Annotated in this window: 101 protein-coding genes, 4 tRNA genes, 1 pseudogene and 1 riboswitch; of the genes and pseudogenes, 45 read left to right on the top strand and 61 right to left on the bottom strand. The window is 69.8% G+C overall.

Going from position 1 to position 102143, the window contains the following annotated elements; all coding sequences use genetic code 11:
• The first annotated feature begins 171 nt into the window (after positions 1–171).
• From ABD932_RS37290 to ABD932_RS37280, 3 genes are all read left to right on the top strand, one after another.
• Positions 172–537 carry a hypothetical protein gene (locus tag ABD932_RS37290; protein WP_250085766.1) on the top strand — a complete coding sequence of 122 codons (366 nt, stop codon included), beginning with the start codon at positions 172–174 and terminating at the stop codon, positions 535–537.
• A 112-nt stretch (positions 538–649) separates the two neighbouring features.
• Positions 650–1345, top strand: a complete 696-nt coding sequence (locus ABD932_RS37285) for a bifunctional DNA primase/polymerase (protein ID WP_345020008.1) — start codon at positions 650–652, stop codon at positions 1343–1345.
• Positions 1336–1409 (top strand) — tRNA-Lys (locus ABD932_RS37280). The genes ABD932_RS37285 and ABD932_RS37280 overlap by 10 nt, the downstream gene beginning before the upstream one ends.
• A gap of 146 nt (positions 1410–1555) precedes the next feature.
• Here the strand turns inward: ABD932_RS37280 and ABD932_RS37275 are convergent.
• Entirely contained in the window at positions 1556–2929 is a 1374-nt protein-coding gene (locus ABD932_RS37275; RefSeq protein ID WP_345020006.1) for a M6 family metalloprotease domain-containing protein, read from the bottom strand.
• A 346-nt stretch (positions 2930–3275) separates the two neighbouring features.
• On the opposite strand from ABD932_RS37275, the gene ABD932_RS37270 reads away from it, so the two are divergent.
• Positions 3276–5096 carry a sensor domain-containing protein gene (locus tag ABD932_RS37270; RefSeq protein WP_345020005.1) on the top strand — a complete coding sequence of 607 codons (1821 nt, stop codon included), beginning with the start codon at positions 3276–3278 and terminating at the stop codon, positions 5094–5096.
• 25 nt (positions 5097–5121) lie between these two features.
• Here ABD932_RS37270 and ABD932_RS37265 read toward each other — a convergent pair whose 3' ends face one another.
• The 3 genes from ABD932_RS37265 to ABD932_RS37255 all read right to left on the bottom strand — a co-directional run bounded on the left by ABD932_RS37265 (position 5122) and on the right by ABD932_RS37255 (position 8085).
• Positions 5122–6228: an LLM class flavin-dependent oxidoreductase gene (locus ABD932_RS37265; protein WP_345020003.1), complete on the bottom strand. Its 1107-nt coding sequence runs from the start codon at positions 6226–6228 to the stop codon at positions 5122–5124.
• Positions 6229–6547: 319 nt separating this feature from the next.
• Complete coding sequence (locus ABD932_RS37260) at positions 6548–7279, bottom strand: maleate cis-trans isomerase family protein (protein ID WP_345020001.1); 732 nt, start codon at positions 7277–7279, stop codon at positions 6548–6550.
• Positions 7276–8085, bottom strand: coding sequence for a maleate cis-trans isomerase family protein (locus ABD932_RS37255; protein WP_345020019.1), 810 nt, complete (start codon positions 8083–8085; stop codon positions 7276–7278). The genes ABD932_RS37260 and ABD932_RS37255 overlap by 4 nt, the downstream gene beginning before the upstream one ends.
• A 194-nt stretch (positions 8086–8279) precedes the next feature.
• Between ABD932_RS37255 and ABD932_RS37250 the strand changes: the two genes are divergently transcribed.
• Positions 8280–9269, top strand: coding sequence for a D-2-hydroxyacid dehydrogenase (locus tag ABD932_RS37250; protein ID WP_345019999.1), 990 nt, complete (start codon positions 8280–8282; stop codon positions 9267–9269).
• Between the two features lie 23 nt (positions 9270–9292).
• Positions 9293–10711 carry an amidase gene (locus tag ABD932_RS37245; RefSeq protein ID WP_345019998.1) on the top strand — a complete coding sequence of 473 codons (1419 nt, stop codon included), beginning with the start codon at positions 9293–9295 and terminating at the stop codon, positions 10709–10711.
• On the opposite strand, the gene ABD932_RS37240 is transcribed toward ABD932_RS37245, so the two are convergent.
• Positions 10692–11186, bottom strand: coding sequence for a DUF3830 family protein (locus ABD932_RS37240; RefSeq protein ID WP_345019996.1), 495 nt, complete (start codon positions 11184–11186; stop codon positions 10692–10694). The two genes, ABD932_RS37245 and ABD932_RS37240, sit on opposite strands and share 20 nt — an antisense overlap.
• A 23-nt stretch (positions 11187–11209) precedes the next feature.
• On the opposite strand from ABD932_RS37240, the gene ehuB reads away from it, so the two are divergent.
• From ehuB to ABD932_RS37210, 6 genes are all read left to right on the top strand, one after another.
• On the top strand, positions 11210–12139 hold the full coding sequence (gene ehuB / locus ABD932_RS37235) for an ectoine/hydroxyectoine ABC transporter substrate-binding protein EhuB (protein WP_425587575.1): 930 nt from the start codon (positions 11210–11212) through the stop codon (positions 12137–12139).
• Positions 12136–12870, top strand: coding sequence for an ectoine/hydroxyectoine ABC transporter permease subunit EhuC (gene ehuC, locus ABD932_RS37230; RefSeq protein WP_345019992.1), 735 nt, complete (start codon positions 12136–12138; stop codon positions 12868–12870). The genes ehuB and ehuC overlap by 4 nt, the downstream gene beginning before the upstream one ends.
• Entirely contained in the window at positions 12867–13517 is a 651-nt protein-coding gene (ehuD, locus tag ABD932_RS37225) for an ectoine/hydroxyectoine ABC transporter permease subunit EhuD (RefSeq protein ID WP_345019990.1), read from the top strand. Before ehuC ends, ehuD begins: the two co-directional genes overlap by 4 nt.
• Positions 13507–14298, top strand: a complete 792-nt coding sequence (gene ehuA / locus ABD932_RS37220; protein WP_345019989.1) for an ectoine/hydroxyectoine ABC transporter ATP-binding protein EhuA — start codon at positions 13507–13509, stop codon at positions 14296–14298. Before ehuD ends, ehuA begins: the two co-directional genes overlap by 11 nt.
• A gap of 199 nt (positions 14299–14497) precedes the next feature.
• Positions 14498–15262: an IclR family transcriptional regulator gene (locus tag ABD932_RS37215; protein ID WP_345019988.1), complete on the top strand. Its 765-nt coding sequence runs from the start codon at positions 14498–14500 to the stop codon at positions 15260–15262.
• Positions 15263–15363: 101 nt separating this feature from the next.
• A tRNA-Lys gene (locus tag ABD932_RS37210) sits at positions 15364–15437 on the top strand.
• 158 nt (positions 15438–15595) lie between these two features.
• Here the strand turns inward: ABD932_RS37210 and ABD932_RS37205 are convergent.
• The 5 genes from ABD932_RS37205 to ABD932_RS37185 all read right to left on the bottom strand — a co-directional run bounded on the left by ABD932_RS37205 (position 15596) and on the right by ABD932_RS37185 (position 21227).
• Complete coding sequence (locus ABD932_RS37205) at positions 15596–17245, bottom strand: long-chain-fatty-acid--CoA ligase (RefSeq protein WP_345019987.1); 1650 nt, start codon at positions 17243–17245, stop codon at positions 15596–15598.
• A gap of 43 nt (positions 17246–17288) precedes the next feature.
• A complete protein-coding gene (locus ABD932_RS37200; RefSeq protein ID WP_345019986.1) occupies positions 17289–17804 on the bottom strand; it encodes a DUF3592 domain-containing protein in 516 nt (171 codons plus the stop codon).
• Positions 17805–17900: 96 nt separating this feature from the next.
• Positions 17901–18506 (bottom strand): lytic polysaccharide monooxygenase auxiliary activity family 9 protein, encoded by a 606-nt coding sequence (locus ABD932_RS37195; protein WP_345019985.1) that lies wholly within the window; start codon positions 18504–18506, stop codon positions 17901–17903.
• Positions 18507–18648: 142 nt separating this feature from the next.
• On the bottom strand, positions 18649–19776 hold the full coding sequence (locus tag ABD932_RS37190; protein ID WP_345019984.1) for an SPFH domain-containing protein: 1128 nt from the start codon (positions 19774–19776) through the stop codon (positions 18649–18651).
• Positions 19777–19871: 95 nt separating this feature from the next.
• A complete protein-coding gene (locus ABD932_RS37185; RefSeq protein ID WP_345019983.1) occupies positions 19872–21227 on the bottom strand; it encodes a peptidoglycan-binding protein in 1356 nt (451 codons plus the stop codon).
• Between the two features lie 184 nt (positions 21228–21411).
• Here ABD932_RS37185 and ABD932_RS37180 point away from each other — a divergent pair.
• From ABD932_RS37180 to glxA, 4 genes are all read left to right on the top strand, one after another.
• Positions 21412–21485 (top strand) — tRNA-Lys (locus tag ABD932_RS37180).
• 324 nt (positions 21486–21809) lie between these two features.
• Positions 21810–22526 (top strand): FadR/GntR family transcriptional regulator, encoded by a 717-nt coding sequence (locus ABD932_RS37175; RefSeq protein ID WP_345019982.1) that lies wholly within the window; start codon positions 21810–21812, stop codon positions 22524–22526.
• 323 nt (positions 22527–22849) lie between these two features.
• Positions 22850–24865: a glycosyltransferase family 2 protein gene (locus ABD932_RS37170; RefSeq protein ID WP_345019981.1), complete on the top strand. Its 2016-nt coding sequence runs from the start codon at positions 22850–22852 to the stop codon at positions 24863–24865.
• Positions 24862–26799, top strand: a complete 1938-nt coding sequence (gene glxA / locus ABD932_RS37165) for a radical copper oxidase GlxA (protein WP_345019980.1) — start codon at positions 24862–24864, stop codon at positions 26797–26799. The genes ABD932_RS37170 and glxA overlap by 4 nt, the downstream gene beginning before the upstream one ends.
• Before the next feature lie 67 nt (positions 26800–26866).
• Here glxA and ABD932_RS37160 read toward each other — a convergent pair whose 3' ends face one another.
• Complete coding sequence (locus tag ABD932_RS37160; RefSeq protein ID WP_345019979.1) at positions 26867–27898, bottom strand: glycoside hydrolase family 6 protein; 1032 nt, start codon at positions 27896–27898, stop codon at positions 26867–26869.
• A 197-nt stretch (positions 27899–28095) separates the two neighbouring features.
• On the opposite strand from ABD932_RS37160, the gene ABD932_RS37155 reads away from it, so the two are divergent.
• Complete coding sequence (locus tag ABD932_RS37155; RefSeq protein ID WP_345019978.1) at positions 28096–28884, top strand: GAF and ANTAR domain-containing protein; 789 nt, start codon at positions 28096–28098, stop codon at positions 28882–28884.
• Between the two features lie 246 nt (positions 28885–29130).
• Here the strand turns inward: ABD932_RS37155 and ABD932_RS37150 are convergent, their stop codons facing one another.
• The 13 genes from ABD932_RS37150 to ABD932_RS37090 form a co-directional block, all read right to left on the bottom strand.
• Entirely contained in the window at positions 29131–29796 is a 666-nt protein-coding gene (locus ABD932_RS37150) for a class F sortase (RefSeq protein WP_345019977.1), read from the bottom strand.
• 34 nt (positions 29797–29830) lie between these two features.
• Positions 29831–30430 (bottom strand): hypothetical protein, encoded by a 600-nt coding sequence (locus ABD932_RS37145; protein WP_345019976.1) that lies wholly within the window; start codon positions 30428–30430, stop codon positions 29831–29833.
• Positions 30431–30591: 161 nt separating this feature from the next.
• Positions 30592–31371 carry an HAD-IIA family hydrolase gene (locus tag ABD932_RS37140; protein WP_345019975.1) on the bottom strand — a complete coding sequence of 260 codons (780 nt, stop codon included), beginning with the start codon at positions 31369–31371 and terminating at the stop codon, positions 30592–30594.
• A gap of 82 nt (positions 31372–31453) precedes the next feature.
• A complete protein-coding gene (locus tag ABD932_RS37135; RefSeq protein ID WP_345019974.1) occupies positions 31454–32992 on the bottom strand; it encodes an alkaline phosphatase family protein in 1539 nt (512 codons plus the stop codon).
• A 131-nt stretch (positions 32993–33123) separates the two neighbouring features.
• A complete protein-coding gene (locus ABD932_RS37130; RefSeq protein WP_345019973.1) occupies positions 33124–34191 on the bottom strand; it encodes a 2-aminoethylphosphonate ABC transporter substrate-binding protein in 1068 nt (355 codons plus the stop codon).
• Positions 34192–34257: 66 nt separating this feature from the next.
• On the bottom strand, positions 34258–35055 hold the full coding sequence (locus ABD932_RS37125) for an ABC transporter permease (RefSeq protein ID WP_345019972.1): 798 nt from the start codon (positions 35053–35055) through the stop codon (positions 34258–34260).
• Positions 35042–35824, bottom strand: a complete 783-nt coding sequence (locus ABD932_RS37120; RefSeq protein ID WP_345019971.1) for a 2-aminoethylphosphonate ABC transporter permease subunit — start codon at positions 35822–35824, stop codon at positions 35042–35044. Before ABD932_RS37120 ends, ABD932_RS37125 begins: the two co-directional genes overlap by 14 nt.
• Positions 35817–36863: an ABC transporter ATP-binding protein gene (locus ABD932_RS37115; protein WP_345019970.1), complete on the bottom strand. Its 1047-nt coding sequence runs from the start codon at positions 36861–36863 to the stop codon at positions 35817–35819. Before ABD932_RS37115 ends, ABD932_RS37120 begins: the two co-directional genes overlap by 8 nt.
• Positions 36860–37606: a phosphonatase-like hydrolase gene (locus tag ABD932_RS37110; RefSeq protein ID WP_345019968.1), complete on the bottom strand. Its 747-nt coding sequence runs from the start codon at positions 37604–37606 to the stop codon at positions 36860–36862. The genes ABD932_RS37115 and ABD932_RS37110 overlap by 4 nt, the downstream gene beginning before the upstream one ends.
• Complete coding sequence (locus ABD932_RS37105; protein WP_345019967.1) at positions 37600–38724, bottom strand: TIGR03364 family FAD-dependent oxidoreductase; 1125 nt, start codon at positions 38722–38724, stop codon at positions 37600–37602. The genes ABD932_RS37110 and ABD932_RS37105 overlap by 7 nt, the downstream gene beginning before the upstream one ends.
• Before the next feature lie 166 nt (positions 38725–38890).
• Complete coding sequence (locus ABD932_RS37100) at positions 38891–39646, bottom strand: GntR family transcriptional regulator (RefSeq protein WP_345019965.1); 756 nt, start codon at positions 39644–39646, stop codon at positions 38891–38893.
• A 96-nt stretch (positions 39647–39742) separates the two neighbouring features.
• On the bottom strand, positions 39743–40528 hold the full coding sequence (locus ABD932_RS37095) for a hypothetical protein (RefSeq protein ID WP_345019963.1): 786 nt from the start codon (positions 40526–40528) through the stop codon (positions 39743–39745).
• A 317-nt stretch (positions 40529–40845) separates the two neighbouring features.
• Positions 40846–42099 (bottom strand): ROK family transcriptional regulator, encoded by a 1254-nt coding sequence (locus tag ABD932_RS37090; protein WP_425587574.1) that lies wholly within the window; start codon positions 42097–42099, stop codon positions 40846–40848.
• 48 nt (positions 42100–42147) lie between these two features.
• Here ABD932_RS37090 and ABD932_RS37085 point away from each other — a divergent pair, with 48 nt between their 5' ends.
• Positions 42148–43221 carry a Gfo/Idh/MocA family protein gene (locus ABD932_RS37085; protein WP_345019959.1) on the top strand — a complete coding sequence of 358 codons (1074 nt, stop codon included), beginning with the start codon at positions 42148–42150 and terminating at the stop codon, positions 43219–43221.
• A complete protein-coding gene (locus ABD932_RS37080) occupies positions 43221–43739 on the top strand; it encodes a heme-degrading domain-containing protein (RefSeq protein ID WP_345019957.1) in 519 nt (172 codons plus the stop codon). The genes ABD932_RS37085 and ABD932_RS37080 overlap by 1 nt, the downstream gene beginning before the upstream one ends.
• A gap of 90 nt (positions 43740–43829) precedes the next feature.
• Here the strand turns inward: ABD932_RS37080 and ABD932_RS37075 are convergent, their stop codons facing one another.
• From ABD932_RS37075 to ABD932_RS37060, 4 genes are all read right to left on the bottom strand, one after another.
• Positions 43830–44687, bottom strand: coding sequence for a fumarylacetoacetate hydrolase family protein (locus ABD932_RS37075; protein WP_345019955.1), 858 nt, complete (start codon positions 44685–44687; stop codon positions 43830–43832).
• Positions 44688–44916: 229 nt separating this feature from the next.
• Positions 44917–45639 (bottom strand): YidC/Oxa1 family membrane protein insertase, encoded by a 723-nt coding sequence (locus tag ABD932_RS37070; protein WP_345019954.1) that lies wholly within the window; start codon positions 45637–45639, stop codon positions 44917–44919.
• A gap of 124 nt (positions 45640–45763) precedes the next feature.
• On the bottom strand, positions 45764–46075 hold the full coding sequence (locus ABD932_RS37065) for a DUF6412 domain-containing protein (RefSeq protein ID WP_345019953.1): 312 nt from the start codon (positions 46073–46075) through the stop codon (positions 45764–45766).
• A 105-nt stretch (positions 46076–46180) separates the two neighbouring features.
• Positions 46181–46984 carry a class E sortase gene (locus ABD932_RS37060; protein ID WP_345019951.1) on the bottom strand — a complete coding sequence of 268 codons (804 nt, stop codon included), beginning with the start codon at positions 46982–46984 and terminating at the stop codon, positions 46181–46183.
• A 276-nt stretch (positions 46985–47260) separates the two neighbouring features.
• On the opposite strand from ABD932_RS37060, the gene ABD932_RS37055 reads away from it, so the two are divergent.
• From ABD932_RS37055 to ABD932_RS37045, 3 genes are all read left to right on the top strand, one after another.
• Positions 47261–48733, top strand: coding sequence for a glycoside hydrolase (locus tag ABD932_RS37055; RefSeq protein ID WP_345019950.1), 1473 nt, complete (start codon positions 47261–47263; stop codon positions 48731–48733).
• 50 nt (positions 48734–48783) lie between these two features.
• Positions 48784–49206: a hypothetical protein gene (locus ABD932_RS37050; protein WP_345019948.1), complete on the top strand. Its 423-nt coding sequence runs from the start codon at positions 48784–48786 to the stop codon at positions 49204–49206.
• A 142-nt stretch (positions 49207–49348) separates the two neighbouring features.
• Complete coding sequence (locus ABD932_RS37045) at positions 49349–50371, top strand: SEC-C domain-containing protein (RefSeq protein WP_345019946.1); 1023 nt, start codon at positions 49349–49351, stop codon at positions 50369–50371.
• 273 nt (positions 50372–50644) lie between these two features.
• Here the strand turns inward: ABD932_RS37045 and ABD932_RS37040 are convergent, their stop codons facing one another.
• Together ABD932_RS37040 and ABD932_RS37035 are read right to left on the bottom strand one after the other, a co-directional pair.
• Positions 50645–50977: a hypothetical protein gene (locus ABD932_RS37040; protein WP_345019945.1), complete on the bottom strand. Its 333-nt coding sequence runs from the start codon at positions 50975–50977 to the stop codon at positions 50645–50647.
• Between the two features lie 187 nt (positions 50978–51164).
• Complete coding sequence (locus ABD932_RS37035) at positions 51165–51521, bottom strand: HNH endonuclease signature motif containing protein (protein WP_345019943.1); 357 nt, start codon at positions 51519–51521, stop codon at positions 51165–51167.
• A 365-nt stretch (positions 51522–51886) separates the two neighbouring features.
• On the opposite strand from ABD932_RS37035, the gene ABD932_RS37030 reads away from it, so the two are divergent.
• On the top strand, positions 51887–54970 hold the full coding sequence (locus ABD932_RS37030) for a DEAD/DEAH box helicase (protein ID WP_345020016.1): 3084 nt from the start codon (positions 51887–51889) through the stop codon (positions 54968–54970).
• A gap of 12 nt (positions 54971–54982) precedes the next feature.
• On the opposite strand, the gene ABD932_RS37025 is transcribed toward ABD932_RS37030, so the two are convergent.
• Positions 54983–55654, bottom strand: a complete 672-nt coding sequence (locus ABD932_RS37025) for an ATP-binding protein (RefSeq protein ID WP_345019941.1) — start codon at positions 55652–55654, stop codon at positions 54983–54985.
• Between the two features lie 180 nt (positions 55655–55834).
• Between ABD932_RS37025 and ABD932_RS37020 the strand changes: the two genes are divergently transcribed.
• Both ABD932_RS37020 and ABD932_RS37015 read left to right on the top strand, forming a co-directional pair.
• The gene (locus tag ABD932_RS37020) at positions 55835–56683 is read left to right on the top strand and encodes a helix-turn-helix domain-containing protein (RefSeq protein WP_345019940.1); all 849 of its coding nucleotides are present in this window, start codon (positions 55835–55837) and stop codon (positions 56681–56683) included.
• Positions 56680–56886 (top strand): DUF397 domain-containing protein, encoded by a 207-nt coding sequence (locus ABD932_RS37015; RefSeq protein WP_345019937.1) that lies wholly within the window; start codon positions 56680–56682, stop codon positions 56884–56886. Before ABD932_RS37020 ends, ABD932_RS37015 begins: the two co-directional genes overlap by 4 nt.
• On the opposite strand, the gene ABD932_RS37010 is transcribed toward ABD932_RS37015, so the two are convergent.
• Positions 56879–57454: a hypothetical protein gene (locus ABD932_RS37010; RefSeq protein WP_345019935.1), complete on the bottom strand. Its 576-nt coding sequence runs from the start codon at positions 57452–57454 to the stop codon at positions 56879–56881. The genes ABD932_RS37015 and ABD932_RS37010 overlap by 8 nt on opposite strands.
• A 100-nt stretch (positions 57455–57554) precedes the next feature.
• Between ABD932_RS37010 and ABD932_RS37005 the strand changes: the two genes are divergently transcribed.
• The 4 genes from ABD932_RS37005 (at position 57555) to ABD932_RS36990 (ending at position 60894) form a co-directional block, all read left to right on the top strand.
• A complete protein-coding gene (locus ABD932_RS37005) occupies positions 57555–58589 on the top strand; it encodes an SRA domain-containing endonuclease (RefSeq protein WP_345019933.1) in 1035 nt (344 codons plus the stop codon).
• Positions 58590–59174: 585 nt separating this feature from the next.
• A complete protein-coding gene (locus ABD932_RS37000; protein WP_345019931.1) occupies positions 59175–59417 on the top strand; it encodes a hypothetical protein in 243 nt (80 codons plus the stop codon).
• 265 nt (positions 59418–59682) lie between these two features.
• On the top strand, positions 59683–60450 hold the full coding sequence (locus tag ABD932_RS36995) for a YqeB family protein (RefSeq protein ID WP_345020014.1): 768 nt from the start codon (positions 59683–59685) through the stop codon (positions 60448–60450).
• 234 nt (positions 60451–60684) lie between these two features.
• Positions 60685–60894, top strand: a complete 210-nt coding sequence (locus tag ABD932_RS36990; RefSeq protein WP_345019929.1) for a hypothetical protein — start codon at positions 60685–60687, stop codon at positions 60892–60894.
• A 121-nt stretch (positions 60895–61015) separates the two neighbouring features.
• Here ABD932_RS36990 and ABD932_RS36985 read toward each other — a convergent pair whose 3' ends face one another.
• Both ABD932_RS36985 and ABD932_RS36980 read right to left on the bottom strand, forming a co-directional pair.
• On the bottom strand, positions 61016–62542 hold the full coding sequence (locus tag ABD932_RS36985; RefSeq protein WP_345019927.1) for a hypothetical protein: 1527 nt from the start codon (positions 62540–62542) through the stop codon (positions 61016–61018).
• 333 nt (positions 62543–62875) lie between these two features.
• Entirely contained in the window at positions 62876–64690 is a 1815-nt protein-coding gene (locus ABD932_RS36980; protein WP_345019925.1) for a sigma-70 family RNA polymerase sigma factor, read from the bottom strand.
• A gap of 188 nt (positions 64691–64878) precedes the next feature.
• On the opposite strand from ABD932_RS36980, the gene ABD932_RS36975 reads away from it, so the two are divergent.
• Positions 64879–65292, top strand: a complete 414-nt coding sequence (locus ABD932_RS36975) for an SsgA family sporulation/cell division regulator (protein ID WP_345019923.1) — start codon at positions 64879–64881, stop codon at positions 65290–65292.
• An 18-nt stretch (positions 65293–65310) separates the two neighbouring features.
• Here the strand turns inward: ABD932_RS36975 and ABD932_RS36970 are convergent, their stop codons facing one another.
• Positions 65311–65841, bottom strand: a complete 531-nt coding sequence (locus ABD932_RS36970; protein WP_345019921.1) for an Lrp/AsnC family transcriptional regulator — start codon at positions 65839–65841, stop codon at positions 65311–65313.
• A 108-nt stretch (positions 65842–65949) separates the two neighbouring features.
• On the opposite strand from ABD932_RS36970, the gene ABD932_RS36965 reads away from it, so the two are divergent.
• From ABD932_RS36965 to ABD932_RS36950, 4 genes are all read left to right on the top strand, one after another.
• Entirely contained in the window at positions 65950–66765 is an 816-nt protein-coding gene (locus tag ABD932_RS36965) for a class I SAM-dependent methyltransferase (RefSeq protein ID WP_345019919.1), read from the top strand.
• 237 nt (positions 66766–67002) lie between these two features.
• A complete protein-coding gene (locus ABD932_RS36960; RefSeq protein ID WP_345019918.1) occupies positions 67003–67863 on the top strand; it encodes an LLM class flavin-dependent oxidoreductase in 861 nt (286 codons plus the stop codon).
• Positions 67864–67907: 44 nt separating this feature from the next.
• The gene (locus tag ABD932_RS36955; protein ID WP_345019916.1) at positions 67908–68405 is read left to right on the top strand and encodes a hypothetical protein; all 498 of its coding nucleotides are present in this window, start codon (positions 67908–67910) and stop codon (positions 68403–68405) included.
• A gap of 55 nt (positions 68406–68460) precedes the next feature.
• The gene (locus ABD932_RS36950) at positions 68461–68763 is read left to right on the top strand and encodes a hypothetical protein (RefSeq protein WP_126392508.1); all 303 of its coding nucleotides are present in this window, start codon (positions 68461–68463) and stop codon (positions 68761–68763) included.
• Positions 68764–68874: 111 nt separating this feature from the next.
• Here the strand turns inward: ABD932_RS36950 and ABD932_RS36945 are convergent, their stop codons facing one another.
• Positions 68875–69276 (bottom strand): VOC family protein, encoded by a 402-nt coding sequence (locus ABD932_RS36945; protein WP_345019913.1) that lies wholly within the window; start codon positions 69274–69276, stop codon positions 68875–68877.
• Between the two features lie 136 nt (positions 69277–69412).
• On the opposite strand from ABD932_RS36945, the gene ABD932_RS36940 reads away from it, so the two are divergent.
• Positions 69413–70876, top strand: a complete 1464-nt coding sequence (locus tag ABD932_RS36940; protein ID WP_425587576.1) for an alginate lyase family protein — start codon at positions 69413–69415, stop codon at positions 70874–70876.
• 83 nt (positions 70877–70959) lie between these two features.
• Here ABD932_RS36940 and ABD932_RS36935 read toward each other — a convergent pair whose 3' ends face one another.
• Positions 70960–72336: a DUF445 domain-containing protein gene (locus ABD932_RS36935; protein ID WP_345019909.1), complete on the bottom strand. Its 1377-nt coding sequence runs from the start codon at positions 72334–72336 to the stop codon at positions 70960–70962.
• A 222-nt stretch (positions 72337–72558) separates the two neighbouring features.
• On the opposite strand from ABD932_RS36935, the gene ABD932_RS36930 reads away from it, so the two are divergent.
• The gene (locus ABD932_RS36930; protein WP_345019907.1) at positions 72559–73896 is read left to right on the top strand and encodes an SGNH/GDSL hydrolase family protein; all 1338 of its coding nucleotides are present in this window, start codon (positions 72559–72561) and stop codon (positions 73894–73896) included.
• A gap of 78 nt (positions 73897–73974) precedes the next feature.
• Here ABD932_RS36930 and ABD932_RS36925 read toward each other — a convergent pair whose 3' ends face one another.
• The 4 genes from ABD932_RS36925 to ABD932_RS36910 all read right to left on the bottom strand — a co-directional run bounded on the left by ABD932_RS36925 (position 73975) and on the right by ABD932_RS36910 (position 77496).
• Positions 73975–74790, bottom strand: a complete 816-nt coding sequence (locus ABD932_RS36925) for a DUF1707 SHOCT-like domain-containing protein (RefSeq protein ID WP_345019905.1) — start codon at positions 74788–74790, stop codon at positions 73975–73977.
• A gap of 33 nt (positions 74791–74823) precedes the next feature.
• Complete coding sequence (locus tag ABD932_RS36920) at positions 74824–75810, bottom strand: ABC transporter ATP-binding protein (protein ID WP_345019903.1); 987 nt, start codon at positions 75808–75810, stop codon at positions 74824–74826.
• A gap of 71 nt (positions 75811–75881) precedes the next feature.
• On the bottom strand, positions 75882–76703 hold the full coding sequence (locus tag ABD932_RS36915) for an ABC transporter permease (RefSeq protein WP_345019901.1): 822 nt from the start codon (positions 76701–76703) through the stop codon (positions 75882–75884).
• Positions 76696–77496: an ABC transporter permease gene (locus ABD932_RS36910; protein WP_345020012.1), complete on the bottom strand. Its 801-nt coding sequence runs from the start codon at positions 77494–77496 to the stop codon at positions 76696–76698. The genes ABD932_RS36915 and ABD932_RS36910 overlap by 8 nt, the downstream gene beginning before the upstream one ends.
• 237 nt (positions 77497–77733) lie before the next feature.
• Between ABD932_RS36910 and ABD932_RS36905 the strand changes: the two genes are divergently transcribed.
• Positions 77734–80127, top strand: coding sequence for a transglycosylase domain-containing protein (locus ABD932_RS36905; protein ID WP_345019900.1), 2394 nt, complete (start codon positions 77734–77736; stop codon positions 80125–80127).
• 36 nt (positions 80128–80163) lie between these two features.
• Here the strand turns inward: ABD932_RS36905 and ABD932_RS36900 are convergent, their stop codons facing one another.
• The 3 genes from ABD932_RS36900 to ABD932_RS36890 all read right to left on the bottom strand — a co-directional run bounded on the left by ABD932_RS36900 (position 80164) and on the right by ABD932_RS36890 (position 81376).
• Positions 80164–80484 carry a DMT family transporter gene (locus ABD932_RS36900; protein ID WP_345019898.1) on the bottom strand — a complete coding sequence of 107 codons (321 nt, stop codon included), beginning with the start codon at positions 80482–80484 and terminating at the stop codon, positions 80164–80166.
• 33 nt (positions 80485–80517) lie between these two features.
• Positions 80518–80580: riboswitch (guanidine-III (ykkC-III) riboswitch) on the bottom strand.
• Positions 80581–80635: 55 nt separating this feature from the next.
• Positions 80636–80992: a GroES family chaperonin gene (locus ABD932_RS36895; RefSeq protein WP_345019895.1), complete on the bottom strand. Its 357-nt coding sequence runs from the start codon at positions 80990–80992 to the stop codon at positions 80636–80638.
• Between the two features lie 54 nt (positions 80993–81046).
• Positions 81047–81376 (bottom strand): DUF3618 domain-containing protein, encoded by a 330-nt coding sequence (locus ABD932_RS36890; protein WP_345019893.1) that lies wholly within the window; start codon positions 81374–81376, stop codon positions 81047–81049.
• A gap of 95 nt (positions 81377–81471) precedes the next feature.
• Between ABD932_RS36890 and bcp the strand changes: the two genes are divergently transcribed.
• Positions 81472–81939, top strand: coding sequence for a thioredoxin-dependent thiol peroxidase (bcp, locus tag ABD932_RS36885; RefSeq protein ID WP_126392529.1), 468 nt, complete (start codon positions 81472–81474; stop codon positions 81937–81939).
• A 39-nt stretch (positions 81940–81978) separates the two neighbouring features.
• Positions 81979–82065: transfer RNA gene (locus ABD932_RS36880), tRNA-Leu, on the top strand.
• A 22-nt stretch (positions 82066–82087) separates the two neighbouring features.
• On the opposite strand, the gene rdgB is transcribed toward ABD932_RS36880, so the two are convergent.
• The 4 genes from rdgB to ABD932_RS36860 all read right to left on the bottom strand — a co-directional run bounded on the left by rdgB (position 82088) and on the right by ABD932_RS36860 (position 84383).
• Positions 82088–82693 (bottom strand): RdgB/HAM1 family non-canonical purine NTP pyrophosphatase, encoded by a 606-nt coding sequence (gene rdgB / locus ABD932_RS36875; protein WP_345019891.1) that lies wholly within the window; start codon positions 82691–82693, stop codon positions 82088–82090.
• A gap of 58 nt (positions 82694–82751) precedes the next feature.
• Positions 82752–83156, bottom strand: a complete 405-nt coding sequence (locus tag ABD932_RS36870; protein ID WP_345019889.1) for a hypothetical protein — start codon at positions 83154–83156, stop codon at positions 82752–82754.
• 148 nt (positions 83157–83304) lie between these two features.
• Positions 83305–84042, bottom strand: a complete 738-nt coding sequence (gene rph / locus ABD932_RS36865; protein ID WP_345020010.1) for a ribonuclease PH — start codon at positions 84040–84042, stop codon at positions 83305–83307.
• A 107-nt stretch (positions 84043–84149) separates the two neighbouring features.
• Complete coding sequence (locus ABD932_RS36860; RefSeq protein ID WP_069780600.1) at positions 84150–84383, bottom strand: PTS sugar transporter subunit IIB; 234 nt, start codon at positions 84381–84383, stop codon at positions 84150–84152.
• 127 nt (positions 84384–84510) lie between these two features.
• On the opposite strand from ABD932_RS36860, the gene ABD932_RS36855 reads away from it, so the two are divergent.
• A complete protein-coding gene (locus ABD932_RS36855; RefSeq protein ID WP_345019884.1) occupies positions 84511–85800 on the top strand; it encodes a PTS transporter subunit EIIC in 1290 nt (429 codons plus the stop codon).
• A 189-nt stretch (positions 85801–85989) separates the two neighbouring features.
• Positions 85990–87255 carry a PTS transporter subunit EIIC gene (locus tag ABD932_RS36850; protein WP_345019882.1) on the top strand — a complete coding sequence of 422 codons (1266 nt, stop codon included), beginning with the start codon at positions 85990–85992 and terminating at the stop codon, positions 87253–87255.
• Between the two features lie 137 nt (positions 87256–87392).
• Here the strand turns inward: ABD932_RS36850 and ABD932_RS36845 are convergent, their stop codons facing one another.
• A complete protein-coding gene (locus tag ABD932_RS36845; RefSeq protein ID WP_126392539.1) occupies positions 87393–88145 on the bottom strand; it encodes an MBL fold metallo-hydrolase in 753 nt (250 codons plus the stop codon).
• A gap of 231 nt (positions 88146–88376) precedes the next feature.
• On the opposite strand from ABD932_RS36845, the gene ABD932_RS36840 reads away from it, so the two are divergent.
• Positions 88377–88844, top strand: coding sequence for a type II toxin-antitoxin system PemK/MazF family toxin (locus tag ABD932_RS36840; protein WP_345019880.1), 468 nt, complete (start codon positions 88377–88379; stop codon positions 88842–88844).
• A 54-nt stretch (positions 88845–88898) separates the two neighbouring features.
• On the opposite strand, the gene ABD932_RS36835 is transcribed toward ABD932_RS36840, so the two are convergent.
• The 8 genes and pseudogenes from ABD932_RS36835 to clpS all read right to left on the bottom strand — a co-directional run bounded on the left by ABD932_RS36835 (position 88899) and on the right by clpS (position 94804).
• Positions 88899–89849 carry a PLP-dependent cysteine synthase family protein gene (locus ABD932_RS36835; RefSeq protein WP_345019879.1) on the bottom strand — a complete coding sequence of 317 codons (951 nt, stop codon included), beginning with the start codon at positions 89847–89849 and terminating at the stop codon, positions 88899–88901.
• A gap of 5 nt (positions 89850–89854) precedes the next feature.
• Positions 89855–90133 carry a MoaD/ThiS family protein gene (locus ABD932_RS36830; RefSeq protein ID WP_126392545.1) on the bottom strand — a complete coding sequence of 93 codons (279 nt, stop codon included), beginning with the start codon at positions 90131–90133 and terminating at the stop codon, positions 89855–89857.
• Between the two features lie 115 nt (positions 90134–90248).
• On the bottom strand, positions 90249–90344 hold the full coding sequence (locus ABD932_RS36825) for a putative leader peptide (RefSeq protein WP_323378004.1): 96 nt from the start codon (positions 90342–90344) through the stop codon (positions 90249–90251).
• Positions 90345–90432: 88 nt separating this feature from the next.
• Positions 90433–91365: pseudogene (locus ABD932_RS36820) on the bottom strand (LacI family DNA-binding transcriptional regulator).
• Positions 91366–91380: 15 nt separating this feature from the next.
• The gene (locus ABD932_RS36815) at positions 91381–91803 is read right to left on the bottom strand and encodes a M67 family metallopeptidase (protein WP_345019875.1); all 423 of its coding nucleotides are present in this window, start codon (positions 91801–91803) and stop codon (positions 91381–91383) included.
• 207 nt (positions 91804–92010) lie between these two features.
• The gene (locus tag ABD932_RS36810) at positions 92011–93450 is read right to left on the bottom strand and encodes an amino acid permease (protein WP_345019873.1); all 1440 of its coding nucleotides are present in this window, start codon (positions 93448–93450) and stop codon (positions 92011–92013) included.
• A 363-nt stretch (positions 93451–93813) separates the two neighbouring features.
• Positions 93814–94422, bottom strand: a complete 609-nt coding sequence (locus ABD932_RS36805) for a DUF2017 domain-containing protein (RefSeq protein WP_126392555.1) — start codon at positions 94420–94422, stop codon at positions 93814–93816.
• 64 nt (positions 94423–94486) lie between these two features.
• Positions 94487–94804: an ATP-dependent Clp protease adapter ClpS gene (clpS, locus tag ABD932_RS36800; protein WP_250085672.1), complete on the bottom strand. Its 318-nt coding sequence runs from the start codon at positions 94802–94804 to the stop codon at positions 94487–94489.
• Positions 94805–94895: 91 nt separating this feature from the next.
• Between clpS and ABD932_RS36795 the strand changes: the two genes are divergently transcribed.
• Both ABD932_RS36795 and ABD932_RS36790 read left to right on the top strand, forming a co-directional pair.
• Entirely contained in the window at positions 94896–96254 is a 1359-nt protein-coding gene (locus ABD932_RS36795) for a nicotinate phosphoribosyltransferase (protein ID WP_345019870.1), read from the top strand.
• 136 nt (positions 96255–96390) lie between these two features.
• Entirely contained in the window at positions 96391–96981 is a 591-nt protein-coding gene (locus tag ABD932_RS36790) for an isochorismatase family protein (RefSeq protein WP_345019868.1), read from the top strand.
• A 51-nt stretch (positions 96982–97032) separates the two neighbouring features.
• On the opposite strand, the gene ABD932_RS36785 is transcribed toward ABD932_RS36790, so the two are convergent.
• Positions 97033–97377, bottom strand: a complete 345-nt coding sequence (locus ABD932_RS36785; protein WP_345019866.1) for a hypothetical protein — start codon at positions 97375–97377, stop codon at positions 97033–97035.
• Between the two features lie 157 nt (positions 97378–97534).
• Positions 97535–99883: an immune inhibitor A domain-containing protein gene (locus tag ABD932_RS36780; RefSeq protein ID WP_345019864.1), complete on the bottom strand. Its 2349-nt coding sequence runs from the start codon at positions 99881–99883 to the stop codon at positions 97535–97537.
• Positions 99884–100283: 400 nt separating this feature from the next.
• On the opposite strand from ABD932_RS36780, the gene ABD932_RS36775 reads away from it, so the two are divergent.
• The gene (locus ABD932_RS36775; protein WP_345019861.1) at positions 100284–100535 is read left to right on the top strand and encodes a hypothetical protein; all 252 of its coding nucleotides are present in this window, start codon (positions 100284–100286) and stop codon (positions 100533–100535) included.
• Positions 100536–100546: 11 nt separating this feature from the next.
• Here the strand turns inward: ABD932_RS36775 and ABD932_RS36770 are convergent, their stop codons facing one another.
• A complete protein-coding gene (locus tag ABD932_RS36770; RefSeq protein WP_345019860.1) occupies positions 100547–101194 on the bottom strand; it encodes an RDD family protein in 648 nt (215 codons plus the stop codon).
• A 124-nt stretch (positions 101195–101318) separates the two neighbouring features.
• Positions 101319–102143, bottom strand: an 825-nt coding sequence (locus ABD932_RS36765; protein WP_345019858.1) for an RDD family protein, incomplete at its 5' end; no start/stop codon positions are given.

Raw genomic sequence — 102143 nt, 5'->3', positions numbered from 1 at the left:
CCCCCCTCACCGGACGGAGTCCGGCACGCCGCCGGAGGCGGCCGATGGAAACAGCCCGGACGGTGGAGTGGCGGCCCCGTTGAGGAAGTCCCATTGACCTGTGTCACACGCCTACTTGCGCGCACGCGGGACAATGGACGGTGGACCGGTTACGTACGAGGAGGAGAAAGCATGGCGGAGCCCACGCCGCGCAGGAACGAACCGCGGCTACGCCCCGCGCCCCTGCTCTTCGAGCCCGCGCAGGTGGCCGACGACCCGGAGCACTTCTTCGACCTGGAGTCGATCGACGACCCCCGTGCGCTGCTGGCGCGGGCGACCGAGCTGACGCAGGCCTTCCGGGCGGCGACGGACCGTGCGGTGGAGTTCCAGGCCATCGCGGCGGCCCAGCTGGCGGACCCCCGGCGCTTCGACCGGCTGACGCCCGCCGACATCGCCGCGCAGGCCGAGTGGACCGAGGACTATGCCAAGAAGATGGTGGAGTTCGGCCGGGATCTGATGCGGGGCGTCGAGGGGCCGGGGCACGTCGACCCCGTGTGACCACCCCCACGGCATATGCCAGGCGGGCAAGATACCCGCTCCTCCCACCTCCTGTCCGGCTTTTCGGCAACCCTCGGAAACCGACCCCTCACCGTCGGTAGATGTATCCGTCATGAGCCGCACACGGGACGACCTCTTCTCCTACCTCCTCTCCGACCGCTCCGGTCAGTCCGTTCACTCCGATCGCTCCGATCACTCCGGCGCCCGCATCGACGTCTCCGGGGTCGCCGGCGTCGGCGAAGCCACCGGAGTCACCGGAGTCACCCCCGAAGGAGCCGCCTGGCTCGCCTCGGCAGGAACGTATCCGCGCAGCACGCTCGCCCTCTGGGCGGAACGCCCGCACGCCCCGGTGGTCCTGCCCTGCGGCTCGGTCTTCGACGTGGTCAGCACCCCCGCGGTCTTCGGGCGCCGCATGCTCGACCGGCTGTGGGACGAGGGCCCGGGGGCGGGCCCCGTGGCCGCCTTCCGGGGGCGGATCCTGCTGTTCGCCGCCCCGGGCACCGCCCAGCGGCTGCCCTCACTGCTGCGCTGGGAGGAGTTCAGCCGCACGGACGGCATCCCGCCGCTCCTCTGCCACGGCACCGGCGACGCGGTGACCGTCCCGGCGCCGGCGGACACCTATGCGGCGTCCCCGACGCCCTCCGGAACCCGCTGGCTGGTCGCCCCGGACACCCGCACCCCTTGGTTACCGGGCCCGGAGGTATTGCTCTGGGCAGCCGTACGGGCGGCTCGCGCGGCCGTTCGGATTTCGATTTTTCCCCACGCCGACCAGGATGCTAAGGTCTACGACGTCAGCAGGCGCCGCTAGCTCAGTTGGTTAGAGCAGCTGACTCTTAATCAGCGGGTCCGGGGTTCGAGTCCCTGGCGGCGCACAGACAGTGAAAGCCCCTCGCGGAAGCGGGGGGCTTTTCGCATGCGCCGGGCGTGCACCCGGAGTGCACCTCTGCCACCGGCGCGGCCCTACCGCCACCACCGGCGCGTCCCCGCCGGCTACGCCCCCCGATCCGGCGCGGGCGCGTCACCCCGCCGGCGCGATCTTCACCGTCCACGCCCCCGAGGCCGTACGCCCCTCCACCTCCACCCGCACACCCTCCCCCGGCACCGTGAAGCTCTCGCCCAGCCCGACCGGCGCGTCCGCGAGCGGCGGATACACCGACTCCTCCCAGCAGGCCTCGGTGCGCGGGTGGGCGTCGACCACCTCGACCGGGCCGCCCCCGGACTCGGTCTGACTGCGCACCCGGTACACCAGCACACCCTGCCGGCAGGCCTGCGTGTCGTTGCCCACAGGACCGCGCACCTCGAAGGCGAGGGCGCTTTCGGGGCCGGTGCGGACGACGGCGAGCTTGATGCCGTTGCCCAGCCCGAAGCCCGGTACGGCGCCCACCGCGCCGGGCGTCCCGACCGAGCCGAAAGCACCGGGCGCGCCCGCCGCCACCGGGACACCGGGCCCCGCCGCCAGCGGCTCCAGCGTCAGCCGCGCACCCGCGGCCCCCGCCCCCCGCACGCACACCACCTGCCGTGAATCCAGCCACCCGAGCTTCCACTTGTGCCAGCCGAACAGATCGGGCGCCATCCCGAACTGGCTGCCCATCAGGTCCCAGTCGCCGACGTAGGTGTCCCAGTCACCCTTGCCGTCCATCGGGCGGTGGTACAGGTCGGGCAGGTCGAAGACATGGCCGGTCTCGTGCGCCAGGACCAGCCGGTCGGGCGGATGGTTCTCGAACACCGTGACGACACGCCGGATGTCCTTGCCGTCCGCGCGCAGCGGGGACTCCAGGTTGACGACCTTCGTGGCGTCCGAGTCGACGCCGGGCGCGTCGGGATCGGCGACGAAGTAGACGACGTCGTAGCGGGAGAAGTCCACCTCCCGGTCCGCCACGGCGAGCGCGTCGCGCAGATAGGCGGCCCGGTCGTCCATGTCCCAGTCGCGCTGTATGGCGTACGCGGTCGACGGGCGCGGCATCCGGAGCCAGTTCCGCAGCGGATGCGGGCGCAGGGTGAATCTGCCGTAGGAGGCCCGTTCGAAGAAGTGGGTGGTGGCCGGGAAGTGGTCGGCCGTCAGTTCGGCGGGTGTCGTCCGAGGCGGCGCGTCCGGGAAGGACAGGAAGACCATGACCGCGTCGAGCTTGCGGGTCGGGCGCGGATAGGCGGCGTTCCAGGTGTCCAGGCCCTCGGAGTGGTGCGCCTCGGTGCGTTCGAGGGCGCAGGCCGCCGTGTCGAAGGGTTCGGCGACCGAGGGGCCCGCGACCAGGGAGGTCGCGGTGAGTGCCGACATCGTGGTGAACAAGGCGGCGACGGTGCGCAGTCGGGGCCACTCCCGCAGCCGACCCATGCCGGGGAGCAGGGGGAACTGACGCGGCACGTGGACCTCCGGGAGCGGTTCGCGGGACACCGCACCCAGCCTCGGTCAGATTGTCGTACTACGCCCTGTTTGCCTGCACCGGATGGGTGAGAGACCCGGGAGGCCGCCACCATCAACACCCCCGAATCGCTCACGGAACGTCACAACCGGTCGAGGGGCCGAAGAAGCCGTCCAGGTGCGAGCAGAAACGATCTGTCGGAAGGTCGGGTCACATGGGAACACTGAACAGTGGGTGGAAGGGCCCAGGACCAGCCTCTATGATCGGCACACTTTCCTGACACTTTCCCTGCACGGACACGGCTCGGCGGCGACCGCCACCCGGCCGACCATTCCGATGAGACCCATCCGAAGAACGAGTGCACTGCGGGAGCGAGCGGTGAGCGGAACGTCCGAAGGGCCGACGCCCGCGGCAGACCTCATCGGGCCGGCCGTCACAGAGAGTAACCTACAGCCATCGCCCGGTACTGGGGCGCCGCCCTACTCCACCGTCTTCCACGCCGCGCCCCTGGCGATGGCCGTGGTCGACTGCGAGGGGCTGGTCACCGGCGCCAACCCCGCCTTCGCCGACCTGCTCGGCACGGCACCCGGGGAACTGGCCGGCTCCGTCGCGGCCGACTTGGTGGACCTGGCCTCCGACGCGCGCACCTGGCACGCGTACCTGGAGGTGCTGCGCGGCCGCCAGGCCAGACTGCGCTGCACACGCCGCCTCAAGCACCCGGACGGGCACTCCCTTTGGGCCCAGGTCACGGTCGCGCCCCTGCCCGGCGCGGAGTTCGGCGGCGTCCTGCTCTCGGTCGTCGACATCAGCGCCCACCGCGAACTCCAGGCCCGGCTGCGGCACTTGCAGATGCACGACCCGGTGACCAGGCTGCCCAACCGCACCCTGTTCTTCGAGCGTCTGACGGCGGCCCTGGACGCGGAGTCGTACGAGGAGAGCGGCACCACCGGCCGAATCGGCCTGTGTTATCTGGACCTTGACGGCTTCAAGGCGATCAACGACACCCTCGGCCACCGGGTCGGCGACAGCCTGCTGGCCGCCGTGGCCGAACGGCTCACGCGGTGCGCCGAGGAGGCGGGGTACGCCAGATCGAGCCCGCCTCTGGTCGCCCGGCTCGGCGGTGACGAGTTCGCCCTGCTCGTCGAGGACTCGACCGGCACCGAGCAACTGGCCGATCTCGCCGAGTCGGTGCTGGAGGCGTTGCGGGCCCCCTTCGACCTCTCCGGCCGGCGTCTGTCGGTGTCGGTGTCGATCGGCGTCGTGGAACGCCAGGCGAGCGGCACCACCCCCACCGCGCTGATGCAGGCCGCCGACACGACGCTGTACTGGGCGAAGGCCGACGGCAAGGACCGCTGGACGCTCTTCGACCCCGAGCGCAGCGCCCACCTCATGACCCGCCAGGCCCTCTCCTCCACCCTCCGCCCGGCCATCGAGCGGGGTGAGTTCGCCCTGGAGTACCAGCCGCTGGTGAGCATGGAGGACGGCCGGCTGCGTGGCGTCGAGGCGCTTGTCCGCTGGAAACATCCTCAGTTCGGCGTACTGGCGCCGAATCGGTTCATCGGATTGGCCGAGGAGGACGGTTCGATCGTGCCGCTCGGCCGCTGGATCCTGGCGACCGCCTGCCGTCAGGCACGCGCGTGGCAGGTGTCGCACCCCGACGAGCCGCCGATCTTCGTGAGCGTGAACGTGGCGGTACGGCAGGTCTGGGACTCGGACCTGGTGGCGGACGTGGCCCGCATCCTCGACGAGACGGAACTCGCCCCGCACCTGCTCCAGTTGGAACTCACCGAATCGGCGGTGATGGGCTCGTCGGGCCGGCCCCTCCAGGACCTCCAGGCGCTCAGCGACATGGGCGTACGCATCGCGATCGACGACTTCGGCACCGGCTACTCGAACCTGGCGTACCTCAGCCGGCTGCCGGTCTCGGTGCTGAAGCTGGACGGTTCGTTCGTACGGGGGTTCCAGTACGAGAGCGACAACAGCGCGGCCGTCCCGCCGAACCCGGCCGACGAGGTCGTCGTCGAGGCGATGATCCAGCTGGCCCATCGGCTGGGGCTGACGGTCACCGCGGAGTGCGTGGAGACGTTGGCGCAGGCCTCGCGGCTGCGGCGGATCGGGTGCGACACCGGGCAGGGGTGGCTGTACTCGCGGCCGGTGCCGCCGGATCGTATCTCCGCGTTGCTCGGGGTACGGGTGTGAGGAACGGGGGACGGCGGCGTGAGGGTCAGGAGGCCGTCGGCAACCCGTAGGCGTCCGCTATGAGTTCGTACGAGCGCAGGCGTATGTCCATGCCAGGCGCGTTGCCTGTGATCATCAACTCGTCTGCGCCGGTGCGCTTCTGGAGGTCGTCGAGGCCGGTGCGGACCTCGTCGGGGGTGCCGTGGATGACGTTGGCGTTCCAGGAGTCGGCGAACTCGCGCTCCAGCGAGGTGAATTCGTGGGCCTCGGCCTCTTCCGGAGTGGGGATGAGGCCGGGGCGGCCGGTGCGCAGGCGGATCATGCTGAGGGCGGCTGCCTTGATCTGACGGCGGGCCTCCTGCTCCTCGTCCGTGGCGAGTGCGGAGACGCCGATGAGGGCGTAGGGCTCGTCGAGGACGGCGGACGGCCGGAAGGACTCCCGGTACAGGTCCAGGGCCGGGACGGTGTTGCGTGCCGAGAAGTGGTGGGCGAAGGCGAAGGGCAGGCCGAGGACCGCGGCGAGGCGGGCGCTGAAGCCGGAGGAGCCGAGCAGCCAGACCGGCGGGCGGTGCGGGGACTGGACGCCGCCGGGGGATGTCGCCTGGATCGGGCCGGGGACGGCGTGGATACGGCGGTACGGGTGGCCGTCCGGGAAGTCGTCGTCGAGGAAGCGGATGAGCTCGGCGAGCTGCTCGGGGAAGTCGTCGGCGCCCTCGCCCAGGTGGTCCGTGCGGCGGAGGGCTGCCGCGGTGGGGCCGTCCGTGCCGGGGGCGCGGCCCAGGCCGAGGTCGATACGGCCGGGGGCCATGGCCTCCAGGGTGCCGAACTGCTCCGCGATGACGAGCGGGGCGTGGTTGGGGAGCATGACGCCGCCGGAACCGAGGCGGATGCGGGTGGTGTGGGCGGCGAGGTGGGCGAGGATCACGGCGGGGGACGAGGAGGCCACGCCGGGCATGGAGTGGTGTTCGGCGACCCAGTAGCGGTGGAAGCCGCGGGATTCCGCTTGGCGGGAGAGTTCGACGCTGGTGCGGAGGGCGTCGGTGGCGGTGTGGCCTGAGCTGACCGTGACCAGGTCCAGTACGGAGAGGGGGACGGGGGCGGTGCCCTGTGCTGTGCCCCGGATCTCGTCGGCCTGGGTTTTGGCTGCCGCCACGGGTGCCTCCTGTGGTGATGTGGTGCGCTGTCCTGCCCGGCGGTAACAGGAGGGTGGCTCCGGTTTATTCCCGGTGGGGTTTTCTCGCCCCCGCCGCCCCTACCCGTCCCGTCCTTCTGGGGCTCCGCCCCAGACCCCGCTCCTCAAACGCCGGAGGGGCTGGATTTTGCCGACGGCGCTGGATTTCGCACCGGACCAGGCAAATTCAGCCCGTCCGGCGTTTGAGGACGAGGCCCTTCGGGCCGAAGCGGGGTCTGGGGGCGGCAGCCCCCAGGGACGGGAAGGATAGGGGCCGAGGCTCTGGAGGCGCGCCGGGTCGCTACACCTGCACGATCGGCTCCTTCGTGAAGAGAGCCCCCAGTTCCGGTGCGTTCACCCTGCGGTCCGTCAGCCTCAGGGCCTCCCAGACCGTGACCTGGTTGGCGGTGAGGACCGGCTTGGTGAGGTGTTGTTCCAGGGCGGCGAGGTAGGACGCGGTGTGCAGGGCCGTGTCGGGGAGGAGGATCGCCTCGGCGTCGGGGTGGTCCGCCTCCCTGGCCAGGGCGAAGAGTTCCTCGTCGCCCCAGGTGCCCACCTCCGCCGCCGTGATGATCCCGGAACCGCGGAGCGACACCACCTCCACGCCGGCCGCCCGGAGGAAGTCCGCGAAGAGCTGCGCCACGTCGTCGGGGTACGTCGCCCCGATCGCCACCCGCCGCACCCCGAGCTCCCGTACCGCGTGCACGAAGGCGAAGGACGTCGACGACGCCGGCATGCCCGCCGCGACGGCGAGGGTGCGCACCTGCTCGTGGGCGCCCTCCCAGCCGTAGACGAAGCTGCCGGACGTGCACGCCCACACCACCGCCTCCGCCCCGGTCAGCCGCAGCGCCTCCACGCCCTCCGCGAGCCGCTCGGCCGAGCCCATCCGCAGCAGGGCGTCCACCCGGTGCGCGTCCTCACCGATGTCGGTGTGCACCACGTCGACCCGGATGTCGCTGGCGAGCAGCTGCTCGATGCGTGGGTAGTCGTCCTCGGCGGAGTGGCCCGGGTAGAGGAATCCCAGTGCGGTCATGTCGGCCCTTCCTGCTGCTGTTCTTCGCCCGGCACATTCGGCAGTCCTTCGGGGAGGACGGGGCCACCACGCGCCGCCGGATCGATCAGCGCCTGATACGCCCCCACGGCTCGGGTACCCAGCCGACGCAGCGCTGCCCACATCGTGACCTGGTTGGCCGAGAGGACCGGGATGCGCAGCTCCGCCTCCAGTTGCGGGATCACGTCGTAGGTGGGGAGGTTGGTGCAGCTGATGAACAACGCGTCGGTGGCACCCCGCGCCGCCGTGCGCGCCATGTCCGCCACATCGCGGTACGGCACCTTCCAGATGTGCCGCGTCAGTCCCATGAACGCGCACCCGGTGACCGCGACCCCCGCCTCCGCCACGTAATCCTCCAGCGCCCGCGTCACCGAGACGGTGTACGGCGTCACCAGGGCCACCCGCCGTACCCCCAGCTCGGTGAGCGCCTCCAGGAGCGCGCCGGAGGTCGTGACGGCCGGCACCGCGCCCTCCCGCGTCATCGCCTCGCACATCGCCCGCTCGCCCGCGATACCGCCGACGAAACTGCCGGAGGTGCAGGCGTAGGCGACCACCTCGGGCGCGATCGCGGTCAGGGTGCGGACGCCGTCACCGAGCGTCTCGTGCTCGCTGACCAGACGGGCCAGATCCAGGCTGACCTCGACCGGGACGAACGGTGTGCGGGTCAGGTGCAGGGAGACCTCGTCCGGCACCCAGCGCCAGAGCTCCCGGTCCAGCGCGAAGTCGAAGGGGGCGACGACACCTACACCGCGCTGCGGCCGGGGTCCGCCGAGGAAGGAGAGGTCCATGGAGCTCATGGCAGGCACCGTCCTCACTACGAGAAACAGGTGAGCAACGGACCGTATGTACGCCCGTGTTGACGAAGGTAGGTTCGGGTGCGAGCGTGGTCAAACCTCGCATGTCAGACGGCCAAGCACTTCCAGTAAAACTCCGAGAAACGGCGCCCGCACACCCCCCGAGCCCCCTGGAGAAGCGACCCCGAATGACCGCACCCACCCCCGGTCCGCCCCCCGCCTCCGACCCCGGCTCCCCGCCCACCCTCCTCGTCCTCGACACCGACCCCCTCCCCCGCCTCGGCCGCCTCACCGGCCGCGCCCGTGTCGAGCACGCGGACGAGTCGACCCTCGCCGAGCGGCTGCCCCACGCCGACGTCCTGCTGGTCTGGGACTTCGCCTCGCATGCCGTACGCCACGCCTGGCCCGGCGAGGGCCCGCGGCCGCGCTGGGTGCACACGGCGAGCGCGGGTGTGGATCATCTGATGTGCCCGGAGCTGACCGAGTCCGACACCGTGGTGACCAACGCGCGCGGGGTCTTCGACCAGCCGATCGCCGAGTACGTCGCCGCGCTGGTGCTGGCGATGGCGAAGGACCTGCCGCGGACCCTGGAGCTGCAGCGCTCGCGGGAGTGGCGGCACCGCGAGGGGCAGCGCGTCGCGGGCACGCGCGCGTGCGTGGTCGGGTCCGGTCCCATCGGCCGTACGATCGCCCGCACGCTCAAGGCCCTCGACATCACCACCGCGCTGGTCGGCCGGGTCCCGCGCACCGGCATCCACGGCCCCGACGACCTCGACCGGCTGATGGCCCGCGCCGACTGGGTGATCGCGGCCGCGCCGCTCACCGAGCAGACCCAGGGCATGTTCGACCTCCGCCGCTTCGGCGTCATGCAGCCCTCCGCCCGGTTCATCAACGTCGGGCGCGGGCAGCTTGTCGTGGAGGACGCCCTGGCCGAGGCCCTCACCAAGCGCTGGATCGCCGGGGCCGCGCTGGACGTCTTCGAGCACGAGCCCCTCGGTCCGGACAGCCCGCTCTGGGGCCTGCCGGGGCTGATCGTCTCGCCGCACATGAGCGGGGACACCGTCGGCTGGCGCGATGAACTCGGCAAGCAGTTCGTGGAGTTGTACGAGAGGTGGGAGGCGGGCAGGCCGCTGCTGAACGTGGTCGACAAGCAGCGTGGGTACGTACCCGGACGCTGACGTCAACGGCTGGAGGGCGACGCATGACGGATCTCACCGAACTGACCGCCGTACAACTCCTCGACGGCTACCGAGAAGGGCGGTTCAGCCCCGTCGACGCCACCCGTGCCGCCCTGGAGCGGGCCGAGCGGATCCAGCCGGAGGTCAACGCCTTCGTCCGCCTCACCGCCGACGAGGCCCTCGCCCGGGCCGCCGAGTCGGCCGAACGGTGGCGGCGCGGTGAACCGGCCGGGCTGCTCGACGGCGTCCCGGTCACCGTGAAGGACATCCTGCTGATGCGCGGCGGACCGACCCTGAAGGGCTCGAAGACCATTGCGGAGAACGGCAGTTGGGGCGAGGACGCCCCCTCCGTGGCCCGCCTGCGCGCGCACGGAGCCGTCTTCCTCGGCAAGACCACGACCCCCGAGTTCGGCTGGAAGGGCGTCACCGACTCACCCCTGTCCGGCGCCACCCGCAATCCGTACGACCCGACCCGCACCGCCGGCGGCTCCAGCGGCGGCGCGGCGGCGGCCGTGGCCCTCGGCGCGGGGCCGCTCGCGCTCGGCACGGACGGCGGCGGCAGCGTCCGTATCCCGGCGGCGTTCTGCGGCATCTTCGGCCTGAAACCGACGTACGGCCGCGTCCCGCTCTACCCCGCCAGCGCCTTCGGCACCCTGGCCCACGTCGGCCCGATGACCCGCGACGCGGCCGACGCGGCCCTGCTGCTCGACGTCATCGGCACGCCCGACTCCCGCGACTGGTCGGCGCTCCCGCCCGCGCCCGGCTCCTTCGTGACGGGGCTGACCGGCGGCGTGCACGGTCTGCGCGTCGCCTATTCGCCCTCCCTCGGCGGCCAGGTCGCGGTACGCCCGGCGGTCGCGGCGGCCGTGCGGCGGGCGGTGGAGCGGCTGGCGGGGCTGGGGGCTTACGTCGAGGAGACCGACCCCGACTTCACCGACCCGGTGGACGCCTTCCACACCCTGTGGTTCACCGGGGCCGCCCGGGTGACCCAGCATCTGGGGCCGCACCAGAGGGAGTTGCTCGATCCGGGTCTGCGGGAGATCTGCGGCGCCGGTGCCCGCGCCTCCGCGCTCGACTATCTGGCCGCGGTCGACGTCCGCATGGAACTCGGCCGCCGCATGGGCCGCTTCCACGACACCTACGACCTCCTCGTCACCCCGACCCTCCCGATCACCGCCTTCGAGGCGGGCGCGGAGGTCCCCAAGGGCTCGGGGCACCGCAGGTGGACGGGGTGGACCCCGTTCACGTACCCCTTCAACCTCACCCAGCAGCCGGCGGCCACCGTCCCCGTCGGCAGGGACGGTGACGGTCTGCCGATCGGCCTGCAGCTCGTGGCCGCCCGGCACCGGGACGACCTGGTGCTGCGGACGGCGCACGCGCTCTACGAGGCCGGGATCGCCGACTTCGCCGGGAACGCCGGAGTCACAGCCTCCGGAAGCTGAGCGACTCCCCCAACGCCCCCGACCTCCACAGGTCGTTGCAACCCTGGGCCATCTCCTCCAGGCCTTCCACGATCTGGCCCCAGACGATGCCGGGCACCCAGCCCACGTCGCCGTTCAGGAGCAGGTTGTTGCGCTCGTAGAACAGGGCCAGGTCGACCACTGTCGTGTCGGGGCGGACCTCGCGGTCGTAGCCGTAGGACTTGGTGCCCAGTTCGGTGCCGGCGAAGGAGAAATAGCAGAGATCTCCGGGGATGGGGGTGATGGTCGGGTTTTCCAGGGGTGGTTCCGATGCCGCGAACGGCGGGAACAGGGCGTAGATCTCGTTGCGGGCGTATTTCGCGTGGTAGACCTCGCTGCTCAGCGGGAGGGCGTCCCACACGGCCGCGCAGGTGACGGGGGCGCGATCGTCCAGCAGTTTTGCCGTGCAGGTGATTGCGCGCTTGACCAGCGAGACTTCGATGTAGCGGTCAGCCATGCCATCCATAGTGCATACATCGCATGGTCTCGGGTAGCCGCGCCGCCATGGCTCCACCTAATGGGAACGACAGAGACACACCTGGGACCACGCGCCGATCGCTGCTCGCGGGGGTGGCGGCGCTCGGCGCGCTGGGAGCGGCCGGCTGCACACGTGTGGCCACGGCATCGACCGAGGACGGCGGCGACCTGCTCGACCGGCTGAAGGCGGCGGGCGTCGTACGGCTCGGTATCGCGGGGGAGATCCCCTTCGGCTACATCGACAAGAACGGCGATCTGACCGGCGAGGCGCCGGAGTTGGCCCGGGTCATCTTCAAACGGCTGGGCGTCGACCGCGTACAGCCGGTCCCGACCGAGTTCGGGTCGCTGATTCCGGGGCTCAACTCGCAGCAGTTCGACGTCGTCGCCGCCGGGATGTACGTCAATCCCGAGCGCTGTGAGCAGGTCATCTTCTCCGACCCCGACTACCAGATGCTCGACTCCTTCATCGTGCGCAAGGGCAATCCGAAGGGGCTGCACGACTACAAGGACGTCGTCGAGAAGAAGGCCAAGTTCGCCACCGGGACCGGTTATGCCGAGATCCAGTACGCCGTCGAGGCGGGGTACAAGGAGAGCGACATCCTCATCGTGCCGGACCAGGTCGCGGGGCTGAACGCCGTCGAGGCGGGGCGGGTCGACGTCTTCGCCGGTACGGCGCTCACCACCCGGGAAGTGGTCAAGAAGTCCGGCAAGGCGGAGGCCACCAAGGCCTTCACACCGCTCGTCGGCGGCAAACCGCACGTCGACGGCGGCGCGTTCGCCTTCCGGCCGACCGAGACGAAGCTGCGGGACGCCTTCAACGTCGAGCTGCACAAGCTGAAGAAGAGCGGGGAGCTGTTCCGCATCCTCAAGCCCTTCGGCTTCACGGAGGCGGAGATGACCGACCTCACCGCGAAGGAGCTGTGCGGCGGATGACCTCGGGACTCTGGGAACTCGTACTCAAGGGGATCTGGACCACGATCCAGCTCCTCGTCCTCAGCGCGCTGCTGGCCGCGGCCGTGTCGTTCGTGGTCGGGATCGCACGGACCCACCGGCTGTGGATAGTCCGCTTCCTCGCGGGCTTCTACACCGAGGTGTTCCGCGGGACCTCCGCCCTCGTCATGATCTTCTGGGTGTTCTTCGTGCTGCCCCCGGCCTTCGGCTGGCAGCTGGTGCCGCTGTGGGCGGGCACGCTGGCGCTCGGGCTGACCTACGGGGCGTACGGCTCGGAGATCGTGCGCGGTGCGCTGAGCGCGGTCGACCCGGCGCAGAAGGAGGGCGGGATCGCGCTCAGCTTCACGCCCTGGCAGCGGATGCGGCTGATCCTGCTGCCGCAGGCGGTGCCGGAGATGATCCCGCCGTTCTCCAACCTGCTGATCGAGCTGCTCAAGGGCACCGCCCTGGTGTCGATCATGGGCATGGGCGATCTGGCGTTCAGCGGCAACCTGGTGCGGCTGGCGCTGCAGGAGAGCGCGGAGATCTACACGTACATCCTGCTCATCTACTTCGTCATCGCCTTCCTGCTCACCCGCCTGATGCGCGGGCTGGAGCAGAAGCTGAAGGCGGGGGTCGGAAAGACCCCGACGCGCGGGGTCTCCGCGCATGAGCTCAAGCGCGCCGAGACGACCGGTGTCGGCGCCTCCTCCGGGGGAGGTGTTCTCGGATGAAGTGGAACTGGCAAGCGGTCGCCGACTTCATGCCGCAGTTCTGGGACGGTCTGCTGGTCACCCTGCAGGCGCTGGCTCTCGGCTCGGTCATCTCCTTCGCGCTCGGCCTGGTGTGGGCGCTGCTGATGCGGGCGCCGAGCCGGTGGGTGACGTGGCCGGTCGGCGTGGTGACCGAGTTCGTGCGCAACACCCCGCTGCTGGTGCAGCTGTTCTTCCTGTTCTACGTGCTGCCCGAGTGGGGGATCACCTTCTCCGCGTTGACCACCGGCGTCTTCGCGATCGGCCTGCACTACTCGACGTACACGATGCAGGTCTACCGCGCCGGCATCGAGGCGGTGCCCGTCGGCCAGTGGGAGGCCGCGACGGCGCTGAATCTGCCGGTCGCCAGGACCTGGCGGGTGGTGATCCTGCCGCAGGCGATCCGCCGCGTCGTGCCCGCGCTCGGCAACTACGTGATCGCGATGCTCAAGGACACGCCGCTGCTGATGGCGATCACCGTCCTCGACATGCTCGGGCAGGCACGGCTGTTCTCGCAGCAGAACTTCCAGTTCACCGAGCCCCTGACCGTGATCGGCGTGGCCTTCATCCTCATCTCCTACCTGGCCTCCCTCCTCCTGCGAGCCCTGGAGCGACGTCTTGTCCACTGACATCCAGCACAACCCTGAGAAGAACCCCGCCGACAACCGCTCCAACGGCGAGCTGATCCGTCTCGAGCAGGTCACCAAGCGGTTCGGCGACAACACCGTCCTCGACCACCTGGACTTCTCCGTCGAGGCCGGCAAGCACGTGACGCTGATCGGGCCGTCCGGATCGGGCAAGACCACGATCCTGCGGCTGCTGATGACGCTGACCAAGCCGGACGAGGGCCGGATCACCGTGGACGGGGAGCAGTTGTTCCCGGCCACCGAGAAGCAGATCCGTGAGGTCCGCAAGAAGATCGGGATGGTGTTCCAGCAGTTCAACCTGTTCCCGAACATGCCGGTCCTGCGGAACATCACCGAGGCCCCGGTCACCGTCCTCGGCCTGCCGAAGGACGAGGCGGAGGCGCGCGCCCGCGAGCTGCTCGACCTGGTGGGCCTGGCCGACAAGTGCGACGCCTACCCGTCCCAGCTGTCCGGCGGCCAGCAGCAGCGGGTGGCGATCGCGCGGGCGCTGGCCATGCGGCCCAGGGTGCTGCTGCTCGACGAGGTGACGTCGGCACTGGACCCGGAGCTGGTCGCGGGCGTCCTCGACCTGCTGCGGGACATCGCCCGCACCACGGACATCACCATGCTCTGCGTGACCCACGAGATGAACTTCGCCCGGGACATCTCGGACCAGGTCCTGATGTTCGACTCCGGCCGGGTCATCGAGACCGGCTCGCCGGAGAAGATCTTCAACGACCCCGAGAACGACCGGACCCGGGAGTTTCTCAGCGCGGTGCTGTGATCCCGGTCGGCCCCGATCTGGCGGGCCGCCCGGGCGGGTCATGTCTCTGGCATATGCCAAGGTGCTAGACCGCAGTTGAGGGCATCGTAATCTCGTCAACAACCGCTCACTACAAGCCTCTTGCCGGTTATCGTGGTGGGGATTGGCTGACTGCAACCCGGCCCATTCCGAACAGCGATGTGCGACCGCAGGGGGAACCGTGGCGCTGACGCACGAGCCGACCGCGCCGTACCACTCGGCCCAGGACGCCCTGCGCGTCCTGGAGACCGTGGCGCGGCACAGCACCGGAGTCACCGACGCCGAGCTCGCCCGGCACACGGGCATAGGCCCGGAGCGCCTGACCGGCCTGCTGCTGATGCTGCGCCGCGAGGGCTACGTCGAGCAGGTCGCCGACGGCTCGTACGTCACGGGCGACGCGCTGACCCGCCTGGGTTCCGCGCAGGGCCGCGAGCAGGCCCTGCGCGAGAACCTCCAGCGCACCCTGGACCGGCTGCGCGACTCGGTCGGCGCCGCCGTCTACATCAGCCGGTACGTCGACGGTGAGATCAAGATCGACCAGTACGCCGCCGGCCCGGCCACGCCCGTGGTCAACGAGTGGGTCGACTTCCGCTACTCCGCCCACGCCACCGCGATCGGCAAGAGCCTGCTCGGCCAGCTCGACCACAACGGCCGGCGCGACCATCTCTCCCGCCACAAGATGGCCCGCCTCACCTCGCGCACGATCACCAGCGACAAGGTCCTGCTCTCCCGCCTGGAGTCCCAGCCGCCGACGGTCCCCCACCTCGACCTCCAGGAGTACGCGGTGGGCACGGTGTGCGCGGCGGTCCCGATCACCGCCGGGTCGTCGGTGGGCTGCCTGGCCCTGTCCCTCCCCATCGAGCACGCCCACCGGCTGAAGCAGGCGGCGGACACGCTGAACCGGAACGCGGCGCCGGTGCTGCTGTCGCTCGCCATCCAGTCCTGACCGGCCGCGCGCGACGGTGGTCGGAAGCACCCCTGCGGACCAGGTAGTATTTTCTTCGTCGCCGCCGCGAGGAACGCGAAATCGCGGTCGGCGAGAGTCATGCGCCGCTAGCTCAGTTGGTTAGAGCAGCTGACTCTTAATCAGCGGGTCCGGGGTTCGAGTCCCTGGCGGCGCACTCGTGAAGGGCCTCTCGTGGGAGCGAGAGGCCCTTCGACGTGTTACAGAACCCGCCACGCCTGCCCAGGCGACGCGGGGCCCACGCCTCGACATCAGCACTCGGGGTGCTGCAGGAGCGGCTGGGGGTCCGGGGGTCATCCCCCGGGAAATACAGCATCAGCGGGTCCGGGGTTCGAGTCCCTGGCGGCGCACTCCTGAAGGGCCTCTCGTGGGAGCGAGAGGCCCTTCGACGTCTTCCGGGGTCAGTCTCCGGTACGTCTGCTCGCCGGGCGGCCGCCACCACACCGGGTCGGCACACCGGAAGCCTTCCTTCCTGAGCCCCGCCCGGTGGATCTTGTTCGTGGCGGTCACCGGCATCCGCTCCACGACCCGCACGAACCGCGGCGCCATCTTCGTCCCCAGATCCGGCTGGGCGAGCAGGAACCGGGCGAACCCGACCGGGTCGAACTCCCCCGCGACCGTCGCCATGACCTGGTCCCCGGTGACCGGATCCGGCACCGCGTACACCGCGACGGCATCCGCACCCTCGTACCGGGCGAGGATGTTCTCGATCATCGCGGCGGACAGGTTCTCGCCGTCCACCCGGAGCCGGTCGTCACCCCGCCCCGCGAAGTACAGATAGCCGTCGGCGTCCCGGCAGAACAGGTCCCCGGTCCAGTACCAGCCCTCCCGACGCCGCTCCGCCTCAGCCTCGGGATTGCGCCAGTACCCCTCGAAGGGGTTCGGCCCCCGGTTGACCAGCTCCCCGATGGCCTCGTCCCCGTTGACCAGCCGCCCGCCCGCGTCGAAGAGGGCGGGCGGACACTCCGCGCAGGTCCGCGGATCGAGTACGACGAGCCCGGGCCCCGCCCGGCCCACGGCCCCCGCCGGCGTCCCCGGCGACCACTGCACGGCGGCCCCGCCCTCGGACGACCCGTACCCCTCCACCAGCCGCACCCCGAACCGCCGCTCGAAGGCGGCCGCGTCCACGGCGCCCGCCTCGGTGCCGAAGCCGAGCCGCAGCGCGTGGTCGCGGTCGTCGGGGCGCGGTTCGGTGGCGAGGAGGTACTGGATCGCGCGGCCGACGTAGGTGAAGTAAGTCGCCCGGTAGCGCCGTACGTCCGCGAGGAACCCGGACGCCGAGAAGCGCCGCCGCAGTGCCACCGCCGCGCCGGCGTCGAGGGCGGGTGCCCAGTCGGCGATGACCGCGTTGCCGTGGAACATCGGCATGCAGATGTAGTGCACGTCGTCGGGGCGGACACCGAACTGGCCGGCCAGGGAGCGCCCGGCCGCCGCCAGCCGGCCCTGGGTGCAGATCGCGGCCTTGGGGGCGCCGGTCGAGCCGGAGGTGAAGTAGAGCAGGAGACGGTCGTGCGGGGTGGCCCGGGAGGGGTCGGGGCGGGCGTCGGCGTAGGGGGCGAGCAGGGCGTCGTATTCCGCCGAGTCGGTCAACAGCGCGCTTACGCCGGGTAGTTCGAGGCCGTCGAGCAACGGCAGACGGGCCCGCTCGGTGATCAGGATCCGGCACTCGGTGTGCAGGATGTCGCGGGCGATTTCGGGGCCCCGGCGGGTGGGGTTGATTCCGGCGACGGCGGTTCCCGCGAGGGCGGCCGCGCTCAACCACAGGGGGTATTCAGGGGTGTTGTCGAGCAGGACGCCGATGTGCGAGCGGGGCGGCGCGAGGTCGGCCAGCAGGGCGGCCCGGGCGGCGGCGCCCCTCGCCACCTGGTGATGGGTGAGCGCCTGTCCTTCGAACCACAGCCCCGGCCGATGGTCGTCCCACCGGCCGGCGACGAGTTCCGCGACCGTACGCCTGTTGGGCTCCATGGCGGCGCACGGTAGTTGATGGACCGTCAGATGTGGAGGGTCGTCACGGGGTCATCGTGACGCCGTCGACGACGACGGTGTCGGTGGTGTCGTCGACGCCCGTGCCGAAGCCGAATTCGTCGGACATCTGGCTGTACGTGACCATGAAGCCGACGCAGAACACCGCGACCACCCCGAGGAACGCCAGGCCGGCGACGGTGGACGCCGCCAGCTTGGCCCGGCGCGGCGCCTTGGCCGTGGCGACGACGTCGCGACCCTCGGCGTAGTAGACGGTGACGATGTCGCCCTCGACGATCGTCGCCGGGCCGTCCTCCTCCTCGAAGCGGACCGTCCGGCCGTCGCGCGCGGTGAACTCGTAGACGTGGTGCAGCGTGGTGCGCACGGACGTGTCGCCGCTGCCGCCGTGCGTCGTCGTGAACATCCGCAGGCAGCGTCCCTCCGCCGTCAGACCGCTGTTCCAGGCGCTGCGGATCTGCAGCGAGCGGCGCACCACGCGGTAGGCGCCGAAGAGGGCGGCGGCCAGAATCAGGCCGGGCACGAGGTAGAACAAGAGGTCCATGATGCTTCCCCCGAGGTCAGGTACTGCTTGTGTGGGGAACCTACCCCCGGGGGAAGCACGCCTGTCTCAAGTAACGCTCAGAGATCCGACGCCGGATCAGAACGTGACGTCCGAGCACGCGTAGAACGCGTTGCCCGTGTCGGCGATCGTCCACACGGCGAGGATGACGTGGTGACCGCTCAGCCCGGACGGCAGGGTGCCGCTGTGGGAGAGCGTGGCCGGTGGCCGCTGCCCGTTGTACGGGATGGTCAGGAACGGGGTGAGGTTGAGGTCGGAGCGGGCCAGGTTGTGGTTCTGGTTCCAGCCCGGCTTGGTGACGTAGTACTTGAAGTCGGTCGTGGCGTGCATGGCCGTGAACTGCCAGCGGAACGTGTAGCTCTGACCGCCGGTCACCCGGGTGGTCGGCCAGGCGGCGCCGGACGGCGTGCGCGGGGCGCTGAGCTGGCTGAACTGGCCGAGGCCGGCGTTGCATATCTGCCCGTCGGCCGGTCCGGAGCCGGGGAAGCCCTTCGGGCCCTCGACGCTCTGCGGCTCCCACTGGATGGAGCCGCAGTTGGTCACGGTGCCGTTCTGGCAGAGCTTCTGCCTGCTGATGGGGAGGTCGGTGTAGCCGTGGCTGCTCGCGCCGCCGGCGGAGAGCACCAGGGCCCCGACCGTGGTGAGTCCGAGCGCGGCGGCGTACAACTTGGTCTTTCTGCGCATGCTGCTGCTCCTGGGAACGTGGGGGAAGTTCGGCGAGCTTGCAGGTCTAGACCAAGTCCCAGAATATTGCTGAGTGTTGAACATGTCCATACCAATCGGGGGACATGTTCGACGGGCCGTCAGGCAAGCGCCGCGGTGGGCCTCAGCCCGCCGTCTCGCCGCGCCCCACGCAGAACGCCACCGTCAAGTCCTTGACCAGCGCCTTTCGTTCGTAGTCGTCCAGCTCGACCAGACCCCGCACGGTCAGCCGCGTCACCGTGTCCTCCACCGAGTCGACCACCGAGGTGAGCATGGTCGCCCGGTGCTGCGCGTCCAGCGCGGCGATACTGCGGCGGTGCATGGCGGCGGCGACCTCGGGCGCGTACTCCACCCGCACCGGCCGCACCGAGAACACCTCGAGCCCGACCGCCCCCGCGTCCCGCACCACCAGCCGGGTCAAGACGTCCGCGGTCGCCTCGACCGACCCCCGCACGGCGCCCGGCGTCTCCACCGGCACCCGGGCCAGCGCCGCCTCGACGCACTCGCGCAGATACGTCTCGTGGTCGTCCACCCCGAGCGTCGCCCGCGCGGTGTCCCGCACCCGCCACACCACCAGCACGACGGCCCGCAGCGCGACCCCGTTGCCGTCCGCCGCCGGCATCTGGTCGCTGCGCCAGTGCCGCAGCCGTACATCGACCCGGCGGCGCAGCAGCAGCGGGTTGACCCATAGCAGCCCGGTGCGCCGGACCGTGCCCCGGTAGCGGCCGAACAGCCCGAGCACCCAGGCCCGCCCGGTCCGCCCCCGCGCCAGCCCGCCGAACCCGAACAGCCCCAGCGCCCCGGCCCCCGTGTACGCCGCCCACTGCGCCGGCCCCAGCCCCGCCCCCGCGGACACCGGCAGCCCCAGCGCGTCCACCGCGAGCGGCGGCAGCACCCCGGCCCACCACGAGGTGGCCAGGCCTCCGGCGGCCCCGCAGGCCCCGGCTAGCACACCCGCCGCCCCGGGCAGCACGCGCGCCGGCCGCTCCACCAGGTCGGGGTCGACCTCCGGCACGGGGGGCGGCTTCGGCTGCACCGGACGACGCAGCCGCGGCTGCTCCCCCGTGCCCTGCCGGCGCCCCACGACCATCGGCCTGAGCGGCACGGACACCGGGTCGGGGCCGTCGCGGAACAGCAGATGGACGGGGATCTCCGTGGTCGCCTCGTTCTGGATCAGCCGCGCGGGGCGAGGCGCCGTCCCGCCGTCCGAGGTCCCCTCCGACTCGGGTGTGCGAGAAGCGGTCGTGGTCATGCGTGCCTCCAGCCTCCGCGCCAGATGCGTCACAGCAGTGGTTGTCGGGATTTCGGGTCAGGAGAGCAGTGGCCACCTATGCGATCGGCCGCCGCCTACGAGAACAGCCGCCGCCAGGTCTCCGGCCCCGGATAGCCGTCCGCCGCGCCGCCCCGCCAGCCCTGGGCACGCTGGAAGGCCTCGACGCCTCGCCGGTCCGCCTCGCCCCAGCGCGATCCCGGCCCCGTCTTGTAGTGCTTGCCGTACCCCTTCTTCACCAATTGCCTGCCGAGCTGGGTGACGTACTTGTTGTTGGCGCCCGGCCGGAACATCGTCCGCCCCGGATACCCCGGCACCCCGTGCGACGCCGGCGCCCCGTGGCCGCCCGGCCCGTCCGCCTCCGCCGCCTGGATGTCCTTGCCCTTGCCCGTCGCCAGCAGCGCCCACGTCCGCGGCCCCGGCAGCCCGTCCGCGTCCCGGCCCTGCCAGCCCTGCGCCAGCTGGAAGGCCCGGGTGGCCCTGCGGTCCATGTCGGTCCAGCGCGAGCCGGGCCCGGAGGGGTAGTACCGGCCGGCGCCGTGCTCGACGAGCATGCGGCCCAGCTGAGCGACGTACTTGTTGTTGGCCCCGGGGCCGAAATACGCCCGTCCCGGGTACGGCACCACGCGCTTCGCACCCTCGGGCTTGGCGGTGTCCGGCTGCCCGGTGTCCGGCTGCCCGGTGTCCGGTTCCGTTCCCGCCGCGCCGCTCTTCAGCCCTTTGTAGCGGTAGGCGAGGTAGCGGTCGGAGTGGTTCCAGTAGGCGTACGGGGTGATCAGCCGGCGGGCGTGGGGGCGGGTCGACTCGTAGGCGACGTAGTGGGTGCGCGTGTAGTCCGTCCAGCCGCCGAAAATGACGACGTGCGAGCCGTTCTGGGGGTTCGCCGGATTGTGGAACAGCAGAATGTCGCCGGGCTGCAGATCTTCCCGGGGGATCCGTACGCCGTACTGGTCGAGGCTGCCGGTCCATTCGTTTCCGGGCAGGTTCCAGGCCATCGAGACGAATCCAGAACAGTCCTGCCGGTATCCGTCGGACCAGTACCGGGACATGCTGTACGGCACCTTCGCGGCCACCCATTTCTTGGCCCGCCGGATGATCTCCGCACGGCTGGTCTCGGTCGCCTTCACCGGGCCCGGCTTGGCCGGCTGCCCGCCCGGGCCGTGCAGCGGAGCCCTTCCGCCCTGGGGCGACGCGGGCTCGTCACCTGCGGGAACGCCCGGTCGGTCGGAGGCGTGGGGGGCGGCGAGGGCCGGGGCGGTGTGGCCCACGGCGAGGGTGGTGGAGGCGGCTGCGGCAACGATCAGCGCCCGGCCGGCCGCGGGGTGGCGGGCGGTCGTGGAATGCGGCAGGACGCGTCTCCAGTGAACGCATCCGGGGCAGTCGCAGTCACTCTCCGGATCGAATTCCTCGAATACCGGAGTCCGAGTCTCCATGCGATTCCCCTCACACACCAGATGGAAATGTCCACGGCTGTACACACCATCAGTTTCACAACTGTCTTCCCGACGCGCATGTTGACGGTCCGAATGGTTTACGGCCGCCCCACCCGCCCCCGCGCCACCCGCGCGCGTGGTCGGGAGCACCTCTGGAGGTCCTGTAGAGTTATCGAGTCAGCAGGCGCCGCTAGCTCAGTTGGTTAGAGCAGCTGACTCTTAATCAGCGGGTCCGGGGTTCGAGTCCCTGGCGGCGCACAGACGGTGAAGGCCTCTCGCAACTGCGGGGGGCCTTCGCTTTATGGGGGCGGACTTCCCCGGAGCCCGGCAGCGACGGCTGGGGGTCCGGGGGTTACCCCCCGGGGAATACAGCATCAGCGGGTCCGGGGTTCGAGTCCCTGGCGGCGCACGATGACGATGGCGAGCCATGATCGCAGAAGGCGCGATCCCGGCTCGCCCTCGTCGTTTCTGCGCGGCTGCGCCGCGCGTTGTGGGGGCTCCGCCACCCACACCCCCTTCTGTACGGAAGCCCCTCGTGCAAGCGAGGGGCTTCCGGCGTGTTTGGCCGGATACCCTCTGGCCATGGCAGCGCGTGACCTTCAGGAGCGGATCAAGAAGCTCATCATCGACCGCCGGCTGCCCTCCGGGGCCCCGTTGCCGACGGAGCCCGAGCTGATGGCCCATCTGGGAGCCAGCCGGAACTCCGTGCGCGAGGCGCTCAAGGGGCTGCAGGCGATGGGCATCGTGGAGATCCGGCACGGGTTCGGGACGTACGTCGGCACGATGTCGCTGGCCCCGATGATCGAGGGCCTCGCTTTCCGCACCGTCGCCGGGCACTACCGGGGCGAGGACACCCTGCTCCAGCTGCTGCAGCTGCGGGAGGCCGTGGAGACGGGGCTGGTGTCGCGGCTCGCGGGGCGGGTTCCGGACGCCGACCTCGTTGAACTGGACGCGCTCGTCGACCGTATGGAAGAGCAGGCGGCGCAGGGCGGCGACGGCATCGCCGAGACCGACAGGGCGTTTCACGCCACCCTTTATCGGGGTCTGGACAACGCGCTGCTGGGCGAGGTGATGGAGGCGTTCTGGGACGCCTTCCACCGGGTCCACACCGATCTCGGGGGTGCGCCGCAGGATCCCCTGGTCACCTGCCGACAGCACCGGGAGATCGTGGACGCGGTGCGGTCGGGCGACGCGATACGGGCGGAGGGGGCCATAAGCGAGCACTTCGGCAACATCCGCGCCCGCGTGTCCACAACGGGTACACAACACCCCCACAGGTGCCACAATGAGCGCGTATGACCGGTAAACACCTCGTTTCGCATCTTGCGATCATGTGGAACGGCGTGGAGCCTGGTGATTGGTTTTTCAAGATGCTGCGGATACGCGGCAGTTGGGGGGCAAGGAGCCGGTTGCCGGTTTTTGCGGGGAGTAGGGGGCCCCGTTCATGACCGCATGCCGAGGGGGGCATGATGCAACCGGAAGGTCGCGTTTCCATGTCTAAGGTGTGGAAGATGTGGTGACTGCGGCCCGCCACTGATACGCCTGTGAAGGTCGAGGGGGATCGACACAGCCGTAAGGAACCGACAGACACGCGGTTTGACCTGCGTGTGGGGGGATGACTCATGACGTCGACGCCGACGGGCGCCCGGCAGAACTTCGACCCGTCTCAGACAACCCAGCTCAGGGTGCCATCACAGACCCGGACCGGGGCCTTCCGCCGGATCAAGAAGACGCTGCCGAAGTACGACTACGAGCACTACAGCCGGCTGGCCGGTCCCCTCACCCAGCCCGACCCGAACAAGCCGTACCGGGTCGAGTACCGCTCGCTGATCTCGCAGGAGCCGCACCGGATCCGCGTCGCGCTGATGCTCGCCGCCGCCCCGGTGCTCTCGCTCGTCCTGCTGTTCTGGCTGCTGCAGCCCGAGCACTGGACCGAACGGGACTATCCCGCCTTCGACTTCCTGCCGGCGCTCGACATAGTCATGCTCGTCTCGATCGGCCTGATCGAGTTCTTCCGCTGCATGAACGTGCTGTCCAACGCGCACGCCACGCTGGTCGCCCGCGACCCGATCCCGGTGGTGCCGGAGACCGGCACGAGAGTGGCCTTCCTCACCTCCTTCGTGCCCGGCAAGGAGCCGCTGGAGATGGTGACGAAGACCCTGGAGGCGGCCGTCAAGCTGCGCCACCGGGGCCTGCTGCACGTCTGGCTGCTCGACGAGGGCGACGACCCGGAGGTCAAGGAGGTCTGCCGGCGGCTCGGCGTGCACCACTTCTCCCGCAAGGGCGTGGCCAAGTGGAACCAGGCCAAGGGCCCGCACCGCGCCAAGACCAAGCACGGCAACTACAACGCCTGGCTCGACGCCCACGGTGACGACTACGACTTCTTCGCCTCGGTCGACACCGACCACGTGCCGCTGCCCAACTACCTGGAGCGGATGCTCGGCTTCTTCCGCGACCCGAACATCGGCTTCGTCATCGGCCCGCAGGTGTACGGCAACTACGACAACTTCGTCACCAAGGCCGCCGAGTCCCAGCAGTTCCTCTTCCACGCCCTGATCCAGCGGGCGGGCAACAAGTACGGCTCCCCGATGTTCGTGGGTACGTCGAACGCCGTACGCATCAAGGCGCTCAAGCAGATCGGCGGTCTGTACGACTCGATCACCGAGGACATGGCGACCGGCTTCGAGATCCACCGCCACAAGAACCCGGCCACGGGCAAGAAGTGGCGGTCCGTGTACACGCCGGACGTGCTGGCCGTCGGTGAGGGGCCGAGCGCCTGGACGGACTTCTTCACCCAGCAGATGCGCTGGTCGCGAGGGACGTACGAGACGATCCTCAAGCAGTACTGGAAGGGCTGGTACTCGCTGCCGCCGAGCAAGCTCTTCAACTACACGATGATGATCATCTTCTACCCGATGTCCGCCCTCAACTGGATCCTGGCCGCGCTGAGCTGTGCGCTGTTCCTGGGCCTGGGCGCCTCGGGTGTGAACATCGACCCCACGATCTGGCTGATGCTCTACGGCAACGCCTCCGCGCTCCAGATCGGCCTGTACGTCTGGAACCGCCGCCACAACGTCTCGCCGCACGAGCCCGAGGGCTCCGGCGGTGTGGCCGGCATGGTGATGTCCGCGCTGTCGGCGCCGCTGTACGCGAAGGCGCTGTTCGACTCCGCGCTGCGGCGCAAGAGCAAGTTCGTGGTGACGCCCAAGGGTGATTCGGCCAGCCCCGACCGGTGGTTCGGGACTTTCCGGTACCACTGGTACTTCATCGTGATCTTCGGTGCGTCGATCACCGCAGGCTTCGTGTACGGCCACTCGCACCCCGCGATGATCATCTGGGCGACGTTCGCCATGCTGATCACCGCGACGCCGATCTTCGCCTGGCGCTACATGCTGCGGCAGGACAAGAAGAAGCCGTCCGTTACGGTGCCTGCCCAGACCGGGCCGCAGGAAGCGGTGGCGACGGGCGGGTCGGCGATGCCGTACCAGCCGCAGCCGCTGCCGACGCAGACCTCCGCGCACGCGCCCCACGGCCAGCACAAGCCGAGTTGGGCCGCGTCGAACAGTGGTGGTGGCACCGGAGGCAACGACCAGACCATGCAGATTGCCCTTGGTGGACTTGGGGGACGTAAGGAATGAACGACCGTGCAGGCCGCCGCCGTGCTCGTCGACTCGCGATAGGCACGGCGGTGGTGCTCGCGCTGGCCGGAATGAACGGGCCGTGGCTGTACCGCGTCGGCACCGAGAAATACCACCAGTACCAAATCAACAGACCCGAGTACAAAGCCGAGAACGGCAAGTGGGAGATCGTCGATTTCCCGGAGGAGTACCGCCAGAACACCATCCACGCGGCGCTCCTGCACACCGGCAAGGTGCTGCTGATCGCGGGCTCGGGCAACGATCAGGACAACTTCGACGCGAAGAAGTACGACACCCGGATCTGGGACCCGGTCAAGGGCACGATCAAGAAGGTGCCGACGCCGAACGACTTGTTCTGCACCGGCCACACCCAGCTGGCCAACGGCAACCTGCTGATCGCGGGCGGTACCAAGCGGTACGAGAAGCTGGAGGGTGACGTCACCAAGGCCGGTGGCCTGATGATCGTCCACAACGAGAACCCGGACCGGCCGATCACGCTGCCCGCGGGCACCAAGTTCACCGGCAAGGAGAACGGCAAGACGTTCGTCTCCAAGGACCCGGTGCTGGTACCGCGCGCGAAGAAGGTCTTCGACAAGGCGACCGGCAAGTTCCTGCGCAACGACCCCGGTCTCGGCCGGATCTACGTCGAGGCGCAGAAGAAGGGCGCCAAGTACGAGACCGGCACCCAGGACAACTACCGCGTCCAGGGGCTGTCCGGCGCCGACGCGCGCAACACGTACGGCATCGCGCAGAAGCTCGCCCTCGACAAGAAGGACTTCCAGGGCATCCGGGACGCCTACGAGTTCGACCCGGCCGCCGAGAAGTACATCAAGGTCGACCCGATGAAGGAGGCCCGCTGGTACCCGACGCTCACCACCCTGAGCGACGGCAAGATCCTCAGCGTCTCCGGCCTCGACGACATCGGGCAGCTGGTGCCGGGCAAGAACGAGGTGTACGACCCCAAGACCAAGAAGTGGACGTACACGCCGAAGGTACGGCAGTTCCCGACCTACCCGGCGCTGTTCCCGCTGGAGAACGGCAAGATCTTCTACTCGGGTTCGAACGCGGGCTACGGCCCTGACGACGTGGGCCGCGACCCCGGCATCTGGGACGTGGACACCAACAAGTTCACCAAGCTGCCCGGACTGAGCGATCCCAAGCTGATGGAGACCTCGGGCACCGTGCTGCTGCCGCCGGCGCAGGACGAGAAGTACATGGTGATCGGCGGCGGTGGCGTCGGCGAGTCCAAGGAGTCCAGCGAGAAGACGCGGCTCATCGATCTCAAGGACGACGACCCGAAGTTCGTGGACGGGCCGTCACTGGAGAAGGGCACGCGCTATCCGCAGGCGTCGGTGCTGCCGGACGACACCGTGCTGGTGTCGGGCGGTTCCGAGGACTACCGGGGCCGCGGCGACTCCAACATCCTCCAGGCGCACCTCTACAACGCGGGCACGGGCGCCCTGGACCGGGTCGCCGACCCGCTGGTGGGCCGCAACTACCACTCGGGGTCGATCCTGCTGCCCGACGGCCGCGTGATGTTCTTCGGCTCGGACTCGCTCTACGCCGACAAGGCCAACACCAAGCCGGGCGAGTTCGAGCAGCGGATCGAGATCTACACGCCGCCGTATCTGTACCGGGACGCGCAACCGTCGCTGTCGGGCGGCCCGCAGACCATCAAGCGCGGCGGGACGGGCACGTTCACCTCGCAGCACGCGTCGTCCATCCAGAACGCCCGGCTGATCCGGCCGAGCGCGTCCACGCACGTGACGGACGTGGATCAGCGGTCGGTCGCCCTGGACTTCAAGAAGTCCGGAGACAAGATCACGGTGACCGTGCCGACGAACCGGAATCTGGTTCCGTCGGGGTGGTACATGCTGTTCGTGACGGACGACCAGGGGACGCCGAGCAAGGCGCAGTGGGTCAGGGTTCCTTAGCGAGCGAGCAAGCACATGCCTTGGGGGCGCCCTCCGTGACGGAGGGCGCCCCCAAGGTGTGCACGGCCTACTTGCTGGCCTTCGCGAGGTTCAGGGCGTAGTCCGCCCACCACTCCCCCGCCTTCGGCCCGCCCTTGCACTCGCCGTCCGACTCGCCCGGGCGCTTGACCCACACATACGCGTCGACCAGCTGATCCGTCGTCTTCGTCGTCGGTGTCTCGCCCAGCGCGCGGCCCGGCGGGTTGCACCAGCGCTCGTCCGGGTTCCCCCCGGTGTAGGGGCCGTTGCCGTTGCGGCTGGTGTCGATCACGAAGGGCTTGTCGCCCACCTTGGCGGAGAGCTCCTTGCCGTACGCGATCGAGTCCTCGGTCGTGTAGAAGTTGGAGACGTTGACCGAGAACCCGTCGGCCTGGTCGATGCCCGCCCGCTTCAGAGGGTCGAAGATCTGGTCCGGGTGGCCCCAGCCGGCGTTGCCCGCGTCCAGGTACACCTTGGTGTTCTTCAGGGACTTGAGCTTGGCGACGGCGCCGCTCAGAAGGTCGTAGCGCTCCTCGTGGTACTCGGGAGCCGTGCAGTTGTCGACCATGTGCAGCACCGCGTCCGGCTCCAGGATCACCGTCGTCGCACGGTCGCCGATGCCCTTGGCGACGCTGTCGACGAACGCCCGGTAGGCGTTGCCGTCCGCGGCGCCGCCCTCCGAGAACTGGCCGCAGTCGCGGTGCGGGATGTTGTAGAGGACGAGCAGCGCCGTACGGCCCGCCTTGTCGGCGGCCTCGGTGAAGCCGCGTGCCTGTTCCTCCGGGCTCTCCGGGCTGATCCACTCGCCCGTCGGCTGCTGAGCTATCTTGCGGATCTGCTCCGCGTCCTCCTTCTTGCCGGCCTTCTGGTAGGTCACGACCTGTTGTGCCGCGTTCCCGTCCGGGTTCACCCAGAACGGGTCGATGTCCTTGGGCTGCTGGCTGATCCCGGCGCCGGCGTTGTCCTCCGGCTCGTCGCCGTCCCCCGAGGACGAACAGCCCGCGACCAGCAGTGCCGCCCCCAGCACCACCGCGGTCGTCCGCGCACGAGCGCCCCTCGAGGCCCCCCTCATCAGGTACATCCAACTCCCCTTTGGGTGCACTGTTCCAAGGCTCAATCCTGACATACCCGCCGTGGGACACACGAGGTCGCCGGGTCTTGTCGGAGAGCTGTTACAGCCACCGGTACGGCTCCCCGGCACTGCTCGGACGAGCAGAGTAGGTTGCGCGTCCATAAGGCGCGGCCCACAGGGGAGACAGGGGAAGGGGAGGGTGTGTCATGCACCGGTCCACGCGGGAGATACGGCTGGCGGAGGCGTTGGTGGAGTCGGCGGACACCCTCGTCGACGGCTTCGAGGCCGCGCACTACTTATCTCGCGTCGCCGACCACTGTGTGCGGTTACTGGCCGCGCGGGCCGCCGGTTTCATGCTGATCAACGAGGACGGGACGGTGTCGCTGGCGGCGAGCGGCGCACACCGGGAGGCCGCGCTCGATCTGCTGCGGGCCCAGCGGGGCTGCGGGCCCTGCCTGGACAGTTACAGCTCCGGCCGGCCGGTGCCGCCGGTCTCGATCGGGGCGGCCCGGGCGGCGGCGCGCTGGCCGGAGTTCACGGAGCGGGCGCTGGCCCACGACATCGTCGGCACCTTCGCGGTCCCGCTGCGCCGCCACGAGCGGCTACTGGGGGCACTCAACGTCTTCGTGGCCACGCTCCCCGCCGGGACCTCGCCCGAGGAGGCCGCGGAGCTGCGGCTGACCCAGCTCGTCGCCGACTGCGCGGCCCTTGGACTGCAGAACCATGCCGTTTACGTCCAATGTCGCACCGTCGCCGGTCAGTTGCAGCAGGCGCTGTCCAGCAGGGTGCGCATCGAGCAGGCCAAGGGCATGCTCGCCGAGCGCTGGAGCACCCCGGCCGACGACGCCTTCGTGGCGCTGCGCCAGTACGCGCGCCGCCGCCGGGTGCCGTTGGACCGGGTCGCGCAGGAGGTCATCGACCGGGTCGTGGACGAGGCCGCGCTGCGCCGGGAGGCGGGGCGCGAGGGCGACGCGGGCGGTCAGGGACCCGCGTAACCGGCCCGTTCCGCGGGCGGGCACCCCCTGCCACCTGACCCTCTAGGCCCCGGCGGACATCCGTTCTACAGTTTTCTCCGGACGACCCCAGCCCCCGGTCGGACGATCCCCACTGGTCACACGAGACCTCCCGCGCCGGTCGCCGGGTTACTCCCGCAGCCCGTGCGCGCGCGGTTGAGGACCAGCCCGGTCGGCGGCTTCGGGGGAGCGGTCGTCGACCGGGCCAGGTGGGGGCACATCGCCACGTCACAGCCCCGTGCCCGTGAGGTACGCCGACACGATCACGTTCGCCGTGTAGCTGCGGGTCGTGCGGTCGAAGGTGCCGCCGCAGGTGATCAGCCGGAGTTCGGCGCGGCCGTCGTGGCGGGCTCCGTAGGCCTGGTGGGCGTCGAAGCGGTCGCGGGCCACGACGCGTACGTTCTCCACGGTGAACTCGGCAACCGTGCCGTCGTCGCGGAGCACGCGCACCGTGGCGCCCGGCTTCAGCGCGCCGATCCGGTGGAAGACGGCCGGCCGGGTCCGGGTGTCGACGTGCCCCACCATCAGCGCGGCCCCGGCGGCCCCCGGCTTCACCCCGGCCGCGTACCACCCGACGTCACCGGCCCGCTCGTAGGGCGGTGCGTCGATGGCGCCCCGCGGATCGAGCCCCGTGGCGACGACCGGTGCCTGCACGTCGAGCCCCGGGATGTCGAGGCGCTGCGGCAACGCCTCCCCGAGCGGCCGGGCGGCGGGCGGCAGCCGCACCTGCTGCGGGCGTCCTACCGCGGCGACATCGCCCGACACCGGCGCGGACACGGCCTGCCGTACGTCAGTGAGCTCCCGGCCCCACAGCCACAGCCCGAGCAGCAGCACGGCCCAGGCCACGCCCATCAGAAGGCGACCGCCGTGGGAGGAACGTTCGTCTCCGGACATGGTCAGCGCAGCCCTCCTCGCGGCCGAGCACCGTTCACCGCCGCCCACCCGCCTCCCGGGTGAACGCCTCGCGCTGCTGTCGGCTCCGGCGCGCGCTCCTGAGCGCCACGGCCGTGGCCGCGACGCCGGCGAGGACCAGCCCGGTCACGGTGTGTGCCGTGCCGGGACCGGCCGCGCGGGCGTCCACGACGGCGAGTTGTACGGTGCCCCCGCCGCCGGCCAGCACCGGGGCCACGGGAGAGGCGGGGGCCGACGGCTCCGAGCCCTGCCGTCCGGACCGGTCCGTGCCCTGCGGTACGACGGTGACGTCGCCCTTGGCGGCCGCCTGCCCGCAGGTCACCTTCACGTCGTACGTCCCCGCCCGCAGCGTGGAGCGGACGCGGCTCTCGCCGACGAGGGCGCCGGCGTCGCCGACCGTGAGGCGGGCGTCGGCGACGAACGCCGCGGAGACGGCCGTCGCGGTCTTCCCCGGGCATCCGCTCACCCGCAGCGCGACGTCGCTGCCCGGGTGCGGGGACGACGGGCTGACCGAGACACCCCCGTCCGCCGCTCCGTCCGCCGCATGTGCCGCCGGGATGACGGCCACCGCGCCCAGAGCGGCGATAGCACAGAGAGTGACTCGCAGTGATCCCATCGTGAACCTCCAGTTATCTGGAGGCTCCCCCCGGAGCACGGGCCCCGCATCCTCTGCGGGGCCCGCACTGCTCCGTACGGGTCTTGTTGCGGCCATACGGCCACACGGTGGAGCCGCTGCCGGGCGCGGTCGGATCCCGGTTCAGATTTCGGATGCCGGTTTCAGATCCGGTCGACGAGGTCCGCGATCGAGTCCACGATCTTGGACGGCCGGTACGGGAAGTTCTCGACCTGCTCGGGCCGGGTCAGGCCGGTGAGCACCAGGAACGTCTGCATCCCGGCCTCCATGCCGGCCAGCACGTCGGTGTCCATGCGGTCGCCGATCATGGCGCTGCTCTCGGAGTGGGCGCCGATGGCGTTCAGGCCGGTCCGCATCATCAGCGGGTTCGGCTTGCCCGCGAAGTACGGCTGCTTGCCGGTGGCCTTGGTGATCAGTGCGGCGACGGCGCCGGTCGCGGGCAGCGGGCCCTCGGTCGACGGACCCGTCTCGTCGGGGTTGGTACCGATGAAGCGGGCGCCGCCGTTGATGAGCCGGACGGCCTTGGTCATGGCCTCGAAGGAGTAGGTGCGGGTCTCGCCGAGGACGACGTAGTCCGGGTCGTGGTCGGTGAGGATGTAGCCGATGTCGTGCAGCGCGGTGGTCAGGCCGGCCTCGCCGATGACGTACGCCGAGCCGCCCGGGCGCTGGTCGTCGAGGAACTGGGCGGTGGCCAGCGCCGAGGTCCAGATGTTCTCGATCGGCACTTCCAGGCCCATGCGGTTCAGCCGGGCGTGCAGGTCACGCGGGGTGTACATCGAGTTGTTGGTGAGGACGAGGAAGGGCTTGCCGGAATCGCGCAGCTTCTTGATGAAGGCGTCGGCGCCGGGGATCGGTACGCCTTCGTGGATGAGCACACCGTCCATGTCGGTGAGCCAGGACTCTATGGGCTTGCGGTCTGCCATGTTGCTGTGACTCTCCTGGCCTGTACTGCGTACGGGATGAGCGGGGCGCCGGAACCACGGCGTACCGACGCCCCCAGCGTAATCAGGACTGGCTGATCCTGACCCCGTCGATCACCCAGTACCAGTTGTTGGAACCGGTGTAGTGGAAACGGAAGCACACACTGGAGGCCCCGGCGGGGACGTCGGCGGAAACGGACTGCGGCTGCGAGACGACGTCGGAGGTGTAGCTCTTGACGACGGTGGGCGTCCCGGCGTTGAAGGACACCAGGATCCGGGCGGTCTGGGAGCCCTCCTGCCGGTAGAGGGTCGTGAAGTCCAGCCGCACCCTGGTCTTCCCGGTGACGTCGTACGCCGGTGTGACGAGGGTCGAGTCGTACGGACCGGAGAAGGTCCTGTCCGCCCACTCGTCGGAGTCGGCGACCGCGAACACCCCGCGCGAGCGGACGTTGAGCTCACGCCACTGGTCGCGTTGGGTGCGGGACCAGAACTCGTCGGTGGCGAAGGCCCAGCCGCGCCACTCGGTCGTCCCGCCGGTTCCCATGGCGTTGTTGATGACGGACCAGCCGCTGGGCGGGGTGTGCGTGAAGCCGAGGAGGCCGGCCGGGATGCCGGTCTCGTCGACCCGCGCGGTCAGGGCGGGCCGCAGGGCGTCGAAGGGGTCGGCGGACCGCTCCTGCAGGGGCTTGCCGTCCAGGCCCCAGGCGGGGTCGACGGGGATGCCGAGCTGTGCCAGGACGGTGGGGACGACATCGACCAGGCGGGTGTCGATGGGGCGGGCACCCGCGGCGATGCCGGGCCCGGTGGCGAGGACGAAGGCGCGCCGCTCCTCGACCGTCGAACCCCCGTGGCCGCCCGCGTCCAGGTGACCGTGGTCGGTGGCGACGATGACCGTCCAGCGTTCGGAGGCGTAGCCGGGCCGGGCCTTGATCGCGGCGCGCAGCCGGCCGAGGTAGGTGTCCTGGACGGCGATCTGGTCGAGGTAGGCCTGGCTGCCCGCGCCCAGGTCGTGGCCGACGATGTCGGACTGGCCGAAGTAGACGAAGAGGACGTCCGGGTTCTGGTCGCGGATGATCGCCTCGGTCTCGGCGGCGATGGTGGCGTCGTGGCCGGTGTAGCCGTCGCGGTCGCCGTCGAGGACGAGCTTGGCGTCCGCGCCGGGGGTGACGGTGCCCTGGGTGTCCAGAGGCTTCCAGTCGACGGCCGCGTAGGTGGACAGCGCGGGCCGGATCCGGGCGAGGCGGGCGAGGAGGCCGGGGTAGCGGTCGTACTGCTTGCCGGCGAAGGTGTTGTCCTTGACGCCGTGCTTGTCGGGCCAGACTCCGCTGGAGATGGTGGACCAGCCGGGGCCGGACGAGGTGGCGGCCATCGGGCTCGCGTAGAGCAGCGAGGTGCCGTAGGTGCCCTCGCTCATCATGGCCTTGAGGTGCGGGGCGTTCGCCGCGTCGATGCGGTCGTGCCGCAGGCCGTCCATGCCGACGACGAGAACCTTGTCCTTGCTGGTGCCGTTGGGGAGCGTGGGGACGGCATGGGCCTGGGAGGCGGCGGCGGTGCCCAGGGCCACGGTGGTGGCGGTCGCGGCGGTGCCGGTGAGGACGGTGCGTCGGGAGAGCGGTGATCTCACGTGATCCTCCTGAGACAAGTGTGCGCGGGCACGGCAAGCGCCCCCGGTTGTCGTGCCCAGGGGTGTTGCGCGGGGGAGAAGCGGGGGCGCTGATCGAGGGAAGGGTGGGAGAAGGGCGGTCGGCGTCGGCGTCAGCTGCCGGTGGCCGCCTTCCAGGCCTCGACGTACGACGTCAGGTTCTCGTCGATGTCGTCCCAGTCGGGCTCGAAGACCTCGACGCCGTGCATGATCTTCGCGAGGGCGACGGCGTTGGCATCGGCGTCGGCGCCGGTGGCCTTGACGTCCTGGCGGGCGCTGAAGCCGCCGCCGATCGCGCTGACCTGCTGTTGGGCGCCCTGGCTCAGCATGAAGTCGAGCAGCTTCCTGCCGTTCTCGGTGTGCGGGGCGTCGGTGACGAGGCCGGCGGCGTAGGGCAGGGCGAAGGTCGTGGGCCTGCCGCCTTCTCTCGCCGGGAACCAGATGCCGAGGTTCGGCATGGTCTTGGACTGGGCGAAGTTCATCTGGACATCGCCGTTGGCGACGAGGAGTTCGCCCTTGTCGACCTTGGGGGCCAGCTTGCCGGTGGAGGCGGACGGGCCGACGTTGTTGGACTGGAGCTTGCCGAGGTAGTCCATGGCGGGCTTCTCGCCGCCGAAGTCGTGCATCGCCTTGATGAGGACGGCGGTTCCGTCGCCGGCGACACCCGGCGTGGAGTACTGGAGCTTGTTCTTGTAGGTGCCGTCCAGCAGGTCCTCCCACGTCGTGGGCGGCTGCCGCAGCTCCTTCTTGTTGTAGATGAACCCGAAGTAGTTGTTCACGACCGAGGTCCAGGTGCCGTCGGCGCTCTTGCCTGCGTCGCCGACCTGGTCGGAGCCCTTCGGGGCGTACTTCTGGAGCAGGCCCTTGCCGTCGGCCTGCTGGATGAACGGCGGGAGCGTGACGAGTACGTCGGCCTGCGGGTTGGGCTTCTCCCGGGCGGCGCGCTGCACCATCTCGCCGGAGCCGCCCTCGACGTACTCGACCTTGATGCCGGTCTGCTTCTCGAAGTCCTTGAAGATCCGGTCGTACCAGCCGTCGCCGTTCTCGCCCTTGAGGCCGTCGGCGCTGTAGACGGTGACGACCTTCTCGTCGGAGGCTGCCGAGTTTCCGGCGCAGGCGGACAGGAGCGGGGTGGCGAGGAGGGAGAGGGCTACCGCGAGCTTGAGGCTGTTTCTGGGCATGGCGGGGTGAACTCCTTGCGCGTTGAGGGTTTTTGCGGGCCGGGCGGAGAGCCGGGGCCAGGGGGTTCAGCGGTACGAGGCTCGGGTGCGGACGCGGGAGACGGCGAACAGTGCCAGCAGGGTCGCCGCCATCAGGACGACCGCGAGGGCGGAGCCGGTGAAGAGGGCGCCGCGGTCGGTGGCCGCGTAGATCAGGACGGGGAGCGGGGTCCAGTCGGGCGGGTAGAGCATCATCGTGGCGCTCAACTCGCCCATGGACAGGGCGAGGCAGAGGCCGGCGGCGGCGGTGAGCGACGGCAGGAGAAGGGGGAGCCTGACCCGCCACAGGACGTAGCCGGGCCGGGCTCCGAGGGAGGCGGCGGCCTGTTCGTACGCCGGGTCGAGACGGGCGAGGGCGGCGGACACGGACTGGTGGGCGAAGGCGGTGACCAGGACGGTGTGGGCGAGGATCACGATCTCCCGGGTGCCGTTGAGCAGGAACGGCGGCTTGGAGAAGGCGACCAGGATCGCGAGGCCGACGACCACGGACGGCACGGCGACCGGGAGGACGAACAGCGCGTCCAGGACCCTGCGGTACCGCCGCTTCAACCCGGCCGCCGCGAGCGCCGCCCAGGTCCCGGCGGCCAGGGCGAGCAGGCTCGCGGCGGCGGCCGTCAGGAGGCTGGTGGTCAGGGCCTGGAGGGCCTCGCCGCGGGTGGCGGCGCTGTAGTGCCCGGTCGTGAAGCCGGAAGGCAGCGCGCTCGACCAGTTGGTGGCGAAGGACGCGCCGAGGACGACGAGGAGCGGCAGGGCGAACACGGGCAGGAACAGGACGAGGAACACGGCCCATACGGCCCACTTCGCCCCGCGGCTATGCACCAGCACGACGGCTCACCACCCGGTAGAGGCCGTAGAGGCCCACGGAGATCAGGACGTTGACGACGGCGACCACGCAGGCGCCCGGGTAGTCGGACTCCAGGATCGCCTTGCTGTAGACGAGCATCGGCAGGGTCGTGACGCCTTTCGCGCCGGTGAACAGGACGATCCCGAACTCGTTGAGGCACAGCACCAGCACCAGGCTGCCGCCCGCGGCGAGAGCGGGCAGGGCCTCGGGGAGGATCACGCGACGGACGATGCGCGCCGGGCGGGCCCCCAGCGAACTGGCCGCCTCCAGTTGGGCGGTGTCGAGCTGGGAGAAGGCCGCGAGCAGCGGTCGTACGACGAAGGGCGTGAAGTAGGTGATCTCGGCGAGGAGGACGCCCCAGGGGGTGGTGAGGAACTGGAAGGAACCGATGATGCCGGTCGTGCCGTAGATGAACAGCAGGGCGAGGGTGATGAGGAAGGACGGGAAGGAGAGATAGACGTCGATGAACCTGGCGACCGCCTTCGCCCCGGGAAACGGCACGAAGGCGATGACCAGCGCGAGCGCGAACCCGAGCACCAGACAGCCCACGGTGGAGGCGAGCGCCAGCCAGACGGTGGTCCAGAGCGCGTGCCGGAAGGCTTCCGAGGCGAAGACGTCGGCGTACGGCTGCAGGGAGGTGCCGCCTGTGTCGGGCTGGACGGACTGCTGGAGGACCAGGGCGAGGGGGTAGAGGAAGAGGAGGGTCAGGACGGCGACGGGTGGCACCGTCCACAGCAGCCGCCTAGTCATCGGTGACTCCTGCGGGCAGCAGCGTCGCGTCCTCCGGTGCGAAGTGCAGTGTCACGGAATCCCCGTGCGTGGGCGGGTCCTTCAGCTCGCGTACGTCCGCCATGACCCGGTTGCCGTCCACGTCGACGTAGAGCCGATGGGTGGACCCCCGCCACTGGATCTCGCTCACCATGCCCGCGAGTTGGTTGGGCCCGTCCCCGAGACCGACCAGTTGCGGCCGTACGCACAGTGTGGCCGCCGCTCCCGGAGCCTCCCCCGACACCTTGAGCCGCCGCCCGCCGAAGAAGACCCCCTGCTCCCCCACCGTCACCGGCAACAGGTTCGCGCCGCCCAAGAAGGACGCCGTGAACTCGTCGGCGGGCGCCCGGTACAGCTCCCTGGGCGTCCCGCAGGCACGCAGCCGTGCCCTGTCCATCACGGCGATCCGGTCGCCGAGGGTGAGGGCCTCGACCTGGTCGTGGGTGACGTACAGGATCGTCACGTCGGGCAACTCGCGGTGCAGCCGGGCCAGTTCGGCGAGCATGTCGGAGCGCAGGCGGGCGTCGAGCGCGGAGAGGGGCTCGTCGAGGAGGAGGACATCGGGTCGTATCGCCAACGCGCGGGCGATCGCGACGCGTTGCTGCTGGCCGCCGGAGAGCTCACGGGGACGGCGGCGCGCGTAGGCCGCCATCCCGGTCATCTCCAGCGCCAGGGCCACCCGCTCACGGGTCTCGCCCCGCGCGACCTTCTGGGCCTTCAGCCCGAAGGCGACGTTCTCCTCGACCCGCATGTGCGGGAACAGCGCGTACTGCTGGACGACCATCCCGATGCCCCGCCGGTACGGCGGCAGGTCCGTCACGTCCCGCCCGCCGAGGAACACCCGCCCGGAGGCGGGCCGCACGAACCCGGCGACCGCCCGCAGCGCGGTGGTCTTGCCGGACCCGGACGGCCCGAGCAGCGCCATGACCTCGCCGGGCTCGACGGTGAGGTCGAGGGAATCGAGGACGACGTTGCCGTCGTAGGCGACGGTGACGGAGTCGAAGCGGATGCCGCCGTTCATGTGAGTACTCCGGGCAACTCCGCGACGGAGCCGAGGACATGGGTCGCGCCCGCCGCCCGCAGCGCGTCGGTGCCGTGCGCGCCGGTCAGGACGCCGGCGACGACGCCCGCTCCCGCGCGGGCCCCGCTGAGCATGTCGTACGAGGTGTCGCCGACGACGGCGATCTGCCGGACGTCCTGGGCGGCCGCCGTCCGTAGAAAGGCGGTGAGGACCATGTCCGGGTACGGCCGCCCGCGGCCCCCGGCGTCGGCGGGGCACAGGGTGAGGGGCACCAGGTCCTGCCAGCCGAGCGCGGCGAGGATCGCGTCCTGCGTGGGGCGCGCGAATCCGGTGGTCAGGACGACCGTACGGCCCTGGGCCCGGAGCTCCTCGACGGCCTCGCGCGCACCGGGCAGGGCCGCGACCCGGCCGCCGTCGACGAGTTCGGCGTACGCCGCCTCGAAGGCCTTGTTGGCCTCCTGGGCCTTCGCCTCCTCGCCGAACAGGTGCCGGAAGACGGAGATCTTGGACTCGCCCATGGTGGCGCGGACGTAGTCCAGCATCGAGTCGGGATCGGCGCCGAGGTGGCGTGCGGCCGCCGTGAAGGCCTGCTCGACGAGACCGCCGTCGGCGACGGTCGTGCCGGCCATGTCGAGGACGACGAGCCGGATGTCCTGGGTGTTCTGGGTGTTCTGGGTGCTGTGGATGTCCTGGGTGTTCTGAATGTTGTTGATGTTCTGGATGTCCTTGGGTGCGTCTACCATCCCAGCTCCTCGGCGGTGGTCTCGGCTATCGCGGGCGAGCAGGTCATGCCGCGCCCGCCGGGCCCGGTGACCAGCCACACCCCGTCGCGCACCTGCTGTCGGTGCACGACCCGCCCCGGGTCCGTGCACTGCGCGTACACCCCCGCCCAGCGGCGCAGGATCCTCGGCAGCGGGCGGCCGAGGAGGGACTCGACGACCTCGGTGAGGTGGTCGTAGGGGTCCTCGACGGTGTCGAAGGCGAAGGGGTGCTCGTACTCGTGGGTGTCGCCGATGGTCAGCCCGCCGTCGGCGCGCTGGACCATGAGCAGCTGCATACGGTGGGCCGCGGCGGTCTCCGGCTGCGGCTGACCGGCGTTGAGCGCGTCGAGTGCGGTGGAGGCGTACGCCGGGTAGTAGCGGAAGCTGTCCGCGTCGGCGACCGAGGTGGTGAGCGGTTCGCCGAGCGGGGCGGTCTGCATCATCTGCAGGCGTACGCGGCGCACGGGCAGGTCGGGTCCGGCCAGCTCGCGGACCAGGCCGCCGAGCCAGGCGCCCGTGCAGAGGATGACGACGTCGCCGCCGTGCACGTCGCCGTGGTCGTCGCGTACGGCGCGGTGTCCGATGACCTCGCGGACCTCCCTGCCGGGCCGGAAGATGTAGTTGGGGGACTTCAACAGCTCGGCGCGCAGGGCGAGTTGGGCGGTTCGCGGCTCTACGGCCGCGTCGCGCTCGCAGTAGAGGGCGGCGGTGAACTCGCCGCGCAGGGCGGGGTTCAGGGCGCGTGCCTCGTCGCGGGTCAGCAGCTTGCGGCCGCGGGCGGCGGCGTCCTCGCGGGCCGCGGCGGCCTCGGCGACGGCGAGTTCGAGTTCGCCGCGGACGGGGGTCAGGGAGCCGTTCGGACGGAAGCCGAGCCCCGGCACACGGTCCCCGACCTCCTCCCACAACTCCCGTGCCCGCAGGGCGGTTTCCAGCTCCTCGCCGCCCGCACGGCCGCTCACCCAGATCTGCCCGAAGTTGCGCAGCGAGGCGCCGCGAGCCTCCGCCTCGCGCTCGATCTGTACGACCTCGTGGCCGCGTTCCACTGCCTGCCACGCGTGCATGGTGCCCACCACGCCGGCTCCGACGACTATCACTCTCACGACGGCCACGCTCCTCGGGATCGGGGAACCGGAAGGGTCCGGCTGACAACGAGAGCGTGAACTGGCTATCACGTTTGGACTAGACCCGTTATCTGTTTGTGACATTTGAGAGCGGGGTGGAATCGCTTCATTTCCGGACTTTTCAGCCGCGTGGACGCGTGGTGAATCAGCCGCGCAGACGCGTGGTGAAGGAGAACCGGTCGCCGCGGTAGAGGGATCGCACCCGCTCCAGCGGCCGGCCCTCCGAGTCCCTCGACACCCGGTGGATCAGCAGCATCGGGAGGGCGGGCGGAGTGCCGATGAGGAGGGCCTCGCGCGGGGTGGCCAGCACGGTCTCGATGCGCTCGTCGGCGTCACCGAAGGCGATGCCCTGTCCGTGGAGGAAGGCGTAGAAGGAGGAGTCGGGGTCGAAGTCGGCGTCGAGCCGCGGCACCCGGGCCACGGCGACGTAGGTGCTCTCCAGGCCGACCCGCTCGTCGTCGGCGAGCAGGACACGCTCCAGATGCCAGACGGGTTCGCCTCGTTCGAGGCCGGTCTCGGCGGCGAGGGCGGCGGAGCAGGGGAAGCGGTCGAGGGTGACGAGGGTACGGCCGGGGGTGCGCCCCTGGCGCCGTACGCCCTCGGTGTAGCTGGCGAGGGAGAGGGGCTGTTCGAGCTTGGGCCCGGCGACGACCGTGCCCCGCCCCTGCCGCCGCAGCTTGCCCTCGAGGACCAGCTCGCGGATCGCCTGCCGGACGGTCTCGCGGGCGACCTCGTAACTCTCGGAGAGGTCACGCTCGGTGGGGAGCGGGTCGCCCTCGCCGAGTTCGCCGATGAGGACGTCGAGGCGGGCCTTCACCGCGTAGTACTTCGGGATACGGCCGTGCTCGGGGATGCCGTGGCGCACGGGGGCGCCGGGGGCCTGGTCGTTCGGGTAGTCCACGCAGGGATCGTCGCAGACGGGGCGGGGAGATCGGACGGCGGCTTCAGGTGAGGGGCGGCGCGGCCTGAGCGGCGCCCCCAGGTGACGGGCTCGGCCTCAGCGGCGCCTCCGGGCTAGGAGGAATCCGGCGCCGATCAGGAGGAGGGAGACCGTGGCGGCGAGGGCGGCGCCGGGGCCCGAGGCGAGGCCGGTGCGGGCGAGTTCGTCGGCGAAGGTGAGCTGGTTGCGGGCGATGTCGCTGCCGGGGGTCGGCGAGGCGTTCTGGGCGGCGGGGGCGGTCGGGTCGGCCGTACCGGACGGGTCGGTCGCGGCGGCGGTCGGGTCGGCGTCGATGCGGAAGCGGTAGTCGTTGGACTGGCCGACCCAGTCGCCGTCGCCGTCGTGACGCTGGACGACGGCCGCGTTGGCGATGACCTCGTTCGGCGCGGTGTCCGAGGTGAGGGCGAGCCGGACCTTCACGGTGACGGTCCCGCGGGGGCCGACGGTGAAGCCGGGGAAGCCGTCGAAGGCGCCGACGAGTTCGTCCTGGTCGGTGGTCTCGAAGCGGACCGGGTGGGGGCGGGTGTCGTTCCGGCCGCCGTAGAACTCCAGGCGGGGCTGGGACGGCTTGAGGGCGCGTTTGCCGTCGACGAGGACGACCACGGGGTGGATGCCGGTGCAGGTCCGCCCGGTCGTGTTGGTGAGGTCCAGGTACCAGGTGCCGAATCCGCCGCCGGCCGCGTAGGAATCGGGGCCGCCGTGGAGGCGGGTGGTGAGGGGGAAGTCCCGGTCACCGGTGGCGCAGCTGGGCAGCTCCGCCGGGGGGTCCGCGCGCACCGGGGACGCCGCGGCGAGGAGGGCGGCTGCTGCGAGGCAGAGGGAGGCGGGTGTATGCAGTCGCATAAACACATGACCATGCCGGGTGGATACGGCTTTCGGGGGGTGCCATTCCGTACGGCGGAGCAAAGTCCGCTCGATCAGCGGACGCCGGGGCCCTTGCCGGTCAGCCGATGCCGGTCAGCCGATGCCGGTGAGTCCACGCCGGTCAGCCGATGCCGGTGTGCCCACGCCGGTCAGCCGACGCCGGTCGGCCGATGCCGGGGAGCCAACGCCGGGGAGCCCATTGCCAGTCAGCCCACGCCGGTCAATCCACCCCAGGGAGCCCAAGCCAGTCCACCCACGCCGGTCAATCCACCCCGGTCAGCCCACCCGATCCGCCCTCACCCCTCGGCCCGCCCGAACAGCGGCGCCAGCAGCAGCTGGGCCGCCCCTTCGGCGACCCCGCTCCCCGCGCAGCCCTCGTGCCCCCCGCTCTCCCCCTGCCCCTCGCCGGAGGCGACCCGCACCGGAACCGCGTCCCCGCCCGCGCGCCGGGCGCGTTCGTCGAGGACGGCGGCGACCCCGCGTACGAAGGTCTCCGGGGCCGCGGCGACCGTACGGCCGCCCAGCAGGACCAGGTCGACGTCGAGCAGCGCGACCAGGTTCCCGGCCGCGGTGCCGAGCACGCGGGCCGCCTCCGCCAGGTCACCGCGCGCCACCGCGGCCAGGCACAGCGCCTCCACGCAGCCGCGGTTGCCGCACTCGCAGGGCGGGCCGTCCAGCTGGACGACCTGGTGCCCGAACTCCCCCGCGCCCGTACGGACCCCTCGGTGCACCGCTCCCCCGATCACGAGCCCCCCGCCGAGCCCCGCCCCGAAGTGCAGATACGCGAAGGACGCGACGGGCGCGCCCGCGACGGAAGCAGCCGTGCCGGAGGCACCCGCTCCCCCGACCGCGAGCCCGAGGGCGGCCGCGTTGGTGTCCTTGTCGACGACGACCGGCAGCGAGAGCCGCCGCGCGAGCACGTCCCGCAGCGGGAAGCCGTTCCACTCCGGGAACCCGGTGACCCGGTGCAGCACACCCCGCCGATGGTCGAGTGGCCCGGGCAACGCCACCCCGACGCCGAGCACGGCGCCCGACGGGGCTCCCCGTCCGCCCTGACCACCCCCTCCGCCCTGACCACGCCGTCCGCCCCGCCCGCCCTCGGCCACCAACTCCCGCACCTCGCGCACGACCCGCTCGACGACCGTCTCCGCACCGGCTCCGAGATCCAGCGGCGTCCCGCGCCGGGCCACCACGGCACCCGTCAGGTCGCAGAGCACGGCCGTCAGCTCGTCCCGGTCCAGATGCACGCCGACCGCATGCCCGGCCTCCGGCACCAGCCGCAGCACCGTACGCGGCTTGCCCCCCGTCGACGCCCGCCGCCCCGCCTCCGCCGCCAGGCCGTCCTCCCGCAGCCGGGCGGTGATCTTGCTGACCGCCTGTGGGGTGAGGCCGGTGCGCTCGGCGAGTTCGAGCCGGCTGATGCCCTCGGTACCGGCCGTGCGCAGCAGGTCGAGCACGAGCGCGGTGTTGTGACTGCGCAGGGCGCCCAGGTTCACCCCACCGACCGTGCCGCCGACAACATCGCCCTTCGTCCTGTTCACGCCACCCATTGTCCCTGCCGCTTGCACTTTGGCAACAGCGTTGCGAAAGTGGGACTCATGAGTGCTACTCCCCTCCGCGTCGGCCTGATCGGCTACGGCCTCGCCGGCTCCGTCTTCCATGCCCCGCTGATCGCCACCACCGAGGGGCTCGCCCTGGACACGGTGGTCACGTCGAACCCCGAGCGGCAGAAGCAGGCCCGCGCCGAGCACCCGGACGTCACCGTCACCGCCACGCCCGACGAGCTGCTCGCTCGCGCCGCCGACCTCGACCTGGTCGTCATCGCGTCCCCGAACAAGACGCACGTCCCGCTCGCGACCGCCGCACTGAAGGCGGGCCTCCCGGTCGTCGTCGACAAGCCGATCGCCGGCACGGCGGCCGAGGCTCGCGAGCTGGCGGCGCTGGCCGAGGAGCGCGGCCTGCTCCTCTCCGTCTTCCAGAACCGCCGCTGGGACAACGACTTCCTGACCCTCCGCAAGCTCCTGGCCGAGGGCGAGCTGGGCGACGTATGGCGCTTCGAGTCCCGCTTCGAACGCTGGCGGCCCGAACTCAAGGGCGGCTGGCGGGAGTCCGGCGACCCGGCAGAGATCGGAGGTCTGCTGTACGACCTCGGCAGCCATGTCGTCGACCAGGCGCTGGTCCTCTTCGGCCCCGTCACGCAGGTGTACGCCGAGGCGGTCGTCCGCCGCGCCGGCGCCGAGACGGACGACGACACCTTCATCGCCCTCACGCACGCGAGCGGCGTCCGCTCCCACCTGTACGCCTCCGCGACGACCGCCCAGCTCGGCCCCCGCTTCCGGGTGCTGGGCTCGAAGGCGGGTTACGTCAAGTACGGCCTGGACCCGCAGGAGTCGGCGCTGCGGGAGGGACAGCGTCCGGACACGGCGGCCGGCTGGGGTACGGAACCCGAGTCCCTGTGGGGCCGGGTGGGCTCCGGAGAGTCCCCCCTGACGGGCGGCGGCCGCGTCGAACCCACCCTCCCCGGTGACTACCCCGCCTACTATGCGGCCGTGGCACAAGCACTGCTGGACGGCGGCCCCAACCCGGTGACGGCCCTGGAGGCCGCCGCCGCCCTGGACGTACTGGAAGCAGCCGGCCGTTCGGCCCGTGACGGAGTGGCGGTGACGCTGTGATGACACCCGGCAAGACGCACAACCCGGAGATCACCCCCAAGTTCCACCCGGAGCTCACCCCGCCCCTGGAGGAGCTGGAGGCCCAGGAACGCCGCCTGGTCTTCCGCCAGTTCACCTACGAGGACGCCTGGGCCCTGGGCTCCCTGCTGGTCGAGATGGCCCGCGAGCGCCAGGCCCCGGTCGCGATCGACATCCACCGGGCCGGCCAGCAGCTCTTCCACGCGGCCCTGCCCGGCTCCACCCCCGACAACGACGCCTGGATCGCGCGCAAGCGCCGGGTGGTGGAGCGCTACGGCAGCGCCTCGTACATCGTCGGCGCCCGCTTCCGGGCCAAGGGCACGACGTTCGAGGACTCCTCCCGCCTTGACCCCGACACGTACGCGGCGCACGGGGGGTCGTTCCCGATCAACGTCGAGGGCGCCGGGGTCATCGGGTCGGTGACGGTGAGCGGGTTGCCCCAGCTGGAGGACCACAGGTTCGTGGTGGAGGCGCTGGAGGAGTTCTTGGAGAAGCGGTAAGGGCAACGCCTTTGTCTTCAGGGGCACGGGGAACTGCGCGACAAGCCACGACGAAGCCGCGGCCGCCCAAGCACCGCAGCTCCCCGCCCCTCAGGCGTCTTTGAACTCCTGCCGCTGCCGACCAAGCCCCTCGATCTCCAGCTCGACAACATCCCCGCCCCGCAGGAACGGCTTCGGCTCAGGCTGCCCCAGAGCCACCCCCGCCGGCGTACCCGTATTGATCACGTCACCGGGATACAGCGTCATGAACTGGCTGACGTACCGCACGACCTCCGCCACCGGAAAGATCTGCTCCGCCGTCGTCCCGTCCTGCTTCAGCTCGCCGTTGACCCACAGCTTCAGGGAGAGGTTCTGCGGGTCCGCCACCTCGTCCGCCGTCACCAGCCAGGGCCCCAGCGGATTGAACGTCTCGCAGTTCTTGCCCTTGTCCCAGGTCCCGCCCCGCTCGATCTGGAACTCCCGCTCGGACACGTCGTGCGCCACCGCGTACCCGGCGACATGCGCGAGCGCCTCCTCGGCCGACTCCACATACCGGGCCGTACGCCCGATGACGACCGCGAGCTCGACCTCCCAGTCGGTCTTCACCGACCGCCGGGGCACCAGCACCGTGTCGTTCGGCCCGACGACCGTGTCCGCGGCCTTGAAGAAGATGACGGGCTCGGCGGGCGGCTCGGCGCCGGTCTCGCGGGCGTGGTCGTGGTAGTTCAGCCCGATGCACACGATCTTGCCGATCCGCGCGAGGGGCGGTCCTACGCGCAGCCCGGCGGCGTCCAGCGCGGGCAGCTCCCCGGCGTCCGCGGCCGCACGAATCCGCCCCAGCGCCGCGTCGTCGGCGAGCAGCGCTCCGTCGATGTCCGGGACGACACCGGAAAGGTCCCGCAGAACCCCCTCGGCGTCGAGGAGCGCGGGCGTCTCCGCTCCCGCCGTACCGACTCGCAGCAGCTTCATGATCACAATCTCCCTCGATCGCGGGGCGCCCGCCGATGTGTGCAGCCATCGGAGGACTGGTCGATCCTCCAAGGTCCACGGCCAGTCCGCAATACCCGGTTCACGTACTGGACCGTAAGTCCGGGGGAGCCCGCTCCTCCGAAGGGCCGCTCCCTCCGATGGAGCCCGCTCCCCCGAAGGGCCACTCCCTCCGATGGAGCCTGCTCCCCCGAAGGCCCCTGCTCCCGGGTCAGCGATAGAGCACGGCCCGCTCCACCGCGCTCCAGGTCGTGCTGGTGACGACGTACAGCGCGGCGGCCAGCGGCACCACGGCCACGGTGAAGAGCGTGAAGAAGGACATGAACGGCATGACCTTGGTCATGGCTCCCACGGCCCCCATCCCCGGCACCGCCTCGGCGTCGGCCACCGGCACAGCCGGATTCGCGGCCATCATCCGCTTCGTACGGCGATAGTTGAACGCGGCGACGCAGGTCACGACCGCGAACAGCCCGACGTACACAAGCCCCGCGCCCCCGAACGCGCCACCCCCGCCGAGCGCATCCGCCCAGCGGTCGCCGAGGGGCGCGGCGAAGAGCTGGTGGGACAGCAGCTCGTTCGCCTTCCCGCCGATCGTCGTGTTCGAGAACAGGTGGTAGAGGAGGAAGAACGCGGGCAGCTGGAACAGGCTGGGCAGGCACCCGGACAGCGGCGACACCTTCTCCTTGGTGTGCAGCTCCATGACGGCCTTCTGGAGCCGCTCGGGGTTCTTCGCGTGCTTCTTGCGCAGCTCGGCGATCTTCGGCTGCAACTCGGCCCGCGCCTTCTGCCCGCGCGCGGCGGCCCGGGACAGAGGATGCACGAGCAGCCGTACGAGCGCGGTGAACAGGACGATCGCGGCGGCCGCCGCGGAGGCGCCGAACAGCGGGTCGAGCAGGTCGGCCAGCCGCTGAACAAGGTCGGCGAAAACGGACATGGGTGAGCCCTCCGAGGGTCTCGTCGTGCCGGAGTGATGAGGGAAATGCCGGGAATCGGCATGGCGGCATGACGACCCGCACGGGGTCACACGTGTGAGCTGTTCGCTGTTTCCCGCGTGTGCCCTACGCGACGGTCGCCGGGAGGGCGTGCCCGGGTGCCCTGGGCCGTGGCCGGCCCGAGGCGTCAGGGTCGCGTTGAGACAGGAAGGCGGTACGGCGGGCCCGGTCGCGGATGGCCGTACGCACCCGGGTCGGCGCCACGGCGGGCGCGGCACGCGAGGCGAGCAGGGAGCAGACGGCGAACGCGGAACTCGCGGCGGCGGTCGCGGCGAGCGCGACGGTCGCGGAGAGGCTGCCGGTGTCGAGCAGCACGACCTCGAGGAAGAGCAGCACCAGCGCGGCGGTGGGACGCAGACTCGCCCGACTCCGCATCATCGGCCCCCCTCCCCTCGTACGGCTTGTACGGCTTGGCTCATACGGCTCGTTCACCGTGCACGGCGCTCGTTCTGATGTTCACGGCGCGCGTCGCTCGTCCTGATGTTACCGGGGCCGCATGGAGACAAGCTTGCCCCACACCACCAGTCGGTACTTTGACGTGTACTCCGGCGTGCAGGTGGTGAGCGTGAGGTAGTAGCCGGGTTCCGTGTAGCCGTGGCCCGGCTTGACGGTGGAGTGCGGGATCGGCGCGATGACGCTGCCGTCACGGGCGGAGGTCTGCGGCAGGGTCCGGTCGACGGCGTACGTGAATGTCGCGCTCCGCGTCTCGACCCGGACGGTGTCCTCGGGTTCGAGCCGGTTGATGTACCGGAAGGGCTCACCGTGGGTGTTGCGGTGCCCGGCGAGGGCGAAGTTGCCCGCCTGGCCCGGCTGCCCGGTACCGGGGTAGTGGCCTACGTAGCCCTTGTCGAGGACGCCGCCCTTGCCGACGCCCTCGGCGACGGGGACGCGGAGATGGAGGCGGGGGATGGTGAGGATGGCGTAGGCCTGGGACCAGTCCGGGGAGGGGGCAGACCGCTCGGGGGAACCGGTGGACGGGGGCTCGGGCTCGGACGCGGAGTCGGAGTCGGAGGACCCGGCCCCGGATCCGGCCCCGGGCGTGGCCGTCGCCGCCGGTACGGCCGTACGGGAGTCACCGCCTCCCCCGTCCCACGCCCGCTCCAGCGCCCGGACCTCCCGCTCGGCGCCCTCCCTGGCCTCCCGGTTGGTCCACCACACCTGATGAACGACCAGCAGCAGAAGCACGACCCCGACGGTGACGAGCACCTCCCCGCCGCCCCACAGCACCCGCCGCCGCAGGGCACGCCGCCGAAGCCCGCTGTGCTGCACGACGCGAACCCGCACCATCCGTGCGCCTCCTCCACCGGGGCCGCCCGCACGATAAAGGCGTCCCCGCGAGGTCTCCAGACCCATGCGTGACCCATGCGTGCGCGGCCCGTCGGAACCGTCCGCCGTCCGGCACCCCGAACACTTCCTCCACAGGTTTGAGAAAGGGCTGTCGGAACCCTCGACAACCCCACACGCCACACCCGATGCTTCCTGTCGGCATCCAACGGGCCAGGCCACGGAGCCGGTTCGACGACGACACCGCCGACACCGGCCGTTGAACGAAGCGGAGAAGTCATGATGCGACGCAGAACTCTGCTGGCGGCGACAGGCGGCGCCCTCCTCGGCAGCGCCCTGGCGACGGGCACCGCACACGCGGACGCGACGATCGCCGTCAACCCCGGCACGTCGTACGGCACCTGGGAGGGCTGGGGCACCTCCCTGGCCTGGTGGGCCAACGTCTTCGGCAACCGGAACGACTTCGCCGACCTCTTCTTCACCACCAACTCGGTGACCTACAACGGCACGACCCTCCCCGGCCTCGGCCTCAACATCGCCCGCTACAACCTCGGCGCGTCCAGCTGGAACAGCGTGAACGGCGAATCGATGGTCGAGTCGCCGAACCTCCCCGCCTTCAAGCAGATCGAGGGCTTCTGGCAGGACTGGAACAACGAGGACCCCACCTCCTCGGCCTGGGACTGGACGGCGGACGCCAACCAGCGCGCGATGCTGCAGAAGGCGACGCAGCGGGGCGCGACGACCGAGCTCTTCGCCAACTCCCCCATGTGGTGGATGTGTTCCAACCACAACCCGTCCGGCGCGGCCGGCGGCGGCAACAACCTCCAGACCTGGAACTACCGCCAGCACGCCTCCCACCTGGCGGCCACAGCCCTGTACGCCAAGAACAACTGGGGCGTGAACTTCGCGACGGTCGACCCCTTCAACGAGCCGGCCTCCACCTGGTGGACCGCCACCGGCACCCAGGAGGGCTGCCACATGGACCCGGCGGTCCAGGCGGCCGTCCTCCCCTACATGCGCAGCGAGTTGGACAAGCGGGGCCTGACGTCGGTACGGATCTCGGCATCGGACGAGACGAACTACGACACGGCCCGCTCGACGTGGTCCTCCTTCAACTCCTCCACAAAGGCCCTGGTCAGCCAGGTCAACGTGCACGGCTACCAGGGCTCGGGCGGCCGCCGCGACCTGCTCTACACGGACGTGGTGACGACGTCCGGCAAGAAGCTGTGGAACTCGGAGACGGGCGACGGCGACGGCACCGGCCTCACCCTGGCCTCCAACCTCTGCTACGACTTCCGCTGGCTGCACCCGACGGCCTGGTGCTACTGGCAGGTCATGGACCCGACGACGGGCTGGGCGATGATCGCGTACGACGCGAACACCCTCCAGCCGACGACCGTCCAGACCAAGTACTACGTGATGGCCCAGTTCAGCCGTCACATCCGCCCCGGCATGCGCATCCTCGACACGGGCGTGAGCTACGCGGCGGCGGCCTACGACGCGTCGGCCCGCCGCCTGGTGATCGTCGCGGTGAACACCTCCACATCCGCCCAGACCCTCACCTTCGACCTGTCGCGCTTCACGACGGTCTCCGGCGGCTCGGGCGGCCTGGTCCCGCGCTGGAACACGGCGACGACGGGCGGCGACCAATACCGGTCGTACTCGAACACGTTCCTGAGCGGGAAGTCGGTGGCGGTGCCGTTCGCGGCGCAGTCCGTACAGACGTTGCAGATCGACGGGGTGGTGATCTGACGCCTGGGGCGTGACGCAACCGTCGGGGCGTGCGGGACGTCGTGGGTCACGTGACGAAGGCAGCCGGAGAACCGACGAGGGATGAGGGCAGTCAAGGGCAAGAGGGAGAGGCAGAGGAGCGCGGGCGCCGCCCCGGCCTGCTGGCGCCCGCGCTGGCCAACCTGGCCCTCGGCGTGCCCGCGATCATCCCGCTCTACCTCACGTACTGGCTGCTGACGGACTACCTCCCGTCGCCCTGCGACGCCTTCGCACCCGACCCCGCACTGTCGAACTGCGACTACCACACCCTCGATCACGCGCCGGTGATGATGTTCCTGCTGGCGCTGACGGGCATGCTGCTCCTCCTCGCCCTGCTGGCGGTGGACGTCCTGGGCCCACGCCGCCGCGGCGAGGACCGCCCCGGCAGATGGCCGGCCGCGGCGACCCTCGTCCCGGTGCCGTTCCTGGTGCTGCTGTGCCTGGCGAAGACCTGAAGGACACAACGGCACAACCACGCCACCAGCACGGCACAACCACGACACCCTCCGCCGGCCACGTCTTCGACCAGGCAATATCTGCACCCTCATCTCCCCTCTCTTCTCTCCTCCGTCAGCCGTGGGCAGTACGGTGTCCCCCATGCGCCCCGACACGCCTGCCGAAAACGTCGACCACCCCGCCGAAGCGGCACGCCTGGAGCGAACCGCCGGCCGCTACCCCGAGGACGCCGAGGCCCTTCTCCTCCAGGCCGCGGCCCACCTGGAACTGTCCGGCGACCGCCCCGCCGCGACCGCGCTCTACGACAGCCTGCTGTCGTCCGCCGATGGGCTGGAGAACCCCCACCTGGTACGAGCCCTGAAGGCGTCGAACCTCTGGGAGTACGGCCACGAGGCGGAGGCGAGGGCGATCATCGAAGGCGTCCGATCCGCCTCCCCGCGAGACCCGGCGCCATGGGTGATCGTCGCGGAGGCCCTGGAGTCGCACGACGAGCTGGAGCAGGCGCAGGAGACGTTCACCGAAGGAGCCCGCCTCCTCCTGACGGACGTGCCGGAGCCGCCGTACTCCACGCACCCCCTCCTCTTCGGCCGCCACAGGGTCCGCCGGATGCTGGGCCTGCCCCACGACGACTTGGACACCCTGGCCGACACCCTCCACTCCATGCCGATCTCCCTGGACGAACTCCACGACCCCAAGCGCGTCTGGTCCCTGGGCTCGGACAACCCGGCGGAACTGGAGGCGGAGATCTCACGGCTACGGGCCGAACTGGGCGCGTACCGGGAGGCACTGTCCCGCCCGTTCCCGGTGGCGGTGCTGCACTGGACGGTCGCGGAACTGGAGGAACTGGTCGAGGCGTACCCGACCCTGGCCGAGGAGTACCCCTCGCATGAGGAGCACCTCGCGACGATAGAGGCGTCACTACGGGAGCTCTCCGCCTCCGGCACCCCGAACCTGGGGATCGTGACGGGGACGGTGCCGTCGTACGAGGCGTTCGCGGCGTCGGAGGGGGCTTCGCCGGGGGACGCGACGTTGCTGCCGCAGTATGCGACGACGTTGGCGGCGCGGGGGCGGGCTGTGGGGTGGCCTCCGCAGCGGGGTGCGGTTTGCTGGTGCGGTTCGGGACAGCCGTACGGCGCCTGCCACGGGGTGGAACAGCAGGGCTAGGACTGGGCTAGGCCCCTCTGGATCACCGAGCGGACCAGATGAAGATGCCCGCGATGTGCGCTGTGAAGGCCTTCTCAGTGGTGCCGTCGGGCGCCCACTTCCTCAGGCGGATGATCGGGTAACAGCGATTCGATCCGCGCCCACTGGGCGTCAGTCAGCCGCACAGTCAAACCAACGATCAGATGATCCGAAGGAAACGGCCTGAGCCCGTGGGGCGGCGGCCGTACTCCTGAGAGCATCCGGCCGCCGCCCCTTCCCCCGTTCGACCGGGTACTACTCGATGGTCCAGCCGACGCTGCCGACACCCGTGCTGTACCAGGCGCAGGTGGCGGAGGACTGGCCATACTGGCCCGGGTTCAGGGTCACCCAGTCACCGGAGACGTCGGGGGCCCGGCCGCAGACGACCTCGGCGCGGAACCGGATGGTGCGGTCGCTGTTGTTCGTGCAGCTGGCGATGCCCCGGTCCGTGTCGACACCGTGGACCGCGCCACGGCAGTCGACCGAGCCCGCGGCCGACGCCGGGGCGGCCATGGCGCCGACGGACAGGGCCACCGCCGAGACGGTGGTGGCCAGACCTGCGGCGAACATCTTCTTACTGCGGATCATTTTCCTGCCCCCGAGAGGTTGCGGTTTGCCTGTGCTGACCTCAGTGAAGGACACGGGAGCGGCCCCGGGTACCTGACATCTGTCAGGGCGCCCGGCCCTGGTGCAGGTCCGATGCAGCCAGATTCCGCCGGCTCGCCCCGAGCGACAAGCGGCTGAGCTCACTCACTCGCACCGCACGGTTACCTGCTCACTCCCGATAGACGGGTGGGGCGTTGATGTACGCATGCCCCGTGGGCGCGGTCCAGGTCGTGGACCCTGTGTGCGCATCCCGGGTGACCTTCCACCCAGGATGGTGGGTCTTGAGCCGATGATGCCGACGGCACAGCGGCTGCAGGTTGTCCGGCACCGTCTGCCCGCCCCGCTCCGGATGCCGATGGTTGAACGGCCGCACATGGTCAAGGTCGCAACGGTGCGCGGGCATCCGGCAGCTGGGGAAGGCGCAGTACTGATCGCGGGCGATCACATGACGCTCGGTCTCGGCGGTGGGCCGGTAGGTCGTGGGGTCGGTCTTGACGAGGAGCCCGGTCTCGGGCGCGGTGAGCAACCGCCGCCAGACGGTACCCGGCGCGAAGGCAAGCGCCCGGGCCTGCGAGGCGCAGATGGGCCCGTATCCCTTGAGCTCGGCGGGCCCGTCCTCATCCCCGATCTAGGGCCATCAGCGCAGCCGACGCGGAACGCAGCGCAGCGGAGTGAAGCGCCCTTGAAGCGGCTCGCGGAGGCACGACACTGGCCAAAGAAGCGGGCGGCCCCCACAGCACCTACAGAGAAACCCAAGCCGTCCATGGGTGTCAGCGTCACCTGCTACAACAGAGCCATTGCTGTGCGGGGATTGGGGAAATCAGCGTGGCTCAGCCGAGGGATCTGTCGCAGCCTGTCGCGGGTGTTTACGAAGAACTCGTTACCCAGAGCATGCATGAACAGATGGAGCAGTTGAACGCAGCAGGTTGGAAAGCCATCGATGACGAGGTCAGCGAGGAATCGTCCCCCCATGTACTCGCCCGGCACATCAGCCAGGCCGTAAGTCGACGACTCAGTCAGCTGCCGCCTGACCAGCGCGTCGCCGTAGCCAACCAGATCATCGGGGCACTCGCATCCGACCCCGCCGGCCTCGGAAGCAGCGATGGGGTCGAGCTCATCGCCGATGGACCTCGCCAACTCCTCGCCTTGGCCGAGAAAGAGGCTCCCGGGGTCTACGCGATACGCCCACTCACGCCGCTATCGGAGACCGCGCTCATCACGAACTCCCCCGAGGATCCGAACCTCGGCAGCGAGCTGCGCGCTGAGCTAGCAACTGCTGACCGCATTGACCTGATCTGCGCCTTCGTGAAGTGGTACGGCCTTCGAGTGCTCGAAGACTCGCTGCGCGCTGCCGCGGCACGCGGTGTCCCCATCCGAGTCATCACAACCACTTACATCGGGGCAACCGACCGACATGCACTCGACCGACTCGTCCGCGACTTCGGTGCTGAGGTGAAGGTCAACTACGAGATCCGTTCGACACGCCTTCATGCAAAGGCCTGGCTGTTCCGCCGCAAGAGCGGCTTCGATACGGCGTATGTCGGCAGCTCCAACCTCTCGAAGGCCGCATTGCTCGACGGCCTGGAGTGGAACGTTCGCCTATCGTCAGTGGCCACTCCGGCTGTGCTCAACAAGTTCGAGGCCACCTTCGACGCGTATTGGAACGACATCGCTTTTGAGACCTACAACCCGGATCTCGACGCCCACAAGTTGGACGAAGCTCTGCTCCTGGCAGGCGGGGCGCCGACCAGCCAAGACTCCAAAATCAGTCTCTCTGGACTCGAAGTTCGGCCCCACCCACACCAGGCCGACATGCTGGAGCGGCTGCGTGTCGCGCGTGAGGTTCACGGTCACCGACACAACTTGCTAGTTGCCGCAACCGGTACGGGCAAGACAGTTATGGCCGCCCTTGACTACCGCAATCTGCACAAGGAGTGGGACGGCAAGCAGTATCCGCGGCTTCTCTTTGTGGCGCACCGCAAAGAGATCCTGAAGCAGTCGCTGCGCATGTACCGCGAAGTACTCGATGACGCATCCTTCGGCGAAGCGCTCTTCAGCGGCGAGCTGCCGCGCGACTGGAAGCACGTCTTCGCGAGCGTCCAATCGCTCACCGACCAACGCCTCGACCAGTTCGCCCCGGAACACTTCGACATCATCGTCATCGACGAGTTCCATCACGCAACGGCGACGACGTATCGCCGCGTTCTCAACCACTTCAGGCCGAAACAGCTCCTCGGCCTGACCGCCACCCCCGAACGTGCCGACGGCCTCAACGTCCAAGACACCTTCTTTGAGGGACGGATTGCCGCCGAGATGCGGCTATGGGAGGCCCTCGACAACAACCTCCTCTGCCCATTCCACTACTTCGGAGTGCCCGACGGCACGGACCTAACCCGTCTCAACTGGCGATCTGGTGCATACGACCAGGGCCAACTTGGCGACTTGTTCTCCGCCGACCACGCGCGGGCCCGTATCGTCATCAAGCAGGTACGGGACAAAGTGTCCGACCCGATGAGCATGCGAGCTCTCGGCTTCTGCGTCAGCAGGAAGCACGCTCACTTCATGGCGAAGTGCTTCCAAGATGCAGGCTTCAAAGCTGCGGCCCTGGACAGCGCGTCGAAGCCCGAAGTCCGCGACCAAGTTCTGTCTCAGCTCAAGGCCGGAGAGATCCAAGTCATCTTCTCCGTAGACCTCTTCAACGAGGGCTTGGACATCCCTGACGTCGATACGCTGCTTCTCCTGCGCCCAACGAGCAGTGCCACCGTCTTCCTTCAGCAACTCGGTCGAGGCCTGCGCCGCACACCGAACAAGCCCGTGCTCACTGTGCTCGACTTCATCGGGCAGCATCGTGCCGAGTTCCGCTTCGAGGAGCAGTTTCGCGCGATGACCAACCTGTCGCGTAACCGGCTACTTGAGCACGCTGAGCACGACTTCCCTCTGCTCCCGTCCGGCTGCCAGATCATCCTGGAAGGCAAGTCCAAGGAACTGGTTCTGGGCAACATTCGCACCCAGCTCAAAGCGACCGTCCAAACCCTCGCTAAGGAAGTTAGAGCCTTCGACACGCCTCTCCTTGCGGACTATCTCAGGGAGAGTCGTCGCGAAATCAGGGAGTTGTACAAGTCAAGCAACTCGTGGACGTCTGTGCTACGCCGAGCCGGCCTGGCCGTCCTGCCTGAACAGCCTGGCGAGGAAGATCTACTGAAGCGTGTGCACGCTTTCCTGCACGTCGATGACCGTGAACGTGCTGAGGCATATACCCGCCTGTTGAGCGATGACGCACCAAGCTATGAGTCGCTGAATGCACGAGACCAAGCCTACGCGCGCATGCTCTTCTTCAACCTTTGGGACAAGGCTGGTGGATTCAACTCCTACGTGCAGGGGCTTGAATCACTCCGTGAGCAGCGATCCCTCCGTAGCGAACTTCGGCAGGTACTCGACCACGTGATGGGGCAGGCCGACCACTTCCCCATTCCTTTGGAAGGCCCGCACGCACACATCCCCTTGAAAATCCACAGCGCGTACAACCGCTCGGAGATCCTGGCCGCGCTTGGCGTCGCCCGCCTCGGCGGTCAGATGCCTGGTTCCTTTGCACAGGGTGTCTTGTGGGACGAGTCGAACCAGACGGATGCACTGCTGATCACTCTCGAGAAGAACGAGAAGGACTTCTCCCCCACTGTCCGGTACAAGGACTACGCGTTGACCCCGTCTCTCTTCCACTGGGAGTCGCAGAGCACAACCGCAGACACCTCGCGCACAGGCCTGCGATACCAGCAGCACGCCCAACGCGGAAGCCACGTACTGCTGTTCATGCGGCGCTACAAGGACACCGACATAGGCAAGGCCCAACCCTGGATGTTGCTCGGCCCGGCTACCTATGTCCAGCACGAGGGGAGTAAGCCCATGGCTATCACCTGGCGACTCCATTACGAGCTGCCAGCGGATGTGTGGTCGTACTCGGCCATTGCTGCGGGTTAGCAGGCCCAACGCTCAGACAACCTCGCCGATCTCAGCCTCGAAGTGAGACTGCGCCCGGTCGAGTACGTCATCGGGGTCAAAGCCGTGTGCACGCAACCAGTGCAGCATGTCGGCCATGACCCCGATGGCAGCCTCTTCCGCCACGGCCTTGGTCAGCACACTGCCCTCGCCGGGCACGGGTCCACCGCGCGGGAGTCGCCACGATCCGTACAGGTCAAGAATGGCCTCGGCCCGCCTGACACGGGGGCCATTTGCGTGACCGCTGGCAGAGGAGGCGTCGACAGCAAGCTCACACCACACCACCTTGGAATCCCCTCGCGGCACCACGCCCCACCTGTGGTCGGACAGGGCATCGACGAGTGCCATTCCTCGACCCGACTCCACCGCACTACTTACAGCGAGCAAGGTAGGCAACGCCCTCGCATCTGGGTCCTCAACTTCCAGGCGTAGATACGGCCCGCTGAGCGCTAGGCGCAGCGTGGCGGGGGTTCCCTGACCTACATGCTGGATGACGTTGGTTGCCAGCTCCGATAGGCAAATCTGCGCCACATCAACATGCTCGTGCAGCCCCCAAAGGATGAGCCGGAGCTTCAGCGTCCGCCTCAACTGGGAGAGTTCACTCGCCTGAGCAATGAACTGTTGCACCCAGGGCTCCCGCCCGACGCAACCGCTCACGTAGATCATCGCCGACCGCCTTTCACAGACTTCGTTGCACACCGTGCATGCAGTGATGACTCTTAGTGAGAGAGTTGCAGTGCATGTCCCGCCGTGCAACATGCATAAAGAGATTCCCCCTATAGGGTGATTGGCCTTTCGGACCCCTTCCGATGGGATGGAACATCCGCTAGCCCAGGAGGAGTTGACATGGCCGGATCTCCCACAGCTCGACGTCGCCGTCTTGCGATCGAGCTCAAGCGTCTGCGTGAAGAGAGCCGTCTGACGTGCAGCCAAGTGGGCAAGCAGCTGGACTGGAGCAGTTCCAAAGTCAGCCGCATGGAGACAGGGCAAGGGCGCGTCCAGCCCTCAGACGTCGACGCCCTCTGCCGTCTCTACGCGACTCCCGATGACCTGCGTGGCCTCCTAAAGGAGCTGGCCAAGGAGTCAAAGACGAAGGGGTGGTGGCACGCGCACGGCGACGCGATCCCTGCTTGGTTCTCGGTGTATGTCGGCCTCGAACAGGCAGTTTCCGACCTGCGCACCTATCAAGCCGAGTTCATCCCAGGCCTGCTGCAAACACCTGAGTACGCCGCCGAACTGAGTCGGGCATGGGTTGACCACACTCCCGAGGACATTCACCGCATGGTCGACGTCCGGATGCGGCGCCAGGAACTACTCATCAGCGACAGTGCACCCGACTTGTGGGCAGTTGTCCACCAGAGTGCTCTGTTGCACACGATCGGCAGCCGCCAGGTCATGGCCCGGCAACTCGAACGTATGCTGGAAATCCAGAAGCTGAAGAACGTGACCGTCCAGGTCCTGCCGTTCGACGCGGGCGCCTATCCAACCACCGGGTCGTTCACGGTCCTCGGCTTCCCAGAGCAGGAGGACCCAGATCTGGTGTACCGAGAAGGGCTTACCGATTCGGTGTACCTCGAAGAGCCCAAGGACGTGGCCCTCTACACGAAGGCGTTCGACCATCTCAGGGCCTTGGCGCTGAGCCCTCAACGCTCGGCCTTGCTGATCACCAGACTCTTGGAGGAGAACTCCCGATGATGCCGCCGTCGAGCATCCCCTGGCGCAAGAGCAGCTACAGCAACGGCATGGGGGGCGAGTGCTTGGAGCTCGCCGCATTCGCCGGGGCAATCGCGGTACGCGACTCCAAGGTCGCCTCAGGCCCGCAGCTCATGTTGAGCACCGCTGCATGGCAGAGCTTCGTGCGGTCCCTGTCATCAGACAACCAAGAGTCCACTAGCTGACTGGCTGCCGCGGATCACGGACGATTTCTCCCGCTCTTTGGAGGAAGGTGGCATGGGCCTGCGCCATCTCTCCTCTAGCCCGGTCAAATCCGGACCAAGCTGGGGTCACCCCTGTGGAACTTACGCGCTCCACCTGCAGCAAAGAGCTCACAGCCGCTATCGACTTCTCCGCAACCTCGTAGGCCAACCCATTCGCCTCAATCGGACCCCAAAGCGCCAATTGGCTGGTTTTTGCCTGCAAATCGAGCGCACGCTCCCCCAACTCACGCCTTGCTTCCTCGTCAAGCGCAACTCCGTGCCGCACCTCGGGAGCGATGCGTGCGAGCGCTTCATCGAGAGCGGCAAAAGCCGCAAAGAGAGCAGCAAAAGACTGATGTCGCTGACTGCGCACCCACTGCCAGTGCTCCGCTGCAGCCTGGCCATGCACTTGCGCTAGCGCTGCCTCAACTGCCTTACGTCCGCCGGCTTCCGCTCCACTCTTGGCGTACCTACCGGCGATCACAGCCCCGATGACTGCAGCCGCGAAAGCAATAACACCCGTGATGAGCGTCCCCGTCACCTCACTCATCACACCATCCTCGCCTGAGACTGGCGCTGCCACAACGGCCCCCAGGCAACCCACATCACCTGCCGCACTCCACCAACACTGAACGCACTAACCTCGACTCATGACGACATCCCCCTCCAGGTTCCAACCTGGCGACATCCTCACGCGTAAGCAGATCCATCCCGTACTCGGTGGCAGCGGCTACGCCGGAATCTGTCCAGCAGTGGAGAAACGGAACGTCCTCATCTTCTCCGACGGCGAGATTGGTAAGCGCTACGGGTATCGCGACGGATGGCTCTCCGAGGACGACGACTTGGGTCCCATATTCACCTACACCGGAGCGGGGAAGCAGGGGGACCAAACCCTCGATGGCGGGAACGCCTCGATCTTGAAGCACGCAGAAAAGGGGCGCGCTTTACACTTATTTATCGCCGTAGGTAAGGTTCCAGGAACTGACACGCGAACGCACAAATATATAGGACAGTTCAAGGTCGACGAGCGCAAGCCGTTCGAGACCCGAGAAGCCAAGGACGAACGAGGCAACGACCGAAACGTCATTGTCTTCCGACTGCGTCCCATCGGTCCATACGTCCGGGAGGCTTCCGACACCCTTCAGCTGGCCCCAGATTCCCGGTCTCGGTTCAATCCGACCGCCGGCCGCTTCGCTCGGGCCATCCGACGCCAGAAGCGCCACCTCCAGCGGCAAACCGACGTCGACCATGTGGAAGCAGCCCGCGATGACTTGGCCGACGACTTCGAGGAGCGCAAGGTCGCCGCTGGAGAAACGATCGGCCAACTGGAGCTGTCGATGCGGAACTCAAGCTCGCGACTCATGTTGGACCTCTACGACCGAGGCAACAACACGGTATACGAGCCGACGGGCAGCGCGGCAAGCGAATCGATCACTCAAGCCCTCGCTCAACTGCTTCTTGCACGGAGGCACTTGAGAAGCCTCACACACGATCAGCCCCTCCACCTCATGGTGCTCTCACCAGCACTCCCACGCGAGGACCTCCGTGACCTGCTCGCTGAACACGGGATAGGCATCGTGTACCGCAACGACAGCGGCCACTTCACTGAGTTCAGGGGAGGCACCATCACCTCAAGCAGCGCTGCTCGATCTTTGCGCTGTTTGGATTGTCCCGTGCCTGTCTAGCAACCGGCCAAGCGTTGGGCATGGAGGCGTCCTCCACCGTGATCCATCACAGCCCCAGCGGGCTGCGGGAACGATGGCGCGTGAAGACTTGACCCGGTTGACCGTCAACGGAAACGGGGCTTGGAGGGGAATCCGTGACCCGTGGGACGGGAGCAGACTTAGGGGTCGTCTCAGCCAACGGCGGCTATTGCAGCAGGAGTAGAAGCGGAAGCTCAATTCCTGTGGGATTCAACTCCGCGCCGCTCAGGGGGCATTCCTGGTTTATGAGGGTGGCTCGGTTGGAGTTGGTGGCGCCCTCCGGCGTGCCGGCGGTTCGGAGGGCGAGCGGGGCGGCCTGGGTAAGGCCGGTGTGATGCTGCGCTCAGGTAACGGTGTTGACGAAGGGTCCGGTCTGGGATTCGTTCCGCACGGGTGGCGGCGCGATTTCCGGGCCGTGGCCGTCGCGGGAGAAGCGCCGTAACCGGTTCGGCCCATCGCCCCGGATGGCGGCCCCGATGAGCGGTGCGGGAGATATCGGATTAGCCTCCGAAATGAGCGCGAAGTGGATCTTTTATGGATCGCGCTCCACTCAACTAAGGAGGAGAAATGCGCAAGCTTCAGAGGGCCGCTGTCGCGGCCGCCATGCTCGGTGGTCTCAGCCTCATAGCCACCGGCTCCGCCGCAGCCCAGCCGATGGGCGGCCATGGGGGCTGCAAGTCCCACGACCTGAACCTCGCTCTCCTCAACAACATCGGGATTGCCAACGGTCTGCTGGGCAATGCGCTCAACGGTGAGGGCAGCGCTGGTGGGCAAAGCTTCCACCAGGGCTCCAGCTGCGGACACCACTGATCAACAGGAGTTGTGTTACGTAGCTCGCCGATATGGGTCTCGGCGCCCGGGTCTCCGGCTCGGGCGCCGAGCCCTGTCTTCACGACCAAAGTTGCAGGGGTAGTAGACCATCGGCCGATGGCGGGGGCAGGGGCCGGTCTCCAGACTTGGCGCTGGGTCGCGGTCGTCGGCCCGGATGTACGTCGTCGGGGAAGTCGGAAACTGGAAATCGGCAATCGGCAATCGAGAGCCGGAAGCCGGAAGCTAAGTCGTAGGCGTGGGGGACATGAGGGGTACGGGGGATCTTTCGAAGAGGGGCGGTGCGTCGGCCGACGCGCCGGGACTCGATGTCGAGGGCAATGGCGACGGCGAGAGCGGTGACGACGGCAGCGTCGTGATCGCGGAGTCGGCCTGGGTTCTTGTGCTCTTCTGGGTGGGGTGCGGGGTCGTCGTCGGCTGGTTGGCGCCTCTGCTCGCGGACTGGCTCGTGACGCTGCCCTGGGCGCCCTTGGAGGGGCCGGCCGAGCTGCTCAGTTCCGTTCCTGAGCCAGGGCGCACCATCGGTGGCGTGGGTGTGGGGGCGCTGCTGGGGCTGGTCGTCGGGCTCATCGTGGTGCATGAGTCGCTGGCGGTCAGCGTCTCCCGTGGCCGGGTGGTCCTCACGGTCAGGGACTCGTCGCAGGAGTTCGGTTGCGACGAGGTCGGCCTGGTGGTGCGGGACGGGAAGCAGCTCGTGCTGCTCGGTCCTGACGGCATGGAGATCGCGCGGGAGGACTGTGACCTGCCCTGGCGGCGGCTTGCCGACGCCTTCGCCGAGCGTGGTTACCGGTGGGCTGACGAGGATCCGCACCGGGAGGAGTTCAGGCGCTGGGTTCCCGGTGTGCCCGGTCTGCCCGAAGGGGCGGACGCGCTGCTCAGGGCCCGTGCGGCGGCTCGGGAGAAGGACGAGAGCGCCGAGGACGCCCGGGAGCTGCGCCGGGAGCTGCTGAGGCTCGGGGTCGTCGTACGGGATGAGAAGAAGCGGCAGTACTGGCGTATGCCTCAGCGTCCCTGACGTTCAGGCGTATGCCTCAGCATCCCTGACGTTCCAGAAGGCTGACGGCTCAAAAGCTGATGTCCCAGCACCTGACGGGCCAAAACCTGATGGGGCCCGCAACCTGATGGGCCACCACCTGACGCCCCGACACCCTTATGGCCGCATCTCCAGGACTCCCCTTCGGACGGATCCGGTTCGAAGGGCTGTTCCCTCGGCTGGAAGGATTGCGCGGACCACTTGAGGAGAAGGGGGATGAGCGTGATCGTGCTCGTCTTGGTCGGCGTTCTCGTGCTCGTCGTCGGAGGGTGTGTCTGCGTCGTGTGGGCGTCTCGGGGCGGCCCGCGCTGGGTGCGCGGTGTGGCCGCCGTGACCCTGGCGGTCGGCGAGTTGGTGCGGAAGTCGGGGCGTTCGGGGCGAGGGTCGAGCTCGAACTCGAACTCGGACTCCGGTTCGAGTGAGTGAAGGCGCGCTGTCGGCCGACGGGGCGTAGGGCAGGAAACGCGGGCCGCGTCGAGAGCCTGTCTCGGCGCGGCCCGCGGTCGGTCCGCCTGTGCTGGGCGGGGCGGGTCGGGGCGTACCGGAGTCAGCCGGTCGTCTTCGGCCGCGTCGGCGGCGGCGCCGTCACCGCTCCCCCGCCCTGCGTCAGCAGCCACTCACGGTGCAGGGCCCCCAGCGGAATCCTCTTCTGGAGGACGGGCGTGCCGAAGATGGTCAGTTGGAGCTGGAGGGAGCCGGTCAGGTCGACTCCGCCGTAGAGGGCGTAGGTGCCTGCCGCTGTTCCCGTGCCGTCGGCGGAGCCCTCGGCCGATGCGTCGGCGTGGGCGCGGACGTAGGGGGCGAGGTCGGCGGTGACGCCCACCGTGCCGTAGAGGCCCACGGTTGCCTCGGCACCCAGGGCCGCCTTGACGTCTCCGGCCGCCGTGACGCGGGCCTTCAGGGGCTCGCCGGTCATGTCGGACTCGCTGACCGGGGTCCAGCCCTTGGCCCAGGAGAAGGTGCCGCCGACGCGGAAGTCGCCCTTGAGGTCCTGTTCGACGTCGACGGTGACCCGGCCGTCCGCGTTCACCTGGATGTAGCAGGTCAGGTCCAGATTGACGACCACGGGGACGGGGCCGACCTGGATCACCGGGTCGGAGTGGAGCTCGGCGAACGGGATGCGGATGGGCTGTGCGCCGGTCGAGCCGGCCGCGCGGCCCTTGAGTGACCACTGGGAGGCCCAGTCACCGGACAGACCCAGGAAGGCGCCGCCGGGCGAGGCACCGGTGCCGGTGCCGGAGCCATCGTACGAGAACGCGACCTCGGGAGCGAGCTGGACGAAGCCCTCCACGGACGCGGATGCCGACGCGGGGGCGCCCTCGGCCGTGGCGATCGCCGCGCCCACGTCGATACGCAGGCTGCCGAGCGGGAGTTTCGCGCCCTCGGGGCCGAAGCGGAGGTCACCCGTCTTGGCCCAGGAGACCTTCACGCCCTGGACGAGCGGTTCGACCCGCATGGCCGACGGGTCCACCGGGACCGTGCCCTCGGCCTTGCTCTCGCCGAGTACGGAGTTGAGCTTCGCCGGTTCGGTATTGACGGTCGTATCGCCGTCCTCCGTCGCGCCGACCACCTGCGTGACCTCGGCCAGTACGCCGTCGGGGGCACCGGGGGCGGGTGCGCTGGCGATGATGTCGCCGACGGCGACCGGGGCGGGGCGCTTCGCGGGGTCCGGTGCGGGGCTGGGCGAGGAACTGGACGAGGAGCTGGGTGCGGGGCTGGTGGGAGGGCCGGCCGAGGGAGTCGCCGGTGGGGTGGTGGGCGGTTTCGCGGCCGAGGGCGCCTTTATGACGGCACGTCCGCTCTTTCGGTCGTACGAGGCGACCTTGAGGGAGGACTTCTTCGCCGCGCCTCCCTCGCCCGCGTCGGCCACCGCGGTGGGGGCGGCCGTACCGGACGGGGGCGAGACGACGGCGAGTTGTTCCTGGCCCGCGGCGGCCGCGGGGGTCTCGGCCGCCCTTGTGGCCGGTGTTCCGGTGGCGGTGGGCGGGGTGCTGGTGGCGCAGCCTGTGGTCAGCAGGGCCGCGAGGGTGACTGCCGGCAGGAAGGCATGTCGGTTGAGCCTGGGTCTGTGCACGCGTTGTCCTCGGGAGCGATGTATGGGGGTGCGCTGCAGGAGGTGACGGGTGAGGAGCGGGCGTGCTGCGGCGTGCGGCGGCAGACGGGCGTGTCAGGGCATGCCGATGGTCGGTTTTCGCGGCATGTCGGTACGGCCGTTCCGGCGCTGTGCGCAGACGGTGGTTACCCCCCAGTAGTCATGCATGAGCATGCCAGTGACGCTGGGGCAGCATCCGCTTTCTTTGCGCGCGGAATCGGTGACGTGAGTCACAACGGCGTACGTCAGGCGTGCGCGGCGGGGGGAGGGCCGGGCGGGTGAATTTCCCGCCCCGCCCGGCCCGCGGGGTCGTCGTCAGTCGTCGCAGTCGTTCCCGGGGTCCACCGGGGTTGGCTGCGGGGCGGGGGCAGGCGTGGGGGTGGGGCCGGGGTCGGTCGTTTCCGGCGGGGTGGGGTGGTCCGGGTTCTGCGGGGCTTCAGGCGCCTCGGGGGTCTCCGGCGCTTCCGGAGTCTGCGGTGCCTGCGGCACCTCCGGCGTCTCCGGCGCCTCCGGGTTCTGCGGCGCCTCCGGCGTCTCCTCAACCGGTCCCGGCTCCACGGGAGTTGAGGGGTTCTCCGCCCCCGGGTCGTTCGGGTACGGCTCCTCGTGCCCGGGCTCCTCCGGAGCCGGCTTCCCCGGCTGCTCCCCCACCGGATCGGCCGGCGCGGGCGTCGGCGGGTCGGCCGGCGGAGGCTCGGGCGTCGGCTCGGCGTGCGGCGGTGCGGGTTCGTCGACCTCGGGCACCTCGGGGCCGGGCACCTCGCCCGAGGGCTCCTCGGCAACCGGCTCATCGACCACCGGCACCTCGGCAACCGGCTCCTCGGCCACGGGCGCTTCGGCCACCGGCACCTCGGCAACCGGCTCATCGGCCACCGGCCCAACCGCAGCCACCGGCCCCCTCACCGCCGTATCCGAACCCGAACCCGAACCCGAGCCAGAGCCAGAGTCCGAACCACCAGCAGCCAAAGCCGCCGCACCCCCACCACCCGCCCGGGACGCCACCGCGGCCACGCCTCCCGGCTTCCCCGGCGCCTGAGCCGCCTCGGCAGGACCCTCCGACGGGCGTGCGGCCACCGGCGTCTCCGCGAGCGGCACCCGTGGTGAAAGCGGTGCGGGAGAAGGGTCGTTCACGCCCAGCGCGATCATCATCGCGAGGGCCGCGCCGGCGACCGTCGCCCCCGCGGCGATCGCCGTCGGCACCTTCGCACCGCCCGCTCCGCCGGTCACCGCCTGGCGGGCCGAGTGCAGCGCGCCGCCGATCTGGCCGCTGAGGGCGGCCGTGGCGCCGACGGATCCGGCAGCGCCCGCCGCGAAGGACAGCAGGAACTTGCCCGCGCCGCCGACGGCGAAGACCAGCAGGGCCGGTCCGACCAGTGCGGGCAGACGGTCGTTGGCGCGCATCAGTACCGCGAGCCGGCCGCGGCAGTCGTCGCAGGCGTCCACGTGAGCGAGCAGGCGTTCCGACTGGCGCGGGGTCGCGTTGCCGCGCACGTACGCCGGCATGCGCACCCAGTGGACCTCGCAGGCGGGGTCGTCGGGCGCGCCGGTCTGGGAGCGCAGGAAGGCCTGGCGCATGCCCTCGCGGGCCCGGTGAAGGAGTACGGCCGTCGCGCCCTGCTTGGCGCCGATGCGCTGTCCGACCGTCTCCAGCGGCTGCCCCTCGGCCTCCGCGAGCCACAGGGCCTGCACCCAGCGCTCCGGGAGCTGGCCCAGCACCCGCACCAACAGGTCGACGGAGGAGACCTGTTCGGCCGGGTCGGCCGGGTCCTCGGCGTGGACGGCGATCTCCGTCCGCTCGGCGGCGGTCCGGGGGTCGTGCGGGGTCTCACGCTCGCCCGCGGCCGTCGCCGCGAGGTGTCGCACCGTCGTCATCAGGTACGCCGGCACGTTCTCGATCTCGTGCCCCTCCGACAGCCGCCGCCAGACACGGAAGTGCGCCTCGGCGACGACGTCCTCGGCGGCCCAGGAGTTGTTCCGGGTGAGCGAGCGCGCGTAGGCGACCAGGCGCGGCTGCTGTTCCTCGTAGATGCGGGCGTACGAGGCGGTCGCGGTCACAGACGTGGTCGCGGACGCGGTCACGGACTCGGGAGGTGACGCCTGGGCGGGCACCTTGGGGAAACCGTCGGACATGGCGGGAACGCTCCGGTTGCCTGCTGGGCTGATGGCGCGGACGAGTTTGTCAGCGTAGATGACTAAAATCTCAAGCAAACGGTTCGCGTGAGTTAGATCACAGCAAGCGCGTTCCGGTTCGGCGTAATCAAGAGGCCCGGCGCCGGGTCGAGAAGGCGCAATGACAGCCACACAGGAGAACGCCCACCATGCGCCGCACCCTCGAACAGCCCGTCCGCGCCCGCCTCGTCACCCCCGGCTACACGCAGCTGCCGATACGCCCCACCCTGCGCTACTCCGCCACCGAGCCCTTCGCCGTGCGCATCGACTTCCCCGCCCATGTCTCGGACGACCAGCGGGGGGTCACCTGGACGTTCGCCCGCTCGCTGCTGGAGGAGGGGCTCGACGGGGCGGCCGGGATCGGGGACGTCCGCATCGTGCCGCGCGGGCGGTCCCGAACGGTCGTGGAGTTCCACGCGCCGCACGGGATGGCCGCGATCAGATTCGGTACGGCCTCTCTCCGGCGGTTCCTGCAACGGTCGTACGCCGTCGTCGAACCGGGGAGAGAGGACCTGGGGCAGGAACTGGACCACTGCCTCATGTCCCTGCTCGACGGGGTCTGAGGATCAGCCCGCGTCGGATCAGCCCGCGTCACCGGCCCGGTCGAACCGGTCGGCCCGGCCCGCCCGACCGGTCTCCGTACCGGTCTCCATGCCGGTCTCCATGGGCGTCAGGACGCGCGTCTCGGTCTGCCGGTAGATCACCGAGCTGCGGAAGCTCACCACCTCGCGCCGGGCGCTGAAGCGGTCCATGAGGAAGGCGTGCAGGTGCTCGATGTCCGGGACGGCCACATGGACGAGGAAGTCGTCGTCGCCGGAGACCACGAAGACCGAGACGACCTCGGGGAGTCGGGTGAGGTAGCTCTCGAAGTCGTGGATCACCTCCCGGCTGAGCGGACGCAGCCGGGCGAAGACCAGCGCCTGGAGCGAGCGGCCCAGCAGGCGTGGCTGTACGGCCGCGTGGTAGCCGGTGATCACACCGCGGGCGCGCAGGGCACGGACCCGTTCCAGGCAGGTGGAGGGTGCGATGCCGACCCTGCGGGCGAGTTCGCGATTGGTGAGCCGTGCATCGCGCTGGAGATGGGTGAGGATCGCCGAATCAGTGTCGTCCATGGCCGTCATTCTTCCCGGGCCGCCGAATTTCGTTCGGGCGAGCCGCCCAACTCCCGTACCGCGCCCTAGATTTCCCTTGTCTGCCGGATCGAAGGGAGCCCTCGTCCCATGACGACCGCCGCCGCTGCCGAGCAGCCCGTGGACCAAGCCGTCCACCACTACGACCGGTTCCTCGCCGAGCACTACACCTGGATGCTCGGCGGCGATCTCGACGCGCTCGCCGCCGTGCAGCGCACGTCCCTCGCGGCGTGGGGCGTGACCCCGGCGTCGGCGGCCGGTCCGGCGGGCGGGGCGCTCGCCGTGGACCTGGGGTGCGGGCCGGGGCACGCGAGCCTCGCGCTGGCCGGGCTGGGCTTCGACTCCGTCCTCGCGGTCGACCTGAGCCGGCCCTTGCTGGACGAACTCGCCGCGCATGCCGCCCACTTGCCCGGGGTGCGGCCGGTGCGGGCGGATATGCGGACCGCTCTGCGGGAGCTGGTGCGGCCGGGGTCGGCGGCAGCCGTCGTATGCCTGGGGGACACGCTGACGCATCTGCCGACCCGCGGTGACGTGGCCGCCCTCTTCGCCGACGCCGCCGCCGCGCTCGCGCCGGGAGGGACGGCCGTGTTCGGCTACCGCGACCTGACGGTCCCGCTCACCGGCACCGACCGTTTCCTCCCGGTCCGGGCCACCGAGGACCGGATCATGACCTGCTTCCTGGAGTACCCGGACGACTACAACGACTACACGGTCGTCGTGCACGACCTGATCCACACGCGGGACGGCACCGATCCCGGCGCCGACTGGACCCTCACCGCCCACAGTTACCGCAAACTGCGGCTCTCCCACGCCTGGGTGCTGGAGCAACTCCGCACCGCCGGGCTGCGCGTGCGGCACGAGGAGAGCGGGCCGGGGGGTATGCGGACGGTCGTGCTCGGGCGTTGAGGAGCCGTACCGAGGACTGACGTACGGGGCCGTCTGCCCGGGAATCGGCAAATCGGCAAATGGTTTGTCCGGCGAAGTCGGCCCGCCCTACAGTGAGCCGACTTCGAAGAGACGTTCCCCCGGAAACACGCCGCAGAGCGGGAGCGTCCCACCTCACGGAACTCATCGAGTTCCCTGAGGTGCAGGAGGGGCGGCAGCCGTCTTTGTCGACCCCTCTTTCCCTTCGGAGGCTCCTCCATGAACAACGTCGCTCCGAACGTGGGCCTCGGCCTGCCCATCGGCGACCCGGCCACCCTGCTCACCTGGGCCCGGCGCGCCGACGCCGGACCCTTCAGCACACTCGGTCTGCTCGACCGGCTCGTGTACGACAACCCCGAGCCGCTGGTCGCCCTGTCCGTCCTCGCGGGTGCCACCACCCGCATCCGCGTCCAGACCGAGGTGCTGCTCGCCCCGCTGCGCGACACCGCCCTGCTGGCCAAACAGGCCGCCACCCTGGACCGGATGACCGGCGGTCGCCTCGTCCTCGGCCTGGGCATCGGCGGCCGGGACGACGACCACCACGCCACGGGCACCGACCCGCGCACCCGGGGCCGGCGCCTGGACGAGCAGATGGCGTTGATGTGCCGCCTGTGGTGGGGCGAGTCGTACGGAGACGGCGTCGGCCCGATCGGTCCGGCGCCCGCCCGCCCCGGCGGCCCGGAGATCCTCTTCGGCGGCTTCAAGCCCGCCGCCCTCGAACGCGTCGCACGCTGGGGCGACGGCTTCCTCGCGGCGGCGCCGCCCTCCTGGGCGGGCGGCCTGTTCGACACCGTCCGGGGCTTGTGGAAGGAGTACGGCCGCGACGGCGAGCCCCGTCTCGTGGCCCAGGTGAACGTCGCGCTCGGCCCACGGGACGTGCTCGACGACGCGCGGGCCCGCATGCACGCGTACTACGCCTTCACCGGCACGGCCGACCGCATGGTGGCCGGCCTGCTGACCACCCCCGCCGAGATCCGCACCGCGATCGCCGCGTTCGCCGACCTCGGCGCCGACGAGGTCATGCTCTACTGCCACGGCCTCGACCCGGACCAGGTGGACCGCCTGGCCGAGATCATGTGACGCCCTTTGCTGCGACGCCCTTCCTGTGACGCCCCGGAGGCCACGTGTTACTGCTGCTCCTGCTGTTCGTCGTCGTCGTGGTGATCGTCGCCGTCGGTCTCTGCGGATACGGCGGCAGCACACTGTCCGCCCACGGCATCCGGCGCGCGAGCGCCCCCGTCCGGCTGCGCGGCCTCGCCGCCCTGGCGGGCGCGGGAGCGTGCGCGCTGTACGCGTGGGGGCTGCTCGCCGTCTGCGGCGCGGTCCTGGTGGCGGAGGACGGCGGCGCCGACTCGTCACCGCCGCAGTCCTGCCGCACGCAGGGCTGGCGGGAACGGCATCAACAGGGCATCGAGATCGTCGACCACAGGGTCTCGTACGTCCCTCTCCGGTTCGTCTGCGAGACGAGCGACGGCGGGAGCTACGACACCGGTGACGTGCCCGGATACGTCAACCCGGCCGTGGTGGCCCTCGCCCTCACCGCCGCCGGGTGCGCCATCGGGGCGGGGTACGCGTCGGAGTTGCGTGCCCGTGCCGAGCCGCGGAAAGGGCAGGCCGGTTAGCCTCGGTGCTCGAGAGCCCGGCAGCAGCGGCCGGCGGAAGTGGTGGGAGGCAGACATGGCGAAGATCCCCAGCGCGGCGGTCGCCGCGGGCGGACTCGTCGGAGGGTACGGCGTGGCCCGCTGGACGAAGAAGCGGCAGCTCGGCGGGGCCGTACTGGCCGTCGCGGGGGCCGCGGCCGCGCAGCAGTGGCGGCAGCGGGCGGGCGGGAAGGCGGCGGGGGCGCTGACCGCCGCGTATGTCGCCGCCTTCGCCGGGTCGCATCCGCTGGCCAAGAAGGTGGGCGCCTGGCCCGCCGTCCTCGGGGTCGCGGGGGCGGTCGCCCTGGCGTCCTGGGCGGTGGCGGACCGCAACGGCTGAGGCGGCCGGGCGTTTTCCGCCCGTTTCTCGCGGTCCCGCGAGGTGAGGACGCCCCGCTTGCCGACGTGGACGACCACGACGTCGTTGCGCCGGGCCTGCGCCGGCCCACGGTCACGGCTGGTCGCGCACGTCGTCCCGGACTGAACTCCGGTCGGCGGGCAGGTGCGTCAACACGTTCACCACCCGCCCGTTCGGGTCCCGTACGAAGAACCGCCGTACACCCCACTCCTCGTCCCGAAGCTCCCGTACGACCTCCGCGCCCGACGCCACCACCTGCGCGTACACGGCGTCGACGTCCTCGACCTCCACGCTCAGGTCGGGGACGACGGGGGCGGTGCGTTCCTCGGTGAAGAAGCTGATCTGGGCGGTGGGGTTGGCGGGGGACGCCAGGGTCGTCACCCAGCCCAGGTGCATGACCTCCTCGAAGCCGAGAAGGCCGTAGAAGTCACGGCTGGTCGCCATCTGCTCGTCGGAGTCGACCTGGTGGTTGGGGACGATCCTGCGGACGGTCATCGGATACGGCTCCTCGTCGGCGATCGGCGTCCGGAGTTTTTGTTATCCCCCGCAGTCTCCCCCCGTCTCCTCACCGTCCCCAGCCGCAGGCACGCGAGGAATTGACGACGTGACACGACAGATCAGCCGCCGGAGCATGCTCAAGGCCGCGGGCGCGGCAGCCGGAGCCGTCGGTATCGGTACGGCCGTGACGCCCACCCCTGCCGTCGCGGCGGGCACGTATGCCCACCCCGGCCTCCTGCACACCCGCGCCGATCTCGACCGTATGGCCACGAAGGTGAAGGCGGGCGCCGCCCCCTACACGGCCGGGTTCGCCAAGCTGACCGCCAACCCGCACTCTCAGAGCGGCTGGGCGGCCAACCCGCAGGCGACCGTGATCCGGGGCGGGGCCGGCCAGAACTACGGGATCCTCTACAACGACATCCACGCCGCCTACCAGAACGCCCTGCGCGGCCACGTCAGCGGCGACAGCGCGCATCTCGACACCGCCGTGGCGATCCTCAACGCCTGGTCGGCCAAGCTGACCGGCCTCGGCGGCAACGCCGACCGCTTCCTGGCCTCCGGTCTGTACGGCTACCAGATCGCCAACGCCGCCGAGCTGGTCCGCGACCACCCCGACTTCGAGCTCGGGCGGTTCCAGGAGCTGCTGACGAAGGTCTTCGCGCCGCTCAGCGACGACTTCCTGGTCAGGCACAACGGCGCCGTCGTCAGTAACTACTGGACCAACTGGGATCTGGCGAACATGTGCTGCGTCCTGGCCACCGGCATCCTCTGCGACGACAAGGCCCAGGTCGCCCGCGCCGTCGACTACTTCAAGCACGGCGAGGGCCTCGGCTCCATCCGGAACGCCATCCCCGTCGTGCACGACGACGGACTCGCCGAGTGGCTGGAGGCCGGCCGCGACCAGGGGCACGCCCTGCTCGGCGTCGGCTTGATGGGCACCTTCTGCGAGATGGCCTGGAACCAGGGCATCGACCTGTACGGCTACGACGACAACCGCTTCTTCAAGGGCACCCAGTACGTCGCCAAGTGGGCCATGGGCGGGGACGTGCCGTTCACCGACAACACCCGCAGGAAGGGCGCGATCAACGGCTGGTCGGGCTCGGAGACCGTGACCGAGGCCGCGCCCGTGAACCCGGCGATGACCCGCCCCATCTGGGCGATGATCGCCAACCACTACACCAAGCGCCGGGGCCTGTCGGCGTCGTACCTCACCCAGATCGTCGCGAAGTCCGGGCCGGAGGGCGGCGGCGGGGACTACGGCCCCAACAGCGGCGGCTACGACCAACTGGGCTTCGGCACGCTGGCGTTCACGCGGGACAAGGCCACGGGGACGGGCGGCTCGCCCAGTCCGGCGGCGTCGGGGTCGGCCGCGGCCGGTTCGGGTGCGGGGTCCGGGTCGGGGTCGGATGCCCGGCCGCAGACGGGGACCGCCGCCTCGCCCTCCGCGTCCGCCTCCTCCTCCGCCGCCGATGGTGACCTCGCCGCCACCGGCTCCAACGAGATCATCGGCTGGACCGCCGCCACCGGTATCACCGCCCTCGCCGGCGGCATGCTCCTGCTGCGCCGCCGCGACCGGGTCCGGCGCCAGTCGCAGTAAGGGCGCCGCCACCCGACGGGTCACGATCTCCGGTCCCGGCTCCCACCACGAGGGGCGCCTGGACCGGTCCGGCTCCGTATCCCCTACGCCCCCAGCGCCCGCGACACCGTATAGATCAGCAACCCGGCCAGCGAGCCGACCACCGTGCCGTTGATCCGGATGAACTGCAGGTCGCGGCCGATGTGTGCCTCGATCTTCTTCGTGGTGTGCTCGGCGTCCCAGCTCGCCACGGTGTCGGTGATCAGGGAGGTGATCTCCTTGCGGTACGTCGTCACGACGTGCACCGCCGCGTCCTCGACCCAGCGGTCCACTTTGTTCTGCATCGACGGCTCGTCGGCCATGCGGGCGCCCAGGGACAGCAGGGAGGCCCGCACACGCAGCCGCAGCTCGCTGCGCTCGTCCTCGGCCGCCGACACGATCATGGCGCGGACGGCGGTCCAGGCGGACGCGATCAGGTCCTGCACCTCGCCACGGGCCAGCACCTCGCCCTTCAGTCGCTCCACGCGCGCGCGTGTGTCGGTGTCGGACTGCAGGTCGGAGGCGAAGTCGATGAGGAACCGGTCGAGGGCGCCGCGGGCCGGATGGGTGGGCATGTCGCGCATCTCGACGCAGAAGCGGACCAGTTCCTTGTAGACCCGCTCACCGACCTTCCGGTCGACGAACTTCGGCGTCCAGCCGGGCGCGCCGCCCTGCACGGCGCCCATCACGTCCTCGCCGTGCAGGATCAGCCAGTCGTGCGCCTTCGCGACGATCAGGTCGACGGCCCGTCGGTGGCCGCCGTCGGCGACGATCCCCTCCAGCATCTTGCCTATGCCGGGCGCGATCTCGCGGGCGTCGGCCCGCCGGGTGATCGCCTCGCCGACCACCGCCTGGACGTCGGAGTCGCGCATCACCGTCAGGGCGCCTCTGAGTGCCGTCGCCAGTTCGGCCGTCACCCGGTCGGCGTGCGCCGGTTCCGCCAGCCAGGCGCCCAGCCGGCTGCCGATGCCGACGGCGCGCAGACGCTGTCGTACGACGTCCTCGGAGAGGAAGTTCTCCCCGACGAACTCGCCCAGCGAGACCCCCAGCTGATCCTTCTTGTTCGGGATGATCGCGGTGTGCGGGATGGGGATGCCCAGCGGATGGCGGAACAGGGCCGTGACCGCGAACCAGTCGGCGAGCGCGCCCACCATGCCGGCCTCGGCGGCCGCCGCGACATAGCCGGCCCAGGCACCGGCGCCCTCGTTCGACGCCCATTTGGCGAGGACGTAGATCAGCGCCACGAGCAGCAGCATCCCGGTCGCGGTGATCTTCATCTGCCGTACGCCGCGCTGCTTCTCCTCGTCGGCGGCGGTGAACGTCGTCATCGCGCGTACGGCCGATGCGGGGACACGCCGGTTATCGGCGGCAGCCGGCCGGGCATGCTGCTCTACGTCAGGCGTTCCCGATTCATCCGGATTCGTACGTTCCATCCGCTCCATCCGTCCAGGATCCCCCGCACATATTGTCCCTACCTGACCGACTCCTGGAACGAATCAAGAGTTCCCGGCGTCTGTCCGGTGGGGGGAGGTCAATGGCGAACTCCGGATGAACTCCGGCGGCCCAATGGGGGGTCCGTGCAACTCCCTTCTGCCTTATGACGCATCATGAGGTGATCACATCGGAGCCTCGGGCTCCCATCCGCCCGAGGAGACACGCACCGCATGACCAGGCGAAACGGTTATGCCCTGCTTTCCGCGATGATCGCCCTGATCGTCACGCTTTGCGCCGCCATATACGTCGGGGTCGCCTCCGACGACGGCAGCGCCACCGACAGGACCGCCCCCACCCGGGAAGGCTCCCAGCGCGGCCCCGTCGCCCCCGCCTCCACCGGCATCTGGGTCGGCGCCTGGTCCGCCTCCCCGGTCGGCGCCGAGCCCGGCACCGAGGTGGAGGGCCTGGTGGGCCGCTCGGTGCGCAACGTCGTCCACACCAGTGTCGGCGGTACGAGTGCCCGGATCACGCTGTCCAACCTGTACGGCCAGTCGGCGCTGACGATCACGCACGCGTCGATCGCCGTGGCGGCCGGCACCGGCACCGCGGCCGCCCTCGCGGACACCATGCGGCGGCTGACCTTCGGCGGCAACACCACGGTCGTCATCCCGCCGGGGCAGCAGGTGCTGAGCGACGCCGTGCGCCTGGCGATCCAGGCGGACGCCGACATCCTGGTCACCACCTACTCCCCCACTCCGTCCGGCCCCGTGACCTACCACCCTCACTCGCGCCAGATCAGCTACGTGGCCGAGGGCGACCTCACCGAGGACGCGACCGGCGTGGCGTACACCGGGCAGGCCGAGTCCTGGCGGTACCTGACCGCGCTGGACGTGCTCAGCAACGAGTCCGACGGCACCGTCGTGGTCTTCGGCGACTCGCTGACCGACGGCATCACGTCCACCGAGAACGCCAACCGCCGCTGGACGGACGTCCTGTCGCGCCGGCTGCGCGAGGCGGTCGCGACCGGTGCGGACGTGCCGCGCTACAGCGTCGTCAACCAGGGGATCAGCGGCAACCAGATCCTCGCCAGCGGCTCCGGGCGCCCCGCGGACAACCAGGCCGGCGTCGGCCGCTTCCACCGCGACGTCCTCTCCCGTACGAACGTCAAGGTCGTCGTCATCGACCTCGGCGTCAACGACATCCTGCGCAACCCGAACCTCGCCGACCCCGACCGCATCCTCGACGGCCTGCGCACCCTGGTCCGCCAGGCCCACGCCCGCGGCCTGAAGGTCATCGGCGCGACCCTGATGCCCTTCCAGGGCCACCGCGGCTACACCGACGCCCGCGAGAACGTCCGCCAGCAGATCAACACCGAGATCCGCGCGGGCCGGGTCTTCGACGCGGTCGCCGACTTCGACCAGGCCGTCCGCGACCCGTACAACCCCCGCAAGTTCCGCCCCGACTACGACTCGGGCGACCACCTCCACCCCAGCGACAAGGGCTACGAACAGATGGCGAACTCCTTCGACCTGGAGGACCTGAAGGGCGCGGCACCGGCGGAGCTGTAGGCGTCGATGGCAGAGCTGTAGGGGTCGATGGCAGGGCTGTAGGGGTCGATCGGCTGGGGCGGCTCCCGACCCGGCCGTTCAGTCCTCGTCCCGCTCCCGGGCCCGCCGCCGCTGACCCCGCTCATCATGCCCATGGCGCCACATGTCCCGATGCTCATCGAGCATCCTCCGATGCGCCTCGTACTGCTCGTCCCGCACCGAACCCCGAAGCTCCCGCCGCTCGGCCCTCCGCTCCAGCTTCTCCCGCCGCCGCTCCTCCCGAAGCTCCTGCCGCTGGGACCGCGTCAGCTTCCGCTCGGCCGAGACACCGCCCCAGAAGGCGAACCCGGTGACGATCACCCGAGGCGCCCCGGGCTCCCCCAGTTCGCTCTCCTCAAGGTGATCGAAGCCGCCCATGACCCCGATCCCCCGCATCACCACCTCGACCCCCGGCGGCACGATCACCTCCACGCCACCCATGATCGCGACGCAGTTGATCACGACCTCCCGGTCGGCGAAATTCGCATCCCGTAGATCGATCTCCCCGCCCCCCATGAAGGCGACGGCGGTGAACCGCCTCGGCACCGTCCAGCGCCCCTTGCGCTGGAACCCCGACATCACGGCGACACCCCACGTCGACGAACCTTCACCGCCGACGATCCGCCCGGCCCAACTGCCGTCCGCAGCCCCGGGCTTCTTGACCATGTCGACCTTGGGAACGGCCACCTCACCGACCGGCAGATCCCGGGTGATCGGCGCCAGATCCCCGTACGTACGCGCCTTGTACGTCGCCTCCAGCCGTTCCTCGAACTCCTCCATGTCGAGCCGCCCCTCCGCGAGGGCGTCCCTCAGGACCTCGGCGACTCGTTCACGATCGGCGTCGGACGCACGCAGCTCCGGGGCATCGTCGCTCATGTAGAGCAGCCTACGAGCAACCCCGCCCCGGGGCTACGAGACCGCCCGCTCGGCACCCTCCGTCTGCTCCACGTACATCTTCGCGATCACCGCCTCGATGTCCGGCTCCCGCACCGACAGGTCCACCAGCGGATACTCCGCCGCGATCCGCGCCACCAGCACCGCCGCCGACTCGCCCGCCGGGAACGCCAGCCACTGCCGCGGCCCCTCCACCTTCACCACCCGCGCGGGCGCCGCGTCGATCGGCGGCAGCTCGCGCTCCAGGTCGACGACGAGGGTGCGCTCGCTCTCCCCCACCTCGTGCAGCCCGGCGAGCGGACCGTCGTACATCATCCGACCGTGGTCGATGACCATCACCCGCGAGCACAACTGCTCGATGTCCTGCAGATCGTGCGTGGTCAGCAGCACCGTCGTGCCGCGCTCGGCGTTCACCTCCCGCAGGAACTCCCGCACCTTCGCCTTGGAGATGACGTCGAGCCCGATCGTCGGCTCGTCCAGGTACAGCACCTCGGGATCGTGCAGCAGCGCCGCCGCGATGTCGCCGCGCATCCGCTGGCCGAGCGAGAGCTGACGCACGGGGACGTCCAACAGGGCGGCCAGGTCGAGGAGTTCGACCAGCCGGTCGAGGTTCTCGCGGTAACGGCCGTCCGGGATGCGGTACATGCGGTGCATCAACTTGTAGGAGTCGATCAGCGGCAGGTCCCACCACAGCGTCGTACGCTGCCCGAACACCACCCCGATGCGGTGCGCGAGCCGCTTGCGCTCGCGGGACGGGTCGATGCCCGCGACGCGCAGCCGGCCACCGCTCGGGGTGAGGATCCCCGTCAGCATCTTGATCGTCGTCGACTTGCCGGCACCGTTCGGGCCGATGTAGCCGACCATCTCGCCGCGCGCCACGGTGAAGGAGATCGAGTCGACGGCCCGCACCTGCCGCCGCTCCCGCTTCAGGAAGCCGGTCTTCTTGCGCACGTCGAAGACCTTCTCGACGCCGTCGAGTTCGATGAACGCGTCGTCCTGCATGACAGTCCCCAACTCTCCCAACTCTCCCAACTCTCCCAACTCTCCGAGGTCTCCCGACTCCCCCGACTTCCCTAACTCCCCGTACTCCGGTACGACCGCAGCCCGGCCCGCCACGCCAGACCGGCCAGCGCACAGCACGCCACCGCCACCAGCGGCGATGCGAACGCCGTCCACTCGGGCAGGCCGATCGGGTACGGCCGTCCCAACACATGGGCGGCGGGCACCCAGTTGACGAAGGCGAGCGGCAGCATGAAGGTCACCCCGCGCACCAGGTCCTTGCCGAACACGGTCGGCGGATACTGCAGCAGCGTGGTCCCGCCGTACGTGAACGCGTTCTGCACCTCGGCCGCGTCCTGCGCGAAGATCTGGAAGGCGGCACCCGCCACGAACACGGCCGAGAAGATCGCCGCCCCGCTGATCACCATCACCGGCACCAGCAGCACCTTCGGCGCGCTCCAGTCGACGTCGATCGCGGCCACCGCGTACCCGAGGACGACCGCGCCCTGCGTGATCCGGCCCAGGCGGCGCAACGCGAAGTGGTCCGCGCCGACCTGGGCGAGCACCGGCGCGGGGCGCACGAGCAGCGTGTCGAACGAGCCGTCGCGGATCCGCCCGCCCAGCACGTCCATCGAGCCGAGCACCAGGTCGGCGATCCCGAACGCCGTCACCGACAGCCCGTACAGGAAGGCGACTTCGGGCAGCGACCAGCCGCCCAGCGAGTCGACCTGCGAGAACATCAGCAGGATCGCCACGAAGTCCAGGGCGGTCACGATCAGGTTGCCGAACACCGTGAGCACGAAGGAGGTGCGGTAGGTCATGCTGGACCGCACCCACATCCCGGCGATCAGCCCGTAGGCCCGCAGCCCTTCGGCGAGGGCGTAGCGCTCACCCACCCTGCACCACCACCCGCCGTGTCGCAGCCGACTGCAGCAGCCGCCCCGCCGCCAGCAGCACCACCGCCCACGCCGCCTGGAAGGCGAACGCCCCGAGCGGGTCCGTCTCGCCCATCAGCACGTCCGCCGGCATCTGGATCTGCGCCGCCCAGGGCAGCACCAGCACGATGTCGCCGAACACGCCGGGGAAGGCGTTCAGGGGCAGCACCATGCCCGAGAAGAAGATGCCCGTGATCATCAGGGCCTGGTTGACGCCCATGCCGTCCATCAGCCAGAACACGCTCAGGGCCGCGAGGTAGCGGATCGCGAAGCTGACGACCATCGCCAGCAGGAGCGCGACCAGACAGGCCGCCCAGGCGGTGGGCGCCGTCGGCAGCGCCATCGGGAAGAACAGCGCGCCGAACGTGAACGGGACCACGCCCCGTCCCAGCATCTGGAACAGTGCCCGCCCCATGTCGCCCGCCAGCCACCACAGTTGGAGATCGGCCGGACGGTACAGGTCGACGGCGATCTCCCCGGTGCGGATTCGCTCCATCAGGTCCTTCTCGGCGCCGCCGCCCTGGATGGCCAGCGTCGCGTACAGACACTGTCCCAGCCACACATAAGTGACCGCCTGCGCCTGGTCGTAGCCCCCGAGGTGCGGTTTCTCGTCCCACAGCGCCAGGTACGTGTAGACCAGGATCACGCCGAAGACGGTGTTGGTGAACACACCGGCCGCCGTCGCGGCCCGATATGTCGCGTATCGTCTGAACCCGCCCACCGCGACGGCCAAGTACAACCGCCCCGAGCCCACATCCACAGCCCTCCTCGCCCGCGCCAGGCACCGAAGCGCAGGAGCCTAGTGCGCAGGCAACCGGGGCTGCCAGCCGTTTTCCCGGAACGCATGGCGCCGAGAGCCTGCTCACTTTCCGCGGACACGCGCCGGATTCCGGGAACGGAACGCCCGGTGCGAGAGTCTTCAAAGGGGGGCGCTAGTAGGCGTACGAGGCGTACGGGAACGTACGACGCGAAACAGGAGTCCGTGCACGACATGAGCGACGAGCAGCAGCCGCCACAGCAGCCGACCCCGAAGCCCGGTCGGCCGAAACGGACGGGCTGGCGGCGGATCATCCCGACCTGGCGGACGGTGCTCGGCACCTTCGTCATCGGCGCGCTGCTGCTGTTCGGGATGTTCTTCCTCGGTTACTCCATGGTCAAGATCCCGCCGGCCAACGCCCTCGCCACCAAGCAGGCCAACGTCTATCTGTACGCGGACGGCTCCGTGATCGCCCGCGACGGCCAGGTCAACCGGGAGAACGTGACCCTCGGGCAGATCTCCAAGTCCGGCCGGCACGCGATCCTGGCCGCCGAGGACCGCGACTTCTACACCGAGTCCGCGATCGACCCCAAGGCGATGCTCCGCGCCGCCTGGAACACGGCCACCGGCAAGGGCAAGCAGTCCGGCTCCACGATCACCCAGCAGTACGTGAAGAACTACTACCTGCGTCAGGACCAGACCGTCACCCGCAAGGTGAAGGAGTTCTTCATCTCGATCAAGCTGGACCGCGAGAAGACCAAGGACGAGATCCTCGAGGGCTACCTCAACACCAGCTTCTTCGGCCGCAACGCCTACGGCATCCAGGCCGCCGCCCAGGCCTACTACGGCATCGATGCCGCGGACCTCGACCCGGCCCGCGCCGCCTATCTGGCCGCGCTGGTCAACGCGCCCAGCGAGTACGACGTCGTCGCCCACCCGGAGAACAAGGCCGCGGTCGTGGCCCGCTGGAACTACGTGCTGGACGGCATGGTCACCAAGGGCTGGCTCAGCGAGAGCAAGCGGGCGGGCATGAAGTTCCCGATGCCGAAGGAGGCCACGACCTCCACCAACCTGTCCGGGCAGCGCGGTTACGTCGTTCGGATCGTGAAGGACTACCTGATCCAGAACAAGATCGCCACCGAGGAGGAGCTGGAGGCGGGCGGCTACCGCATCACCACCACCCTGCAGAAGGACAAGCAGGACGCCTTCGTCGACGCGGTCAACGACCAGCTGATCTCCAAGCTGGACAAGAAGAACAACAAGGTCGACGGCTACGTCCGCGCGGGCGGCGCATCCGTCGACCCGAGGACCGGCAAGGTCGTGGCGATGTACAACGGCATCGACTACGTGAAGCAGTACACCCCCAACGCCACCCGCCGGGACTTCCAGGTCGGCTCCACCTTCAAGCCGTTCGTGTTCACCTCGGCCGTGGAGAACGACTCCACCACGCAGGACGGCCGCCCGATCACACCGAACACGATCTACGACGGCACCAACAAGCGCCCCGTGCAGGGCTGGTCCGGGGGCACCTACGACCCCGAGAACGAGGACCAGTACTCGTACGGCGACATCAGCGTCCGTACGGCCACCGACAAGTCCGTCAACTCGGTGTACGCGCAGATGGCCGTGGACGTGGGCGCCGACAAGGTGAAGGACACCGCGATCGAGCTCGGCCTGCCCGCCACGACCCCCGAGCTCTACGCCTCCCCGTCGATCGCGCTCGGCGTGGCGCACGCCAGCGTCCTCGACATGGCGGAGGCCTACGCGACCCTCGCCAACCACGGCAAGCACGGCACGTACACGATGATCGAGCGGGTCACCAAGGACGGCGCCGACGTCATCGAACTGCCGAAGCGCAAGACCTCCCAGGTCATCAGCCGCGAGGCCGCCGACACCACCACCTCGGTCCTGCAGAGCGTCGTCGAGAACGGCACCGGCACCCCCGCCCAGGCCGCCGGCCGGCCGGCTGCGGGCAAGACCGGCACGGCGGAGGAGGACACCGCCGCCTGGTTCGCCGGCTACACCCCGGAACTGGCCACCGTCGTCGCGGTCATGGGCCAGGACCCGGTGACGGCCCACCACAAGTCCCTGTACGGCGCGTTGGGCCAGCCCCGCATGAACGGCAGCGGCCCGCCCACCGCGATCTGGGCCCAGTTCACCAAGGAGGCCCTGAAGGGCAAGCCGGTCAGCGACTTCGACCTGGAGCTCCAGGAGGGCGCGGACGTGCCCCAGTACCCGACGACCGACCCCACCGAGGGCGACCCGGGCACCGGCGGCCAGGACAACGGCGGCGCCACCGGGGACACGACCACGGGCGGCCAGGACAGCGAGGGCCAGACCGGCGGTGAGACGCCGGGCGAGACGGACGGCGGCACGACGGGTGACACGACGGGCGGCACGGCCGACGGGGGCACGACCACCGACGGCGGGACGACCGGCGACACCGACACCGGTGGTACCAGCGACGGAGGCACGACCACCGACGGCGGCACCACGGGCGACACCGGCGCCGGTGGCACGGACACCGGAGGCGGCACCGGCGGTGACAGCTCCGGCGGGACGGACACCGGAGGCGGAGGTACCACGGGAACCACGGTCGGGCCGCTGAGCGCGTCCCGCAACGAGTGACCGCCGTGCCGCCGGGCCCGTGACCCCCGGCCCGGCTCAGTGACCGCCGGTCGCCTTCAGCCCCACCACGGCGACCAGCAGCAGACAGACGAAGAAGATCCGCGCGGCGGTGACCGGCTCGCCCAGCACCGCCATCCCGACCACCGCCGCGCCGGCCGCCCCGATGCCCACCCACACTCCGTAGGCGGTACCGATGGGCAGGTACTTCGCGGCGTACGACAGCAGCAGCATGCTGGCGACGATCCCGGCGCCGGTGAACAGGCTGGGGACGGGCCGGGTGAAACCCTCGGTGTACTTCATGCCGATCGACCAGCCGACCTCGAGCAGACCGGCGACGACGAGCAGGACCCAGGCCATGACGAGCACCCTTCGCAGAGACGGAAACCTTGCGGTGCGTCGTCTTTGCCTTCACCCGGTACGGCGCGTCTCGTCGGGGTCCTTTCAAAAGTAGCAAATGAACGACGAAGGGGCTGGTGACCATGGTCACCAGCCCCTTCGAACGGTCGATTCAGAGGTAGAGCCCCGTCGAGTCCTCCGACCCCTCGAACCGGTCGGCGGCCACGGCGTGCAGATCACGCTCACGCATGAGCACGTACGCGACCCCGCGCACCTCGACCTCGGCACGGTCCTCCGGGTCGTACAGAACCCGGTCGCCCACCTCCACGGTCCGTACGTTCTGCCCCACCGCGACGACCTCGGCCCAGGCCAGCCGACGGCCGACGGCCGCCGTCGCGGGGATCAGGATGCCGCCGCCCGAACGCCGCTCGCCCTCGCCGGTGTCCTGCCGCACGAGTACACGGTCGTGCAGCATCCGGATGGGCAGCTTGTCGTGCTGGGTGCTGTGCTCGTTTCTGTTGGCGCTCACGCCTTGAACCTACCTGCCTTTGCCCGTTGCGTACGCCGCCGGGTCCGCCGTCGCTCAGCCCTTGCGGCGCCGGGTGCCGAGCGCCAGCAGCCCCACGAGGCCGACGGCGACGAGTGCGACGGGCACGATCCGCTCGAGGCGGGGCGCGCCGTCCTCATGGGTGAACTGGGCCTTGACATCGCTCACGGCCCGGTTGACCCCGACGTAGGCCCGTCCGAGCGTGTGGTCGATGTTCGAGACGACCTTGGCCTTGGCGTCGCCGACGATCGTCTTCGGGTGCACACGCACCCCGATCTCGTCGAGCGTCTCGGCCAGCACTGCGCGGCGGGCCTTGATGTCCGCCTCGATCTGCGCCGGGGTTCTGGTGTCCGACGTGTCCGCCACCGTACGGCCTCCGAAGTGAAGCTGATGCTGTTTGCGGACAGTCTGTCAGCTCCACGCCGAACCGCACCGTCAGGCTCCCCGGTTAGGCTGGTCCGATGAGCGAGCGACTCCAGCCGGGGGACGTGGCCCCCGCCTTCACCCTGCCCGACGCCGACGGCAACGAGGTGTCCCTCTCGGACCACAAGGGCCGCAAGGTCATCGTCTACTTCTACCCGGCCGCCCTGACGCCCGGCTGCACCAAGCAGGCCTGCGACTTCACCGACAACCTGGAGCTGCTGGCCGGCGCCGGGTACGACGTGATCGGGGTCTCCCCCGACAAGCCGGAGAAGCTCGCCAAGTTCCGCGAGCAGGAGTCCCTGAAGATCACACTGCTCGCCGACCCGGAGAAGTCCGTCACCGAGGCCTACGGGGCCTACGGCGAGAAGAAGAACTACGGCAAGACGTACATGGGCGTCATCCGGTCCACGGTGGTCGTGGACGAGGAGGGCAAGGTCGAGCGGGCGCTGTACAACGTGCGGGCGACCGGCCACGTGGCCAAGATCATCAAGGACCTGGGCATCTGAGCACCCGGCCCGGCCAGTAGCATGGCCGGGCAAGGTCACGCGGCCGTGGTGGAATTGGCAGTCACGCTGGGTTTAGGTCCCAGTGGGGTAACACCCGTGAGGGTTCGAGTCCCTCCGGCCGCACCATCCTCTGCCCGAGCGGCTCACGCTACGGCGCGAGCAGTTCGCGTACGACAGGCACCAGCGCCCGGAACGCCTTGCCCCGGTGGCTGATCGCGTTCTTCTCCCCAGGGCTCAGCTCGGCGCACGTCCGCGTGTCCCCCTCCGGCTGGAGGATCGGGTCGTAGCCGAAGCCGTTCGTGCCCACGGGCTCGTGCCGCAGGACGCCCCGCAGCTGCCCCTCGACCACCCGTTCCGTGCCGTCCGGCAGCGCGAGCGCCGCCGCGCAGGCGAAGTGGGCGCCGCGATGGGCGTCGTCGATGTCGGACAGCTGGGCCAGGAGCAGGTCCAGGTTGGCCTTGTCGTCGCCGTGCCGGCCGGCCCAGCGGGCCGAGAAGATGCCGGGGGCGCCGTTCAGGACGTCGACGCACAGGCCGGAGTCGTCGGCGACGGCGGGCAGGCCGGTCGCCCGAGCCAGGGCGTGGGCCTTGAGCAGGGCGTTCTCGGCGAAGGTGACGCCGGTTTCCTTGACGTCGGGGAGGTCCGGGTAGGCGTCCGCGCCGACGAGGTCGTGCGGCAGGCCTGCGTCGGCGAGGATCGTCCGGAGCTCGGTGATCTTTCCGGCGTTGCGGGTGGCGAGGATCAAGCGGGTCATGGGGACCAGTATCCCGGCCCCGCCCGACCCCCGTTCCCCTTACCGGGTGTTGCGACGTCTACGACGTGCAGACCTTGGTCAGTTCGCCGGCCGCGTCCGTGACCGGGCTGATGTCCGGGGTCTCGTCGCCGTTCTTGACGGCGTCGCGGACGTTGGTGACGGCCTGCTGGAGGTCGTCGACCGCCTTGTTGACGTCGGCGTCGTCCGTCTTGTCGCCGATCTTGTCGAGGTTCTTGTCGATGGAGTTCAGGGACTCCTCGAGCTGCGTCGGGTCGTTCGCGGCGCCCTCCACGGCCTGCTGGAGTTCCGTGACGCTGTCGGCGATGGCTTCGGCGGTCTGGACGCAGTCCAGCGCCTTGTTGACGGCGTCGCAGCCGGTGGTCAGCCCGGTCGTCAGCACGACTGCCGCGACGGCTGCGGCGGCTATGGCGATACGGCTCCGGCGGCGTCGGCTCGTGGCCATGGTTGACGTTCCCTCCCTGCCTCAGGCCTCGCAGGCCCCCGTTGTGCACTGGCCGGGCGTACAGCGGTGTGCCGTACGCCCGTACCCCTAGGGACGCCGGGGAAGGCGGCGCGGTTGCCCGGAGCTGCGGCTGTTCTTGGTGTGTCCTTTACTTTTCGAGGACGGTATCAAGCGCCTTGCGCTGCAGTTCCGCCAGCTCCCCGCAACCGGAAACGGCGAGATCCAGCAGGGAGTTGAGCTCCTCGCGGGCGAAGGGCTCGGCCTCGGCGGTGCCCTGGACCTCGACGAAGCGGCCGTCGCCGGTGCAGACGACGTTCATGTCGGTGTCGGCCTTCACGTCCTCCTCGTAGCAGAGGTCGAGGAGCGGGACGCCGCCGACGATGCCGACCGAGACGGCGCCGACCGTGCCGGTGAGCGGCTTGCGGCCGGGCTTGATCAGCTTCCTGCCCTGGGCCCAGGAGACGGCGTCGGCGAGGGCGACGTAGGCGCCGGTGATGGCCGCCGTGCGCGTGCCGCCGTCGGCCTGGAGGACGTCGCAGTCCAGGACGATCATGTTCTCGCCGAGCGCCTTGTAGTCGATGACCGCGCGCAGGGAGCGGCCGATGAGGCGGCTGATCTCGTGGGTGCGGCCGCCGATCTTGCCCCGGACGGACTCACGGTCGCCGCGGGTGTTGGTGGCGCGCGGCAGCATGGCGTACTCCGCGGTGACCCAGCCCTCACCACTGCCCTTGCGCCAGCGCGGGACGCCCTCGGTGAAGGAGGCGGTGCACAGGACCTTCGTGTCGCCGAAGGAGACGAGGACGGAGCCCTCTGCGTGCTTGCTCCAGGCGCGTTCGATGGTGACCGGGCGGAGCTGGTCGGGGGTGCGGCCGTCGATGCGAGGAATTGAGGAGGTAGCTGCCATGGCGAGAGCCTAGCCGCACATATGGAAGGGGCCCCTCCCGCGGTGGGAAGGGGCCCTCAGGGGCTGAAGCCCGGGACGATGCCCCGGCTTCACATCATGTCTTCGATCTCCGCCGCGATCGGGTCGGCGTCGGTGCCGATGACGACCTGGATGGCGGTGCCCATCTTCACGACGCCGTGGGCGCCGGCGGCCTTCAGGGCGGTCTCGTCGACCAGCGAGGGGTCGCTGACCTCGGTGCGGAGCCGGGTGATGCAGCCCTCGATCTCCTCGATGTTGTCGATGCCGCCGAGCCCGGCGACGATCTTCTCAGCCTTGCTGGCCATTTCGGTCTCCTCACGCACTGTTGGCCCAACTTTACGAGCGGTTGCGTGGTGAGTGCCGAAGGATGACGTCACAGCAACCCAATCGTCGGTAACTGGTCTACACCACCTGACAGGCGGTCGCCAACCCATGAGTGCCGAGACCGAGACCTCCCCCGCGCACAGGCGGCGGCAGGCGGCGTTTCAGGGCCTGCAGAAGATGGGACGCAGCCTTCAGCTGCCGATCGCCGTACTGCCGGCCGCGGGCATCCTCAACCGCCTCGGCCAGCCGGATGTGTTCGGGGACGAGGGGCTGGGCTGGGACAACGTCTCGAAGGTGATGGACGGCGCGGGCGGAGGGCTGCTCGACAGCTCGCTCGGGCTGCCGTTGCTGTTCTGCGTGGGCGTGGCCATCGGCATGGCGAAGAAGGCGGACGGCTCGACGGCGCTGGCGGCGGTGGCGGGGTTCCTCGTCTACTACAGCGTGCTGCGCGAGTTCCCGGAGGACTGCCCGAGCGGGACGGAGGAGGTCACCAACATCGGCTGCGCCGCGGCCGACGGGACGGTGAGCGCGTACGAGTACCAGAACCCGGGTGTCTTCGGCGGCATCATCATCGGTCTGCTGGCGGCCTTCTTCTGGCAGCGCTACCACCGGACGAAGCTGGTGGACTGGCTCGGCTTCTTCAACGGGCGGCGGCTCGTGCCGATCATCATGGCGTTCGTGGCGATCGTGTTCGCGGTGCTGTGCCTGTGGGTCTGGCCGCCCGTCGGTGACGCGCTGGAGAGCTTCAGCGACTGGATGAGGGACCTGGGCGCCTGGGGTGCGGGCGTGTTCGGCGTCGCCAACCGCGCGCTGCTGGTCATCGGGCTCCATCAGTTCCTGAACGTGCCCATCTGGTTCCAGTTCGGCAGCTACACCGAGCCCGACGGCGAGGTGGTGCACGGCGACATCAACATGTTCCTCGCGGGCGACCCGAACGCGGGCCTGTTCACCTCGGGCTTCTTCCCGATCATGATGTTCGCGCTGCCGGCCGCGGCCCTCGCCATCACGCACTGCGCCAAGCCGCACCGCCGCAAAGAGGTCGCCGGCCTGATGACGTCGGTGGCACTGACGTCGTTCGTCACGGGGATCACGGAACCGATCGAGTACTCGTTCATGTTCATCGCCCCGCTCCTGTACGCGGTGCACGCCCTGCTGACGGGTGTGTCCATGGCGGTGACCTGGGGGCTGGGGGTCCACGACGGGTTCAGCTTCTCGGCCGGACTGATCGACTACATCATCAACTGGGAACTCGCGACGAGACCCTGGGCGATCATTCCGATCGGTCTCTGCTTTGCCGTCGTGTATTACGCGATCTTCCGTTTCGCGATCACGAAGTTCGACCTCAAGACGCCGGGTAGAGAGCCCGAGGACGAGGTCGAGGACGTCACAAAGGTCTGACGAATCAGGGCACTGCGCGTAGCGATCCGGATGCGGAATTCACGGGTTCCTTATATCGCCCCCACCGTGCTACAACAGGTCTACACCACTCAGTGGTGTAGACCAGACGCCGCCATCCCCTTTCCTGTCCCCGGGCGGCGCCATGCCCTGCCCCCAGCCTATGGCCGGGGGGACCCCCTGGAGGAAGTTGTGACGACGGCCAGCGCCGCTCCCGCGGCCGACAAGAAAAAGGGCGCCGCTGTGATGGCTGTGATGCAGCGCATCGGCCGCAGCCTGATGCTGCCGGTGGCGGTGCTGCCCGCGGCCGCTCTCCTGGTCCGCTTCGGCAACAACGACATGCTGGGCGACCCGGAGTTCCCCGCGTTCATCACGAAGATCGCGGGCTTCATGGCCGCCGGCGGCAACGCCATCCTCGACAACATGGCGCTCCTGTTCGCCGTCGGCATCGCGATCGGCTTCGCGAAGAAGTCGGACGGCTCGACGGCGCTCGCGGCCGTGGTCGGCTACCTGGTCTTCAAGAACGTGCTCGCCACGTTCACCGACCCGAACCTGCCGCAGGTGGCGAAGGCCGTCGACGGCAAGGTCGTCATGGTCGACGCACCGGTGGACGCCAAGGTCCTCGGCGGCGTCGTGATGGGCATAGTCGTCGCCCTCCTCTACCAGCGCCTCTACCGCACCAAGCTCCCGGACTGGGCGGGCTTCTTCGGCGGCCGCAGGCTGGTCCCGATCGTCTCCGCCTTCGCGGGCCTGCTCATCGGCATCGTCTTCGGCTACATCTGGCCGGTCCTCGGCACGGGCCTGCACAACGTCGGTGAGTGGCTGGTCGGTTCGGGGGCCGTCGGCGCCGGCATCTTCGGTGTCGCCAACCGTGCGCTGATCCCGGTCGGCATGCACCACCTGCTGAACTCGTTCCCGTGGTTCCAGGCGGGTGAGTACCAGGGCAAGAGCGGCGACATCGCGCGCTTCCTGGCCGGTGACCCGAGCGCCGGGCAGTTCATGACCGGCTTCTTCCCGATCATGATGTTCGCGCTGCCGGCCGCCTGTCTGGCGATCGTGCACTGTGCCCGCCCGGAGCGCCGCAAGGTGGTCGGCGGCATGATGTTCTCCCTCGCCCTGACGTCCTTCTTCACCGGCGTGACCGAGCCCATCGAGTTCACCTTCATGTTCATCGCGCCGGTCCTGTACGCCATCCACGCGGTCCTCACCGGCGTCTCCATGGCGCTGACCTGGGCGCTCGGCATGAAGGACGGCTTCGGCTTCTCGGCCGGCGCGATCGACTTCGGCCTGAACCTGGGCATCGCGACCAACCCGTGGGGCCTGGCCCTGGTGGGCCTGTGCTTCGCGGTGCTCTACTACGTGATCTTCCGGTTCGCGATCACCAAGTTCAACCTGCCGACGCCGGGCCGCGAGTCCGACGAGGAGCTCGCCGAACTCCAGAAGGCCGAGGCGAAGTAGGCGCCGACGGCCCCGCAGCGGACGTACGAAGGCCCCGGAACCGGGAAGGTTCCGGGGCCTTCTCTCGCCTACGGGCCTGAACCCCGTACGGGCTGGCTCTCGACCGGCCAGATCACTCCCGGCCAGATCGCGCCCGGCTAGATCTCGTACGTCTGCCTGGGCGCCGCCAGCCCCACCGGACCGTCGTACACAGCGCGCGCGTCGGCCAGGTTGACCTGGGGGTCGGTCCACGGGGGGATGTGGGTGAGGACCAGGCGGCGGGCGTTCGCGCGGGCCGCTGTCTGGCCCGCCTCGCGGCCGTTGAGGTGCAGGTCGGGGATGTTCTCCTTGCCGTGCGTGAAAGCGGCCTCGCACAGGAAGAGGTCGGCGTCACGGGCGAGTTCGTCGAGGGCCGTGCTGATGCCGGTGTCACCGGAGTAGGTCAGCGTCCTGCCGCCGTGCTCGATCCGGATGCCGTACGCCTCCACCGGATGGGCCACGCGTTCTGTGTGCACCGTGAACGGGCCGATCTCGAAGGTGGACGGCTTGACCGTGTGGAAGTCGAAGACCTCGCTCATGGACGAGGCGGTGGGGGTGTCGGCGTAGGCGGTGGTCAGGCGCTGTTCCGTGCCCTCGGGTCCGTAGACCGGGATCGGGGCGCAGCGGCCGCCGTCGTGCCGGTAGTAGCGCGCCACGAAGTACGCGCACATGTCGATGCAGTGGTCGGCGTGCAGATGGCTGAGGAAGATCGCGTCGAGGTCGTAGAGACCGCAGTGGCGCTGCAGCTCGCCCAGGGCACCGTTGCCCATGTCGAGAAGCAGCCGGAAGCCGTCGGCCTCGACGAGGTAGCTCGAGCAGGCCGATTCCGCGGACGGGAACGACCCCGAGCAGCCGACGACGGTGAGCTTCATGAAACAGAAACCTCCGCTGGCTGGAAATCCAGAGAATCCAGAAGATCGGGAATGGGGCGTCGGGGGTCGTGCGGTTTGTCGAGCGTAAGGCGCAAAACCTCCGGTCGCTCCTCCGCCAAGGGCTGTTGTGGGCGAACTCACCTGTGGTGTCACGCGTTCGGCTGGACGCGGGGCTCATGAGGCTGGAGAGAAGGCGCGCGGGGGTGGGCGCGCGCCGGTACCTTCGTGCGTATGGACACGTCCTGGTGGCTCGCGCTCGCGGCGGTGGTACTGCTGGCGCTGGTCGCCGCGCTCGTCGACGGGTGGGGGCGCAGGCGGCGGCCGCAGGGGCGGCGCACCCGGCCGCCGGGGCGCCCTGCCGACAGACGTACTCGCGGGCGTACGCCGACTCGTCCCGAGCCCGCGGAGATCTGGTGGGCGAACGTGCCGTACGAGGACGGGCCCGGTGCCAAGGACCGGCCCTGTCTGGTGCTCGCGGTGCGCGGTCAGCGGGTCACGGTCGCGAAGATCACCAGCAAGTACCGGGACGAGCGGTACGGGGTGATCCCGCTGCCGCCGGGCTCGGTCGGGGACACCCGGGGCCGGGCGAGCTTCCTGGAGACGGGTGAGCTGCGGGACGTACCGGTGGGGGACTTCCGGCGGCGGGTGGGGGTGATGGACCCGGTCGTGTGGGACCAGGTCCGTCACCTCGCGACGTAGGGCGCCGTCACTCGCCCTGTCGGGGCCTCGCGGGCCCGGAGCCGGCGGACCGGCTCATGCCCAGAGCTGCCCCTGGAGCGTCTCGATGGCCTCTTCCGTGGACGCGGCGGTGTAGACGCCGGTCGAGAGGTACTTCCAGCCGCCGTCGGCCACGACGAACACGATGTCGGCGGACTCCCCCGCCTTCAGCGCCTTCTTGCCGACGCCGATCGCGGCGTGCAGCGCGGCGCCCGTGGAGATGCCCGCGAAGATCCCCTCCTGCTGGAGGAGTTCGCGGGTGCGGGTGACCGCGTCGGCCGAGCCGACCGAGAAGCGGGTGGTCAGGACGGAGGCGTCGTACAGCTCGGGGACGAAGCCCTCGTCGAGGTTGCGCAGGCCGTAGACGAGGTCGTCGTAGCGCGGTTCCGCCGCGACGATCTTGACGTCCGGCTTGTGCTCGCGCAGGAAGCGGCCGACGCCCATCAGCGTGCCGGTGGTGCCGAGGCCGGCGACGAAGTGGGTGACCGAGGGGAGGTCGGCGAGGATCTCCGGGCCGGTCGTGGCGTAGTGGGCGCCCGCGTTGTCGGGGTTGCCGTACTGGTAGAGCATCACCCAGTCGGGGTGCTCGGCCGACAGCTCCTTGGCGACGCGTACGGCGGTGTTGGAGCCGCCGGCGGCCGGGCTGGAGATGATCTCCGCGCCCCACATGGCGAGCAGGTCCCGGCGCTCCTGCGAGGTGTTCTCGGGCATCACGCACACGATGCGGTAGCCCTTGAGCTTCGCCGCCATCGCCAGGGAGATACCGGTGTTGCCGCTGGTCGGCTCCAGGATCGTGCAGCCCGGGGTCAGCCGGCCGTCCTTCTCCGCCTGCTCGATCATGTGCAGGGCGGGGCGGTCCTTGACCGAGCCGGTGGGGTTGCGGTCCTCCAGCTTGGCCCAGATGCGGACGTCCGCGGACGGCGACAACCGCGGCAGGCACACCAGGGGGGTGTTGCCCACCGCGGCGAGCGGGGAGTCGTAGCGCATGTGGATCAGGCCATACCGCCGGCCACGGCCGGCAGGATCGTGACGTTGTCGCCGTCGGCGAGCTTGGTGTTGATGCCGTCGAGGAAGCGGACGTCCTCGTCGTTCAGGTAGACGTTGACGAAGCGGCGCAGCTCGCCGCCGTCGACGATCCGGGCCTGGATGCCCGCGTGCCGGGTCTCGAGGTCGGCGAGCAGCTTGGCGAGGGTCTCACCGCTGCCCTCCACCGCCTTCTGACCGTCGGTGTAGGTGCGGAGGATGGTGGGGATGCGGACCTCGATGGCCATGGCTCAGGGCTCCTGTCGGGAGTAGTCAGTCGGGGGCGCGCGGCAGCGCAAGTAATGCGGGTGTGGTGCACGTGAGGCGCCGCGGCTCACGGCCGTACGGCGGCAGGGCGTCGCGTCAACAGATGGCGCTGGCGAGCCTGCACAGGTCGACGTGCAGCCGCGCCACGAGCAGCAAGCCCGGCGTCTTCTCGCTCACGTCGTGGAAAACCATGGGGTCATCGTATCGATTCCCGGTCCGGCTTCTGGAATGTGATCCCACATCGCGGACGCAAGAGGGCCGGGGAGTGAGACCGCCCTGTTCAGGCGGACCCCCGCAGCACCAGGCGGGTGGGTGTGACGACGGACGGGACCTGCGCACCTTCGCACAGCAGCCGGGCCATCAGCCGGCCCATGCCCTCGATGTCCTGGCGGATCGTGGTCAGCGGTGGGTCGGTGGACTCGGCGATGGGCGCGAGGTCGTCGAAGCCGACCACGGCCACGTCGTCCGGCACCCGGCGGCCCCGCTCGCACAGCACCCGCAGCGCCCCGGACGCCATGAGGTCGGAGGCGGCGAAGACGGCGTCCAGGCCGGGGCGGCGCCAGCAGCGCGGCCATGGCCTCGGCACCGCCCTGCTGGGTGTAGTCGCCCTTCTCGATCAGCTCGGGCGAGGCGTCGAACAGGACGTCGCGGTAGCCGGCGAGGCGGTCGACGGCGGACGCCTCCTGGTCGTACGGCCCGGTGATGGTCGCGATGCGCTCGCGGCCGAGCGAGAGAAGGTGGCGTACGGCCTCCCGGGCGCCGCCGCGGTTGTCGGCGTCGACGTAGACGTGGGCGGGCACGGGCTCGCCCTCGCGCAGCAGCGGGCGGCCGCCGAAGACCGCGGGCAGGCCGAGGCGCCGGATCATCGCGGGCAGTGGGTCGTCGGCGCGCAGGGAGAACGGCAGGGCTCCGTCGACATGGCCGCCGCCCAGGGAGTCGGCGACGCGCGGACAGTCGTCCGGCTCCTCCAGAACAGCAGGACCGGCTGGACGCCGTGCGCCACCAGTTCCTTGCGGATGCCGCGCAGATGACGGTCGAAGAAGGGGTCGATGAACAGCCGGTCCTGCGGCTGGGTCGCGACGACCGCGACGGCGGTGTTGCGGCGGGTGACCAGCTGACGGGCGGCGTGATCGGGGACGTAGCCGAGTTGGGCGATCACCTCGCGGACACGGTCGGCACTCCGACGGGCAGGTCGCGCCCCCGAGTTACGGATCGGTCGGGCCGGGGATCAGTACGCCTCGACCACCTTGACCTCCTCCTCCGTGACCTCACCCTCGACGATGCGGAAGGAGCGGAACTGGAACTCGCCGAGGCCGTCGGTGTCGGCGGTGGAGACCAGGACGTAGTGCGCGCCGGGCTCGTTGGCGTAGGAGATGTCGGTGCGGGAGGGGTAGGCCTCGGTGGCCGTGTGGGAGTGGTAGATGACCACCGGCTCCTCGTCGCGGTCGTCCATCTCGCGGTAGAGCCTGAGCAGGTCGCCCGAGTCGAACTCGTAGAACGTGGGCGACATGGCCGCGTTCAGCATCGGGATGAAGCGCTCGGGGCGGTCCGAGCCGGCCGGCCCCGCCACGACGCCGCACGCTTCGTCGGGGTGGTCCTTGCGGGCGTGCGCGACGATCTGGTCGACGAGGGCCTGGGTGATGGTCAGCATGCGGCAAGAATAAGCGGGCGCGCGAAGCGCTCGTATGGGGTGGTGGTGGGAGACGGGCGGGAAAGCAGAGGGGCCGCCCCGTACCGAAGGGTGGTACGGAGCGGCCCATATGCCGGACGTGGGGACGTCCTGGGATGTGGACGTCCTGAGCGGCGGCCGCAGGGAGCGCCACGAGTGCCCCTGCGGCGGACGTCCACGGTCCTGGTGTCAGCCGACCTTTTCGAGTTCCGGCTCGTCGCCGCCGCGGGCGGCGATCTGCGGGTTGCGGCTCTTGAGGATCGCCCAGCCGACGCCCAGGGCGACGGCCCAGCCGGCCGCGACGTACAGGCAGATCCGCGCGTCCTTGTCGTACGCGATCATGAAGGTCACGCCGATGAGGAAGAGGAGCGCGACCCAGCTGAAGAGCGCCCCGCCGGGAGCGGGGAAGGACGAGGCGCGCAGTCGGCCGGCCTCGACCGCGGCGCGGTAGCGGATGTGGCTGACGAGGATCATCATCCAGGTCCAGATGCCGGCCGCGGTGGCGACGGAGGTGACGTACTGGAACGCCTTCTCCGGGACGACGTAGTTCAGGACGACGCCGATGCCCATGAGCGCCACGGAGACCGCGATGCCGACGGCGGGCGTCTTGCGGGCGGTGAGCTTGCCGAAGGCCTGCGGGGCCTCGCTGTTGGAGGCGAGGTCGCGCAGCATCCGGCCGGTCGAGTACATGCCCGAGTTGCAGGACGACAGGGCCGCGGTGAGCACCACGAAGTTGACGATGCCCGCGGCGAGCGGGATGCCGATCTTGCCGAACGCGTGGACGAACGGGCTCTCGCCGGCGGAGAACTCGGTCCACTTGACCACGGAGAGGATCACCAGCAGCGCACCGACGTAGAAGACGATGATGCGCCAGGGCAGGGTGTTGATGGCCTTGGGCAGGGTCTTCTCGGGGTTCTCGGACTCGCCCGCGGTGACGCCGACGAGCTCGACGGCGAGGTAGGCGAACATGACGCCCTGGAGCGTCATCAGGCTGGAGCCGATGCCGTTCGGGAAGATGCCGCCGTGCGACCAGAGGTTGGAGACGGTGGCGGTGTCACCGGCGTCGGAGAAGCCGAGGGTGAGCACGCCGAGGCCGATGACGATCATGCCGATGATGGCCGTGACCTTGATCATCGAGAACCAGAACTCGACCTCGCCGAAGATCTTGACGGAGATCAGGTTGACGCCGAAGAGCACCACCAGGAACACCAGGGCGCTGACCCACTGCGGGATCTCGGGGAACCAGAAGTGGATGTAGATCGCGGCGGCCGTGAGCTCGGCCATGCCGGTGACCACCCACATGAGCCAGTACGTCCAGCCCGTGACGAACCCGAAGAACGGGCCGAGGAACTCCCGGGCGTACTCGGCGAAGGAGCCGGAGACGGGCCGGTAGAGCAGCAGCTCGCCCAGGGCCCGCATGATGAAGAAGATGACTACGCCCGCGAGGGCATACATGAGGATGATGCTGGGGCCGGCCTTCGCGATGTTCGCTCCGGCACCCATGAACAGCCCGACGCCGATGGCGCCGCCGATCGCGATCATCTGGACCTGACGGCTGCCGAGACCCCGCTCGTACCCCTCCTCCGGGGCATCCGTGGCCTTCGCGTCAGTGACCTTCGAAGAGGTCATGTGTAGTGCGCCTTTCTCCATGCCGACCCGGGCCTTCGTCGGCCTCGGATCGGGTCTCGATCCCCCCGGATTGCTGGAGCTGTGCCCGGCCGACGATCCGCCGGCCATGTGGCGCACCCGGCCGAACATTCGGGTGGTGCTCGTCGGGCGTCGTGAAGATTTATCACGGTCATAACAGTGATCGGGGACAGGCCATGTGGCGCATCGCACAGGAAGAACCGGACAAAATCATCGCCGCCACCCAGAGTGGGCGGCGGCGGTGACGCGATCGTTATTCGGATTTGAGCGTCCGCTGAGCGAACACAAAACCGTCACAGATCGTCAAGAAGAGGGGCACGACGAGTTCAGGAGAAGGAGCACGCCTTACGGCATCAGCGTCGCGACCAGCGTCTCCTGGAGTCCGCCCAGCCACAGATACGCCATCACCATCGGCTTGCGCGGGTCCTCGTCCGGGAGCCGGTAGAGCAGATCGGTGTCGTCCTCGTCGGCGATGTCCAGGCGGGAGCCGATGGCCAGGCGCAGGTCGTTGAGGGCGCCGAGCCACTGCTGGGACTCCTCGACGGAGAGCTTGAGCACCGCGCCGCTCTCTCCGGCGGAGGCGGCACTGAGCGCGTCCAGGGAGCGGACCACCGCGAGGGCGTTGTCGCGCTTGCCGGCGCGCAGGTCGTTCTCGGTGTAGCGGCGGAACTCCGCGGAGTGCGCCCGCTGCTCCTCGGCCTCCTTGGCCTGCGGGGTGCCCTCGGGATCGCCGTAGGCGTCCGGGAACAGGCGCTTGAGGACCGGGTCGGCCGGCGGTTCGCTCGGGCCCTCGGCGAAGAGCTCGGCGAGCGGGTCGTCGGGGGCGTCCTCGGCGGGGCCGGGACCGATGAGCTCCAGGAGCTGGACGGCCAGCGACCGGATGATGGAGATCTCGACGTCGTCGAGGGCGACGGCCGCGCCGCCGTCGGGGAGCGGTTCGAAGGTTCCTGGCATGGAGGCGATTCGCTACTTCCGGTCCTGCGGGCGGGAGGTCATGTCCGGTCCTGCGAGCGGGAGGTCATTTCCGGTCCTGCTGGAGGGTGGCCCACAGGCCGTAGCCGTGCATGGCCTGCACGTCGCGTTCCATCTCCTCGCGACTGCCGCTGGAGACGACCGCCCGGCCCTTGTGGTGGACATCGAGCATGAGCTTGGTGGCCTTGTCCTTGCTGTACCCGAAGTACGCCTGGAAGACATACGTCACGTAGCTCATGAGGTTGACCGGGTCGTTGTGGACGATCGTGACCCAGGGGACGTCCGGCTCGGGTACGGCGAAGGTCTCTTCGGCCGCTTCGGTGCGTTCGATCTCTACGGGAGCGGGTGACGTCACACAGCCCATGCTGCCACCGGAGGGGGGTGGTCGCACAAATCCTCGGTCCACCCCCGGACCAAATCGTCAGACTGACGAAATGGGGGTACCATCCATTGCCATGAACACAGCGGACCTTGGGCTGCCGGTGGATGTTCCCTCGACGGCGCTCTTCACGGACCAGTACGAGCTGACGATGCTGCAGGCAGCCCTCAAGGCGGGCACCGCCGAGCGGCGATCGGTCTTCGAGGTCTTCACCCGGCGGCTGCCGAACGGGCGCCGGTACGGCGTCGTCGCGGGCACCGGCCGCGTCCTGGACGCCGTCGAGAACTTCCGCTTCGACGCGGACGTCCTCGGCTTCCTGCGCGAGCGGAAGATCGTCGACGAGGAGACCCTGCAGTGGCTCGCGGGCTACCGCTTCTCCGGCGACGTCTGGGGCTACCCCGAGGGCGAGGTCTACTTCCCGGGCTCGCCGATCATGCGGGTCGAGGGCACCTTCGCCGAGTGCGTGCTGCTGGAGACGGTGATCCTGTCGATCCTCAACCACGACTCCGCGATCGCCGCGGCCGCCTCCCGCATGTCGTCGGCCGCCGGTGACCGCCCGCTCATCGAGATGGGCGCCCGGCGCACCCATGAGCTGGCCGCGGTGGCCGCGTCCCGCGCCGCGTACGTCGGTGGCTTCGCCTCCACCTCCGACCTGGCCGCCGGCTTCCGCTACGGCATCCCCACGGTCGGCACCAGCGCCCACGCCTTCACCCTCCTGCACGACCGCGAGCGGGACGCCTTCCGGGCCCAGGTCGACTCCATGGGCCGCGGCACCACGCTGCTCGTGGACACCTACGACGTCGCCGAGGCGGTCCGTACGGCCGTGGAGGTCGCCGGGCCCGAGCTGGGCGCCGTCCGCATCGACTCGGGCGACCTGCTGCTGGTCGCGCACCGGGTCCGGCAGCAGCTGGACGAGCTGGGCGCGACGGGCACGCGGATCATCGTGACGTCCGACCTGGACGAGTACGCCATCGCCTCGCTGGCGGCGGCGCCGGTGGACGCGTACGGCGTCGGCACCCAGCTGGTGACCGGGTCCGGGCATCCGACCTGCTCGATGGTCTACAAGCTGGTCGCCCGCGCCGAGTCCGCCGACCCGAGGGCCCCGCTGGTGCCGGTGGCGAAGAAGTCGAGCGGCGGCAAGACCTCCATCGGCGGCCGCAAGTGGGCCGCGCGGCGCCTCGACGAGTACGGCGTGGTGGAGGCCGAGGTCGTCGGCACGGGGGCGGTTCCGGCGGAGCTCGCCGAACAGCAGCTGCTCGTCGAGCTGATCAAGGGCGGCGACGTGCTGGCCCGAGAGTCGCTGGACGTCGTACGGGACCGGCACGCGGCCGCCCGGGCGAACCTGCCGCTGTCCGCGACACAGCTCTCGCGCGGGGAACCCGTCATCCCGACGGAGTATGTCAACGGGCGCTCGGGTAGCCAGACGGGGTCGTGAAGTGAGTGCGCCCTGCGCGCTCACCCCATGCCCCCTCCCGCACCCGACTCGAAGTCTCTAGGCTCGGAAGTTCACGGCCGGGCCCGCACGCTTTCACCGTCCCGACCTCAGCGTCCATAACCGAAGGACACCGACCATGCGCCGCGCCTTGATCGTCGTAGACGTGCAGAACGACTTCTGCGAGGGAGGCAGCCTCGCGGTGGCCGGCGGTGCCGATGTGGCCGCCGCCGTCACCGAGCTGATCGGGCAGGCGGCAGGGTCCGGCTACCAGCACGTCGTAGCGACCCGCGACCACCACATCGCGCCCGGCGGCCACTTCTCCACGAACCCCGACTTCGCCCACTCCTGGCCGGCGCACTGCGTCGCGGGCACGGAGGGTGTCGGCTTCCACCCGAACTTCGCGCCCGCCGTCGCCTCCGGCGCGATCGACGCGGTGTTCGACAAGGGGGCGTACGCGGCGGCCTACAGCGGGTTCGAGGGGGCCGACGAGAACGGCGTGAAGCTGGCCGACTGGCTGCGGGCCAGGGCGGTCTCGGAGGTGGACGTGGTGGGCATCGCCACGGACCACTGCGTGCGCGCCACCGCACTGGACGCGGTGCGGGAGGGCTTCCGCACGCAGGTGCTGCTGGACCTGACGGCCGGGGTGGCCGAGGAGAGCACCGAGCGGGCGCTCGAGGAGATGCGGGAGGCGGGCGTGGAGCTCACCGGGAAGCCGGTCGTCGCGTAGCGCTCCGCGGGGGTGCCGCCGAGCGCTCCGCGGGGGTGCGGTCCTGAGCGCTCACGCCGACGCCGCCGGGCGTCTGAGCAGCGCCCTGATCGGGTGCCACAGCTCCTGGGCGAGTTCGGGGCCCAGGGCGACACCGTTGTCAGGCGCGGTTCGCCATATCAGGCCGTCCGGGTGGTGCAGGACCGCCGTGATCTCGTCCGGTGTGGGCGGGGCGCCGTTGCCCCGCAGGTAGACCGCCCGCATGCCCAGATTGCGGAGCCTGGTCAGGGCTCGGGCGCGGTTCTGGGCGTGGACGAGGACACGGACGCAGCCCGTGCCGTGAGCGGTGGGTCTGGGCAGGTTCAGCGCCACCACCACGCTGCCGGTCGGCAGCTTGCAGAAACCTCCTGCGGCCATGCGGTCACACCCCCGTGCGAGTCGGTGTCAGGGTCTGGATCAAGGTCGGCGTCCGTGCCGGTGTCAATAACGGAAGCACAGGGTGCACCTAAACACGAACGGCGGCGACCCGCCAAGGGGTCGCCGCCGATCATGCTCTGACCTGCGGAGATGCTGTTTACTTCGCCGCTCTGCCGACCTCGACCGTGATCGTCGAGCCGTTCTCGGCCTCCTTGATGATCTTGATCTTGGTGTTGGTGTCAGTGATCTTGACGCCCGCGTACGGGGTCGCGGCGTCGTAGTACGTGTTGGTGCGGTCGTTGAAGACCGGCACCCCCGCACGCGACGGGATCCGGGCCGCGACGTCCGCGTTGTGCAGCGTCATGCCGTCCGTGCGGTACCGGCTGAACGGCGAGTCGTAGGACTGGATGCGGTTGCGCATCAGCGTGCCGTCGGTCCACTTCAGCGGAGTCGGGTGGGAGTCGACGGGCAGGATCAGGCCGACACCGGGGTGCTGGCTGGTGTTGTTGTCCGGCTGGGAGGTGTCCCACTTCCAGATCAACAGGCCGTTCTGGTACGCGTAGTGCTCCACCCAGCTCGGACGGGTCGTCGAGAAGCCGAAGTTGTACGGGCCGGTCTTCAGGGTCTTGTCGTACGACACGTACTGCCGGTTCTCGGCGATGTAGTACTGCGCGTAGTCCTTGGTGAAGGAAGCGCCCATGCGCGAGAAGCCGTTCACGGTCCACGCCGCGTCCGCCTGCTCCGCACCGTCCGAGAACAGGGCGGAGCCGTCGGCGGTCACGGTGATCTCGTCGGCCGCGAAGCCCTTCATGGCCAGGCCGCCGTCGGTCGCGTAGCGGAAGCGCAGGTCGATCTTCTTGCCCGCGTAGGCGTCGAGCGGGAAGACCAGCTTCTGGTACGAGTCGACCGCGCCGTCCAGCGCCGGCTTGCCGCTGGCGTCACGGCCGATCTGGGCGCCGCCCGCCGTGCCGTCGATCGCCGTCCAGTTGGCGCCGCCGTCGGTCGACACCTCGGTGTAGAGGTAGTCGTAGCCCTTCTCGATCTCCCACCAGCCGTCGAGGCTGAGGGAGGCGGAGGACTTGCCGGTGAGGTCCACGGACCGACTGAGCGTGTTCTTCAGGTTGTTGCCGCGGCCGCTCCACCACTGGGTCGCGCCCTTCGACGGAGTCACGAGCTCGGTGGTGACGGCCTTCTTCGGCAGCTCGACCACGAGCGCCTGCTTGTGCCGGGTGTTGTACTCGGCCACGCCCAGCTTGTGCTCGGATTCCGTCGCGGCCTTCGCCGTGTCGTACTTCAGCCAGCCCAGCTGCAGCTTGTCCCAGGCGGTCATGTCGCCGGGCAGGTCACCGATCTCGTTCTTGCCGGTGCCGAGCCAGGAACCGGAGGACATCAGGGTCCAGAAGCCGGTGGAGTTCTCGCCGCCCGCGGTGTCGTAGTGGTCCGGCAGACCGAGGTCGTGGCCGTACTCGTGGGCGTAGACGCCGAGGCCGCCGTTCTCCGGCTGGACGGTGTAGTCGCCGACCCAGATGCCGGTGGAGCCGATCTGGGCGCCGCCCATCTTGTTGTCCGCGGGGCCGGTGGCGCCGGCGTCGGTGCCGAACGCGTACCAGCGGTGGGCCCAGATCGCGTCCTCGCCCTGCGCGCCGCCGCCCGCGGACTCGTCCTCGCCGGCGTGCACGACCTGGAAGTGGTCGATGTAGCCGTCGGCCTCGTTGAAGTCGCCGTCACCGTCGAAGTCGTTGCGGTCCCACTGGTCGAACTTCGTGACGTCCGCCTTGATCTCCGCGTCGGTCTTCCCAGCCGCCTTCTGCTGGGAGACCCACGCGTTCAGACCGTCGCTGACGACGTTCCACACGCTGGGGCAGTTGGTCTCGCCGCAGGCGTTGTTGCCGTAACGGGCCTCGTTGTAGGGGACCTTGACCCAGTCGGTGACCTCGCCCTCGACCGAGTAGCGGCCCGAGGACTGCTTCTCGTAGTACTTCTTCAGCGACTCGGTCTTCTTGCCGGTGCCGAAGTAGAGGTCCTGGTAGTGCTTCTGGTTGTAGTCCGCCTGCCAGGCCGTGGAGTTGTCCTCGGCCCGGTCGGGCTCGGCTATCTGGTTGTGCGCGGGGCCGGGCGTGCCGCCGAACTCGCTGACCTTGTCGCCGAACTCGACCAGGATCGTGAATATCCGGTCCGTCTTCTCGCGGCCCAGCTCGACGTACTTGCTGTCGCCCTTCTTGCTCTTGAGCTCGACGACCTTCGAGCCGTCGCGGTCCTTCACCTTGGCCTTGCCGGATATGACCTGGTTCAGGGCTTCTTCGCGCTGAGCCTCCCGGGTCCTGCTCAGGGGGCCTTCCAGGTTGTGGTCGGCGTGAGGGTGCTCCGCCGGGTCATGGCGCTCCACGGACGGCTCCGCCGCGCCTTCGTCGGCCTGAGCCACCGCGAAGGTCGAGAACGTCGCCGCTGCCGTCGCGAGCGCGACGGTTGTTGCCGCCGCTCTGAACGTCCAGGGTCTACTGGTCACTTGCTTCCTCCCCCGCGTCCGGGCGCGCGGAATGAAGGGGGTCCTGGTCATGGAGGTCCGCGCGCGCCTGATCAACGCGTGTAGTCAAGTGACGACATTTGACTAGAGGTTAACCAGAAAAAACAGACCTTGACTTGAACAGGTCAATTGCACTATGCGGAGTCGATGTTCGTTTTACGGACAACCACTCTTGGCCCAACGGGCGCGTGCGACCGTCCACTTGGTGGACGGTATGAACCAGTGCGCCCCCCGTGCACCGGCACTGTTGGTCAGGTCACGCTTACGGTTTGTTCCACTCGGGCATGCACGCGGTTAGAGTCGGATGGCGGAACGCCCGGACGTCGGCGGAAAGCCAGGCCGAGACCCCCCGTGCACCCCTGATTCCGAGGACACGATGATCATGCCTCGTCCGACTGCCGCACAGCTCGCCTACGGCTCGTGCACCGTGATCTTCTCGACGCTCGCCATGCTGCTGCTGTCGCAGACGAGTTCGGGTGCGGGGATCGCGGTCATCGCCGTCTCGGCGCTCCTGCTCGGGCTGCTGGTCGCCTTGACGGTGCCCATGCCCAAGAGGGCCCGCGTGGTGGCGTTGCGCAAGCCCGCCGACGCCGAAGCACAGCACACCGAGGAGCCCGTACTCACCCAGTCCTGACCTTCCGTACGTCAGGTGCCGGTGCTGACCACCACCGTCTTCGCCGACTTGTCGTGCAGGCCCTGCTTGTAGGGCTTGTCGAAGAAGCTCCAGCCGCCGGCGATCGCGGTCCAGATACAGGCGCAGCAGAACGCGAACGGGATCCACAGCACCGCCGCCCGGATCAGCGAGGTCTGCACGGACGGTGTGGCGCCGTTGTCGAGGTTGGCCACCCGCATGTTGAGCAGCTTCTTGCCCAGCGTCTGCCCCGTTCTGGCGGTCATGAAGGTGTCGTAGCCGATGAAGAGCACGGCGGCGACCAGGGACTGCACGAAGGACTTGCCGTACTCCACCTTGTCGGTGTCCGTGTCGTACTCGCTGACGCCGAACCCCCACGTGAGCAGCCAGACGACGACGCCCACGAGGATCATGTCGATGATGCGCGCCAGTGTGCGCTTGCCGCTGTCGGCGAGCGGCGGCATCCCGGCGAGCGGGTCGGTGGGATACCCGCCGCCGCCGTACGGATCACCGCCACCGCCGTAGGGCGGCGGGGGCTGGCTGCCGTACGGCGGCTGATCGCCGTACGGCGAACCCGAGCCCCCGGCCGGCGGGGGCTGCTTCTTGAACGGGTCGTCTTCCGGGGGCGGCTGACCGGAGCCGGGAGGCGGTTCGCTGCTCATGGCCCGAGTCGACCGCGAACCCACCGGCTTCGCATCCGGCGCGGGGCCGTCCGGAGTACGGAATCGTCCGGGCCGTTCGCCTCAGGGGGTGCCCCCGCGACGGACGTAGGGCGGTCGGACGCGGTCAGCCGGCGACGAACGTACGGGCCGCCTTGTCGTGCAGGCACTGGTTCCAGGGCCGGTCGAACAGGCACCACGCCACGCCGACGACGCCGATGACGAGCAGGTTGGGGATGGTGAAGACGAGCCAGCGGCGCAGGGCCGCGCCGAACTCCGGGGGCTCGTGGGCCTCGATGTCCCGCACCTCCAGGCCGAGCAGCTTCTTGCCCAGCGTGCGGCCCCACTTGGCGGTGGGCAGGACCTCGTAGACGAGCCCGACCAGCAGCAGGACGGCCAGGACGATGCCCAGGTACACCGATGTCGTGCCGTCCAGCAGCCATACGGTGACCGTCTCGCCGGAGAGCCTGGCGGTGTCGATCTTCTCGTTGACGTGGTCGACCGCCTTGATGCCGAGCGGCACGGCGGCGGCCGAGGTGATGGCGGCCACCACGAAGTTGTCCAGCATCCTGGCCACCAGCCGCTTGCCGAGGCTCGCCGGGCGGGCGGCGGCCTGGCGCATGGCGGCCGCCTGGAAGATGTCCTCGACCGGGGGCTTCCACGGGGCGACCGGCTGGTCGTCACCCGCGAGCCGGTGCACCTGCTGCGCCCAGGAGGACTGGCCGCCGCCGGGCCCGGCCGCCATGGGCGCCGCGGGCTGCGGGCCGCCCTGGTGGGGGACGCTCGGGGCGGCCTGCTGCGGGCCGGAGACAGGCGTGGGGGCCGCGGGGGCGGCCGGGGCGCCGGCACCGGCCTGAGCGCCCGCCTGAGCCGGTCCCTGGGCCGGTCCCTGGGCCACCGCGGCGCGGTCGGCGGCGGCCTTCCCGCCGCCGAAGCCGGGGCCCTGCGGAGC

Origin of the sequence: Streptomyces shaanxiensis (assembly GCF_039537145.1) — a bacterium.
Lineage (GTDB): Bacteria > Actinomycetota > Actinomycetes > Streptomycetales > Streptomycetaceae > Streptomyces > Streptomyces shaanxiensis.
This window is presented reverse-complemented; position numbering and strand designations above follow the sequence as displayed.

Excerpts from the sequence above, each read along its gene's own strand:
- ABD932_RS37070 (WP_345019954.1), bottom strand. The coding sequence starts at position 45,639 with ATGTCCGTTTTCGCCGACCTTGTTCAGCGGCTGGCCGACCTGCTCGAC.
- ABD932_RS37020 (WP_345019940.1), top strand. The coding sequence starts at position 55,835 with ATGGCCGGATCTCCCACAGCTCGACGTCGCCGTCTTGCGATCGAGCTC.
- ABD932_RS36965 (WP_345019919.1), top strand. The coding sequence starts at position 65,950 with ATGACGACCGCCGCCGCTGCCGAGCAGCCCGTGGACCAAGCCGTCCAC.
- rdgB (WP_345019891.1), bottom strand. The coding sequence starts at position 82,693 with ATGACCCGCTTGATCCTCGCCACCCGCAACGCCGGAAAGATCACCGAG.
- ABD932_RS36815 (WP_345019875.1), bottom strand. The coding sequence starts at position 91,803 with ATGCTGACCATCACCCAGGCCCTCGTCGACCAGATCGTCGCGCACGCC.
- ABD932_RS37190 (WP_345019984.1), bottom strand. The coding sequence starts at position 19,776 with ATGACCACGACCGCTTCTCGCACACCCGAGTCGGAGGGGACCTCGGAC.
- ABD932_RS37095 (WP_345019963.1), bottom strand. The coding sequence starts at position 40,528 with ATGCGACTGCATACACCCGCCTCCCTCTGCCTCGCAGCAGCCGCCCTC.
- ABD932_RS37205 (WP_345019987.1), bottom strand. The coding sequence starts at position 17,245 with ATGGAGCCCAACAGGCGTACGGTCGCGGAACTCGTCGCCGGCCGGTGG.
- ABD932_RS37045 (WP_345019946.1), top strand. The coding sequence starts at position 49,349 with ATGCGCCCCGACACGCCTGCCGAAAACGTCGACCACCCCGCCGAAGCG.
- ABD932_RS36805 (WP_126392555.1), bottom strand. The coding sequence starts at position 94,422 with ATGCCAGGAACCTTCGAACCGCTCCCCGACGGCGGCGCGGCCGTCGCC.
- ABD932_RS37245 (WP_345019998.1), top strand. The coding sequence starts at position 9,293 with ATGACGGATCTCACCGAACTGACCGCCGTACAACTCCTCGACGGCTAC.
- ABD932_RS37025 (WP_345019941.1), bottom strand. The coding sequence starts at position 55,654 with ATGATCTACGTGAGCGGTTGCGTCGGGCGGGAGCCCTGGGTGCAACAG.
- ABD932_RS37075 (WP_345019955.1), bottom strand. The coding sequence starts at position 44,687 with ATGAAGCTGCTGCGAGTCGGTACGGCGGGAGCGGAGACGCCCGCGCTC.
- ABD932_RS36825 (WP_323378004.1), bottom strand. The coding sequence starts at position 90,344 with ATGGTTTTCCACGACGTGAGCGAGAAGACGCCGGGCTTGCTGCTCGTG.
- ABD932_RS36785 (WP_345019866.1), bottom strand. The coding sequence starts at position 97,377 with ATGGCCGCAGGAGGTTTCTGCAAGCTGCCGACCGGCAGCGTGGTGGTG.
- ABD932_RS36845 (WP_126392539.1), bottom strand. The coding sequence starts at position 88,145 with ATGAAGCTCACCGTCGTCGGCTGCTCGGGGTCGTTCCCGTCCGCGGAA.
- ABD932_RS36935 (WP_345019909.1), bottom strand. The coding sequence starts at position 72,336 with ATGGAGCGGATGGAACGTACGAATCCGGATGAATCGGGAACGCCTGAC.
- ehuC (WP_345019992.1), top strand. The coding sequence starts at position 12,136 with ATGACCTCGGGACTCTGGGAACTCGTACTCAAGGGGATCTGGACCACG.
- ABD932_RS37080 (WP_345019957.1), top strand. The coding sequence starts at position 43,221 with ATGACACCCGGCAAGACGCACAACCCGGAGATCACCCCCAAGTTCCAC.
- ABD932_RS37200 (WP_345019986.1), bottom strand. The coding sequence starts at position 17,804 with ATGGACCTCTTGTTCTACCTCGTGCCCGGCCTGATTCTGGCCGCCGCC.
- ABD932_RS37185 (WP_345019983.1), bottom strand. The coding sequence starts at position 21,227 with ATGGAGACTCGGACTCCGGTATTCGAGGAATTCGATCCGGAGAGTGAC.
- ABD932_RS36925 (WP_345019905.1), bottom strand. The coding sequence starts at position 74,790 with ATGAGCGACGATGCCCCGGAGCTGCGTGCGTCCGACGCCGATCGTGAA.
- ABD932_RS36900 (WP_345019898.1), bottom strand. The coding sequence starts at position 80,484 with ATGGCCTGGGTCCTGCTCGTCGTCGCCGGTCTGCTCGAGGTCGGCTGG.
- bcp (WP_126392529.1), top strand. The coding sequence starts at position 81,472 with ATGAGCGAGCGACTCCAGCCGGGGGACGTGGCCCCCGCCTTCACCCTG.
- ABD932_RS37110 (WP_345019968.1), bottom strand. The coding sequence starts at position 37,606 with ATGGTAGACGCACCCAAGGACATCCAGAACATCAACAACATTCAGAAC.
- ABD932_RS36950 (WP_126392508.1), top strand. The coding sequence starts at position 68,461 with ATGGCGAAGATCCCCAGCGCGGCGGTCGCCGCGGGCGGACTCGTCGGA.
- ABD932_RS36970 (WP_345019921.1), bottom strand. The coding sequence starts at position 65,841 with ATGGACGACACTGATTCGGCGATCCTCACCCATCTCCAGCGCGATGCA.
- ehuD (WP_345019990.1), top strand. The coding sequence starts at position 12,867 with ATGAAGTGGAACTGGCAAGCGGTCGCCGACTTCATGCCGCAGTTCTGG.
- ABD932_RS37160 (WP_345019979.1), bottom strand. The coding sequence starts at position 27,898 with ATGTACCTGATGAGGGGGGCCTCGAGGGGCGCTCGTGCGCGGACGACC.
- ABD932_RS37030 (WP_345020016.1), top strand. The coding sequence starts at position 51,887 with ATGCATGAACAGATGGAGCAGTTGAACGCAGCAGGTTGGAAAGCCATC.
- ABD932_RS36860 (WP_069780600.1), bottom strand. The coding sequence starts at position 84,383 with ATGGCCAGCAAGGCTGAGAAGATCGTCGCCGGGCTCGGCGGCATCGAC.
- ABD932_RS36940 (WP_425587576.1), top strand. The coding sequence starts at position 69,413 with ATGCTCAAGGCCGCGGGCGCGGCAGCCGGAGCCGTCGGTATCGGTACG.
- ABD932_RS37260 (WP_345020001.1), bottom strand. The coding sequence starts at position 7,279 with ATGACCGCACTGGGATTCCTCTACCCGGGCCACTCCGCCGAGGACGAC.
- ABD932_RS36810 (WP_345019873.1), bottom strand. The coding sequence starts at position 93,450 with ATGACCTCTTCGAAGGTCACTGACGCGAAGGCCACGGATGCCCCGGAG.
- ABD932_RS37085 (WP_345019959.1), top strand. The coding sequence starts at position 42,148 with ATGAGTGCTACTCCCCTCCGCGTCGGCCTGATCGGCTACGGCCTCGCC.
- ABD932_RS37150 (WP_345019977.1), bottom strand. The coding sequence starts at position 29,796 with ATGTCCGGAGACGAACGTTCCTCCCACGGCGGTCGCCTTCTGATGGGC.
- ABD932_RS37140 (WP_345019975.1), bottom strand. The coding sequence starts at position 31,371 with ATGGCAGACCGCAAGCCCATAGAGTCCTGGCTCACCGACATGGACGGT.
- ABD932_RS36790 (WP_345019868.1), top strand. The coding sequence starts at position 96,391 with ATGCGCCGCGCCTTGATCGTCGTAGACGTGCAGAACGACTTCTGCGAG.
- ABD932_RS37060 (WP_345019951.1), bottom strand. The coding sequence starts at position 46,984 with ATGGTGCGGGTTCGCGTCGTGCAGCACAGCGGGCTTCGGCGGCGTGCC.
- ABD932_RS37115 (WP_345019970.1), bottom strand. The coding sequence starts at position 36,863 with ATGAACGGCGGCATCCGCTTCGACTCCGTCACCGTCGCCTACGACGGC.
- ABD932_RS37000 (WP_345019931.1), top strand. The coding sequence starts at position 59,175 with ATGCGCAAGCTTCAGAGGGCCGCTGTCGCGGCCGCCATGCTCGGTGGT.
- ABD932_RS37195 (WP_345019985.1), bottom strand. The coding sequence starts at position 18,506 with ATGCGCAGAAAGACCAAGTTGTACGCCGCCGCGCTCGGACTCACCACG.
- ABD932_RS36855 (WP_345019884.1), top strand. The coding sequence starts at position 84,511 with ATGAGTGCCGAGACCGAGACCTCCCCCGCGCACAGGCGGCGGCAGGCG.
- ABD932_RS36920 (WP_345019903.1), bottom strand. The coding sequence starts at position 75,810 with ATGCAGGACGACGCGTTCATCGAACTCGACGGCGTCGAGAAGGTCTTC.
- ABD932_RS37040 (WP_345019945.1), bottom strand. The coding sequence starts at position 50,977 with ATGATCCGCAGTAAGAAGATGTTCGCCGCAGGTCTGGCCACCACCGTC.
- ABD932_RS36795 (WP_345019870.1), top strand. The coding sequence starts at position 94,896 with ATGAACACAGCGGACCTTGGGCTGCCGGTGGATGTTCCCTCGACGGCG.
- ABD932_RS37005 (WP_345019933.1), top strand. The coding sequence starts at position 57,555 with ATGACGACATCCCCCTCCAGGTTCCAACCTGGCGACATCCTCACGCGT.
- ABD932_RS37055 (WP_345019950.1), top strand. The coding sequence starts at position 47,261 with ATGATGCGACGCAGAACTCTGCTGGCGGCGACAGGCGGCGCCCTCCTC.
- ABD932_RS36775 (WP_345019861.1), top strand. The coding sequence starts at position 100,284 with ATGCCTCGTCCGACTGCCGCACAGCTCGCCTACGGCTCGTGCACCGTG.
- ABD932_RS37170 (WP_345019981.1), top strand. The coding sequence starts at position 22,850 with ATGACGTCGACGCCGACGGGCGCCCGGCAGAACTTCGACCCGTCTCAG.
- ABD932_RS37065 (WP_345019953.1), bottom strand. The coding sequence starts at position 46,075 with ATGATGCGGAGTCGGGCGAGTCTGCGTCCCACCGCCGCGCTGGTGCTG.
- ABD932_RS36835 (WP_345019879.1), bottom strand. The coding sequence starts at position 89,849 with ATGCGCTACGACTCCCCGCTCGCCGCGGTGGGCAACACCCCCCTGGTG.
- ABD932_RS36990 (WP_345019929.1), top strand. The coding sequence starts at position 60,685 with ATGAGCGTGATCGTGCTCGTCTTGGTCGGCGTTCTCGTGCTCGTCGTC.
- ABD932_RS36930 (WP_345019907.1), top strand. The coding sequence starts at position 72,559 with ATGACCAGGCGAAACGGTTATGCCCTGCTTTCCGCGATGATCGCCCTG.
- ABD932_RS36830 (WP_126392545.1), bottom strand. The coding sequence starts at position 90,133 with ATGGCCATCGAGGTCCGCATCCCCACCATCCTCCGCACCTACACCGAC.
- ABD932_RS36905 (WP_345019900.1), top strand. The coding sequence starts at position 77,734 with ATGAGCGACGAGCAGCAGCCGCCACAGCAGCCGACCCCGAAGCCCGGT.
- ABD932_RS37120 (WP_345019971.1), bottom strand. The coding sequence starts at position 35,824 with ATGACTAGGCGGCTGCTGTGGACGGTGCCACCCGTCGCCGTCCTGACC.
- ABD932_RS36870 (WP_345019889.1), bottom strand. The coding sequence starts at position 83,156 with ATGGCCACGAGCCGACGCCGCCGGAGCCGTATCGCCATAGCCGCCGCA.
- ABD932_RS37130 (WP_345019973.1), bottom strand. The coding sequence starts at position 34,191 with ATGCCCAGAAACAGCCTCAAGCTCGCGGTAGCCCTCTCCCTCCTCGCC.
- ABD932_RS37010 (WP_345019935.1), bottom strand. The coding sequence starts at position 57,454 with ATGAGTGAGGTGACGGGGACGCTCATCACGGGTGTTATTGCTTTCGCG.
- ABD932_RS36960 (WP_345019918.1), top strand. The coding sequence starts at position 67,003 with ATGAACAACGTCGCTCCGAACGTGGGCCTCGGCCTGCCCATCGGCGAC.
- ABD932_RS37250 (WP_345019999.1), top strand. The coding sequence starts at position 8,280 with ATGACCGCACCCACCCCCGGTCCGCCCCCCGCCTCCGACCCCGGCTCC.
- ABD932_RS37285 (WP_345020008.1), top strand. The coding sequence starts at position 650 with ATGAGCCGCACACGGGACGACCTCTTCTCCTACCTCCTCTCCGACCGC.
- ABD932_RS37015 (WP_345019937.1), top strand. The coding sequence starts at position 56,680 with ATGATGCCGCCGTCGAGCATCCCCTGGCGCAAGAGCAGCTACAGCAAC.
- ehuB (WP_425587575.1), top strand. The coding sequence starts at position 11,210 with ATGGTCTCGGGTAGCCGCGCCGCCATGGCTCCACCTAATGGGAACGAC.
- ABD932_RS36995 (WP_345020014.1), top strand. The coding sequence starts at position 59,683 with ATGAGGGGTACGGGGGATCTTTCGAAGAGGGGCGGTGCGTCGGCCGAC.
- ABD932_RS36980 (WP_345019925.1), bottom strand. The coding sequence starts at position 64,690 with ATGTCCGACGGTTTCCCCAAGGTGCCCGCCCAGGCGTCACCTCCCGAG.
- ABD932_RS36840 (WP_345019880.1), top strand. The coding sequence starts at position 88,377 with ATGGACACGTCCTGGTGGCTCGCGCTCGCGGCGGTGGTACTGCTGGCG.
- glxA (WP_345019980.1), top strand. The coding sequence starts at position 24,862 with ATGAACGACCGTGCAGGCCGCCGCCGTGCTCGTCGACTCGCGATAGGC.
- clpS (WP_250085672.1), bottom strand. The coding sequence starts at position 94,804 with ATGGGCTGTGTGACGTCACCCGCTCCCGTAGAGATCGAACGCACCGAA.
- ABD932_RS37290 (WP_250085766.1), top strand. The coding sequence starts at position 172 with ATGGCGGAGCCCACGCCGCGCAGGAACGAACCGCGGCTACGCCCCGCG.
- ABD932_RS36975 (WP_345019923.1), top strand. The coding sequence starts at position 64,879 with ATGCGCCGCACCCTCGAACAGCCCGTCCGCGCCCGCCTCGTCACCCCC.
- ABD932_RS37145 (WP_345019976.1), bottom strand. The coding sequence starts at position 30,430 with ATGGGATCACTGCGAGTCACTCTCTGTGCTATCGCCGCTCTGGGCGCG.
- ABD932_RS37155 (WP_345019978.1), top strand. The coding sequence starts at position 28,096 with ATGCACCGGTCCACGCGGGAGATACGGCTGGCGGAGGCGTTGGTGGAG.
- ABD932_RS37175 (WP_345019982.1), top strand. The coding sequence starts at position 21,810 with ATGGCAGCGCGTGACCTTCAGGAGCGGATCAAGAAGCTCATCATCGAC.
- ABD932_RS37255 (WP_345020019.1), bottom strand. The coding sequence starts at position 8,085 with ATGGACCTCTCCTTCCTCGGCGGACCCCGGCCGCAGCGCGGTGTAGGT.
- ABD932_RS37240 (WP_345019996.1), bottom strand. The coding sequence starts at position 11,186 with ATGGCTGACCGCTACATCGAAGTCTCGCTGGTCAAGCGCGCAATCACC.
- ABD932_RS36770 (WP_345019860.1), bottom strand. The coding sequence starts at position 101,194 with ATGAGCAGCGAACCGCCTCCCGGCTCCGGTCAGCCGCCCCCGGAAGAC.
- ABD932_RS37090 (WP_425587574.1), bottom strand. The coding sequence starts at position 42,099 with ATGGGTGGCGTGAACAGGACGAAGGGCGATGTTGTCGGCGGCACGGTC.
- ABD932_RS36945 (WP_345019913.1), bottom strand. The coding sequence starts at position 69,276 with ATGACCGTCCGCAGGATCGTCCCCAACCACCAGGTCGACTCCGACGAG.